The organism is Nocardioides iriomotensis, from assembly GCF_004168035.1.
In the GTDB taxonomy this organism is placed as follows: Bacteria; Actinomycetota; Actinomycetes; order Propionibacteriales; family Nocardioidaceae; genus Nocardioides_B; species Nocardioides_B iriomotensis.
Window position 1 is genome coordinate 110,727 of record NZ_SDPU01000028.1, and the last position, 114,156, is coordinate 224,882.

Here is a 114,156-nt window from a genome sequence, read left to right on the forward strand (position 1 = left end):
CGAGGCGTCGACGACGCGCTCGACGAGGGGTACTCCCCGCCGGAGAGGTGGTCCGCCGGCGAGGGCTACGGCAACACCCCCGCCGAGGAGCGCGAGGGCGAGTCCCTGGAGCAGCGGATCGCGCAGGAGGAGCCCGAGCCGGACCCGTACGAGGCGGCCGCGGCCGAGGACGAGCACGTCGGCGGCGAGGTCGGCACCGAGCGGGCCGGCCGGCTGGTCGCGGAGGACGAGGGTCTCGGCCCCGACGAGGAGAAGGACATGGTCGCCGAGGACATCGGCATCGACGGCGCCGGCGCCTCCGCGGAGGAGGCGGCCGTGCACGTCGTCGACGAGGACCAGCCCTGAGCCTCGCCTGAAACCTTCGGGGCCGGGGTGGCAATGCTCCCGGCCCCGAAGCTCACGCGTCCTGCTTGACGCCCCGCTGGTGCTCGTCGGTGAGCCGGGTCTCCTCGGCCGCCTTGGCCTCGAGGTCGGCCCGGGTGACCTCGATCAGGCTCTGCGCTGCCTCGTAGGCACCGGGCGGCGCGACCAGGTCGCTGGCCCCGCCCTTGAGCCGCTTGAGCGCCGCGCGGGCGAAGATCTGCTGCTCGGTCGACGTACGCTCCGAGCGGCCGCGGCCGATGAAGCTGACGGCCCAGTGCAGCAGCGCGGTGATCTGGTTCTTGAAGCCGGTGATGTAGACGAGGTGCAGGCCCAGCCACATCAGCCAGGCGATGAAGCCGGTGAAGCGCAGCTTGCCGACCATCGCGACCGCGCTGAACCGGGAGATCGTGGCCATCGAGCCCTTGTCCCAGTAGTTGAACGGCCCCTGCGCCGGCTTCCCCTCGATCCGGTTGACGATCTCCTTGGCGGCGTACTTCGACCCCTGGATCGCGACCTGCGCGACGCCCGGGAGGTTGTCGAGGGCGATCATGTCGCCGACCACGAACACCTCGGGGTGGCCCGGCAGGGTGAGGTCGGGGTTCACGCCGATGCGTCCGGCGCGGTCGAGCGTGGCGCCGCTCTGCTCGGCGAGCTGGCGGCCGAGCGGGCTGGCCGCGACGCCGGCGGCCCACACCTTCGTGACCGCCTCGATGCGCTCCCGGGTGCCGTCCTTGAGCTGGAACTCCAGACCACGCTCGTCGACGTCGGTCACCATCGCGCCGAGCATCACCTCGACGCCGAGCTTCTCGAGGTCCTTGGCGGCGCGCGAGCCGAGCTTGGCGCCGAACGGCGGCAGCACCTGCGGCGCCGCGTCGAGCAGGATCACCCGCGCCTCGCGGGTGTTGATGCGGCGGAAGTCGCGCTTGAGGGTGCGGTGCGCGAGCTCGGCGATCTGGCCCGCCATCTCCACGCCGGTCGGGCCGGCGCCGACGACCACGAACGTGAGCAGCCGTTGGATCTCGTCCTCGTCGTCGGAGATCTCGGCGAGCTCGAACGCCCCGAAGATCCGGCCGCGCAGCTCGAGCGCGTCGTCGATGGACTTCATGCCGGGCGCGAACTCGGAGAAGTGGTCGTTGCCGAAGTAGGACTGGCCCGCGCCGGCCGCGACGATCAGCGAGTCGTACGGCGTGACGGTCTCGCGGTGCAGCACGCGAGAGGTGACGGTGCGGGTCTCGAGGTCGATGTCCGTGACCTCCCCGAGGATGACGCGCGCGTTGTCCTGGCCGTTGAGGATCTCGCGCGTCGGCGGCGCGATCTCTCCCTCGGAGAGGATGCCGGTGGCCACCTGGTACAGCAGCGGCTGGAACAGGTGGTGCGTGGTCTTGGCGACCATCGTGACGTCGGCGTCGGCGCGCCTGAGGGCCTTGGTGCCGAACAGCCCCCCGAAGCCGGACCCGATGACGACGACCTGGTGCCGGTCCCTCGTCTGCGTCTGCGGGTTCGTCATGTGTCGCCTCTCCTGTGTCGCCGGGCGGATCCCGGTCCATCTTCGACCCTTCACTCGTACAACGCATCCGGTGTCCATGGCCGTCCCGCTCACGCGGTACCTCGCCGTGGGTTGTCTCACACCCGCCGCGGGCACACTGGACGGCGTGACCCACTACGACCTCGCCGTGATCGGCACCGGCTCGGGGAACACGATCGTGGACGAGTCGTTCGACGGCTGGAAGGTCGCGATCGTGGAGAAGGGCGTCTTCGGCGGCACCTGCCTCAACCGCGGCTGCATCCCGACCAAGATGTTCGTCTACCCCGCCGACCTGGCGTACGACGCCGGGCACTCTGCACCCCTCGGCGTCGACACGTCGTTCGAGGGCGCCCGGTGGCGTGAGATCCGCGACCGGATCTTCGGCCGGATCGACCCGATCTCCGCCTCCGGCCGCGAGTGGCGCGCGACGGGGCTGCCCGACGTGTCGCTGGTCGAGGGCCACGCGCGGTTCATCGACCCGCACACGCTCGACGTCGCGTCCGACACCGGCGTCGAGACGATCACCGCCGAGCAGGTCGTGATCGCCACCGGGTCGCGGCCCACGCTGCCGGACGTGCCCGGCCTCGACGACGTGCCCTTCCACACCAGCGACACGGTCATGCGGATCGACGACGTACCCCCGCGGGTGCTGGTCCTCGGCGGCGGCTTCGTCGCGGCGGAGTTCGCCCACGTGTTCTCGTCCTTCGGGTCGGCCGTGACGATCGTCAACCGCTCCTCACTGATGCTGCGCGCCGAGGACCAGGAGGTGGCCGAGCGGTTCACCGAGATCGCGCGGGCGCGGTGGGACGTGCGGCTCCGCACCACCATCACCAAGGTCGAGCGGCTCGACGGCTCGGAGACCGGCGTGCGCGCCCAGCTCGACGACGGCACGACCGTCGAGGCCGACCTCCTGCTCGTCGCCGCCGGACGCCGTTCCAACTCCGACGACCTCGGGCTGCAGCAGGCCGGCGTCGCGGTGGACGAGACCGGCCTCGTGGTCGTCGACGACCACCAGCGCACCAACGTCAAGGGCATCTGGGCACTCGGCGACGTCTCGAACCGGTTCCAGCTCAAGCACGTCTCCAACAACGAGGCGCGCGTCATCCGGCACAACCTGCTGCACCCGACCGACCTCGCCTCGAGCGACCACGTGCACGTGCCGAGCGCGGTCTTCAGCCACCCCCAGGTCGCGAGCATCGGGCTCACCGAGGAGGACGCCCGCGAACGCGGTGTGGACGTCGTCGTCGGCCGCCGCGACTACTCCGGGACGGCCTACGGCTGGGCGATGGAGGACGAGACGTCGTTCGCGAAGGTGCTCGCGGACCCCCACAGCGGCCTGCTCCTCGGCGCCCACATCATCGGCCCCCAGGCCTCGAACCTCATCCAGCCCCTCGTCATGGCGATGTCCCTCGGCATCCCCGCGCACGAAGTGGCCCGCGGCCAGTACTGGATCCACCCCGCCATGACCGAGGTCGTCGAGAACGCCCTCCTCGCCCTCCCCCTCACCCCCTGACCGCGACCCGGCTCGAACCTCCCGGTCAAAGCCGCCGACCCGGCTCGAACCTCCCGCTCAGACCCGCCGACCCGGCTCGAACCTCCCTGTGGATGACGCCCGACGTTGAAGACGCCGGACGAGCAGGCTGGTCCGGTGCCTCTCGCCCCGCCCTACACCATCGGGCCACTGCTCGGTCCCGACTTCCCCCTGCCCCTGGACCACCCGTTCACGACACTGCAGGCTCGCGGCGAGGGCGTGTCCGAGAAGACTCTCGCCCGGCTGCACCGCGACGGTTACCTGCGACGCATGCTCCGCGGCGTGTACGTCGCTGCGCAGACCGTCGACTCCCTGCCGCTCCGCGCGCAGGCGCTCGCGCTGGTCGTGCCCGAGCACGCCGCAGTCGTCGACTGGACCGCGGTGTGGCTGTACACGGGACTTCTGCCACCGGGCCAGCACCATGACGTGCCTCCGGTCTCCCTGTTCCGCGAGGCAGGCCACCACCGGCTGCGCAACCAGCTGTGCCAGAGCGGCGAGCGGACCCTGCTCCGCGACGACGTGCAACACATCGCCGGCCTGGCCGTCACCACGCCGATCCGCACCGCGTGGGACGTCGGCCGCCTCGTCCATCGCGACAACGCCATCGGCGCGCTCGACGCCCTGCTTCGCACCGGGACGTTCACTCACCCGCAGCTCCTCGACGGGCTCGGGCGCTTCCGCGGGATGCGCGGCGTCGTCCAGCTCCGCTACCTGGCCTCGATCGCCGACCCGCGCGCCGAGTCACCCGGCGAGTCGCTGCTCCGGCTGCGATGGCTCGACCTGCCGGGCATGCCCGAGCCCATTCCCCAGGTGCCTGTCGAGGACGAGGAAGGGCGGGTCGTCTTCCGTCTGGACCTCGGGAGTCCGGACCTGCGCTATGCCGCGGAGTACGACGGGGCGGAGTTCCACAGCCTCGACGCGGACGTCGAGCACGACCTGGAGCGACGCACCTGGATCGAGGTCCGCCGCGGCTGGGTCGTCGACGTGTTCCGCCGCAAGCATCTCGTCGGGCCGCTTCGCGACGTGGAGGACCGGCTCACCATCGGGACCGAACGTGCGCGCCTGAACCTCGCGCGCCCGCTCCCGCCGCCGAGGCGCGGAAGGTTCGAGCCGCCTCGGCGCGTCTGAGCGGGAGGTTCGAGCCGGGTCGGCGTACCAGCGCGGGAGGTTCGAGCCGGGTCGGCGCACCAGCGCGGGAGGTTCGAGCCGGGTCGGCAGATCCGGGGTCAGCGGGGGCGGAGGAGGACCTCGTCGACGGGTTCGAGCCAGGAGTCGTGGGGGTCGTCGCCGACGACGCCCTTCTCCCAGCGCAGCAGCAGCCCGTCGTCGCGGTCCTCGAGCGTGGCGATGGCGTTGTCGAACCACGGGCCGGCCAGCTTCTTCCAGCGCACCGGCGGCGTCGGGACGTGCGCCGACCGGGCGACCAGGCGTCCGAGCGGGCCGGCGACGGCGTAGGCAAGGACGGCCGTCAGGAACCGGAAGAACCGCGGCAGTGGGTTGCGTATCGGCGAGCAGACGGCCTGCACGACCCGGGCGCCGCGGTGGCCGGCCCGGCCACGGCGTCGTACCTCCGAGACGTAGGAGTGGTGCACGTCGCCGGAGAGGAACGTGACGGTGCGGGGGGCGGGGCCGCGGCGGCCGTCGGCGACCTCGAGGGCCATCTCGCAGACCTCGTGGAAGGACGTCTGGAACGCCGCCCAGTGCTCGAGGTCGACGGTCTGGCGGGCCCACTCGCCGAACTTCTGCAGCCGCGCTCCCCAGGCGCCGCCGGCGACGGCCTCGTTCCACGCCTCGAGGTGGTGCAGCCCGGGCGGCAGCAGGAACGGCAACGACGTCCCGACAAGAAGGTGCCGGAAGCCGCCGCGCATCTGCTCGTCGAGCCAGGCCATCTCGGCAGGGTCGAGCATCGCGCGGTGCTCGGGGTCGAGCACCCGAGCCGCGCGCGAGTCGAGCACGACGAGCCGGACGTCCGCGAGGTCGCGCGCGTAGGACCAGCGGTACGCCTCCGGGTCGGCGTCGACCCGCTCCGACAGGTCGTCGACGCGGACCGAGACGTCGAGCTCGTCGTCGCCGTCGTGGTCGACGATCTCCCGCCACAACGCGTCCTCGGCCCGCTCCTCGGGCGCGAGGTTGCCGAGGTGCTGGTAGACCCAGTACGACGACAGCCCCGCGACGATGCGGCCGTGCCACCACTCGGTGGCGTTCATCTCGTCCTTCCACGCCTGGGAGGTGTTCCAGTCGTCGCGCACGTCGTGGTCGTCGAAGATCATCGCGGTCGGCACCGTCGACAGCAGCCACCGGTTGGCCGGGTCGGTCCACGCGAGCTTGTAGAGGTGGGCGTACTCCTCGTAGTCCTTGAGCTCCTTGCCCGGTGGCTCCTTGATGCTGCGCCGGGACTCGATGAAGTCGTGCATCTCCTCGGTGGTCTCGTCGGCGTAGACCTGGTCGCCGAGGAACACGACGAGGTCGGGCCACTCGGCCTCGCCCCCTGCGTTCCCCGCGCGCCCGTCGACGCCGGCCAGCCGCCGCGACAGCGCGCGCAAGGCGTCGACACCGTGCGTGCGGTTGCCCTTCTCATCGTGCTTCACGCTCGTGCGGCACGACCCGTAGACCAGCCGCAGCCGCTTGTCCGGCCGCAGCGTCGGGATCACCGAGGGCGGCAGCTCGGAGTCGGGGTCGGGCCAGACGTGGGTGCCGTCGACGCTCACGTCGTACGGCGTGCGGGTGCCCGGCTCGAGGCCGGTCACCTCCACCAACGCGTAGTGGTGGCCGTGCACGCGGAACGTCCGCGCCGACCAGCTGCCGCCGCCCGCCTCGACCGTCACCGTGCTCGCGTCGGCGGTCTCCACCCAGATCGAGGCGGTCGTCGCGTCGACGTGGCGCAGCAGGGGACCGAGGACCAGAGCCCCACCCAGGGGTTCGTCGCTCATGAAGGATGTTCTACCCAACCCGCGCGGTTATGGAACAGCCCCCGCGGGTACACCACCGCCATGGTGGATGTGCGACAGCGGGTGGGGACCATAGATCATGACGACGCCCTCGACATGGGTGTCCGGGTGGGCTTGGTCAGCTACGGGATCGTGCACCTCCTGATGGCCTGGCTGGCCCTCCAGCTGGCGTTCGGCGACCGCGAGGGCAAGGTGTCGAGCGGCGGGGCGATGCACCAGCTCGCCGGCAACACACTGGGCCAGATCTCCCTGTACGTCGTCGCCGGCGGCCTCGCGGCGCTGTGCATCTGGCAGGGGATCGAGGCGGCCGTCGGGCACCGTGACGAGGACGGCGCCAAGCGCACCTGGAAGCGCGCGATCTCGGCCGGCAAGGTCGTGATCTACGCCACCGTCGGGTTCGGCGCGCTGAAGACGGCGACCGGCGGCGGCGGTGGCGGCAGCAGCACGGACACGTGGACCTCGAAGCTGATGAGCCTCCCCTTCGGCGTGATCCTCGTCGGCCTGGTCGGCCTCGGCATCATCGGGGTCGGCGGTGCCCTGGTGTGGCGCGGCTGGCAGGAGAAGTTCCTCAAGAAGCTCGACACCTCGGGTCGCACGGGCAACGACGGCACCGCCTACCGCTGGTTCGGCAAGGCGGGGTACATCGCCAAGGGCGTCGCGTTCGCGATCGTCGGCGCGTTCTTCGTGTACGCCGCACTCACCCACGACCCGGAGAAGTCCGCGGGTCTCGACCGGGCCCTGCTGAAGGTCCTGGAGCAGCCCTTCGGCCCGTTCCTCCTGGCCGCGATCGCCGCCGGCATCGCCTGCTACGGCCTCTTCTGCTTCGCGTGGGCCAAGCACCTGGACCGGTGACTACGCTGCGCGCGTGACGCTCGAGACCGACCGCACCCGCCTGCGCCTGTGGCGCACCGACGAGGCCGACAGGTTCCTCGACACCTACTCCCGGTGGGAGGTCTCGCGCTGGCTGGGGCGAGCACCCAACCTGCTGCGCAGCCGCGAGGACGCCGTCACGCGCATCGAACGCTGGACCGAGCGAACCACCGCCGACCCGGACCGCGGCCTCTGGGCGATCGAGCGCAAGGACGACCGAACCGTCGCCGGCACCGTCCTGCTGGTGCCGATCCCGGACGCCGCCGACGGCGCGATCGAGGTGGGCTGGCACCTGCACCCCGACGCTTGGGGGCACGGTTTCGCGACCGAGGCCGCCCGCGCCGTCGTGGCGCGGGCGTTCGCGCAGGGGCTGCCGGAGGTGGTCGCCGTCGTCACGCCCGGCAACGATGCGTCCGTCCGGGTCGCGCAGCGCGTGGGGCTGCTCCACGAGGGACTCACCGACCACTACTACGGCACGACCATGGAGCTGTTCCGGCTCGTGTCGCCGCTGCCCGGGGACGCATCGGGCGCCGACTAGGATCCGACCCATGCGTCGTTGGCTCCGGTTCGTGCGCACCACGCCGTGCCTGACGCTCCTGCTCGTCCAGCTCGCGGGCATCCTCATCTACCCGTTCCTCAGCGGGGAGCGCAGCTTCGTCGGCCGCACGGTCTTCTCCGGCCTGGGCATCCTGGTGCTCGTCCTGGTGATGCGCGCGCTGCGCGCGACGCCGTGGTTCAGCTGGTTCAGCGGGCTGGTGTTCGTGCCGGCGGTCCTGCTGCTGCTGGCGTCGATCGTCACCGGCCACGAGTCGCTGGTGGCGATCTCCGCGGTGTTCGAGGCGGTGCTCTACTTCTACGCCGGCATCGCGCTGCTGGCCTACATGCTGAAGGACGAGCAGGTCAGCACCGACGAGCTGTTCGCGATCCCGGTGACGTTCACGTTGTTCGCGTGGGCCTTCGCGTTCGTGTTCGTGTTCCTCCAGTGGGTCGACCCCGGCGCGTTCGGGGCCGGCGACCGCAGCTGGATGGAGCTGCTGTACCTGTCGTTCACCACGCTCTCCAGCACCGGGCTCTCGGACATCGGTCCGTCGACCGGCCACGCGCGGAGCGTCATCATGCTGGAACAGGTGGTGGGCATCTTCTACATCGCCATGGTGGTGACCCGGCTGGTGTCGCTGCGGGCCGAGAGGAGGCGGGTGTGAGGGAGGCGCTCCACCTCGACCCCGACCCGCGATCGGTCAGCCGGGCGCGGGACTGGGTCGTCGGGGAGCTCAGCGACCTCGGCCGGCCGGACCTCGTCGACGCCGCGACGCTGGGCATCTCCGAGCTCGTCACCAACGCGATCCTGCACGCCGAGCCGCCGATCACCGTCGCCGTGCTGGGGTCCCGCGAGCGCCCGCGCGTCGAGGTCCGCGACCGCTCGAAGCGGCCGCCGCGCACCGGCGGCGACATGACCGACGCCGACGCGCTCATGCGCACGGTCGGCCGCGGCATGGCCATCGTCGCGCTCTACTCGCAGGCCTGGGGCGCCGACGTCTCCCCCGACGGCAAGGTGGTCTGGTTCGTGCCCAGCCCCGACCCCGGCGTCGACGTGGCCGAGAGCGGCGACGTCTTCGTCCTCGAGGAGGCCATCGAGGAGCTCGGCGTCGCCGTCGACGAGCGACTGCTCGACGTGCACCTGCTCGGCATGCCCGCCCAGGTCTTCGCGTCCTTCCGCGAGTGGTACGCCGAGATCCGCCGCGAGCTGCGGCTGCTCGCGTTCGCGCACCCCGACCGGTTCCCGGTCGCCACCGAGCTCGTCGAGCTCACGCTGCAGACCGAGACCGAGCGCCGGCACGCCCGCGGCATCGAGCAGCTCGACAACGCCATCCGCTCCGGCGCCGCGACCGTCGACCTTCACTACCGCGTGCCGGCGAGCTCGCCGGCCACGATGGCGCGGATGAACGACCTCCTCGCCCGGGCCGACCGGTTCTGCCGCGACCAGAGCCTGCTCACGATGCCGGCGACGCCGCAGCAGCTGGCGCTGCTGGACTGGTACGCCGGCGAGTTCACGCGCCAGGCCGCCGGCCACGAACCACAGGCGTGGAGCGGCAGCTCCGTGGTCGAGCCGCCCACGACGTGAACGCGCCACGAGTGCTCCCCGCGCTCGGCGTCGTCGCGGCTGGTGGCGCCCTCGGCGCGGTGCTGCGGGCGTCGCTGGGCCTCGCGTTCCCGGACCCGGCCGGCGCCTTCCCCTGGACGACGTTCGTGATCAACGTCTCGGGCAGCCTGCTCCTCGCGCTGCTCGGCGCCGTACCCGCGCTGCGGCGGCACGCGCTGATGCGGCCGTTCCTCGGGGCTGGGCTGCTCGGCGGCTACACCACGCTGTCCGCGACGTCCGAGGAGGCGCGGCTCATGCTCGAGGGCGGCGACCCGACGCTCGCCGCGGTCTACCTGGTCGGCACGCTGGCCGCCTGCGTGGTCGGGGTGCACCTCGCACGCCTGTACGAGCACCGGGAGCGGCGGGAGACGCGATGACCCTCCTGTTCGTCGCGCTCGGCGCCGCGGTCGGCGCGCCGCTGCGGTACGCCCTCGCGCTGCTCTTCGACGGGCTCTGGCCGGGCGGCACGATCGCGGTCAACTGGCTGGGGTCGTTCCTGCTGGGCTGGTTCGTCGGGCTCGGCCTCGACGGCGGCACGCTGGCCCTGCTCGGCACCGGTTTCTGCGGCGGACTGACGACCTACTCCGCGTTCGCCGTGCAGACGCACGAGCGCGGTGTCCGGCTCGGCACCGCCATCGCGGTGCTCACGATCGTGCCGGCGCTGGGCCTGTGCTGGCTGGGGTTCTGGCTGGGTCAGGCGTAGCCGAGGTCGTGCAGGCGGTCGTCGTCGATGCCGAAGTGGTGCGCGATCTCGTGGACGACCGTCACGTGCACCTCGTGGACGACCTCCTCCTCCGAGGCGCACATGTCGAGCGTGGGGTTGCGGAACACCAGGATCCGGTCGGGCAGCACGCCGGCGTACGCCGAGTCGCGCTCGGTCAGCGGCGTGCCGTCGTAGAGCCCGAGCAGGTCGGGGTCGTCCGGCGGCGGCTCGTCCTCGACGAGCACGACCACGTTGCTCATCAGTGCGGCGAGCTCGGGCGGCACGCGGTCGAGGGCGTCGGAGACGAGCTCCTCGAAGCGTGCGCGCGACATCTCGATCACGTCTCCATCCTGCCGGGTCCACCCGATTTGGCCGGTCCCCGAGCGGCCCCTATGCTTGTCCGGTCCCCGACGGCAGTCGTGCCCGACGGCCGCTGGGAGGGCAGCACCTGGCCCCCATCGTCTAGCGGCCTAGGACCCCGCCCTTTCACGGCGGTAGCACGGGTTCGAATCCCGTTGGGGGTGCCCAGATCGAGAGGTTCGACGCTCCCGATTCGGGAGAACGCAGGACGGTGGGTTAGCATTGCGCCCGCCTGATCGACACAGTCGAGAAAGCAAGAAGTGCATCACCAAGCAACACCACAAGGCCCCGTAGCGCAGTTGGTTAGCGCGCCGCCCTGTCACGGCGGAGGCCGCGGGTTCGAGTCCCGTCGGGGTCGCCATGGGCAGGTAGCTCAGTTGGTACGAGCGTCCGCCTGAAAAGTGGAAGGTCGGCGGTTCGACCCCGCCCCTGCCCACCACCGAAACCGCAGGTCAGAGTCTTCTTCTGACCTGCGGTTCTCGTTTCACGCCCACCCGACCGCCCTGCGTGACGGCAACGGCCCGCCCAGCCTCCGGAGGACCGTCCGCTACTCGTCCGGGACGACCTTGCCCTTGGCACGGGCGCCCCTCGATACTGACGTCCAATGCCTGCATTTTCGCCGACAACCTGACGTTCATGACCCGGAAGTTCCCGTCCGAGCGCCTGCCCCCCGATGAGGGTCGCCGGACGAAGCGGGCTGGCCCCGAGATCGCCGTCAGTTGTCACGACAACGGCGACTGGCTGGTCGTCGAGCTTGCCGGCGAGCTCGACATCGCGACCGTTCCGCTCGCGGAGCGGCTCATGAAGCCGAGCGATCTTCTCGCGGTCGACGTCGCGGGCCTGACCTTCATCGACTGCCGCGGCCTCGGCATGTTGACGGCTCGAGCACGAGCGGCTGTGGCGGCGGGCGGGTGCCTACGCCTCGTGGCACCGTCTCGCGCAGTGCGCAAGCTGCTCGACATCGCGGAGCTGCAAGCCGCTCTACCGGTTTTCGACTCGCTGGACGGGGCCCTCTCGGCACCGCTGGCGAACCCGTCCCCCGACGACCACACGGAGGACCGCTAGCTTGCTGCCGAGCTCGCTCCTGGCGAGCGGAAGGCGTCCGTCGACGCTGGGCCTCGCGCCCCCCCGGGGGGCGGCACCGGGCCCCTGCTGCAGGATGTTTCCTCCGACGAGGGAGCGAGATGGCGGGGCGGCGTCCGGCGCGTAGGCTGAGGACTGCCGAGGATCCTGCCGTGGGCCGTCGAAACAGGGCCCGCGCTGCGGATCGAGGCGACGTCGGTACCCGAGCAGGAGCTTGCGATGAACGGCACACCGGTTCCTGTCCTTGATCGCCTGCTGAGTTCGTGCTGCAAGGAGGCCGGACTCGACGGGGCGGGCGTGTCCATCGTGTCCTCGAGCGGGGCCCACGAGCCGCTCTACGGCTCCGACCACGTCGCCGAGGCGATAGAACGTCTCCAGGTCACCCTCGGCGAGGGTCCGTGCATCGATGCTTCGGCGACGGGTACCCCGGTGCTCGTGGCCGATCTCACCGATCCGCGTGATGCCGTCGCCGGCCGTTGGCCGGTCTTCCGGGACGAGGCGACCCTGGCCGGCGCGCGTGCGATCTTCGCCTTCCCCCTCAGGATCGGTGCCATCTCCCTGGGAGCAGTCGACCTCTACCGCCACACGGCCGGCCCACTGAGCCGCAAAGAGTTGGGCAGCGCCTACTCGTCGATGGAGAAGGTCGGCTTGGCCGTGTTGGAGACGCCCGACTACTACGGCGACGTTGATGCTCCCACGACCATCAACATGACCGTTCACCAAGCCGCCGGAATGGTGATGGGTCAACTCGACAGCAGCATCGACGAAGCCATGGTGCGGCTGCGTGCCGCTGCCTTCGCCGAGGGCCTGAGCGTGAACGAGCTTGCGGTCGAGGTGGTCGACGGCCGCCGGCGGTTCCTCAAGGAGACCCGATGAACGACCCTCGATCGGCGCACCGGAACCCTGGGACCGGGCGTGACGCGCTGCTCGCCGAAACCTTCGTGATGCTCGCCGACACACTCGTCACGGACTACGACGTGATCGACGTCCTGGACCGGCTGGTGAACACCTGCCTGGAGCTCCTGGATGTCGCAGAGGCGGGGTTGCTCCTCATCGACCCACGCGGCGTTCTCCAGCTGGTGGCCGCCTCGAGCGGCGCGACGCGCATGCTCGAGCTTCTCCAGCTCCAAGGTCAGGAGGGCGGCCCCTGCGTCGAGGCGGTCCGGACCGGCGAGCCCGTCACGGTGGAGGTCCTCGCCGGCGAGACACGATGGCCTCGCTTCGCGGAGGCGGCGGGCAACGTCGGGTTCACCTCGGTCCATGCGGTGCCCATGCGCTTGCGCACCGAAGCGATCGGCGGACTGAACCTCTTCAGCAAGACCCAGCCCCCGATGGGCGCGGCGGACCAGCGGATCGCCCGCGCGCTCGCAGATGTGGCCACCATCGGGATCCTGCAGCAGCGAAGCGTGCGCCGCAGCTCCCTGCTCGCAGAACAGCTCCAGGGGGCACTGAACAGCAGAATCGTGATCGAGCAGGCCAAGGGGCTTCTCGCCGAGTCGGGCCAAGTCGACATGGACACCGCATTCAACGCGTTGCGCGCCTACGCCCGCACCCGCAACGAGAAGCTCAGCCTGGTCGCGCAGTCCTTGGTCCGCCGAACGCTGCCGACCACCGCGGTCCTCGACGCCGACCAGCACTCTCCGCGTGGGCGGACCTGACCGCAGCCCCGACGGGTGCACAGCGGTCACAGCAGGGGTCGAACGGGTTCAGGTCCATGTCCGGGCGGGGCCAGGGTCGACGTGGGTGGCGAACGACGCCCAGACCGACTTCGAGCCCGAATCGTCGCGGCTCGCGCCCCACTCATGGCTCAGCATCTCGACCAGCACCAGTCCGCGACCACCCACGTCCGTCGCCCGTGGCGACGACCTGACCGGCAGTGAGCCTGAGCCGTCCCGGATGACCAGCAGCACCACCCCGTCCATGCTCGTCAACGTCACCGTGAACGCCGTCTGCGCGTGCACCAAGGCGTTCGTCGCGAGCTCGTTCCCGACCAGCTGTGCGTCCTCCACCAGATGCGCAAGGCCGTGCGCGACGAGATGCTCAGCGACGAAGTCGCGGACCTTCGACGCGCTCTCCGGCTCGGGCGCGAAAACCAGCTCGTGGGACCATCCAGACATCTGACCCCCTCCCCAGGGCTCGACACAGTGATGTCGGGACAGGCAGGGTCTGGACTCATGTCACCGCAACTCGCCGCCAGGTTACCTCTGGCTCGCCCCCCAGGCACCCACGAAATCGCCATCTGACGACGGCAGGCCTTCGTCCCCAAAGCGGTGACCCGACGCGCCGGCCAAGAGCGCCAGTGTCGCGACCGTCGCGGCGACCACCTGCCTGCTCATCACGCGCCCCCTCGCCCGCGGTCCCCGGCACCCCCGCCACGCGAGGACGGCGAGGCGCGCTGCGCGAGCGCGACAACCCGCTCGACGACGGCGTGCGGGTGGTGCAGCAGCTCCAGGTGCCGGCCCGGCAGCACCTCGACCGGCCAACCGGCCGAGCGGGCCAGCGCCACCTCGTCGGCATAGGTGTCGCCGAAGGCCAGGTAGGCGCAGCGCAGGCCGCCCCACCCCGCCGCCGGTACGGCGTCCGTGAAGTACGACAGCGGCAGCCGGCGTTCCTGCGCCTGCACGCGCCGGCGCGTGACGTCGTCGGGGAACAACCCGTCGAGGTCGCCCGCGTCCCACCACTGCGACCACGGCGGGAGCAGCCCGTCGTCGTCGGCGAGTCCGGCCAGGTGCGCGACGAGCGCCTCGGGCGCCGTGGGTGCGGGACCACCGTCGAGCGGCGGCAGGGCGGCGTCGACGAACACGACCGCAGCGACGTCCGCGTCGGGGGCCAGGCCCGGCACGTACAGGCCGGCGTTGCTGTGCGGCACGAGGACGAGCGGGCCGTCGGGCAGCCCGGCCCGGAACCCGGCCAGCACGTCGAGGGGCGTCCGCCCGGACGCGGCGACGACGAGCGCGCCGTGCCCGGCCGCGCGCAGCACGGCGGCGGCCGGCTCCCAGACGGCGGAGCCGAGCAGCGGGCTCGCCAGCAGCGCCACGGTGCTCACGGCCCGACTCTAGGAGCGTGACCCCAGTCGGGCCGCGAGACGCCCCGTCAGCTGATCAGCTCGTCGAGGCGGCCGTAGGCCTCGGCGTTGCCGACGAGCACCTCGCTGGGCCGGCCGTCGATCGACACCGCCACGTCACCGGGCTGCCAGGTCCACCGAAGGGTGTTCCCCAGCTTGGTGATCCGGTCCTGCAGCAGCGTGAACAGCGCGACAGACTCCGAGGAGCTGAACCCGACGAACCCCTTCACGAAGTGACCGAGCACCAGCGAGCGCTCGCCGGTCTCCGGGTGCACGCGCACGACCGGGTGCTTGGTCTCGAAGAGCTGGGAGACGAAGTCGTCGCGCGTGTCGTTGGCGTCGGGCTGCTCGTGCTCCTCGTCGCGCTGGGCGTAGTCGTAGCTGTTGGTGTGCACGGCCCACAGCCCGTCAACGAGCGCCTTGAGCGGCGCCGGCAGCCCGTCGTACGCCGCGACCGTGTTGGCCCACACCGTGTTGCCGCCGTACGGCGGGATGGTGACACCGCGCAGCACGTGGGCGCTGCCCGTGTTGACGGTCGGGTGGGCCGTGGTGAGCGGGCCCGTCCGCTCGGCGAAGGCGCGGTGGGCCTCGTCGTCGAGGTGGCCCTGGCCGCGGAGGAACACGACCTTGTGCCGCAGCAGCGCGGCGCGGATCTCCGCGACGGTCTCCGCGACCCGGTGCGGCAGCCGCAGGCGGCTAGGACCCGGCTCCGGGCCGGTGGTCCACGACGCGCCCCGGCGTCAGCACCTCGTCGGCGACCGGCATCACGTGCGCGACGACCAGCGTGGGTTGGCCCTCGCCCCCGTCGACGGTGGCAGCCCAGACCTCGACCGGTACCGCCCGGCCTTCGCGGTCGACGTACCGCTTGAGCACGCGGTGCGCGCTCTCGCTGCCGGACCGGAGCAGGTCGAGGTTGGCCGCGTCGGCGTGCCGGTCGTCGGGCCAGGTCAGGTCGTCCACGGTCATCCCGACCATCGCCGCCGGGTCGTGGCCGACGAGGTCGGCGAGGGCGTCGTTGACACGGACGATGCGGCCGCCGAGGTCGGACAGGGCCATGCCGATCGGCGCGCCGTCGAAGGCGCCCCGGAAGCGCTGCTCGACGGCGGCGAGCTCCTGCCGGGTCTCCACGAGGTCGCTGACGTCGCGGCTGGTGGAGACGTACTCGCGGATCTCACCCTCGGCGTTGCGCAGGTGCTGGACGGTCGACGCGAGCCAGCGGTACTCCCCCGACGCATGGCGGATCCGGCGGACCACGGTCTCGCCCGGCCCGGCCGTTGGCGCGCCGCCCTCGATGCCGTCGCCGGGGTGGGTGAGGTCGGAGACCAGGGTGCCCACCAGGTCCTCCGGCAGCACGCCGAGCACCCGCGTCGACGAGGCGGACGCGTAGCGGATCCGGCCCTCGGGCGAGAGTGCCATCACCAGGTCGGGCGCGGACATCCAGCTCGGGCCGTCCAGGTCCGGCTCGCGCTCCTCGGGGACCCGGTCGGCGCGCACCAGCAGGTCGGAGGGGTCGGGCACCGCGCGTCCGAAGTACCACCCCTGCGCGGCGTCGCATCCGAGCGAGACGAGCTGGCGGACCTGCTCCGGCGTCTCGACGCCCTCGGCGCAGACGGTGTAGCCGAGCAGGTGCGCGGCGTCGATCGCCAGCCGCACCACCACGGCGTCCTCGGCGCTCTCCTGCAGCCCGGCCACGAACGACCGGTCGATCTTGACCTGGTCGATCGGCAACCCGCGCAGCAGGGTGATCGACGAGAAGCCGGTGCCGAAGTCGTCGAGGGACACCCGGACGCCCAGGTCGCGCAGCCGCGCCAGCCGGGCACTGGTCACCTCGAGGTCCAGGACGGCGGCGGTCTCGGTGATCTCGAGGGTGAGCCGCTCGGGCGCGAGGCGCGAGGCGTCGAGCGCTTCGGCGACGCTGTCGACGACGTCGGGCCGGACCAGCTGCACCGGCGAGACGTTGACCGACACGGACGGTCCGTCGTCGTCGCGGGTCCAGCGGGCTGCCTCGCGGCACGCCTCCCGCAGCACCCACCGGCCGAGGTCGTGGATCAGCCCCGTGCTCTCGGCGACCCCGATGAACCGGTCCGGCGGCACGACCCCCAGCGCCTCGTCGTGCCAGCGGGCGAGGGCCTCAGCGCCGGTCGCCCGGCCGGACGGCAGGGCGACGACCGGCTGGTAGTGGAGAGCCAGGCGCTCGTCGCGGATCGCCCGGGCGAGCCGGGCCTCGAGATCGCCGGCGCTCATGCCGTCCACGGTATTGCTTCCTGCACCGTGGGCGCGGCAGAACCACCCAGATACCGAGACCCTGCCGCGGGCGCGCCCCCGGGGCTCCCGCTTTCATCACTGTGTCAGTAAACTTTGTGCCCTAAGCGACCTCAGGAGTGCTCATGGCGCGACCGGCACGACCCGACTTCCTGATCATCGGGGCCCCCAAGGCGGGCACCACCGCCCTGCACGCCGCGCTGGCGCAGCACCCCGAGGTGTTCACCAGCCGGCCGAAGGAGCCGAAGTACTGGCTCTGCGAGGACGCGCCGCCGCCGGCGTGGTGCGGGCCCGGCGACAAGCACTCGCAGCGGGAGTGGATCTGGCGGCGCGACCGGTACGACGCCCTGTTCGAGCCGGCCCGTGCCGACCAGGTGCGCGGCGAGAGCACGCCGTTCTACCTGTGGAGCCGCGGCGCCCACCGCCGGATCGCCGAGGGGCTGCCCGACGCCCGCGTCATCGCGGTGGTGCGCGACCCGATCGACCGCGCGTACAGCAACTGGATGCACCTGTGGTCCGACGGGCTCGAACCGGTCGGCGACTTCGAGGCCAGCCTGGCCCGCCAGCAGGAGCGGATCGACGCGGGCTGGGCACCGTTCTGGCGCTACCTCGAGCTCGGGCGGTACGGCGAGCAGCTCGCGCACCTGCGGCGGTACGTCGACCCGGAGCGGATCCTCGTGCTGCGATACCGCGACATCGTCGACCACCCGGCCGACGCGGTGGACCGGACGTGCCGGTTCCTCGGGATCGGCACCGGGCGGGTGTCGAGCATCCCGAAGGACAACGCGCGGCCGTTCGTCGAGCCGGGCTGGCGCCCGCGGGTGCTGGGGCCGGCGGTGCGCGCCGGCGCGCGGCTCGGCCAGTTCGCCCCGCCGGAGCTGTGGCGCCGGGCCAGCGAGCCTGTCGTCGCGCGGCTGCAGGGGGCCAGCAACGGCCATCGCCCCCGGCTCGCCGAGGAGGTGCGGGAGCGGCTGGTGCCGCGGTTCGCCGACGACGTGCTGCTGCTGCAGGAGCTGACCGGCGACGACTTCGGCGACTGGCTGGGCACCGAGAGCCGCGGCTCGTTCCAGGAGCGCGCGTCGGAGCGGCTCAGCGAACCAGCGTGACCAGGTCGTGCGCCCCGTCGGGCCGCGCGGCCTCGACGTAGTAGCGCACCCGGCCGTCGGGCAGCTCGACCGCCGTGGCGTAGCGGAACGCGCCGTCGCTGTGCGGGGAGCCGATCGGCCCGACGGCGTCGTCGGGCACCAGCCGGCTGCCGTCCCAGCGCGCGACGCTCGTGGTCTCGTACCAGTTGGACGCCGCGTCGGGACGCCCGTCGTACAGCACCGTGAGGGGCTCGCCCTCACGCGTGGGGAGCACCGTCGTCACGCGCGCGCCGCGCTCGTCCCAGGCGCCGGCCCGCCCGGCGAGCACGACGCCGTGGTCGGTCCAGGTCAGGCCGTCGTCGCTGGTGAGGTGCCGGGTGGTCATCCGGTCCTCGTGGCCCGCCTCGTCGAGCGGGTGGCAGCACAGCCAGCAGTCCCAGCCGTCGGGCCCGCGCGTGATGACCGGGTCCTTGACGCCGGCGTGCTCGTCGCCGGGCAGCACGACCTGCTGGTGGCCGGCGGGCAGGTCCTCGACGGTCGACGCGGTGAGGCTGTCGACCCACCAGTGCTTGGACCCGGGCGTCGCGCAGGACAGGTAGAGCCGCCAGCCGAGGCCGGGCACGGGCACGAGCACCGGCTTCTCGAACGACTCGGCGCCGAAGGCCTCGCGGTCGATCTCGGTGACGGTCTCGAACTGCACGCCGTCGCCGGAGCGGGCGACCACGACGCTGACGCCGCGGCCGTCGGTGAGCGGTCGCCGCACCCGCCAGGTGAGCCAGAACGTGCCGTCGACGAGCACCGCGCTCGCCGCGCCGGACCAGTTGCCGGGACCATCGCCGGGCGCGGGCACGACCACGGTGACGTCGTCGTAGGACGGGAGACGGGTCAGCGAGGTCGTGGTCATGCCCACGATTCTAGTCGAGCGACCCGCTCGACTTTGAAAGCGCCAGGGCCGTCCGCTCGTGGTCCCGCACCGGGCGTGACGCGCCGGTGGCCGGGTCGCGCAGCACGACGACGACGCGGGTGCGCGCCACCTCGCGGCCGTCCCCCGCGATCACGGCCTCGCGCAGGGTGACGCTGGACGTGCCGACGCGCTCCACCTCGAAGGTCGCCCGCACCCGGTCGTCGGCGAGCACGAGCGAGGAGAGGTAGTCGATCTCGACCCGGGCGACGACGTACTGCTCGGGGTCGTCGACGCCCACGGAGGCGAACCAGCGGGCCCGGAGCGTGTCGAGGAAGGTGAGGTACTCAGCGTGGTAGACGTGCCCGAACGCGTCGACGTCGCGGAACCGCAGCTCCAGCCAGGACTCCTCACCCATGGAGCGAGGCTAGCCAGCCAGGACGTCGGCGAGGCGCTGCTCGAGCCGCGCGCGGGCCTGCTCGTCGCTCACGTCGATCCCCTGCTCGCGCCACGGCTGCGCGACCTTGACCGGGTCGGGGAGGTAACCGACGACGTCCATGACGTGCCAGTACCTCCGCGCGTCGCCGAGCGGCCCCGGCAGGCACCGCTCCACGAAGCCGGTCGCGACGTCCGGGCCGTGCAGCATCGCGAGGTAGGTCGCGGCGTGCGCGACGTCGAGCTCGGCCGGACCCCACGACGTCTCGACCCAGTCGACGACACCGGTGACGACGCCGTCCTGCCAGAGCACGTTGCCGAGGTGGAGGTCGCGGTGCAGGAACGTCCCCGAGTACGCCGGGGTCGGCAGCGCGAGCACCTCGAAGGCCGACGCCCACAGCGCCGGCCGGCCGGCCCACCCGGGCAGCTGCCACTTCGCCGGCGGCGCCCAGCTCTGGTACTCCCGCGGCCGCGGGTCGGCGTCGACGGCGTGCACGTCCGCGACCAGCGCCGCGAGCGTGTCGAGCAGGGCGTCGTCGCAGCGGCGCAGCTCGAGAGCCCCGGGCAGGACCGACATCAGGTGGGCCGGGTCGCCGGCCGCGGCACCGTCGGCGTCCAGCGCGAGGCTGGTGGGCGCCGGCACCGCCGTACCCGCGAGGAGGCGCTGCACGTCGCGCTCCCGGGTCAACAGCCCCTCGCCGTGCCGTCGCCACGGGTCGCGGGTCAGCACCCGCAGCACGGCCTCGTCACCGTCGGCGGCGGTGAGCCGAAGCATCGTCGAGGTCCAGCCACCGGTCAGCGGACGAGCCGCGACCACGTCGCGCCCCCACGCCCGGGCCGCCCACGCAACGGACCCCGGAACCGTGGTGGTTCCGGGGTCCGTCATGCGTGCGAGTGTCGCAGGCCCGCAGGTCAGCCGTTGTAGGACGGCTGCGACTGCGGGTTGAAGACGTCCATCGGGTTCTTGGACGCGCGGTTGATGACCCTGTCATCGACCTTGATGACGTCGAAGCCCTTCTGGATGTCGTTGGAGTAGATGTAGCCGTTGTAGTAGTACGCGGACCACGACCCACCGATCTGCCCGGCGGGGAGCGGACCCCGGTCGAACCAGGCGATCTCCTGCGGCTTCGTCGAGTTGGTGAAGTCGAACACCGAGATGCCGCCCTGGTACCAGGCCTGCACCATGATGTCCTTGCCGTTCACCGGGATCAGCGACCCGTTGTGGGCCACGCAGTTCTCGGTGGAGCCCTGGGTCCGCGAGATCTTGTAGTAGCTCTTGAACGCCAGGTTGCCGTCCTCGATGTCGTAGATCCCGTCCGCGCCGCGGTTGGGGCCGACCTCGGGGTTGCACGTCGCGGCACCGCCACCGCCGAGCTCGTCGGTGAACAGCACCTTGGTGCCGTCGTTGTTGAACGTGGCGGAGTGCCAGAAGGCGAAGTTGGTCGTGTCGCGGACCTGCTCGGTCACGACGGGGTTCTCGCGGTCCTTGATGTCGAGCAGGATGCCGTCACCCATGCAGGCGCCCGCGGCGATGTCCTTCGACGGGTACGCCGTGATGTCGTGGCAGCCGCTGGTCGTGCTGGACCCGTTGCCACCCGGGTTGCCGCCCTCCGGGAAGAGCACCGGCTTCGAGACCACCGCAGCGGTCTCCGGCGCGGCCACCGGGATCTTCACGACCGAGATGTAGTCGTGCGGCGGCTGGCAGTCGGGGAACGACGCGTTGGGGCTGTACGACGAGACGTAGGCGTAGAGGTTCGCGCCGTCCTGGCTCGGGGCGAGCGAGTGCGTGTGCGAGCCGCAGTCGGTCTCGACGGCGGCGACGTACCGCGGGTTGGCCGGGTCGCTGATGTCGAAGACCCGGATGCCCTCCCACGACTCCTTGATCGTCGCGGACTGCGCGACGTTGTCGCAGGTGTTGTTGCTGCGGCTGGAGTCGACGCTCAGCACGAGCAGGTTTCCGTAGACCGAGATGTCGTTCTGCGAGCCGGGGCAGACGACCTGGCTGACGACCTTGGGCTCCTCGGGCTTCGAGATGTCGTAGACCATGAAGCCCTCGTAGTTGCCGGCGTAGGCGTAGCTGCCCTGGAACGCCAGGTCGCTGTTGAGTGCGCTGGTCGAGTCGAACCGGCCCTGCTTGGGCAGGTTCGCGACGAGCTTGGTGTTGGGGCTCGAGTCGACCTCGCCCTCGGCGAGGTCGGACTCGAAGCTCTTGGTCTGCGCGAGGTCCTGGCCGGGGAGGCAGGCCTTCGCGAAGTTGTCGCCCGCCGCCTCGAGGCGGTCCTCGCGGGCGTCGGTGCAGAGGTCCTTGGCGCCGGACTGCTCCCGAGCGCCGGTGGCGTTGTCGTGGTTGCCGTGCGCGAGCACCGGACCTGCGGACAGCGTGAGTCCGAGGGCCAGGGCGGCCGCGGCGGCGAGGCGGGCGCGTCCGGGCAGGGACGTGCCTCTCCGAGATGAGTACATGAACCCGAGACCTTTCATGTCGACGATCGCTCCGGGGTTTCCGAAGCGGTCGATACCGTCGTACCGTGCGTCAGATGCGAAAGTAAAGATGTTTTCGCCGTTTTGGACGTGTTCGGCCGGAGGAAGTGCCGGTCGTCACCGATGGAGGAGAACCGTGCTCGGACGACTCTCCCGCCCTCTGGCCGTCACGGCCGCCGGGCTGGCCCTCGCCCTGTCCCTGTCCGCCTGTACGTCGGACGAGGGCGCCGGTCCGGCTGCCGCGGCGAGCGGTGACGGCTCACCCGGCATCCTCCAGCCCGGCGGCCCCGGCGAGGAGAACAGCACGATCGCGCCCGAGGACGCCGAGAAGGCGGTCGAGCCGAAGTTCAACGAGGCCGACGTGGCCTTCATGCAGATGATGGTGCCGCACCACGCGCAGGCCATCGTGATGGCCAGGCTCGCCAGGACGCACGCCGCCAGTGCGCAGGTCCGCGACCTCGCCGCCCGGATCCGCGCCGCCCAGGGGCCCGAGATCCTGATGATGGCCGCCTGGCTGAAGGAACGCGACATGGCCGTCCCCACGGCGGCCGAGGACCCGAGCGAGTGGGACCACAGCCAGCACGGCCACAACGGGATGATGGGCATGCTGACCGAGGCGCAGATGAAGGAGCTCACGAAGGCCCGTGGCACGGCGTTCGACCGGCTCTTCCTCGAGGGCATGATCCAGCACCACCAGGGCGCGATCGACATGGCCGACGACGTCGCCGTCGACGGCATCGACATCATGGTGAGCGAGGTCGCCTCCGACGTCGCGCTCACCCAGACGGCCGAGATCGGCCGGATGCACGAGATGCTCGACCGCGCCTGACCCGGCCGCCGGACCCTGTCGATCGCAGGGCTCAGAGCCAGGTGTGCAGCCGCACCTGCGTGCCGTGCTCGCCCGAGCGCACCTGGACCAGGTCGCAGAGCTGGTTGGCGATCCAGACACCGCGACCGTGCTCCGAGGCGAGCTCGATCGAGCCGCGCCCGACCAGCAGGTCGTCGATGACCCCGGGGTCGCGCACGTCGACGACGAGCGACCCGGCGCCCCGCCAGACGGCCACGGACCCGCTGCCGCCGCCGTGCACCACGCTGTTGGCCGCGACCTCGTGGACCGCGAGCACCAGGTCGTCGGTGGTGTGGGGGTGCAGCCGGACCGCCTCCGCCTCCCGCCGTACGAGGCCCCGCACCAGGCCCAGCGTGGCGCCGTCGAAGGGGATCCCCGCCGTGCCCTCCGGGGCGCCGGGCAGCGGCCGGGTGAACATCAGCCGCGCGTGCTCGATCCCCGTCACCAGGTCGTCGACACCCGTGTGGACGCGGGCCGCCTCCTCGACGACCCCGGCCGGCAGGCCGCGGCGGTCGTAGGGGCAGAGCAGCCGCAGCGGCCGGGTCGGCTCGAACGCGAGGTTGAACAACGCCTCGTTGAGCAGCGTCTCGGAGAGCTCCGCGTCGCTCCGGCCGGGCCAGGCCGGCTCCGCGACCCCGTTGAGCGGAGCGTCCGCGTCGTGCTCCTGGAGCATCGTGCGCCAGGCCGGGATCAGGCAGGCGGGGTTGCGGCCGATGTCGGCCATGTCGATCCACTCGACGGCGCGGGCCCGGTCGCCCATCGCGTCGCGGACGAGCGTCAGCCGCCGCCCCGCGAGCGCGACCAGCGTCGGTTCACCGCGCTCGACGCCGCCTTCGACGAAGGGCAGCACAGCAGGGAGGAGACCCGCTCCTCCGTCGTAGAAGACCACGTCGTGGCGAAACGCTGCCCCAGCCACTCCCACCCCCCGGCGTCAATGACCCGTCCACTCTGCGCGCGGACCGCCGCGAGCGACACCCCCGGTCCGGACCAGTTTCCGCCCGGTCCGCCACCCGAACGCGCGCCACAGCCCCGTCTCACGAACCTCTCAGAGTCGCCGCCTACGTTCGCCCGCATGAGGAACGCCGCCGAAGCTCGCAGCGCCGCCGTCGTCGTCAACACCGGGGCGCGGCGAGGAGCGCGCGCGTACGACGAGGCGATGACGCAGCTCGATGCCGAGGGCGTGCCGGTGCTCTCCGCCCACACGGTCGAGTCCGGCGGTCAGCTCGCCGAGGTCCTCGACCGGGTGGTGGCCGACGGTCCGGACCTGCTCGTGGTCGGCGGCGGGGACGGCACCGTGGCTTGTGCCGCCGCGCGGGTCGCCGGCACCTCGATGACGCTGGGCGTGCTGCCCCTCGGCACCGCCAACGACTTCGCCCGCACCCTCGGCCTGCCGCCGGACGTGGCTTCGGCGTGCTCGACGCTCGCGAGCGGGTCGGTCGTGGACGTCGACCTCGGTCGCCTCGACGGCCGCGCCTACCTCAACGTCGCGTCGGCCGGGCTCTCCGTCGGCGTGACCGAGGCGCTCAGCCCGCGCCTCAAGCGCCGGCTCGGCCCGGTCGCCTACCCGGTCGCCACGCTCCGGGCCTACCGGCGGCACGCCCCGTTCGCCGCCCGGTTGACCTTCCCCGAGGGCGACCACGAGGCGCTCGAGCTCGACGACCTGCTCCAGGTGGCGGTCGGCAACGGGCGCCACTACGGCGGCGGCAACGCGGTCTCACCCACCGCGGGCATCGACGACCACCTGCTCGACGTGTCCGTCATCGTGCGCGGGAGGCTGCGCGAGCACGTCAGCATCGCCCGGCTGCTCAAGGACGGCTCGTTCGTCGATCACGACCGCGTCGTGCACCTCACCACGCGCGCCGTACGCCTGGAGACCGACCGGCCGATGCCGGTGAACCTGGACGGCGAGGTGGCCGGCAGCACCCCGGGCACCTTCACCGTCGACCGCAACGCGCTGCACGTGGTCGTCCCGGCAGGCAGCACGGCCGCCGTGCTGGACGGAACCCGGGCGTCCGTCCTCGAGGATCGCGGAAGCGGGCTGCCCTGATTCCCTTCCCCATCCCGCCGGAAGGACGACAATGGGCGCGTCCGGCGGGACGGACGGGGGAGGGAGGGGTCGCGGTCGTGCAGCGCTACATCGACGAGCTCAGCCTCCTGCACGCCATCCGGCTCTGCGTGGTGGCGACCGACGCCGAGGGTGTGGTCACCTTCGCCAACGAGGCCGGCGCCGAGGCCTTCGCGGCGACCCGGGACGAGCTGGTCGGCCGGCGCCTGACCGAGCTCATCGAGCCCGCGGACGCCGAGGAGCCGATGATGAAGGTGCTGGCCGGCGAGACCTGGCGCGGGGACGCGCACGCCCGGCGGCTCGACGGCGCGACCTGGCTGGCCGGACTGGCCGCAACTCCGGTCCGTGACGAGAACGGCGTGGTCGTCGGCATGGTCGTGGTCGCCGACGACATGACGGCCGCCCGCGAGGACGAGGCGCTCCGCGCGGCCGCCGCCGAGCGGCTCCGCCTCGCGCACCGCGCGGCCCGGCTGGGCGCGTGGCAGTGGCGGATGTCCGACGGGGCGGTGCTCTGGGACCGGCGGCTGGAGGAGATCTTCGGGCTGCCGCCGGGCGGGTACGACGGCACCTTCGAGACCTGGGCGAACATGCTGCACCCGGAGGACTCGCCGGAGATGCTGGCCATCGTCGACGAGGCGCTCTCCACGCTGTCGCCGTACGTCCTGCGCTCGCGGATCGTGCACCCCGACGGCAGCGTGCACGCGATCGAGGCGTTCGGGGAGGTCACCAAGGACGAGCACGGCGACGCCTCCGGCACCATCGGCGTGGTCCGCGACGTCACCCACGAGAAGGAGACCGCGCGCGACCTCGAGCGCGCCTACGCGCAGCAGCGGCTGGCCAGCGCCCGCAGCGAGCTGCTCCGCCAGCTGATGTCGGAGCTGACCCTGGCCGAGACGGCTGCCGAGATCTCCGCTGCCCTGGAGCCGCACCTCGTCGCGATCGAGGCGCTCATGGGTGGCCGGGCCCGGCTCCGGGTGCCCGACGACCTGACCCTGCTCGCCGACGGCGGCACGGCGTTCCTGCGCGGCACGCGCGAGCTGCCGTCCTCGGACCTGATCCTGCTCGACGACCTGGCCGCCCAGGTGTCGCTCGCCGCGGTCCGCGCGCACCACCAGCAGCGCACCACCGAGATCGCCGACCAGCTGCAGAGCAGCCTGGCCGCGAGCCCGCTGCCCGAGGTCCCGGGTGTGCAGATCGCCGCCAGCTACGCCCCCGGCGGTGACGAGCTCGAGCACGTCGGCGGCGACTGGTACGACGTGATCGAGACCGAGAGCGGCGAGATCGCCCTCGTCGTCGGCGACGTGATGGGCCGGGGCGTGCACGCGGCCACCACGATGATCCGGGTGCGCGCCGGCATCCGCGGCCTGGTCACGGTCGACCCGGAGCCGGGCGTGGTGATGACCCGGGCGGACCAGCTGGTCAGCCGCGACGCCGGCGACCAGTTCGTGACAGCGGTGACCCTGCTGCTCGACGCGGCCGGGCACCGGCTGCGGCTCTGCAACGCCGGGCACGTGCCCGCGGTCGTCGCGGACGCCGACGGCTTCGTCCAGGTCGTCGGCGGCGGCACCGGCGTGCCCCTCGGCCTGCTCGACGACGTCGACCGCGAGGTGCTCGACGTCCCCCTCGAGCCCGGCGCCACCGTCGTCCTCGTCACCGACGGCGTCATCGAGGCCCGCGACCACGACGTCGACGTCGGCGTCGCCGCCCTCGTCGCCCAGGTCGGCGCCAGCGTGCGCAAGCCGGTCGACGAGCTCGCGGCGGACGTCGCCGCCCTCGCGGACCGGTCCCTGCTCGACGACGTGACGGTGCTGGTCGCACGCCTCGCCTGACGCTGCCTCTTCCCAGGCGACGCGGGGGTCGCTAGGTTCCTTGCCGTCGACCTGCCGGGGGGACCGTGCAGTCGAAGGAGACATTCTCGTGGCTCTGCTCCACCCCGCCCGGCGTCGACGATCCCGCTTCGCCGTCGGCCTCGCCCTGCTCACCGCCCTGCTGTCCAGCGGGCTCGTCGTGCTCACCGCGCCCGCCGCCTCCGCGGACGGCCCGGGTGTCGGCACGCCCTGGGTCGTCACGCTCGGCGACTCCTACATCTCCGGCGAGGCCGGCCGCTGGGCCGGGTCATCCAACGCGTCCAGCAGCCGGGCCGACGCGCTCGGTCCCACCGCCTACTACGACAACGCCTCCGGCACCGCCGAGCAGATCGACCGGTGCCACCGCAGCAAGGCGTCGGAGGCGTACGTCGGTGGTGGCGTCAACGGCCTCAACCTCGCGTGCAGCGGCGCCCGGACCTCGACGTACACGGACTCCAACGGGCGCTTCAAACCCGGCCTGGACTTCTACAACAGCGGCGGCCAGCAGGGTCAGGCGCTGATGCTGCAGAACTTCGCGGCCTCCCACAACGTGAGGATGGTCGTGGTCTCGATCGGCGGCAACGACTTCAACTTCGCCTCGATCGTCCAGCAGTGCGTGACGGACTTCCTCGCGTCGCCGACGTGGTGGAAGGACTACTGCAAGGACGACAGCTCGGTGACGCAGAACTTCACCGCCGCGAACGTCGCCGCCGTCCGCGCCCGGGTCGCCACGGCGTACGCCAACGTGCGGCAGGCGATGCGCAACGCCGGGTACGCCGACACGCAGTGGACGCTGCTGGTGCAGAACTACCCGTCGCCGATCCCCAACGGCAGCGGCTTCCGCTACTCCGAGAGCGGCTACACCCGGCAGAGCACCGGCGGCTGCGGCTTCTGGAACGCCGACGCCGACTGGGCCAACGGCAGCGCGCTGCCGACGATCAACGCGGCCGTCACCGGTGCCGCAGCCGATGCCGGGATCACCAACCGGAAGACGCTCGACCTCGCGTCGGCGTTCAACGGGCGGCGGCTGTGCGAGAGCACCGTCGGGCTCTACGAGGAGCGCGGTATCGCCGACTGGCGCAGCGCCGGCGCGGTCGACCAGACGGAGTGGGTCAACCAGATCCGCACGGTGTCGACGTGCTGCTCGAACAGCCCGTACTACGTCCAGGAGAGCCTGCACCCCAACTACTGGGCACAGCTCGCGACCCGCTCGTGCGTGCGGCAGGCCTACAACGGCGGCGTGCCACGTGGCGGCGCCTGCCGGATCGCGGGGTCCGGCCTGGTCAACGGCGAGCCACGGATGAGCCTGTCCTGAGCTGAGTACGTCTACTCAGCGGGTTGAGTGCGGGATCGGTGCACGCACCGGTCCCGCACGTGGCCTACTGAGGCCATGCCCTCGCCGACCAGGTACGCCGACCCCGAGCGCTGCCCCGACTGCCGCCGGCCGATCACGCCGCGTTCCGTCCGCTGCGACACCTGCGGACTTCCCCTGCTCGGGCCGGTGGCCGCGCGGCTGTTCCAGACGCTCGCGACCGCCGACGACCTGCTCGTCGAGCTGCGCGCCTCGGCCATGCCGGCTCCGGCCGTGGCGGCGCCCGCCCCCGTTCTCGCGCCCACCACCGCCCGGACGTCCCGGGTCCGGGCGACCTCCGTGCCGCAGGTCCTGCTCGCCCTGGGCGCGCTGTGCGTGCTGGTCGCCGCCGTCGTGTTCCTCGCCGTCGCCTGGTCGGTCATGGGCGTGGGCGGTCGCACCGTCACCCTGCTCGTGCTGACGGCGCTGACCGGTGGGCTCGGCTGGTGGCTCGGCCGGCGCGGGCTGCGCGCGGGCGCGGAGTCGCTGGTCGTCGTCTCGCTCGGCCTGCTCGCGCTCGACGTGTTCGGCGCCGAGAACGCCGGCTGGTTCGGCGATCTCGACGTCGAGGTGTTCCTCGTCGTGCTGGGTGGCGCGCTGGCGCTGGCGGGCACCGCCCTCACTCTCGCCGTACGACGGACGGAGGTGGGCGACCTGGTCGGCGCCCAGGTCGTCACCGGGCTGGGTGTCGCGCTCTCGGCGTTCGGCCTGTCCGACGTCGACCAGGGCGCCAGTGACGCCGACCTGCTGGTCACGGTCGTGCTCGTGCTGCTGGCCGCCGAGGGGCTGCGCCGGCTGCTTCTCCCCGTTGCCGCCGTGGTCTCGTTCGTCGTCGCGGGCCTGTCCTGGCTCGTGCTGCTGGCGGTCGGGACCGCGCGGGTCGTCGAGCACGCGACGTTCCGCGAGCTGTGGCTGGGCCAGCACGTGTGGCCGGCGCTCGCCGCGGCGGCGCTGGCGGTGGGAGTCGCGCTGGTGCGCCGGCTCCCGGAGACGGCGCGGGTGGCCGGCGTCGCCGTCGGCGCAGCGGTCACGGTCGGCGTCGTGGTCGCGCCGGCCGTGCTCGGCGAGGGTCCGACGGTGGCGACGATGACCGCGCTGGCGGTGCTGGTGCCGGCCGGTCTGGTCGCGTGGCTCGTGCCGCGGCCGTGGGGCCTTGCTGCCGTGGTCACGCAGGCGTGCGCCGCGGCCGGCGTCGCGCTGACCGGCGCGTGGCTCGCATCGGAGGGACTGCTCCGGCTCCGCGACGTCGTGGACGGCGTGCCGGTCGCCGCCCTCACCGCGCCCGCACCCGCCGCCTGGCTGCTGCCGTTGTGCGCCGCCGCGCTCGTCGGCACCGTCGCCTCGCTCCACCGGCCGGCGGCCGAGCCGCGGGGCTGCGCCGGCGTGATGGCGGCCGCCGTCGTCCTGACCGCTGCGCTGTACGCCCCGTCTGCCTGGCTGCTGGTCGCGCTCGCCCTGACCGCGGGCCTGGGCTTCCTGGCCTGGTGGTTCCTCGGCCGCTCCCTCGTCGAGCTCGGCCTCGCGGCCGGGTTCCTGCTCGCCGGGCTCGCGCTCGCCGAGCCGTCCGAGGTCACGCTCGTCGTCGCCCTCGCGCTCGTGCTGCTCGCGGCGCTCGCGGTGCACCTCGACGACCGGAGCCTCGTCGGGGACGTCGCGGGCGCGGCCGTCGCCGTCACGCTGGCGGCGCTCACCTTTGCGGTCGGTGCCCTCGCCGACGCTCCGGACACGTGGGTCGCGCTCGTCGCGCTCCTGCTCCTGGCCGCTGTCGGCGCGACCGGACGCCCGGGCCTCGAGGTCGGAGCCGCCGCGGCCGCGGCGCCCGCCGCCTTCGCCGGGCTCGCCGTCGCGAGCTCCGAGCAGCTGTCGACGTGGGCCGCGGTCTACCTGACCGTCGCCGGCGCCGCCGTCACCGCCGTGGCGATCGCCCGACCGTCCCGGCGGCTCGCGGCCTGGCCGGGCGGGCTCCTGCTGGCTGCTGCCACGTGGGTCCGGCTGCTCGACCTCGGAGTGCGGGAACCGGAGGCCTACACGCTGCCGAGCGCCCTCGCCCTCCTGGCCGTCGGCCTGTGGCACCTGCGCCGGCGGTCCGACGCCACGACCGTCGCGATGCTCGGCCCGGGGCTGACGCTGGCCCTGGCGCCGTCGCTGATCTGGTCGCTCGCGGACCCGTCCGGACCGCGGGTGCTGCTGCTCGGCCTGGCCGCCCTGGGACTCGTGCTCGTCGGAGCGCGGCTGCGCTGGACCGCCCCGGTCGTCTGGGGCGCGGTCACGGGCGCGCTGCTGGTCGTCCGGCTCGCCGCGCCGTACATCGGCGACGCGGTGCCCCGCTGGGTGCTCATCGGCGCCGCCGGCGCGCTGCTGATCGCGACCGGCGTGACCTGGGAGCGCCGGCTGCACGAGGCCCGCCAGCTGCGCGCCTACGTGCGCGGGCTGCGGTAGCCCACGGGCCCCTCAAAGACTGATGCCCCAAGCATCCATGCAGATGCTTGGGGCACGGCCTTCCCCGTCCTCACCCTCAGGCGAGGACCTCGTCGTCCCGCCTCAGGCCGAGTCGTCTCCTCGACGCTGCTCGGGAACCATCCCGGTGAGCAGCTCGCGCACTTCCGACTCGCGGTAGCGGCGGTGCCCGCCCAGGGTCCTGATGGAGCTGAGCTTCCCTGCCTTGGCCCAGCGGGTGACCGTCTTCGGGTCGACCCGGAACATGGCTGCCACCTCCGCAGGGGTGAGCAGGGGCTCGGACTCCGGTGGCCGCGTGTCCATGCGGGCCTCCCTCATGTTGACCTTCGACAGCCCCCCACGCACAAACGTACGGCCGCCGTCCCTCCAGTTCAGTGTTGCACTCAGCAGCCTAGATCCGGTGGAAATTTACGACAATGGCCTATTTGAGCCACGTTCTACGTCGATTGCAGGATGACAAACACGCCGTCACCAGGCTCTAGGCTTGTCCCGACGGCCGCACCACCCCCGCGCACCCGTCGCCGCACCTGACCTCCAGCCCGCACCACCCCCGCGGGCCCGAAAACGGAAGGGTCACCACCGTGACCGGGAACCACCCCGCAGCACCCGGGCCGCAGGCAGGCGTCTTCGCCACCGCCGCCGGCCACGAGCAGGTCGTCTTCTGCCACGACGAGCCGACCGGCCTCAGCGCGATCATCGCCATCCACTCCACCGCTCTCGGTCCCGCTCTCGGCGGCACCCGCTTCTACCCGTACGCCGCCGAGGCCGACGCCCTCCAGGACGTCCTGAACCTCTCCCGCGGCATGTCCTACAAGGCGGCCCTCGCCGGGCTCGACCTCGGCGGCGGCAAGGCCGTGATCATCGGCGACCCCAAGACGCTCAAGACCGAGGCCCTGCTGCGCGCCTACGGCCGGTTCGTGCAGTCGCTGGGCGGCCGCTACTACACCGCCTGCGACGTCGGCACGTTCAGCGAGGACATGGACCTCGTGGCCCGCGAGTGCGACTTCGTCACCGGCCGCACCGTCGAGCACGGCGGCGCCGGTGACTCCTCCGTGCTGACGGCGTACGGCGTGTTCCAGGGCATGCGCGCCGCGGCAGAGGTGACCTGGGGCGCGCCGACCCTGCACGGCCGCACCGTCGGCATCGCCGGGGTCGGCAAGGTCGGCCACCACCTCGTGCGGCACCTCGTCGACGACGGCGCCACCGTGGTCGTCACCGACGTCGACGGCGGAGCCCTGGCGCGCGTGCAGAAGGAGCTCCCGGTCGTCCGGATCGTCCCCGACACCGACGCGCTGGTCGCCGACGAGCTCGACGTCTACGCCCCCTGCGCCCTCGGCGGCGCGCTCACCGACGACGTCGTCGACGTGCTGTCGGCGCGGATCGTCTGCGGCGCGGCCAACAACCAGCTCGCGCACGAGGGCGTCGAGAAGCAGCTCCAGGACCGCGGCATCCTCTACGCCCCCGACTACCTGGTGAACTCCGGTGGTCTGATCCAGGTCGCCGACGAGCTGGAGGGCTTCTCGTTCGAGCGGGCCAAGGCTCGGGCGACGAAGATCTTCGACACCGCGCACCAGGTCTTCGCGCTCGCCACCGACGAGGGCGTGCCGCCGGCCGTCGCCGCCGACCGGCTCGCCGAGCGCCGGATGCGCGAGGTCGGCCGGCTCCGCGGCGTCTGGCTCCCCGCCACCCGCTGACGCTCGCAACCGCGAGTCGGCGCAACTTGCCCTCTCGGACCCCTCGAGTCGGCGCGTCTTGCCCCTGTCAAGGGCAGGATGCGCCGACTCGACGCACGTGAGAGGGCAAGACGCGCCGGGTCGCGCTCTCCGGCCCGCGCCGAGCAGGGCGAAGCGTCGCGCGCACCTTGCGGCACACGCGGGCGACGTCAGGACGTCAGGCGGTCAGTCTCGCGAGGGTCGCGAGTCGATGTAGTCCGACCACTCGTCGTGGTCGTCGCGCTCGTCGCTCGCCTGGTCGGACGGATTGTCGTCCTCGCCATGCAGCTCCCGTGCCAACGCGCCGAAGTCCGTCTCGTGAGTGCGGTACTTCAGGTCGCGGGCAACCTTGGTCTGCTTGGCCTTCGCACGGCCGCGCCCCATAGGGTCGACCCCCTCGCACAATTGGCCGGAGTCACGCCCATCCTCACCTTCAGCGGCCGAAGAGGGCCACGAAGGCCAGGAGCGGACGCGCGTCCGGTCTGTCCTGATGGTTTCTCGTGGCCATAACGGTACCCGCCCGGGCAACCTTCCCGCACATCCGGCTCGGGAATCTCGCGTGATTTTCGCCGCCCGCGAACGGTCGACGCGTGACGAGACCCGGGGGGCTCTGCCCCTTACCAGCCCGGGTGCTGCCCGACGAGCGTCACCGACCCGCCGGCGGGGGCGTCCGACGAATCGTCGGCCTCGGCCACCTCGCCGCACACCCAGGCGTCGATCCCGTGGCCGTCGAGCACCGCGACCGCACGGTCGGCGTCGTCGGGCGAGGTGAGCGCGACCATGCCGACGCCGCAGTTGAGCGTCTTCTCCAGGGCGGCCTGCTCGACGGAGCCGACCGTGCGGACCAGGTCGAAGACCGGCGGGGGCGTCCAGGTGGTCCGGTCCAGGATGACGACCTTGTCGTCGGGCAGGACCCGCTCCAGGTTGGCCGCGAGCCCGCCCCCGGTGACGTGCGACATCGCGTGCGTGGCGGTCTGACGGGCGAGGTCGAGGCAGGCCTTGGCGTAGATGCGGGTGGGCTCGAGCAGCTCCTCGCCGAGGGTGCGGCCGAGCTCGTCGACGTGCCGGTCGAGCGACCAGGCCGGGCCGACGTTCCCGGACAGCAGGACGTGCCGCACGAGGGAGTAGCCGTTGGAGTGCAGGCCGCTCGCCGCCATCGCGATGACGACGTCGCCGGCCTCGACCCGGCCGGGGCCGAGCAGGTCCGCGGCCTCGACGACGCCGGTGGTGGAGCCGGCGACGTCGTACTCGTCGGGGCCGAGCAGCCCGGGGTGCTCCGCGGTCTCCCCGCCGATCAGCGCGCAGCCGGCGGCGACGCAGGCCTCGGCGATGCCCTGCACGATGGCGGCGATCCGCTCGGGGACGACCCGGCCGGTGGCGATGTAGTCGGTGAGGAACAGCGGCTCGGCGCCGCACACGACCAGGTCGTCGACGAGCATCCCGACGAGGTCGAAGCCGATCGTGTGGTGCACGTCCATGGCCTGCGCGATCGCGACCTTGGTGCCGACGCCGTCGGCGGACGTGGCGAGGAGCGGGTGGTCGTAGCGCTTCAGCGCGGTGGCGTCGAAGAGCCCGGCGAAGCCGCCGATCCCGCCGACCATCTCGGGCCGCTTGGCCTTGTCGATCCACACCTTCATCAGCTCGACGGCCTTGTCACCGGCGTCGATGTCGACGCCCGCCGCCTCGTAGGTCGCGCCCGTCGGCTGCGCAGGCTGGTCGGTCATCGTCGGTCCTCTCGGGTCGTTCGCGCGGCGGTACGGCGGTCAGGGCCGGTCGAGGGCGTCACCGGCGCCGCCGCCCGGGGTGAGCGACAGGCCGCGGGCGTCGTCCATGCCGTCGAGCGGGAGCACCGGGTCGAGCTCGAGGAGGTGCTTGCCGAGCCGCTCGGGGTCGGGCAGCTCGACGGGGTAGACGCCGTCGAAGCAGGCCCGGCACAGCTGCGGCTGGGGGACGTTGGTCGCCTCGATGAGCTGCTCGAGCGAGATGTACGCGAGGGAGTCGGCGCCGATCGAGCGGCCGATCTCGTCAGAGGACAGGCCGTTGGCGATCAGCTCGGCCCGCGTCGGGAAGTCGATGCCGTAGAAGCACGGCCACTTCACCGGCGGGGAGGAGATCCGCACGTGCACCTCGCGGGCGCCGGCCTCGCGGAGCATCCGGACCAGCGCGCGCTGGGTGTTGCCGCGGACGATCGAGTCGTCGACCACGACGAGCCGCTTGCCCTCGATGACGTCGCGCAGCGGGTTGAGCTTCAGCCGGATGCCGAGCTGGCGGATGGTCTGCGACGGCTGGATGAAGGTGCGGCCGACGTAGGAGTTCTTGACCAGCCCGGTGCCGTAGGGGATGCCGCTCTCCTCGGCGTACCCGATCGCCGCCGGGGTGCCCGACTCCGGCACCGGCATCACCAGGTCGGCGTCGGCGGGGAACTCGCGGGCGAGGCGGCGGCCGATCTCGACGCGCACGGAGTGCATGCGCTGGTTGTTCATCAGCGTGTCGGGGCGGGCGAGGTAGACGAACTCGAACAGGCAGTGCTTCGGCTCGGCCTTCGCGAAGTGCCGGCTCCGCAGGCCGTCCTCGTCGACGGCGACCATCTCGCCGGGCTCGACCTCGCGGATGAAGGACGCGCCGACGATGTCGAGCGCGGCGGTCTCGGAGGCGATCACCCAGCCGCGCTCGAGGCGGCCGAGCACGAGCGGCCGGATGCCCTGCGGGTCGCGGGCGGCGTACAGCGTGTGCTCGTCCATCCAGACGAACGAGAAGGCGCCCTTGATCGTCGGGAGCAGCTCGGCGGCGTTCTCCTCGAGGCTCCTGTCGGGGTGCCAGGCGAGCAGGGCGGTGACCAGGCTGGTGTCGTTGGTGGCGGCCGGGACGCTGCGCGCGGAGAGGTCGAGCCCGCCGTTGGCGCCGAGGTCGGCGACCTTCTCGGCGAGCTCGTGGGTGTTGGTCAGGTTGCCGTTGTGGGCCAGCGCGATCGAGCCGGTCTCGGTCGGGCGGAACGTCGGCTGCGCGTTGTGCCAGGTGCTCGCGCCAGTCGTCGAGTAGCGGCAGTGGCCGACCGCGACGTGCCCCTGCAGCGAGGCGAGCGTGGTCTCGTCGAACACCTGCGAGACCAGGCCCATGTCCTTGTAGACGAGGATCTGCCGGCCGTTGCTGACCGCGATGCCCGCGGACTCCTGGCCGCGGTGCTGGAGGGCGTACAGGCCGTAGTAGCTGAGCTTCGCGACGTCCTCGCCCGGCGCCCACACGCCGAAGACGCCGCAGGCGTCCTGGGGTCCGGTGTCGTGGGGGTCGAGCTCGTGGGTCAGGCGGCCGTCTCCGCGGCGTCCACTAGGCACACGAGTCATGGTAAGGGCCGGGCGGCGTGAGACCGAACCGACGCCCAGCCCGCGGCCCTCTGCTCAGCCCTGCGCGAGGTTGTGCAGGAGCAGCGCCTCGGCGACGCAGACCTTCTCGAACTCCGCGAGGTGCAGGCCCTCGTTGGCGCCGTGCGCGCGGGTGTCCGGATCCTCGACACCGGTCACCAGCACGGACGCCTGCGGGAAGGCCTCGCGGAACGCCGCGATGAACGGGATCGACCCGCCGACCCCCATGTCGATCGGCTCCACGCCGCCCCAGGCGTCCTTGAACGCCGCGCGCGCGGCGTCGTACGCCGGACCGGTGGCGTCGATCTGGGTCGGCTCACCGAGCTCACCGGGCGTGAACGTGAGCTGGGCGCCCCACGGCACGTGCGTGCGCAGGTGGTCCTCGACCGCCCGCATCGCCCGCTTGGAGTCGTCGCCCGGGGCGAGCCGGACGGAGAGCTTGGCCTTCACGGACGGGATCAGGGTGTTGCTGGCGTCGGCGGTGCGGGTCACGTCGAGGCCGATCGTGGCGATGGCCGGCTTGGTCCAGATCCGGTCGACGACCGAGCCGGTGCCGATCAGCTCGAGGCCGTCGACCATGCCGGCCTCGGCGCGGACCCGGTCGAGGGGGTACTCGACGTCCGCCGCCTTGCCGTGGACCAGGCCCTCGACGGCGACGTCGCCGTTGTCGTCGTGCAGGGTCGCGAGCAGCCGGACCATCGCGGTGACCGCGTCGGGCACCGCGCCGCCCCACATGCCGGAGTGCACGCCGTGGGTCAGCGTGCGGACCTCGACGAAGCAGTCGACCAGGCCGCGCAGGCTGGTGGTCAGGGCGGGCTCGCCGATGTCCCAGTTGCCGGAGTCGGCGATGACGATGACGTCGGCGGCGAGCAGGTGCTGGTGCTCGGTGAGGAACGCCTCCAGGGTCGGGGACCCGACCTCCTCCTCGCCCTCGACCAGGACGGTGACCCCCACGGGTAGGTCGTCGCCGAACGTCCGGATCGCCGCGAGGTGGGCCGCGATGCCGGCCTTGTCGTCGGCGGCGCCGCGGCCGTAGAGCCGGTCGCCCCGCTCGGTCGGCTCGAACGGCTCGCTGTCCCAGTCGGCCGGGTCGCCGACGGGCTGCACGTCGTGGTGGGCGTAGAGCAGCACGGTCGGCGCGCCCTCGGGAGCGGGCTTGCGCGCCACGACGGCCGGAGCGCCGCCGGCCGCGGTCAGGATCTGCACGTCGTCGAAGCCCTCACCGCGGAACAGCTCGGCCGTGGCCTCCGCCGACCGCCGTACGTCGTCGGCGCGGGCGGGGTCGGCGCTGACCGACGGGATGCGCACGAGCGCCTCCAGGTCGGCGCGGACGGAGGGCATCACCTCGCGCACGCGGGCGCGGATCTGGTCGGGGGACGACGTCATGCGCGTCACCGTAACCGGTCGACCTCGGTAAAAACGCCGCGGGGAGCACGTGGGCCGACCTACCGTTTTGGGGCTCGACCCGTCGCCCACGAGAAACACCACGCGCCATGCACACCTGGCTCCGCCCGCTCCTGCCTGCACTCGTCCTGCTGCTCGCCGTGACCGCCCTGCCGGCTCAGGCCGTCGAGTGGACCCCACGCAGCGCGCCGACCGCACCCGCCGTGCACGCCGACCGCGCGATCGCGCGGAAGGCGACGGCCTCCCGCGCCCGCGCCCCGAAGCGGCCACAGGCCGCGCAGGGCTGGTCCGGCTACGCCTTCGACGCGTGCCGGGCGCCGTCGTCGCGCCAGATGGACCGCTGGCGGGTGAGCTCGCCGTTCCTCGGCGTCGGCATCTACATCGGCGGCCGGCTCCGGGCCTGCCCGCAGAAGCACCTCACCCGGCACTGGGTCAGCCGGCAGACCCGCCGCGGCTGGCGGATGCTGCCGCTGTGGGTGGGGCCGCAGGCCTCCTGCTCGCGGTACGGCGCGCGCATCTCGACCCGCCCGCGGGCCGCCGAGCACCAGGGCGCCCAAGCCGCGCGCGGGGCCCGGGCCGCGGCCCGCCGGCTCGGCCTCCCGGCCGGCACCGTGCTCTGGTACGACCTCGAGTGGTTCCCCACCCACCGCCGGCACTGCACCCGCACCGCGCTGCGCTTCCTCGCGGCGTGGACCCGCACCCTGCACCGGCACGGGTACCGGTCCGGCGTCTACTCCAGCGTCAGCGCGGGCATCAAGGCGCTCGGCCGGGTGCGCGGCGCGCGGCACTACGCGCACCCCGACGCGGTCTGGTTCGCCTGGGCCAACCGCCGGCGCGACTCCTGGCTCGGCCGCGACTGGGTGCGCGCGCCGCGCTGGAAGACCCACCGGCGCGTGCACCAGTTCTCGCTGAACGACCGGGCGTCGTACGGCGGCGTCCGGATCAGCATCGACCGCAACTACGTCGACCTGGGCTCCTCCCCCGCGCTGCGCCGGCTGCCGGCCGCCTGCGGGCGGGTCGCCGACCGCCGGCACTACCGGGACCTGCGTCGCGGCCACCGGGGCGAGCTCGTGCACGTGGCGCGCTGCCTGCTGCACGTGAAGGGCGCCGGCGCCTACGACCGGCGGATGAAGGCGGCCGTCCGGAAGGTCCAGCGGCACGCCCACCTGCCGCGCACCGGCCGGATCGGCACCCGGACCTGGGTCGCCCTGCTCGCCCGCGGTCCGCGCCCGGTGCTCAAGCGCGGCTCCGAGGGGCCGGCGGTCCGCCGCCTGCAGCGCAGCCTCACCGCGGCGCTGCCCGGGTCGGTCGCGGTGCACGGCCACTTCGGGCCGGCGACGTCGGCGGCCGTGCAGCGCTACCAGCGCCGTACCGGCCTGAACGTCACCGCGGTGGCGGGACCTCGGACGTGGCGGAACCTCTCCCACGGCCGACCGGGACGTAGGCACTGAGGTCGCTGCGCTCGCCGCTCGCGACGATCCGCCCGGCCCCGACCGCGTCCGCCCAGGACAGGTCGCCGAGCGCCAGCCCGATCCAGGTCTCCGCGTCCGTCTCGACCACGGCCGGCGGCGTGCCGCGCGTGTGCCGGGTGCCGGGGATCGCCTGCGCCGCGGCGTACGGCGGCACCCGGATCTCGACCGCGCCGCCGGGCGCCTCGGCGACCAGCAGCGCGAGCGTGTGCTTCGTGAGCAGGCGCAGGTCCGCAGGTTCGCGTCCGCCGGCGCGGAACCGCGCGGTGGCGGCGGCCGCCTCGGCGGGGTCGGCCGGACGGAGACGGACGGGCACGGGTCCAGGCTAGGGTGACGGCTCCACCAGCCCACCAGCACCTCTCGGGGGAGACACCGTGCGCCGACTCACCACCACCCTGACCGCCCTCGCCGTCGCGCTCGCCGGCACCGTCGCCACGGGCTCGCTGCTGCGGCCCGCGGACGCTGCGGCGAAGGCGTCGCCCGACAACTTCGCCGGCTACGCCTTCGACACCTGGACCGCGCCGGCCCAGGCGACGATGGACGCCTGGTGGCTGAGCTCGCCGTACACCGGGGTCGGCATCTACACCTCCGGCGTCAACCGGTTCGACGAGGTGCAGCCCGAGCTCACCCCGACCTGGGTCGCGACGCAGGCGTCGCGCGGCTGGAAGCTGCTGCCGATCCACGTCGGGCTGCAGGCCTCGTGCGGCCACCCCGAGCGCGACTGGCAGCGGATCGACCCCAACCCGGCCGACGGCTACGCCACCGCCCGGGCGCAGGGCGTCGCGGAGGCCGACCAGGCCGTCGCCTCGGCCTCCGGCCTGGGGATCGGCTCGGGCAGCACGCTCTGGTACGACCTCGAGGCGTTCAACACCGACGACGCCGCCTGCCGCGACTCGGCGCTGGCGCTCGTCACCGGCTGGACCGAGCGGCTGCACCAGCTCGGCTACAAGAGCGGCTTCTACTCCAGCGCCGCGTCCGGCATCGCGATGCTCGACAAGGCCCGCGTCGACACCACCGACCCGTGGGTCCTGCCCGACCAGATCTGGATCGCGCACTACGTCAGCCGCACCGACTGCAAGCTGCAGTGGGGCACGACGTCCTCGGAGTACGTCGCCGCCGACGCGTGGCCGGGCAACCGCCTCCGGCAGTTCTGCGGCACCCACACCGAGACGTACGGCGGCGTCCCGGTGAGCATCGACAGCAACTACCTCGACTTCGGCAAGGGCGCGCAGCCGATCGGCAGCGGCCGCAAGTGCGGCACGACGATCGACCTGCGCCGCTACCCGGCGCTGCACCGCGGAGACCGTGGCGAGAAGGTCAAGGCGCTGCAGTGCTTCCTGCGGAAGGCGAACGCCTACCACGGCCGGGTGCACGGGAAGTTCCACCCGGGCACCGTCAAGGCGGTCAAGCGCTTCCAGAAGCGCTCCGACACCCTGGCCGTGAGCGGCAAGGCGACCAAGAAGACCTGGATCGCGCTGCTCGCCAAGGGCTCCGACCCGGTGCTGAAGTACGGCTCGCGCGCCGGCTCGGTCCGCCGCCTCCAGCGTGCGCTGAACGCCGCCGAGGGCTCACGGATCGACGTGACCGGCTACTTCGACCGGACGACCCAGCGCGAGGTGACGTCCTACCAGCGCGGCCGGGGCCTCCCGGGCACCGGCGTGCTCTCCGTCGAGACCTGGGACGCGCTCCAGCGGGGCCGCCGCTGACCGCAAATCCTTGTGAATGACACCGCTGTAATTCACTGATTTGTTGTGGAATCGGCGTAACGGTTGAGGATTTTGTGACTAGAGTGACTCCGCCGCACTCGTAGACCTCCCGGGGAGCCTCCATGGCCAGCCAGCCGACCACGTCGACACGCCTGACCGGAGGGGTCGTGGCCGCCGCCGTCCTGGTGCTCCTCGCCGGCCTGCTCGGGACCGTGCCCGCGACCGCGGCGCCGGGTGCCCCCGCCCCGGCCGGTGCGGCAGTGCAGGCCGCGAAGGCCGCGCGCACCGGCAACCCGGCCACGCCGGGCAGCTTCACCGGCTACGGCTTCGACCAGTGCGTCGCGCCCACCCAGTCCGCGATGAATGCGTGGCTCACCTCGTCGCCGTTCTGGGCCGTCGGCATCTACATCTCCGGCGACTCCCGCGCCTGCCGCGACCAACCCAACCTCACCCCGACCTGGGTCAGCACCCAGCTCGCCAACGGCTGGCGCCTCCTCCCGATCACGCTGGGGCCGCAGGCGTCGTGCACCACGCGCGACCGCTACCAGAAGCAGGTCCGGATCGACCCCAAGCCCGCCGGGGGGTACGCCGCCGCGCTGGCCCAGGGCCGCGCCGAGGCCGACAAGGCCGTCGCCACCGCCACCGCGCTGGGCATCGTGCCCGGCAGCACGCTCTTCTACGACCTCGAGGGCGACTTCTCCGCCAGCAACACCGACTGCCGCGAGTCCGCCCTGACCTTCGTGTCGGGCTGGGTCACGCGGCTGCACGAGCTCGGCTACCTCGCCGGCTACTACTCCAGCGCGGGCACCGGCATCAAGATGCTCGACGACGCCGCGGTGCTCCGCCCCGGCACGTTCGCGATGCCCGACCACCTCTGGGTGGCGCGCTGGAGCGGCACCCCCAACAGGATCAACGAGTCGCGCACGACGTACCTGCGTGACACGAGCTGGTCGAACCACCAGCGCGTCCACCAGTACCGCGGCGGTCACAACGAGACCCACGGCGGCGTCACGATCAACATCGACTCCAACTGGCTCGACCTCGGCACCGGCTCGGTGGCGCGCACCGCCAAGACGTTCTGCGGCGGTGTCCCCGTCGACTACCCCGTCTACTCCGCGCTGCGCGTCGGCGCCACCGGCGACCAGGTCCGCGCCGCGCAGTGCCTGCTGCGGCAGAAGAAGAAGTACGCCGGCGAGATCACCGGCACCTACGACGCCGCCACCGCGGCCGCCACGTCGGCGTACCGCACCAAGATCGGCCTCCCCGCGCGCGGCTCGATGTCGAAGGCGGTGTGGACCTCGATCCTGGCCCGCGGCAACCACCCGCTGATGAAGTACGGCGCCACCGGGCACGCCGTGCGCCGGCTGCAGCGCGCCCTCAACGCCGCCGACCGGGCCGGCCTCGCCGTCAGCGGCGTGTACGAGGCGACCACGACCGCCGCCGTCCGGAGGTACCAGGCCGACAACCGGCTGCCGAGCACCGGCGTCGTCACCGACGCGATGTGGGCCGAGCTGCGCAAGGGCAACCGCTAGCCCGGGCTGATCGCCCGGCGAAAACGGAACGTGCGCGTGCCGTGACCCGGCGGTGGGTGGCTCGTTGGGCCCCTCCGTCAGGTCGCCCGGCCTCCGGGCGGCTCCGTCTCGGAAGCAAGGACGTCCATGCGCAGGAACCTCCTGTTCACAGCAGCAGCAACCTCCACCGCCGTCGTGGGCTCGATCCTCGGATCGGGGCTCGCCGCGGCCGCGCCCGCCGTACCACTCGCCTCGGGCGACACCGCCCCCTACATCGTGGTCCTGGCCGACGGCGCCGACGCGCGCTCGGTCGCGGCCGCGCAGGCGGACCGGCTCGGCCTCGATGTCGGGCACGTGTACACCTCGGCGCTCGAGGGCTACAGCGCCACGATGACGCCGGCCGCGGCCACCGCTCTGCGCGCGCTGCCCACCGTGCAGTCGGTGCAGAAGGACACGAAGGTCAGCGCGACGGCCCAGACGACGCCGACCGGCGTCAACCGCGCCGACGCGGACCTGTCGCCGACCGCCAGGATCAACGGCGTCGACGAGCGCGTGGACGTGGACGTCGCGGTCATCGACACCGGCGCCGACCTCGACCACCCCGACCTGAACATCTACCGCGCCGGCGCGAAGAACTGCTCGACGCTGGCGCTCTCGCCCGAGGACGGCCACGGCCACGGCACCCACGTGTCCGGAACGATCGGCGCGCTGGACAACGGCACCGGCGTCGTCGGCGTCGCGCCGGGTGCGCGGATCTGGCCGGTGAAGGTGCTCTCCGACCTGGGCACCGGCCTCAACTCCGACGTCATCTGCGGCATCGACTACGTCGCCGCCCACGCCAACGAGATCGAGGTCGCCAACATGAGCCTCGGCGGCGCCGGCTCCGACGACGGCAACTGCGGCCGCACGGACGACGACGCCATGCACGAGGCGATCTGCGCCGCGACCGACGCCGGTGTCACGTTCGTCGTCGCCGCGGGCAACGACAGCGCCGACGCGGCCGAGTCCACCCCGGCGGCGTACGACGAGGTCATCACGGTCAGCGCCCTCGCCGACTTCAACGGCCTCCCGGGTGGCGGCGCACCCTCGACGTGCCGCGCGGACGAGGACGACACGTTCGCGTCGTTCTCCAACTACGGCACGGACGTCGACCTCATCGCGCCGGGCGTGTGCATCAACAGCACCTGGCTGAACGGCGGCTACAACACCATCTCCGGGACGTCGATGGCCAGCCCGCACGTGGCCGGCGGCGCCGCGCTCTACGCCGCGACCCACCCGACCGCGACGCCCGACCAGATCAAGGCCGCGCTCCAGGCCGCCGGCACGACCGACTGGTCGAACGCCGACGACCCGGACGGCATCAAGGAGAAGCTGCTGAACGTCAGCACCTTCTGACCCCAACCCCGATTCGTCCGCAACCGCTCCGCGTGAGACGGACGCAGTTTCGCGGACGAATCGGGGTGGTTCAGGTCTCTGCACTGCACAAACACGCACAAAACGATCCGTTGACGGTCATAACGGTCCGGATCTTGCATGAGCCTCTCGGGTCCGCCGCCGGCGGACCGCTCTCTCCAGTGAGGTCCTCCCGCATGCGCAGACTCACCATGACCGCCATCGCGGTCGCTGGCCTGGCGATCGGCTCCACCACGAGCCTGAGCGCCGTCGCGGCACCGCCCACCGGCGGTGTCGACCGGGTGTCGGGCTACATCGTCGTCCTCCGGGACGGCGTCGCCCCTGCTCGCGCCGCCGACGCCCAGGCCGACCGGTACGGCGCCGACGTCACCCACCTCTACCGCAACGCCCTCTCCGGCTACTCGGCCCGGATGACGGCCGGCGCCGCGAAGGACCTGGCCCGGGACGACCGCGTCGCCTACGTCCAGCGCGACGGCGTCGTGCACGCCACCGCGCAGACGCTCCCGACCGGGATCAACCGCGCCGACGCCGAGCTCAGCCCGGCCGCCCGGGTCGACGGGGCCGACGAGCGGGTGGACGTCGACGTCGCCGTCATCGACACCGGCGTCGACCTCGACCACCCGGACCTCAACGTCTACACCGCGGGCGCCAAGAACTGCTCGACCGGCAAGTCCGCCGAGGACGGCAACGGCCACGGCAGCCACGTCGCCGGCACGATCGGCGCGCTGGACGACGCCAACGGCGTGGTCGGCATGGCCCCGGGTGCGCGCATCTGGCCGGTGCGGGTGCTCAACGCCCAGGGCAGCGGGACGTTCTCGGCGATCATCTGCGGCATCGACTACGTCACCGCGCACGCCGACGAGATCGAGATCGCCAACATGAGCCTCGGCGGCGCGGGCAGCGACGACCGCAGCTGCGGCGCCACCAACGGCGACGCCATGCACGCGGCGATCTGCCGCTCCGTCGCGGCGGGCGTCACCTACGTCGTGGCGGCGGGCAACGAGAGCGACGACGCGGCCAACCACGTGCCCGCGGCGTACGACGAGGTCATCACGGTCAGCGCGCTCGCCGACTTCAACGGCACGCCGGGTGGCGGCGCCGCGTCGACCTGCCGCGCGGACCAGGACGACACGTTCGCGGCGTTCTCCAACTACGGCGCCGACGTCGACCTCATCGCCCCCGGCGTCTGCATCCTCTCGACCTGGAAGGGTGCGGCGTACAACACGATCTCCGGTACGTCGATGGCCAGCCCGCACGTGGCCGGCGGTGCCGCGCTCTACGCCGCGACGCACCCGACGGCGTCGCCCGACCAGGTGAAGGCCGCGCTCCAGGCCGCCGGCACCACCGACTGGTCGAACGCCGACGACCCGGACGGCGTCAAGGAGACGCTGCTGAACGTGTCGACGTTCTGATCAGAGTCAGGCGAAGGCCGCGGGGAGTGTGGCGGACCAGGTGGCGCGCAGCTCGCCGAGCGTGACGCTGAACTGGTCCTGGACGTCGAGCACGGCGTCGTCGCCCTCCCCGTCGGTCACGCCGATCCGCGCGTGGGCGAAGCCGCGGGCGGTGCACATGTCGGTGAAGCGCACCTCCTCCGACCGCGGTACGGCGACGATCGCGCGACCGGCCGACTCGCTGAACAGCGCGACGAAGGGCTCGAGGTCGTCGGGCAGCCAGACCCGCGCGCCGATGCCCTGCTTGCGGGCGCCGAGCAGGCACGCCTCGACGAGCGCCTGGGCGAGGCCGCCGTCGGAGACGTCGTGGGCGGCGTCGATCAGCCCGTCGCGCGAGGCGTTGACGAGGATGTCGCCGAGCGCCTTCTCCGCGGCCAGGTCGACCCGCGGCGGGAGTCCGCCGAGGTGGCCGTGCACGACGTGTGCCCACTCCGAGCCGGAGAGCTCCTCGCGGGTCGCGCCGAGCAGGTAGATCTGCTGGCCCGGCGCGACGAAGCCCGCCGGGGTGCGGCGGGTGACGTCGTCGATCACGCCGAGCACCGCGACGACCGGGGTCGGCAGGATCGCGGTCTCGCCGGTCTGGTTGTAGAGGCTGACGTTGCCGCCGGTGACCGGGATGCCGAGCGCCTGGCAGCCGTCGGCGAGCCCGCGGGCGGCCTCGGCGAACTGCCACATCACCGCTGGGTCCTCGGGCGAGCCGAAGTTGAGGCAGTCGCTGACCGCGAGCGGCCGCGCGCCGGTGGTGGCGACGTTGCGGAACGACTCCGCGAGCGCGAGCTGCGCGCCTGTGTAGGGGTCGAGCCGCGCGAACCGGCCGTTGCAGTCGGTCGACACCGCGACGCCGAGGTTGGACGACTCGTCGACGCGCACCATGCCGGAGTCCTCCGGCTGGGCGAGGACGGTGTTGCCCTGGACGTAGCGGTCGTACTGGTCGGTGATCCAGGACTTGTCGCAGAGGTTCGGGCTGCCGACGAGCTGCAGCAGTGTGGCCTTGAGCTCGTCGCCGGTCTTCGGCCGGTCGAGCGTCTCGGCGACGTCGGCCTGGAGGGTGTCCTGCTCGTCGGGGCGGGCGAAGGGACGCTGGTACGTCGGGCCGTCGTGGGCGACCGAGCGGGGCGGCACGTCGACGACGGTCTGGCCGTGCCACTCGATGGTGAGCCGTCCCGAGTCGTTGACCTCGCCGACGACGGTGGCGTCGACGTCCCACTTCTCGCAGATCGCCAGGAACCGCTCGACGTTGGCGGGCTCGACGACCGCCATCATCCGCTCCTGCGACTCGCTCATCAGGATCTCCTCGGGCGCGAGTGAGGAGTCGCGCAGCGGGACCCGGTCGAGCCAGACGTGCATGCCGCCGTCGCCGGCGCTGGCCAGCTCGGACGTCGCGCAGGAGAGCCCGGCGCCGCCGAGGTCCTGGATGCCGACGACGAGGTCCTCGGCGAAGATCTCGAGCGTGCACTCGATCAGGAGCTTCTCCATGAACGGGTCGCCGACCTGGACGCTGGGCCGCTTGGCGGGGCCGGTCTCGTCGAACGTCTCGGAGGCCAGCACCGAGACGCCGCCGATGCCGTCACCGCCGGTGCGGGCGCCGTACAGGATCACCTGGTTGCCGGCACCTGACGCCTTGGCGAGGTGCAGCTGCTCGTGGCGCATCACGCCGACGCAGAGGGCGTTGACCAGCGGGTTGCCGGCGTAGGTCGGGTCGAAGACCGCCTCGCCGCCGATGTTGGGCAGGCCGAGGCAGTTGCCGTAGCCGCCGACGCCGGCGACGATCCCGGGCAGCACCCGGTGGGTGTCGGGGGCGTCGAGCGGGCCGAAGCGCAGCGGGTCCATCACCGCGACCGGGCGGGCGCCCATCGCGAGGATGTCGCGGACGATGCCGCCGACGCCGGTGGCCGCGCCCTGGTAGGGCTCGACGTACGACGGGTGGTTGTGCGACTCGACCTTGAAGGTGACGGCGTACCCGTCGCCGATGTCCACGACGCCGGCGTTCTCGCCGATGCCGACCATCAGGTGGGCGCGCATCTCGTCGGTCATCTTCTCGCCGAACTGGCGGAGGTGGACCTTCGAGGACTTGTAGGAGCAGTGCTCGCTCCACATCACGGAGTACATCGCCAGCTCGGAGCTGGTCGGCCGGCGGCCGAGGATCTCGCGGATCTCGGCGTACTCGTCCGACTTGAGCCCGAGGTCGGCCCAGGGCTGCTCGCGGTCGGGGTTGCTGGTGGCGACATCGACGGTGTCGAGGTGGGACTGCGTGGGCTGGGCGGTGTCGGTCACCGGACTCGTGGCTCCCGTGGAGAAGAGGGCGGGCAGCGGCGCGGCTCAATCTACCGGGTGGGCGAGTCCTTGAACCCCGTCGCCCGGTACGTGAGGCTGTCGCCATGGCGCACCTCGATCGACGCACCCTCCTCAAGGCCGGCGCCGTGGGCGCCGGCGGCCTCGTCGCGGGCCCCCTGCTGCCGGGCACGGCCACGGCGGCCCCCACGGCCCGGGGCGTGGTCGCCTCCGGGCTCAGCATCCCGTGGGGGCTCGCGTTCCTGCCCAACGGCAACGCGGTGCTGGCCGAGCGCGAGGGCACGATCTGGAAGGTCTCGCGCAACGGCGGCAAGAAGGCCGTCGGCGACGTCAAGCGGGTCGTGGCGTCCGGCGAGGGCGGCCTGCTCGGCCTGGAGCTGCACCCGGACTTCGCGAGCAACCGGTGGCTCTACGCCTACATCACCACCGGGTCCGACAACCGCGTCGTGCGGATGCAGTACGCCGGCGGCGCGCTGAGCAACCAGCGCACGATCATCGCCGGGATCCCGAAGGCCTCCAACCACAACGGCGGCCGGCTGCGGTTCGGGCCCGACGGGCTGCTCTACGTCTCGACCGGCGACGCGGGCGACACCAGCAACGCCCAGAGCAAGCGGTCCCTCGGCGGCAAGATCCTGCGGATCACCGACACGGGCGGAACGCCGTCCGGGAACCCGTTCGGCTCGAGCCCGATCTGGACGCTCGGCCACCGCAACGTGCAGGGCCTGTCCTTCGACGCGCGCGGGCGGCTCTTCGCCACCGAGTTCGGCCAGTCCACCCGCGACGAGCTCAACCGGATCGTCCGCGGCGGCAACTACGGCTGGCCCGTCGTCGAGGGCGGCGACGGCAGCGGCAAGTTCCGCGACCCGATCACCACGTGGCAGCCGACCTCGACGTGCTCGCCGTCCGGCCTCGCGGTCGTCGGCAACCACGGCTGGGTCGGCGCGCTCGCCGGGCAGGCGCTCTTCCGGGTCACGCTGACCGGTGCGAACAAGGGCCGGAAGCGGCGCTTCTTCCTCGGCGACTTCGGCCGGATCCGCACCGTCGAGCCGGCGCCGGACGGCTCCCTGTGGATCACCACCTCCAACGGCTCGGGCGACCGGGTCATCCGGGTCAAGCTCGGCTGAGCGGCGCCACCCGGTGCCGCTGATCGCCCCCGGCCGCGTCGTCGGCATCGACGTCGCGCGCTACCTCGCCCTCGTCGGGATGATCGCGACGCACGCGCTCGTCTCCACCACGCCCGACGGCGGCGCCACCCTCGTCCAGCAGATCGCCGGTGGGCGCGCCTCGGCGCTGTTCGCCGTGCTCGCCGGGGTCAGCACCGCGCTGATGTCCGGCGGCCGCACGCCGCTGACCGGCCGGGCGCGCGCCGGCGCGGCGGCGGGGCTCGCCGTCCGGGCCGTGATCGTGTTCGCGATCGGGCTGTTCCTCGGCTCCCTCGACACCACGATCGCGGTGATCCTGAGCTACTACGGCGTGCTGTTCCTGCTCGGCACCCTCTTCCTCGGCCTCCGCGCCCGCGGGCTCGCGCTGCTCGCCCTCGTCTGGGCGGTGGCGGCGCCGCTCGTGTCGCACGCCGTACGCCCGGAGCTGCCGCCGACGACGTACGACTCCCCCGCCCTCGCCGGGCTGATCGACCACCCGGGCGGGCTGCTCGCCGAGCTGGTCCTCACCGGCTACTACCCGGCCTTCACCTGGCTGGCCTACCTGCTCGCCGGCATGGCCGTCGGCCGCACCGACCTCCGCCGCCTCGGTACGGCGACCCGCCTGGTGGCGATCGGCGCAGTCGCCGCGCTGGGGGCGCGGCTGCTCTCGGACTGGCTGGTGGACGACCCGGGCGGGCTGCGCGCGCTGCGCCGGACCCTCGACGAGGTGCCGCACCAGCCCGGCGGGCTGCGCGACAGCCTGGAGCACGGTCTCTACGGCAGCACCCCGACCGGCAACGGGTGGTGGCTGGTGACCAGTGCGCCGCACACGGCCACCCCGTTCGACCTGGTGCACACGGCGGGGTCGGCGCTGGTCGTGATCGGGCTGTGCCTGCTGGTCACCCGGGTCGCGGCGTCGGCGTGGGCCGTGCTGTGCGGTGCGGGCGCGATGACGCTGAGCCTCTACACGTTGCACGTGATCCTGCGGACGCCGACGTTCTGGCCCGACGACGACGTCGAGACGTTCTGGCTGCACGTGGCGGTCGTGACGGTGATCGGCGCCGGCTTCCGGCTCGCGGGCCGGTCGGGGCCGCTGGAGAAGGCGATCGCGGTGGTCGCGGGGCGGGTGCGTCAGTCGGTCGCGGCGTCGAGGTAGGCGCGCGCGACCGACTTCGGCACGCACATCGCCCAGGCCTCGGTGACCAGCTCGGTCATCTCGTCGACGTCGAGCGCGGCGAGCCGCGCGACCATCCACCGGTAGCGCAGGTCGGACGGCCGCGGCAGCAGGAACTTCTCCGGCTCGGCCTCGACCGCGGCCTCGCGCAGCTCGCGCGGGAACGCGAAGCCGATCATCGACTCGTCCATCGCGAACGACAGGAAGACGAGCTGGCCGACCCGGAACTTCTCGCGGTCGCGGACGAAGGCCTGCGTCGCGCGCGGCAGGGACAGAGCCAGGTCGCGGACCTGCTGCGCGTCGACCGGCACGGCGGACCTAGCCCACGAGCGACCGCAGCACTGAGGTGAAGAAGCCGAGCCCGTCGGTGCCGGGGCCGGTGAGGTCCTCGACGGCGTGCTCGGGGTGCGGCATCAGGCCGACGACGTTGCCGCGTTCGTTGGTGATGCCGGCGATGTCGCGGAGCGAGCCGTTGGGGTTGACGTCGAGGTAGCGCGCGACGACCCGGCCCTCGCCCTCGAGCCGGTCGAGGGTGTCCTCGTCGGCGACGTACGACCCCTCGCCGTTCTTGAGCACGACGGTGACCTCGGCGTCCGCGTCGTACGCCGACGTCCAGGCGGTCCGGTTGTTCTCGATGCGCAGGCGCTGGTCGCGACAGACGAACTTCTGGTGGTCGTTGCGGATCAGCGCGCCGGGCAGGAGGTGCGACTCGCAGAGGATCTGGAAACCGTTGCAGATACCGAGCACGGGCAGCCCGGTCCCGGCGGCCGCGACCACCTCGGTCATCACCGGGCTGAACCGGGAGATCGCGCCGCAGCGCAGGTAGTCGCCGTAGGAGAAGCCGCCTGGGAGAACGACCGCGTCCACCCCGCGCAGGTCGTGGTCGCCGTGCCACAGCGGCACGGGCTCACCGCCGGCGACGGTCACGGCCCGGCGGGCGTCGACGTCGTCGAGCGAGCCGGGGAAGGTGACGACGCCGACCTTCACGCGGGGGACCCCTCGTGCTCCTCGACGTGCACGGCGAAGTCCTCGATCACCGGGTTGGAGAGCAGCTTCTCGGCGATGGCGTGCACCTCGGCGAGACGGGCCGAGGTCAGCTCGCCCTCGAGCTCGAGCTCGAACCTCTTGCCCTGGCGGACCCCGCTCACCCCCTCGAAGCCGAGCCGGGGCAGCGCGCCGTGCACGGCCTTGCCCTGGGGGTCGAGGATCTCCGGCTTGAGCATGACGTCGACGACGACACGGGCCACGGGGGCACTCCTGGTTCGGGGGGCGGGATCGACGGAGGTGAGTCTACGGCGGCGGGCGGCCCGCGCCCGCCGGGTGGTCGCGGGTCAGACCAGCTCGCGCTTGAGGATCTTGCCGGTGGCGGTCATCGGCAGCGAGGCGACGATGGCGACCTCGCGGGGGTACTTGTACGCCGCCATCTCCTCCTTGCCCCACGCGACGAGCTCCTCGGCCGTCGTCGTGGCGCCCGGGTTGAGGATCACGAACGCCTTGACCTCCTCGCCGTGCGACTCGTGGGGCACGCCGACCACGGCCGCGAGGGAGACGTCGGGGTGCGTCATCAGCACCTCCTCGACCTCGCGCGGGTACACGTTGTAGCCGCCGCGGATGATCATGTCCTTGGACCGGTCGACGATGTAGTACCAGCCGTCCTCGTCGCGGCGGCCGAGGTCGCCGGAGCGGAACCAGCCGTCCTGGATCGCCTGGTCGGTGGCGTCGGGCCGGCCGTAGTAGCCCTTCATGATGTTGTGGCCCTTGATCGCGATCTCGCCGACCGCGTCGGGCGTCCAGTCGATCTCGTCCCAGCTCTCGGGCCGGATCAGCTTTATCTCGACGCCGGGGATCGGCACGCCGATCGACCCCACCCGGACGGGCTGGCCGTTCGGGGAGAACGACGCGACCGGCGACGTCTCCGACAGGCCGTAGCCCTCGAGGATGGTGACGCCGAACTTCTTCTCGAAGTCCTTGTGCACCTCGACCGGCAGGGCCGAGCCGCCCGCGGCGGCGACGCGCAGGTTGCGGGCGAGCCGGTCGACGTCAACCGACCCCTCGTCGGCCTCGGCGAGCGCGCCGAGCAGTCCCCAGTACATCGTCGGGACGCCCGCGAAGAAGGTGACCTCCTCCTTGCCCATCAGTGCCAGCGCCGGCCCGGCCTCGAACCGCGGCAGCATCACCACGGTGCCGCCGAAGGCGAACGCGCCGTTCTGGATGACGGTCTGGCCGAAGGAGTGGAACAGCGGCAGCACGCAGAGGTAGGTGTCGGGCTTCTCGGCGTCGGCCCCGAAGAGCACGTCTCCCGCGAGCGCGTTGTCGCGCATGTTGCGGTGCCGCAGCTCTGCGCCCTTGGGCTGGCCGGTGGTGCCGGACGTGTAGAGGATGACCGCGGTGTCGTCGTCATCGGTGTCGACGGTGTCGAACGTCGGCGGCTGCTGGGCCATCGCGCGGCCCATCGTCTCGGCGCCCTCGATCGGCGACTCGGCCGCCGGGTCGGCGGTGATCACGAAGAAGTGCTCGCACGTGTCGGTCTGGTCGAAGCCGGCCTTGCCCTCGGCACCGATCGGCAGCTCGGCCGTGCCCTGGAAGCAGAAGTAGGCCTTCGCGTCGGAGTCGGCCAGGTGGTAGGCGACCTCGCGGCCCTTGAGCAGCACGTTGAGCGGCACCACGGTCGCGCCGGCCTTGAGGATGCCGAAGTAGACGATCGTGAAGTACGGCAGGTTGGGGCAGCTCAGCGCGACCTTGTCGCCGGGCTGGATCCCGCGCGAGACCAGGAGGTTGGCGACCTGGTTCGCCGCGCCGTTCACCTGCGCGTAGGTGAGCCGGGTGTCGCCGGCCTGGCCCGGGAACACGATCGCCACCCGGTCGGGGTAGCGGGTGGCGGAGTCTTCGAGGAGCGCGGCGAGGTTCGACATGCGGTCAACCTACTCACCGGCCGTGACGCGCGTCACCCGCTGCCCCGGCTGGGCTCGACCACCCGAACAGGTCAGAACGTCCGGCCGGTGAGCAGCTCGTAGGCCTCGACGTAGCGCGAGCGGGTGCGCTCGACCACCTCGTCCGGCAGCGGCGGCGGCTTCTCGCCCGACGCCTTGTCCCAGCCGCTCGCGTCGGAGAGCAGCCAGTTGCGCACGATCTGCTTGTCGTAAGACGGCTGCTGCCGGCCCGGCTGCCACTCGTCGGCCGGCCAGAACCGCGACGAGTCCGGCGTCAGCACCTCGTCGCCGAGCACCATCGTGCCGTCGTCGCGGGCGCCGAGCTCGAGCTTGGTGTCGGCCAGGATGATGCCGCGCTCGCGGGCGATCGCCTCGGCCCGGCCGTAGACGGCGAGGGTCAGCGCGCGCAGCCGCTCCGCGACCTCGGCACCCACCTCGCCGACCACGGCGTCGTACGACACGTTCTCGTCGTGGTCGCCGAGCGCGGCCTTCGTCGCCGGGGTGAAGATCGGCTCCGGCAGCCGGCTGCCGTCCTCGAGACCGGCCGGCAGCGGGATGCCGCAGACCTCGCCGGTCGCGGCGTAGTCGAGCAGCCCGGACCCGGTGAGGTAGCCGCGGGCCACGCACTCGACCGGGTACATCGCCAACGGCTCGCAGATCACCGCGCGGCCCGCGACGTCGTCGGGGACCTCGGTCGACACGACGTGGTGCGGCACGAGGTCGGCGAGCTGCTCGAACCACCACAGCGACATCTGCGTGAGCACCGCGCCCTTGTCGGGGATCGTGCTCTCCAGCACGAAGTCGAACGCGCTGATCCGGTCGCTCGCGACCATCAGCAGGTTGCCGGCGTACGGCCCCGAGGTGAGCCGGTACAGGTCGCGCACCTTGCCGGAGTGGACGTGCTCGGCGCCGTCTATCGACGGCGCGGGCGGGATGCCGAGATCGAGGTTCGTCACTCCAGTGAGTCTAAGGACCCGGAGCGGAGACGCGAGGGCACCGTGCGAGGGTGGACGCATGCCGCTCTCACCGGAGGAGATCTACGCCAAAGTCGTCGAGCAGGTCGGTCCGGAAGGCCGGCTCCCGATGCCGCCGGTGACGGAGTGGGACATCTTCCCGTGGGAACCCGTGGATGGCACCTGGCTGCCCAAGGTGGTTCGGCCGCCGCTGGAGGCCGAGCCGCCGCGCTGGGGCGAGGGCGACAAGCCGTGCCAGTGCGAGCGGACCGACGAGCCGCCGCACGCGATCTGGCGCAACGACCGATGGGTCGTGACGTCGCGCGACGAGCCGACCGGCATGCCGCTCATCCTGCTCCTGCACTCTCGCGAGCACATGGATCTCGCCGACCTCGACGACGACATGGCCGCGGAGTACGGACGCATCCAGGTCTGGCTGCACCGGATCATGGCCAACCTGCCGCACATCGGCCGCGTCCACGTGAACCGCTGGGGCGACGGCGGCAGCCACCTCCACGTCTGGTTCATCGCCCGCTACGCCCGCTTCCCGCACATCCTCGGTTCGTTCGCGGTCGAGTGGGACGAGATGCTGCCGCCCCCGCCGGGAGATGTCTGGCGCGCCGACCTGAAGTACGTCGCCGACCGGATGGCCAACCACGACGGGGTGAGCCTGATCTGACCGAGCACCCGCCGGCCGAGGCCGAGCAGCCCTACACGCCGGACCCGCGGCGCTGGCGGATCCTCGCCGTCACGCTGGTGATCGGCTTCATGGCGCTGCTCGACGTGACGATCGTGAACGTCGCGCTGCCCTCGATCCGGTCCGGGCTCCAGGCGTCCACGGCCGCGGTGCAGTGGGTCGTCAGCGGCTACGCGCTCGCCTTCGGCCTGACCCTCGTCGCGGGCGGCCGGCTCGGCGACGCGCTCGGTCGGCGCAGGATGATGCTGATCGGGCTGGTCGGCTTCCTCGTCTCCTCGGCCGCGGTGGGGCTGGCGCCCGACGAGACCTGGGTCGTGGTCGCGCGGCTCGCCCAGGGCGCGGCCGCCGGCCTGCTCACCCCGCAGAACTCCGGCCTCATCCAGCAGCTGTTCCGCGGCCCGGAGCGCGGGCGGGCGTTCGGCTTCTTCGGCCTCACCGTCTCGGTGTCCGCCGCCCTCGGGCCGGTGCTCGGCGGCCTGATCATCGCGGCGCTCGGCGAGGAGCACGGGTGGCGCGCGATCTTCCTGGTCAACGTGCCGATCGGGCTGGTGGCGCTGGTCTTCGTCGCCCGGATGGTTCCCGGCCGGGAACCCGCCGTCCCCGGCCAGGCCCGCGACCGCGCGGACATCGACGTCGTGGGCGCCGCGATCCTGGGCGCCGCCGTGCTGGCCGTGCTGTTCCCGCTCGTCGCGGTCATGTCCGACGGGGCGTGGGTGCTGCTCCTGCTGCTTGCCGCGCCGCTGGCGTTCTGGCTGTTCGTCCGCTGGGAGCGGCGGACGGTCGGCCGTGGCCGCGCTCCCCTGCTGGACGTCGGGCTGCTCGCGGTCGCGCCGGGCTACGCCTGGGGGATCCTGCTCGGCACGCTGTACTTCACCGGCTTCACCGGGACGTTCCTCGTGCTGTCGGTGCACCTGCAGGAGTCGCTGGGCCTCTCGCCGCTCGCCGCGGGTCTGATGATCACCCCGTTCGCGGTCGGGTCGGCGATCACCGCGCCCGTCGCCGGCCACTACGTCTCACAGGTCGGCCGGCGGGTGACGGTGACCGCCCTGTGCCTCGTGCTGACCGGCCTGACCGCCGTCACCGTGCTCGTCCCGGGCCACGGCGGCGACGGGCTGTGGCCGCTGCTGGCGCTGCCGCTGCTGCTCGCCGGACTGGGCGGCGGTGGCGTGGTGTCGCCCAACTTCACGCTCACCCTCGGCGACGTGCCGCCGCGGATGGGCGGTGCCGCCGGCGGCGCGCTGCAGACGGGACAGCGGATCGGCTCGGCGCTCGGCACCGCACTCGCGATGTCGGTCTACCAGGTCACCGTCGCGTCGACCGGCTCCGCGGGCACCGGGCTCCGCGTGGCCCTCGGTACGGCGCTGGTGGTCATCGCGCTCGCGCTGGCCGTCGCCGTGCGCGACCTGCGGGCCGCGCGTCAGCGGACGGAGAACGACCGCGCCCCCGACGGCGACGCCGGCTCCACGTCGACCCGGTCCACGCGCGCGTAGCCCGGGCCCTCGCGGCACCACGCGACCAGCGCGTCGACGGCGTCCGCCGTACCTTCGAAGACGCCGGCGACGGTGCCGTCGACCTCGTTGCTCACCCAGCCGGTGACGCCGAGCCGGTGCGCCTCCTGCACGGCGTGGTACCGGTAGCCGACGCCCTGCACCATCCCGTGCACGGTCACCTTCCGAGCCACCACGTCGCCCATGCGGCCCACCCTGCCACCCCCTCGTCGGCCCTCGCCGGCAAGGTCACGGTTCGATGAGAGGTCTGGACGGCATTCCTCCTGGTTTGGTTGGGTCGGGCGCATCTCGGGACGGACGAACCGCGTCCACTCCCACCAGGCTTGAGGAGCCTCTGGGTGAAACTCTCACGCACGCGCGCGGCCACCTTCACCGCCGCGATCACCGCAGTCGCCACCGCCGGCATCACGGTCGGCGCGACCACCGCCAGCGCCGAGCCGATGGACTCGGAGAAGATCCGGCGCGAGGTGTCGCCGACCAAGGTCTTCGACCACCTGCGCGCGTTCCAGCGCATCGCCGACCAGAACGGCGGCACCCGGGCGTCCGGCACGCCGGGCTACGAGGCCAGCGCCCGGTACGTCGAGCGGCAGCTGCGCGACGCCGGCTACACCACCGAGCGGCAGTACTTCCCGTTCACCTACACCGAGATCCTCGGGGAGACGGTGCGCGAGAACTCGCCGACGGCGCGCGACTTCGACAACCACGTCATGACCGCCAGCCCCAGCACCCCGGAGGGTGGCGTCACCGCCGACCTGGTGCGGCCGGCCAACCTCGGCTGCACGGCCGACGACTGGGCGGGGGTCGCCGCCGCCGGGAAGATCGCGATCGTGCAGCGCGGCACCTGCGCGTTCGCGGTGAAGAGCCAGCAGGCCAAGACCGCCGGCGCCGCCGCCGTGATCATCTACAACAACGCCATCGGGGAGCTCAACGGCACGCTCGGCGACAACCCGCAGGGCGTGGCGCCGACCACCGGCATCACCCAGGCCGACGGTCAGGCGCTCGTCGCGGAGATGGCGAACGGACCGGTCAACCTGACCGTGGACCTGCGCACGCTGGTCGAGCAGCGCGAGACGTTCAACGTGATCGCCGAGACCAAGCGCGGCAGCAGCGACGACGTGGTCATGCTCGGCAGCCACCTCGACTCCGTCGTCGGCGGCGCGGGGATCAACGACAACGCCTCGGGCTCGTCGACGATCCTCGCGGTCGCCCAGGCGATCAACAGCCCGAAGTACGCCCTGAAGGGAAAGGTCCGCTTCGCCTGGTGGGGCGCCGAGGAGACCGGCCTGGTCGGCTCGACGCACTACGTCGCCGGGCTCACGCAGGCCCAGAAGGACGCGATCCGCACCTACCTCAACTTCGACATGCTCGGCTCGCCGAACTTCCAGATCGGCGTGTACGACGCCAACAACTCGGGCAAGGCCAACCCGGCCGACGCCAAGATCTCGCCCGGATCGGTCGAGACCGAGAAGTTCTTCACCGACTACTTCGACGGCATCGGCCAGCCCTGGTCGGACGCGGTCGTGAGCGGCCGGTCGGACTACAAGGCGTTCGCCGACAACGGGATCGCGTTCGGCGGCGTGTTCAGCGGTGGTGACGGCATCAAGACCGCCGAGCAGGTCACGAAGTTCGGCGGTACGGCGGGCGTGGCGTACGACCCGAACTACCACACCGAGCGCGACGACATCTCCAACGTCAACCGCACGTCGATCGACATCATGAGCGACGCCGTTGCGCACGCCGCACTGACGCTGGCGCAGGACCCGACGCTCGTTCCCTGATCCGGCTGGGGGAAGCGACAAGGGGAGGGACCCGGGCGGGTCCCTCCCCTTGTCTTCGTGATGACCTACGTCAGCGGACGGTGTGACGCACCGTCTCCGAGACGTACACCCCGTGCGGTGTGCGGACCTTCGCGAAGAGCTTGACCTTCGTGCCCTTCTCGAACTGCTCGTCGAGCACCGTCGAGAGCCGGCCCTTCTTGCTCAGCTCGTCCTTGAGGACGCGCACGTTCTTGCCCTTGACGACGCGGAAGAGCTTCACCGTGGCCTTGGCAACCGGCGCCTTCGTCTTGACGGAGGCCTCGACGCGGTGCTTGGCGGCCTTGCCCAGCTCGAGCGCGACCTTGGTGTCGTCGTTGAGGATCGACCCGGCACCGACGGCCTTGCCCAGCGTGCCGTAGTCGCGCGCGGTCAGCTTCACCGACAGCGCCTCGTGCGGCTCGCGGACCTTGTCCGAGGCGACCTTGACGGTGATGGAACCGCTGTTCGCACCGGCGGGGATCGTGAGGATGCCCGACGCGGCCGTGAAGTCCTGGCCGGCCGTGGCGGTGCCCGCGACGGTCGCGAAGTCGACAGCGACCGCACGCGGCACGGCGCGGCTCAGGGCCACGGGGAAGTTGAGCACGGTGCCGCTGTTGCCCTCGAGCACGCGGGCGTCGCCGACGGAGACGGCCGGGGCGACCGAGTCCAGGTCGAAGCGCTTTGCGGAGCTGGTGCGCCCGGTCGCCGCGTCGACGCTGCCGATGGTGACGTCGTCGAGGAAGTACTCGCCGTTCATCTGGCTCGCGCCGGAGGCGCCCACGAGGAACGCCACGCCGCCGCCGGGACGGTCCTGGTAGGCGTTCTTGACGATCACCGCGTCCGGGTGCGCGACGACGTACTCGGCCAGGGTGACCGAGCCGTTGCCCTGGTCACCGTTGACGCCCCAGACGCCGGAGGCGGCGTCCCAGCTCTGCCAGGTGCTCTGCGCGACGGTGCCGTTGTTGGCCGGGGCGTAGAACAGGGTGTCGTCCATACCGCCGTCACCGTTGGTGTCGACGCTCAGGCGGAGGTACACCGGCTGCTGCGGGGTGGTGTTCGCGCCGGTCGCACGCTGGAAGGTGCTGAACTTGAGCGTGCGCAGGTCGCGGACCAGGGTGCCGTCGAACTGGGTGGTGCGGAAGAGCTCCACGCGGTCCGGGTTGGTCGTCGTGCTCAGCGCAAACCGGAGGGCACCGCCTCCGGCCGGGGTGGCGCCGGGGCCGTCCACGAACGCCTGGTTCGAGTCCAGGTAGTCCACGGCGTCGTAGGCCTCGTGGTACCAGCCCTGCAGGTTGCTCGGGGTCACGGTCGCGCCGCTGGTGGCCACGGTCTGCACGGCGGCAGCGGGGCCGAGGTCGAACAGGGTGTCGACGCCGTCGAGACCGACGACGACGCGGTCGACGAAGTACTCGCCGTTCGCCTGGGAGTCGGTGCCGCCGCCGTTGCCGCCGCCGGTGATCAGCGCGATGGAGCCGCCGTCGGCGGTGGTCGCGGTGCCGTCGGCCGGGTCGTCGTTGTTGATCAGCTCCGCGGCCGGGTTCGCCGTCTTGTATGCCGCGAGGGTGGTGGCTGAGCCGGCGCCCGCGTCACCACCGACGTTGAGCAGCCCGCTGCCGGTCACGACCCAGTGCTGCCAGACGCCGTTGGCGACGGCCTGCTGGTCGGTGTTGTTGGCCGGGAAGAAGAACAGCTGCTCGTCCTGGTCGCCGTCGCCGTCCTTGTCGACATTCAGGCGGAGGAACGTCGGCTGGCGGAGAGCACCCGCGCCGTTGGTGCGGCGCGCGAAGGTGGAGTACTCGAGCCGGGTGATGTCGGCGAGCGGGGTGCCGTCGTACTTCGGCGTGCGGTAGAGCTCGGTCTGGACGGTCGACTCACCGATGACCATCCGGTGGCTGCCCGAGCCGAACGGGGCGCGCGCGGGGCCCTCGACGTCGGACTGCTGCGGGGTCAGGTAGATCCCGGTGGCGGTGTTCTCGTAGGCCTGCGCGACCCAGGCACCGTTGCCCGTGATCTCGGACGTGGTCGCGGGCGCCGCGAAGGCGACCGGTGCGCCGAGGGCGCACACGACGACGGAGCCGGCGGCGAGAGCGCCGACGCGCTGCCTCCTGCGTGACATCATGAAAAGTTGGTTCCTCTGCTCGATGTGTCTGCGTCCTCATCACCAAGGCGCTCGAGGACGCGACGCAGCAGAGACCCCCGATAGCCGACCCGTCGCGGCCTACTGGCCGGGACAAGCTGCGCCAAACTTTTCACCGGACGGGACATGCGCGTGGTCGAATGACCCAAATGTGACTCACGCCTCACAGCGGGGTCACGGCAAGCCTCACCCGGTCAGGTCGCGTACCCCGGCCACGACATGGCCGCGGGCCGGCTTCCACTCCGGGTGCAGCCGGGCCGGGTCGCCGGTGGTCACCACGATCAGGTCGAGATCGGGAAAGGCCGAGACGTGCTGGCCGGCCCAGCCGCCCATGAACCAGCCGTCGCGGGTGACCCAGGTGAGGTACCCGTAGCCACAGCCCTCGGGCGCACCGCCCTTGGTCCACGCGGTCGTCATGTCGGTGACCCAGGTGGGGTCGACGAGCCCGTGCCCGCCCTCGTGCACGAGCCGCCCGAGCCGGGCCAGGTCGGTCGCGGCGATCTCCAGGTGGCCGGTGCCGACGCGGTACCCCTCCGGGTCGCAGCGCCAGCGCACCTCGCCGATCCCGAGCAGGTCGAACAGGTGCCGCCGCGCAACCCTGAGCAGGTCGTCGCCGAAAGCCTCGGTCAGCCGGATCGCGAGCAGGTGGGCGGCGCCGTTGTCGTAGCGGAACCGGGTGCCGGGCGCCCACGTGCGCTTCACGTCGCGCAACGCGTCGCCCCAGCCGTGCAGCATCGACATCACGTCGTCGATGTCCTCCGGCGCAGCGGCCACGCCGCGCGTCATCGTCAGCACGTGCCGCACGGTCGCGGCGTCGGGGCCGTCCCCGTCGACCGGGTCGTCGAGCGTCAGCCGGCCCTCGTCGATCGCGATGCCGGTCAGGACGCCCAGCACCGTCTTGGTGACCGAGAAGCAGTCCCGCAGCTCGCCGGGCAGCAGCCGGGCGTCGTGCACCAGCTGACCCGACTGCACGACGACGAGGTCGGCGGTGTGCGCGGTGCGCGGGTCGGCGGTGATCCGGTCCTGGAGCTCCTGGCTCCACGCCGACCAGTCGACGTTCACGCCTCGAGGACGGCTTTGAGCCGGGCGAGGTCGGCGCCGATGCTGCGGCGCACCTGGGCCGCCATCAGCGGCCGGAAGAGCCCGAAGAACCGCCCCGGGTCACCGGTGGCCCGGATACCGACGTCGGTGGCGGTGCCGCCGTCGGCGGGCGCCAGCTCGTAGCGGACGAGCATCGGGAACGGCTTGTCGACCTTCAGCTCCACGAGCCGGTCCGGCTCGTGCGCGGTGACGACGTAGCCGTAGTCGAACTCCCGGCCGAGGAACCGCGCCGTCCGCACCACGGTGTGCCCCTCGCGCAGCGGCCCCGGCTGGTCCGGCCGGCTGCTGGTGATGCCGCCGGTCCAGGCGAGGTCGTGGGCGGGGTCGAACATGTACGCCGCGACCTCGGCGGGACGGCGGGCGATCCGGACGCTGGGCCGGACGTCGACGAGGCTCATGGTCAGAGGATGGCGCCGGGGGCGTACGCCGCCGCGTCGGGGTGGCGCGCGGCGACCTCCTCGACCCGCCGTACGACGGTGTCGACCTGGGCGACGGCGGCACCGGTGAAGGTGATCGGGTCGGCGACCAGCGACGCGAGCTGCTGCCCGGTGAGCCCGAGCCGCTCGTCGGCGGCGAGCCGCGCGAACACGTCGTTGTCGGCCTGGCCCTGCCGCATCGCCAGCGCGACCCCGACGGCCGCCTCCTTGATCGCCTCGTGGGCGGTCTCGCGGCCGACGCCGTTGCGGACGGCCGCCATCAGCACCTTGGTGGTGGCGAGGAACGGCAGGTAGCGGTCGAGCTCGCGCTGCACGACGGCCGGGAACGCCCCGAACTCGTCGAGCACCGTGAGGAAGGTCTGGAACAGCCCGTCGGCGGCGAAGAACGCGTCGGGCAGCGCCACCCGTCGTACGACGGAGCAGGAGACGTCGCCTTCGTTCCACTGGTCGCCGGCGAGCTCGCCGACCATCGACAGGTAGCCGCGGAGCACGACGGCCAGGCCGTTGACGCGCTCGCAGGAACGGGTGTTCATCTTGTGCGGCATCGCCGAGGAGCCGACCTGGCCCTCCTTGAAGCCCTCGGTGACCAGCTCGATGCCGGCCATCAGCCGGATCGTGGTGGCCAGGTTGGACGGGCCGGCGACGACCTGGACCAGCGCGGAGAGCACGTCGAAGTCGAGGCTCCGCGGGTAGACCTGGCCGACGCTGGTCAGCACGTGGTCGAAGCCGAGGTGGGCGGCGACGCGCTGCTCGAGGTCCTCGAGCTTGGCGGCGTCGCCGTCGAGCAGGTCGAGCATGTCCTGCGCGGTGCCGACGGGGCCCTTGATGCCGCGCAGCGGGTAGCGCGCGAGCAGGTCCTCGAGCCGGTCGAGGGCGACGAGCATCTCGTCGGCGATCGTGGCGAACCGCTTGCCGAGCGTGGTCGCCTGGGCGGCGACGTTGTGGGAGCGGCCGGCCATGACCAGCGTCTGGTGCTCCGCGGCGAGCCGGGCCAGCCGGGCCAGCGTGGCGACGACCCGGTCGCGCACGAGCAGCAGGGAGGAGCGGACCTGCAGCTGCTCGACGTTCTCGGTGAGGTCGCGGGAGGTCATCCCCTTGTGGATGTGCTCGTGCCCGGCGAGCGCGCAGAACTCCTCGATGCGCGCCTTCACGTCGTGGCGGGTCACCCGCTCGCGCGCGGCGATCGAGTCGAGGTCGACCTTGTCGACGACGGCCTCGTAGGCCTCGACGACGCCGTCGGGCACGGCGATGCCGAGGTCGCGCTGGGCCTTCAGCACCGCGATCCAGAGCTGCCGCTCGAGCACGATCTTGTGCTCGGGCGACCAGATCGCGGCCAGGTCGGCGCCGGCGTAACGGGTGGCGAGGACGTTCGGGACGGTCATGTGTCGGCTCAGATTCCTGCGGCGATGTCGGAGCGGTGGTGGGCGCCGTCGATGCGGACCAGCTCGACGCCGGCGTAGGCCTTGGCCCGGGCGTCGGCGACGTCGCGGCCGACGGAGGTGACGGCGAGGACCCGGCCGCCGGCAGTGACGAGGGTGCCGTCGCGCTCGGCGGTGCCGGCGTGGATGACGTGGACGTCGTCGAGGGCGTCGACCTCGTCGAGGCCGTCGATCGGGTCGCCGGTGCGCGGGGACGCCGGGTAGTCCTTGCTGGCCACGACGACAGCGACGGCGGCCCCGTCGCGCCACTTCAGCGGGCCGACCTCGTCGAGGCGCCCGTCGGCGGCGGCCTTGAGCACGACCCCGAGCGGCGACTCGAGCAGCGCGAGCAGCGGCTGGGTCTCGGGGTCGCCGAAGCGGGCGTTGAACTCCACCACCCGGACGCCGCGCTTGGTCAGCGCGAGGCCGGCGTAGAGCAGCCCGCTGAACGGCACGCCGCGGCGGCTCATCTCCTCGACGGTGGGCCGGAGCACCCGCTCGGTGACCTCCTCGACGAGACCCTCGGGGGCCCACGGCAGCGGCGTGTAGGCGCCCATGCCGCCGGTGTTGGGGCCGGCGCCGCCGTCGCCGACCCGCTTGAAGTCCTGGGCCGGCTGCATCGGCAGCACCGTGGTGCCGTCGGTGATCGCGAACAGCGACACCTCGGGCCCGTCGAGGTACTCCTCGACCACGACCCGCTCGCAGCCGGCGGCGTGGGCCAGCGCCTCGTCGCGGTCGTCGGTCACGACGACGCCCTTGCCCGCCGCGAGGCCGTCGTCCTTCACGACGTACGGCGCGCCGAACGCGTCGAGCGCCGCGGCCACCTCGTCGGGGGTGGTGCACACGTGCGCCAGCGCGGTGGGCACCTCGGCCGCCGCCATCACGTCCTTGGCGAAGGCCTTGGAGCCCTCCAGCACCGCCGCTGCGCCGGACGGGCCGAACACCGAGATCCCGGCGTCGCGCACGGCGTCGGCGACGCCGGCGACCAGAGGGGCCTCGGGGCCGACGACGACGAGGTCGACGGCCAGCTCGGTGGCCAGCTTCGCGACCGCGGTGCCGTCGAGGGCGTCGACGGGGTGCAGGGCGGCGACGGCGGCCATGCCGGGGTTGCCGGGCGCGGCGTGCACCTCGGTGACCTCGGGGTCGCGCGCGAGCGCCAGCGCGAGGGCGTGCTCGCGGCCGCCGGTGCCGATGACGAGGACCTTCATGCTCACCTCAGGACGACGGTCTGCTCGCGGGAGGGGCCGACGCCGACCGCCCAGAACGGCGCACCGGAGAGCTCCTCGAGGGCACGGACGTAGATCTGGGCGTTCTTCGGCAGGTCCTCGAACGACCGGGCGCCGGAGATGTCGGACTTCCAGCCGTCGAAGAACTCGTAGACGGGCGTGGCGTGGTGGAACTCCGACTGGGTCATCGGCATCTCGTCGTGGACGGTGCCGTCGACCTCGTAGCCGACGCAGACCGGGATCCGCTCCCAGTCGCCGAGCACGTCGAGCTTGGTGAGGCAGAACTCGGTGAGGCCGTTGACCCGGGCCGCGTAGCGCGCGATGACGGCGTCGTACCAGCCGCAGCGGCGCGGCCGGCCGGTCGTGACGCCGAACTCGCCGCCGATCGTGCGCAGCCGCTCGCCGTCGTCGTCGTGCAGCTCGGTCGGGAACGGGCCGGACCCGACGCGGGTGGTGTAGGCCTTGATGACCCCGATGACCCGGTTGATCCGGGTGGGGCCGACGCCGGCGCCGGTGCAGACCCCGCCGCTGACCGGGCTGGACGAGGTCACGAACGGGTAGGTGCCGTGGTCGACGTCGAGCATCGTCGCCTGGGCGCCCTCGAACAGCACGGTCTTGTCGTCGTCGAGCACGCGGTTGAGCAGCAGGCTGGTGTCGGCGACGAGCGGGCGCAGCCGGTCGACGAACGACAGCAGCTCCTCGACGACCTCGTCGACGTTGATCGCCCGGCGGTTGTAGACCTTCGCGAGGACCTGGTTCTTCAGGTCGAGCGCGCCCTCGACCTTCTGCCGCAGGATGCTCTCGTCGAACAGGTCGGCGACCCGGATGCCGGTGCGGCTGATCTTGTCGGCGTACGTCGGGCCGATGCCGCGCCCGGTGGTGCCGATGAGGTTCTTGCCCAGAAAGCGCTCGGTGACCTTGTCGAGCGTCGTGTGGTAGCTCGTGATCACGTGCGCGTTGGCCGAGACGACCAGGTTGTCGACCGCGACGCCGCGGGCGCGGAAGCCGTCGATCTCGCCGAACAGGGCGCCCAGGTCGACCACCACGCCGTTGGCGATCACCGGCACCACGTCGGGGCTCAGGATCGTCGACGGGAGCAGGTGGGTGTCGAACTTCTCGCCGTCGACGACGATGGTGTGTCCGGCGTTGTTTCCCCCGGAGGTCCTGACGCAATAATCGATGGACGAGCCGAGCTGGTCCGTCGCCTTGCCCTTGCCTTCGTCGCCCCACTGGGCGCCGAGCACCACGATCGCGGGCATCGGTGGCACCTCTCTCACCGCTGAAAAGAAAGCGCCCCGCGTGCAACCAGCACCGGGGCTCTTGCGACGCGACTCTAGCAGCCGCACGGACCGCGACCGGGCGGCCGATCTCGCCGTCTGGTCGGTGCACCTGCGGGGTACTGTCCACCTTCGTGGAGCCAGTGCTGCTGATCGCCAACGCCGACGCGGGGAGCACCGACGCCGAGCGTCTCGAGGAGGCCCTCGAGGTGCTGCGCCGGAGCACCGACGTCGAGGTGGCCAAGACCTCGGGGCCGGGCGAGCTCGACGGCGTCCTGCACCGACGGGGCGGCCGGACCGTCGTGGTGGCCGGCGGCGACGGCAGCCTCCACGCGGTGATCGCGGCGCTGCACCGGCGGCACGAGCTCGCCGACACGGTCGTGGGCCTGCTGCCGCTGGGCACGGGCAACGACTTCGCCCGCGGCAACGACATCCCCCTCGAGCCCGGCGAGGCCGCCGAGCTCATCGTGAAGGGCGAGGTACGCCCGGTGGACCTGATCGTCGACTGCGTCGGCGAGGTGGTGGTCAACAACGTGCACGTCGGCGTCGGCGCCGAGGCGTCCCGCAAGGCCGAGAAGTGGAAGAAGCGGCTGGGCCGCGCCGGCTACTGGATGGGCGCGGCCAAGGCCGCGTTCAACCCGCCGTTCTACCGGTTCCGTGTCGAGGTGGACGGCGAGGTCGTCGCGGACTTCGACCGGCACGTCGCCCAGGTGGCGATCGGCAACGGCAGCACCGTGGGCGGCGGCACCGACCTCACCCCGCACGCCGACACCGGCGACGGCAAGCTCGACGTGATGGTGTCGTTCGCGGTCGGTCCGGTGTCGCGGTTCGGCTACGCGTTCCAGCTGCGTGTCGGCCGCCACCCCGAGCGGCAGGACGTGCTCTACGTGCGCGGCTCGCGCGTCACCGTCTCCGGCCAGTCCTTCTGGTGCAGCGCCGACGGGGAGATCTCCGGCCCCGAGCGCAACCGGACCTGGCGCATCGAGCCGGCGGCGTTCCGGATGCCGCTGCCGCCGACCGACCGGTCCGGCTAGATCCAGCCGCGGCGGACCGCCTCGACGCCCGCCTCGAACCGCGACGACGCGTCGAGCTCGTCCATCAGGTCCGCCACGCGCCGGCGCACCGTGCGCAGGCTGAGCCCGAGTGTGCGGGCGATCTGCTCGTCCTTGGCGCCGCGGGCCAGCTGGTCGAGCAGCAGCCGGCGGGCGCTCTCGGCGGGCCCGACCAGGTCGTCGGTGAGGCCGGGCACCACCAGGGCCCGCTCCCAGAGCGACTCGAACAGCAGGGTCAACGACTGCACCAGGGCGCTCTGCCGCACGACCAGCACCCGGTCGTCGGCCAGGTCGAAGCGGGTGGGGACCAGCGCCGCGACGTCCCCGACGATCGCCAGCCGTCCGGGCACGGTGCCCAGCACACGGACGTGCTCGCCCATGTCCGCCCGGCGGCGCAGCACCTCGGGCGCGTCCTCGAGCACGCGCGCGGGGTACACGGCCCGGGACCTGCGTCCCTCCCGGAGGAGCTCGGCCACCCAGCGGTCGGCGAGCCGGCCCTCCGCGATCCTCCACTGGTCGGGCCGGAACCAGCGCAGCTCACCTGCGGTCTCCAGGGACAGGGCCTCCAGGGTCGGCACGACCTCGTGGCTGCGGATGGCCTGGAGCTGGACGTTCTCACCGCGGGCGTGCCGGGTGAGCCGGTGCTCGGCCTCGAGCGCGGGCAGCAGGCCCCGGACCGCGGCGAGCTGCTCGCGCTGGGCCTGGAGGCGGTGGTGCTCGTCGCTGACGAGCCGGGCGAGCGCCCGCTCGGGCGGGGCCGCGACGAGGTCGTCGACCGCGCGCAGCACCAGGCCGCGGGTCATCAGGTCGTCGACGGCGTCGGCGAACGCCGAGCTGCCGACGGAAGTGCCGAGGAGCTCGGCGGCGGTGGCGGGCGTCATCGCCGGGACGCGGAGGAGCGCCCGGTAGAGCCGCTCCTGCCGGTCGGTGAGCCCGAGCACCGCGAGCGGTGAGGGGAGGTCACGTCCGGGCACGGTGGCATGTTAGTGCCACTGGCACGGAAAGGACATCTTCCTGTGTGCAAATCCTGGCAACCTACTCGCTGAGGCCGACCGGGAACTTCCGCAATCGGGGGATTCTGGGAAACCCGGGTCGGCCCCACCACGTCGAAGCGCCGGAATCGCAGCAGGGGACGATTCCGGCGCTTCGCCTTTCTCCGATGTCTCCGGTGGGTCGGGTCCGGCTCAGCCGAGCAGCTCGTCCGCGGCGGTCGGGCTCGAGTCCCGCAGGAACGTCGCGCAGCGCTCCGCCTCCGACGTCTCTCCGATCCGGCCGGCCGAGGTCGCCAGCGCCGCCAGCGCGCGCAGGAAGCCGCGGTTCGGCTCGTGCTCCCACGGCACCGGGCCGTGCCCCTTCCAGCCGTTGCGGCGCAGCAGGTCGAGGCTGCGGTGGTAGCCGACCCGCGCGTAGGCGTAGGCGGTCACGTCGTCGCGGACCGAGCCCGAGGACGAGGCGAGCGCCGCCTCGGCCAGCGTGGCCCAGGCCAGCGGGGACTCGGGGTGGGTGCGGACGACGGCCGCGAGGTCGACCTGCTCGGCGGTCGCGGCGGCGAGCATGGCGGCGGCCGGGTCCTCCGGCAGGTGGGTCGGCGGCGGGCCGGCCATCAGGTCCTGGAACGTCATGAGCCCCATCATGCCGCCGCTACCGACATCGGTAGAGGTGCGCCCCGGGGCCGGCCGGCAGCCGCACCCTGTCACGGGACACGTCGGCCGCGGCACCGGCGAGCAGGTCCAGTCCGCCGACGTGCGCGAGCGGCAGCTCGACGCTCGGGTGGTCGGCGCGGGCGACGTGCACGAGCAGGGTCTCGTCGTCGTGCTCGCGCAGGAAGGTGAGCGAGTCGTCCTGCACGTGCACCCAGCGCAGGCCGCCGCGGCGCAGCGCGAGGTGGGCGCGCCGCAGCGCGGTCCAGGCGAGGTACCCGTCGTACGTCGGGTGGTCCCACTCGTCGCGCCGGTCCCACGGCATCGGGGTCCGGGAGTGCTCACCGTCGAGCCCGGTGAGTCCCAGCTCGTCCCCCATGAACACGACCGGAATGCCGGGCAGGGTCATCTGCAGTGCCAGGCCGAGCAGGTGCTTCTCCCGGCCGAGGCCGTCGGCGTCGACCCAGCCCGACGTGCCGCCGCCGGCGACGGTGCGGAACCGGGGAGTGTCGTGGGAGTCGAGGTGGGAGGTGGAGGCGACCCGCGACTGCCAGGGCATAGCGGCGTGCGCGTCGCGGAGCGAGGCGACCACGGCGCCGCCCGGTCGGACCGGGATCGGCGCGGGCAGGCCGAGGAACTGCAGACCGTGGGGCACTGCGGAGCCGGGGGCGCCGCCGTTGAGCCACGACCAGACCGGCCGGGTAAAGCCGGCGTAGTCCATCGTCCCGTGCCAGCCGGCGCCGGCGAGGTCGAGCGACGCGTCGTGGCCGTGCTCGGCGAGCAGCCAGGCGTCGGGCCGCTCGGCGGCCATCGTGCGGCGGATGACCTGAGCGACGTCGTGGGCGTGGTCGTCGGCGCCGAGCCGACCGGTCATGTTGGCGACGTCGATGCGCCAGCCGTCGAGCCCGTGCCGCAGCCACTGCGCCACCACCGAGTCGGGGCCGTCGTAGAGCCGGCGGCGCATCTCCGCCGAGCCGTGGTCGAGCTTGGGCAGCGACGGGACGCCGAGCCAGGACTCGTAGCTGCCGTCGTCGTGGATCCGGTAGAAGCCGCGCTCGGCCGAGGTCGGGTCGGCCTGCGCGGCGAGGAACCACGGGTGCGTCTCGCCGGTGTGGTTGGTGGTCAGGTCGCCGACGACCCGCAGCCCCACCTCGTGCGCGGCGTCGATCAGCCGGCGCAGCGCCTCGTCGCCACCGAGCACCGGGTCGACCTCGTCGAACGACGCGGCGTCGTAGCGGTGGTTGGAGCGGGCGGCGAAGAACGGCGTCAGGTAGAGCAGCGTCGCGCCGAGGTCGCGGAGGTGCCCCAGCCGCTCCCGCACCCCGTCGAGCGTGCCGCCGAACCACTGGAACGGCACGTCGGGGCCGCGGTGCACGACCGGGTCGTCCCAGTCGGCCGGGTTCGCCCACGCGGGCCGTTCCACCGGCTCGCCGCCGTGGGCGTAGCGGTCGGGGAAGACCTGGTAGCCGACCTGGTCCGGGACCCAGTCGGGCAGCTGGTGCTCGGTCGAGACCCGGAAGTCGCCGGCGTCGGTCACGTCGCGGTCGTGCACGCCGGCGCCGTTGAGCCAGCGGTACGTGTCGTCGTACCGCAGCAGGAAGCGGTACGACGTCACCGGGTTGCTGACCAGCAGGCCGGCCTCCCACCAGGTGCCCAGCCCCACAGCGCCGGCAGCCGGGGTGGGGGTGGCCGCGACGATGAACGGCTCACCGTCACGCACCGAGCGCACCCAGACCCCGTCGGGAGGAGTCGCGCCGGGGCGCGGGTCGTCGGGGACCCACACGCGCACGGTGACCGTGCTGCCGAGCTTCGGAGCCTGGTCGAGGACGTAGCGCGGCGACCCGTCGTGGTGCGGGTCGAAGAGGTGGGACGGGCTCACCCCTTGACGCCTCCCGCGGTGATGCCGCCGACGATGTAGCGCTGCAGGAACATGAACAGCACCACGACCGGCACCGCCGTCAGCAGCGCCCCGGCGGCGAACACCCCGAGGTTGTTGGAGCGGTCGGCGTCGATGAGGCCGTAGAGCCCGACCGCCAGCGTCTTCTTCGACCCAGCCGTGAGGAAGATGCTGGCGAGCAGGAACTCCGCGATCGTCGCGACGAACACCAGCAGGCCGCTCACCGCGAGGATCGGCCGCACCAGCGGGAGGATGATCCGGAAGTAGGTCTGCACGTGGCTCGCGCCGTCGATCTTGGCCGCCTCGTCCAGCGAGCTCGGCACCGAGTCGAAGAAGCCCTTGATCAGCCAGACCTGGCCGAGCGAGCCGCCGAGGAGCACGAGGATGTAGCCGGCCAGCGTGTTGAGCCCGAACGCCGGCACCGCCTCGCCGATCTCGGTGAACAGGAAGTACAGGGCGACCGCCGCGAGGATCTGCGGGAACATCTGGATCAGCAGCAGGCTGAGCAGGCCCATCCGGCGACCGGTGAACCGGAACCGCGAGAAGGCGTACGCCGCCAGGGCGCTGCAGAAGATCTGCACGAACGTCACGACCGTGCAGACGACGAGGGTGTTGAGCGCCCACCGCGGGAACTGGATCGACGGCGTCGTGAAGAGCTCCGTGAAGTTCTGGAGGGAGAACTCCCGCGGGATGACCGTCGTCGAGACGACGGTGCCGAGCGGGTTCAGCGCGGCGGAGATGATGTAGAGGATCGGGAAGATCGCCCACAGGACGGCGACGATGCCGACGACGTGACGCCAGCCGATCTCCTGGAACCACCGCATGCCGGTGAGCTTGTGCTCGCGCGGCGGCTTCGCCCCGGGCGGGGTGACGGTGGCGCGCTTCTCCTCGTGGGGCTCGTCGAGCGCCTGCAAGGTCGAGGTGGCGGGGGTGCCGCCGGACACGGGCTGCGACATGTCAGTTCACATCCTCGAGGGCACGGGTGGCGCGGAACTGGATGGCGGCGATGACGCCGGTCAGGATGAACAGGACCACCGACACCGCGGACGCGAAGCCGATCTGGGCACCACCGGCGCCGAACGCGAGCCGGAGGATGTAGCTGATCAGGATGTCGGTGCCGCCGGCGGTGGGGTTCTCGGGCGTGAACGGCCCACCCTCGGTCAGCAGGTAGATCGCGTTGAAGTTGTTGAAGTTGAAGGCGAACGACGACACCAGCAGCGGCGCGACCGCGACGAGCAGGAGCGGGAACGTCACCCTGCGGAAGCCCGCGAAGCCGCTCGCCCCGTCGATCGCCGCGGCCTCCTTGAGGTCCTCCGGGATCGACGTCAGCGCTCCCGTGCACACCAGGAACATGTAGGGGAAGCCCATCCAGAGGTTGGTGAGCAGCACCGCGATCTTGGCCATCGTCGGGTCGCCGAACCACTGGATGTCGAGACCCAGCGTGGTGTTGATCAGGCCGAAGTCCCGGTTGAAGAAGCTCGACCACAGCAGCAGCGAGATGAAGCCGGGGATGGCGTACGGGAGGACGAGGACCGCTCGGTAGTACTTCTGGCCGCGCAGCCGCGGGTCGCTCAGCGTCGCGGCGAGCCCGAGGCCGAGCAGGAACGTCGTGGCCACGGACAGGAACGCGAACGTCAGTGTCCAGGCGAAGATCCTCAGGAAGTCGCTGCTGATCCGAGGATCGGTGAAGATCCGCTTGTAGTTGTCGAGGCCGACGTTGGCCTGCCAGGACTGGTCGGCGACCCGCTCGCCCTGGGCGTCGACGAAGTACTCGCGGTCGCCCTTGAGCTTCGGGGTGTACTCCGTGCCGGTCTCGGTGTCGGTGATGGTGTCGGTGGCCTCGTCGTACTGCAGCGTCGTGACGCCCTCGAAGGCCTCGCGGATGCCGAGCTGGCGGATCGCGCCGCCGTCGGTCGGGACGACGAAGTCGGCCAGCGCCTGCTGGGCGTCGTTGACCTGGACCGGGGTGAGCAGCGTGTAGCCGGGGGCCTCGGTGACGAAGCCGTCGGTGACCGTGGCCTCGGGGAACGGCTCGAGGCCCTCGGCGTCACCGACGTACGCCTCCTCGCTCTCCTGGTCGACGAGCAGGAAGACGAAGGGTCCGTCGGTGACCGACCCGGTGGTCGCCACCGAGAGGTTGTAGCGCGGCGCGTCGGCCGTCTGCTTCACCGACGACCCGATGATCTGCGCGATCGCCTCGTCCTTGGTGCCGCGCGTGCCGTCGCCGTAGTTGGTGAGCGACAGCTGCGCGGTGAGGATGATCGGGTAGACGACGAAGCAGACCAGCAGCAGGACGCCGGGGACGAGGTACTTCGCCGGGAGGGCGCGCTGGGTGGCGTACGTCGCGACGAGCACGCCCGTGATCACCCAGATCGCGACGAGCATCGTCCACTTCTCGAGGCCGATCAAGGTCGGCGTGAGGGCGGCGGCGATGCCGACCGCGAGGCCGAGCAACACCACCTTCACGAGGATCGGCAGGACGTGCCGCTCCTGCTTCTGGTGCACGGTGCGCCGTCGCCGCGTCGGCGTCGGCTCCTCGGTCAGCGTGTCGGTCGTGGGCTCGGACAACGCAGTGCTCCTGCCGCGAGAGGTGGAACGAGGAGAGGATCAGACGAGCAGGCGGGGGGCAGGCCCCGGCCGGACGTGGCTCCGACCGGGACCTCCCCCGTCATCAGGAGGCGTTGATGGCTTCCTGGATGGTCTTGCCGGTGTCCTTCATCGTCTTCGCCGGGTCGGCGCCACCGACGATGGCGGAGTAGGCCTTGCCGAGCGGCTCCCAGACCGCTGCCATCGCGGGGATGGCCGGCATCGGGGCGGCCTTGTTGGCGGCCTCCGCGAACAGCGCGGTGTCGGGGTCGTCGGCCGCGATGCTGTCCTGCAGCGAGAGCAGGGCCGGCGGGAGGCTGGCCTTCTCGTACATCGTCGTCATGGCCTCCTCGTTGTTCACGCCGGAGTTGACGAACTCCTGCGCGAAGGCGGCGTTCTTCGCGTTGGACGCGACCATGAACGCCTGCGCGCCCATGAACGGCTCGGCCGGGCCCATGCCCTTGAAGCCCGGGACGGGCTGGATGGCGTACTTGATGCCGGAGTCGCGCACGTCGCCGAGCGCCCACGGACCGGAGACCAGGAAGGCCGCCTTGCCCTCGGTGAACAGGGCGATCGAGTTGTCACCGCTGATCGAGCGGCGCAGGACCTTCTGGCCCTTCTCGCCGAGCTGGCCGATCTTCTGCGCGGCCTTGACCGAGCCGGGCTTGCCCACGCCGAGGTCGTCGGCGTTGTACTCGCCGTCACCACTGGTGCCGAACAGGTAGCCGCCCATGGAGGTGTACAGCGGCTCCATGTGGTACGCGTCGCCGAGCTCGCCGACCGGGAGGTTCAGGGCCGACTCGACGTCGCCCTTCTTCACCGCGGCCTCGCCCGCCTTGATCGCGTCGTCCATCGTCTTCGGCTCGTTCGGCGCGACCTCGGTGTTGCGGTAGAGGGCGAGCGACTCGATGCCGTAGGGGACGCCGTACAGCTGGCCGTCGTAGGTCGTCGCCTGGACGGCCTTGGGCGAGTAGCCGGACAGGTCGTCGGCGCTGAGCTGCAGCGGCTCGATGGAGCCGTTCTGCACCAGGTTGCCGATCCAGTCGTGCGCACCGACGACCACGTCGGGGCCGTTGCTGGCCTCGTTGGCGGTGACGAAGTTGGTCTGCAGGTCCGAGGAGACGGCCTGGACCTCGACCGTGATGCCGTTGGCCTCGCCGAACGGCTCCGCGATCGCCTTGACCGCGTCGATCTTCAGAGCGTCGGTCCAGATCACGAGGTCGGCATCGGCACGAGCCGGGGCCCCGGTCTCCTCCGCCGTCGCCGTCTCGGAGGGGGTCTCCTCCGGGGTGGTGTTGGTGGCCTCGTTGCCGCCACCCCCGCCGCCACACCCCGCGAGGAGGAAGGTGGCGGCGATGGCCGGCGCCAGGGCCCGTGCGAACTTGCGCATGTGGATCCTTGGGGTCGAGGGGGCCTGAAGGTCTGGAACGCCCCGATGTGATCGGCGACACTAACAGCGTTTTCATCTGTTGCAAAGAGTTGCAGTCGAGTGCAGCAAAACGTTGTCATGTCGTTGCAGGAACCGCGTAAGTTGTCGCCATGACCGTCCGCCTCTCGCACATCGCTGAGCGCGCCGGCGTGAGCGTGGCCTCGGTCTCCCGGGTGCTCAACGACAAGCCGGGCGTCGCCGAGTCGACCCGCCGTGCGGTGCTCACCGCGATCGACGTGCTCGGGTACGAACGCCCGACTCGCCTCCGGTCGCGCGAGGCCGGCCTGATCGGCCTGATCGTGCCGGAGCTCGAGAACCCGATCTTCCCGCGCATGGCGCAGGCGGTGGAGGTCGCGCTCGTCCGGCACGGCTACACCCCCGTCCTGTGCACGCAGAGCCTCGGAGGGGTGCACGAGGACGACTACGTCACGACGCTGATGGACCGCGGCGTCTCCGGGATCATCTTCGTCTCCGGCATCCACGCCATCGCCGACACCGACCCCGACCGCTACCAGGCGTACGTCGACGGCGGCCTGCCCATCGTGCTGGTCAACGGCTGCATCCCCGTGATCGGCGCCACCTGCATCTCCGCGGACGACATCGAGTCCGCCGAGCTGGCCGTCAGCCACCTTGCCCAGCTGGGACATCGGCGCATCGGCCTCGCCACCGGACAGTCCCGCTACCAGCCGGTCGTGCGCCGCACCGAGGGCTTCAAAGCCGCCATGCGCCGGCACGTCGACGCCGACCTCACCGACGCCGACCTCGACGAGCTGGTCGAGCGCACGGTGTTCACGATGGAGGGCGGCGCGACGGCGGCGCACACGCTGCTCGACCGTGGCGTCACCGCCATCGTCTGCGGCTCCGACGTGATGGCGATCGGCGCGATCACCACGGCCCGCCGCCGCGGCCTGTCCGTGCCGCGCGACGTCTCGATCGTCGGCAGCGACGACAGCACGCTGATCCAGTACACGGACCCCCCGCTCACGACCGTCCGGCAGCCCGCGGGCGCGATCGGCCGGGCGGCCGCGGCGGCGCTGGTCGACCAGATCAGCGGCGTCCCGGCGATCACCTCGGAGATGCTGTTCCGGCCCGAGCTCGTCGTGCGCGGCACGACGGCCGGGCTGCCGCTCTGACCCGCACCGGACCGGCTGCGGCGACCCCGCGCGGCCGTACCGCAACTCTTTGCGCTTGCAGCAACGGTCGGGCATGCCTCAGCATGGAGTGGTGACTTCTTCCGCCACGCTCCCGACGACTCCGCTCACCCGCTCCGCTGCCGACGAGCGGGACGAGGCCGATGCCCTCTGGTGGCACGACGCGGTCGTGTACCAGGTGTACCCCCGATCGTTCGCCGACGGCAATGGTGACGGTATGGGCGATCTGCCCGGTGTCACCGCCAAGCTGCCGTACCTGCGCGACCTCGGCGTGGACGCCCTGTGGCTGTCGCCGTACTACGTCTCCCCCATGGCCGATGCCGGCTACGACGTGGCCGACTACCGCGACATCGACCCGCTGTTCGGCTCACTGGCGGACGCCGAGGCGATGATCGCCGAGGCGCACCGCCTCGGCCTGAAGGTCATCGCCGACCTGGTGCCCAACCACACCTCCGACGAGCACGCCTGGTTCCAGGCCGCCCTGGCCGCAGGCCCGGGCTCCCCCGAGCGCGACCGCTTCCTGTTCCGCGACGGGCGCGGGGCCGACGGCGAGCTCCCGCCCAACGACTGGCGCAGCGTCTTCGGTGGGCAGGCGTGGAGCCGCGTCACCGAGGCCGACGGCTCGCCCGGCCAGTGGTACCTGCACATCTTCGACGTGAAGCAGGCGGACCTGAACTGGCACAACGCCGAGGTCCGCGCGGAGTTCGAGGAGATCCTGCGGTTCTGGCTCGACCGGGGCATCGACGGCTTCCGCGTCGACGTCGCCCACGGCATGGTCAAGGCCGAGGGCCTGCCCGACTGGGACCACGAGCAGGAGATGCTCGACGGCGCCAACGAGGACGGCGACCGCCCGCCGATGTGGGACCAGGACGGCGTGCACGAGATCTACCGGGCCTGGCGGCAGGTGCTGGACTCCTACGAGCCCCACGGCAGCCGGATGATGGTCGCCGAGGCCTGGGTCGAGCCCGCGTCGCGGCTGGCGCGCTACCTGCGTCCCGACGAGATGCACCAGGCGTTCAACTTCCACTACCTCGGCTCGCGGTGGGCGGCCACCGACGTGCGCGAGGCGATCGAGACCTCCCTCGAGGCCAACGAGATGGTCGGCGCCCCGACCACGTGGGTGCTCAGCAACCACGACGTGGTGCGGCACGCCAGCCGGCTCGGCGCGGCCGAGGAGCCGGGCAGGCACAACCACAAGGGCCTCGGCCCGCGCGACGAGCAGCCCGACGAGGAGCTCGGTCTGCACCGTGCCCGCGCGGCGTCCGCGCTGATGCTCGCGCTGCCCGGTTCGGCGTACCTCTACCAGGGCGAGGAGCTCGGCCTGCCCGAGCACGGCACGCTCGACGACTCCTACCGTCAGGACCCGTCGTGGTTCCGCCACGGCGGCGAGGTCGTGGGCCGGGACGGTTGCCGGGTGCCGCTGCCGTGGAAGGCCGACGCCCCGGCGTACGGCTTCAACGACACCGGTGAGAGCTGGCTGCCGCAGCCGGCGTCGTTCGCCCGGTACGCCGCCGACGTGCAGGAGGGCGTCGACGGCTCGACGCTCGAGCTGTACCGCACGCTGCTGCGGCTGCGGAAGGAGCTGCTCCTCGGCCGCGGCGACGTCGCCGTCGTGGAGGGGTTCGGCGACGACGTCCTCGCGCTGCAGCGCACCACGCCGGACGACGGCAGGGTGCTCGTGGTCACCAACTTCGGTGACGAGCCGGTCGCGCTGCCCGAGGGCGCGGTGGCGCTCGTCGCGTCGGCCGACCTGGTGGACAACAAGGTCCCGACCGACGTGACGGTGTGGGCCTCGCTGCCGGGCTGAGTCCTTCGACTGGGCCTCAAGCACCCCATGGCTGACACTGTGCCCCGTGCCTCCACGGCACGGGGCAAAGTCGCCGAGAGGTCAGTTCGCGATTCCCCCGCTGCGCTCCTCCTCGCGAACGGACCTCTCGGCTAGCGGGGTGTCGCGCGTTCCTCCCGGAATGCGTGGGTCAGCCGAGGCTTGTGCCGGTGCTGCGGAGGTTCTCGCACGCCTCCACCACGCGCGCGGCCATGCCGGCCTCGGCGGCCTTGCCCCACGCGCGCGGGTCGTAGGTCTTCTTGTTGCCGACCTCGCCGTCGACCTTCAGGACGCCGTCGTAGTTGCTGAACATGTGCCCGGCGACCGGGCGGGTGAAGGCGTACTGGGTGTCGGTGTCGACGTTCATCTTCACCACGCCGTAGTCGACGGCCGCGCCGATCTCCTCGGCGGTCGAGCCCGAGCCGCCGTGGAAGACCAGGTGGAACGGCTTGCTGCCGTCCTCGAGGCCGAACTCCTTGACCACGGCAGCCTGTGCGTCGCGCAGCACGTCGGGGCGGAGCTTGACGTTGCCGGGCTTGTAGACGCCGTGCACGTTGCCGAAGGTGAGCGCGGTCATGTAGTAGCCGCGGTCGCCGTAGCCGAGCGCCTTGGCGGTGGCGATGGCGTCCTCGGGCGTGGAGTAGAGCTTCTCGTTGATGGCGTTCTCGACGCCGTCCTCCTCGCCGCCGACGACGCCGACCTCGATCTCGAGGATGATCTTGGCGGCGATGCACTTCTCGAGCAGCTCGCCGGCGATGGAGAGGTTCTCGTCGAGGGGTACGGCGGAGCCGTCCCACATGTGCGACTGGAACAGCGGCGCCTCGCCCCGCTGCACGCGCTCGGCCGAGATGTCGATCAGCGGCCGGACGAACCCGTCGAGCTTGTCCTGGGGGCAGTGGTCGGTGTGCAGCGCGATGTTCACCGGGTAGTTCTTGGCGACCTCGGCGGCGTACGCGGCGAAGGCGACCGAGCCGCTGACCATGTTCTTCACCGACGGGCCGGAAAGGTAGTCCGCACCGCCGGTGGACACCTGGATGATGCCGTCGCTGCCGGCGTCGGCGAAGCCCTTGAGCGCGGCGTTGAGCGTCTGGGAGGAGCTGACGTTGATGGCCGGGTAGGCGAAGGCGTCGCGCTTCGCCTTGTCGAGCATCTCCGCGTACTTCTCGGGAGTGGCGATGGGCATGTTCGTCTCCTCGGTCGTCCTGGCCTGGCCCTACCGAGCCTAGTACCTCGCCCGCCGGCGCCCGCCCGCTCCGCGGCCCCTGGACGGGCGCCCAGCGGCGTTGTCGAGGACTCGACGATGCTTCGCATCGCCTTCGCCTCTCCGCCTTGCTGGGCATCCCGCCAGTCGCCGCTCGCTCGCGCGCTCGCCGGCGGGCGCGGCACTAGTCTTCACGCTCCCGTCCGGGAGTGGCCAGGTCGAAGCGCCGAATGACGAGACGGAACACCACGTAGTAGATCGCGGCGTAGACCAGCCCGACCGGGATGATCCAGAGCGGGTGGGTGGCGATCGTGAAGTTCAGGGCGTAGTCGATCGCGCCGGCCGAGAAGGCGAAACCGTCGTGGATGCCGAGCGCGTTGGTGACCGCGAGCGCCGTACCGGTGAGGAAGGCGTGGATCACGTAGAGCGGCCAGGCCACGAACATGAAGGCGAACTCCAGCGGCTCGGTCACGCCGGTCACGAAGGACGTCAGCGCGCCGGAGAGCATCACGCCGCCGACGACCTTCCGCCGGCCCGGCTGGGCCTCCTGGTAGATCGCCAGCGCCGCCGCCGGGAGCGCGAACATCATGATCGGGAAGAAGCCGGTCATGAAGGCCCCGGCAGTCGGGTCGCCGTTCAGGAACCGCGCCACGTCGCCGCGCACGATCTCGCCGGACGCGGTCTCGTAGGACCCGACCGCGAACCACGGCACGCTGTTGACGATGTGGTGCAGGCCGAACGGGACGGTCAGGCGGTTGACCGTGCCGTAGATCGCGGCGCCGAGGATGTGGTTGCCGACGAGCCACTCCCCGAGGTGGGTGAGCCCGGCGTCGAACCACGGGTAGGCGAACGAGAGCAGCACGCCGGCGATGAGCGCGGCCATCGCGGAGACGATCGGGACGAACCGGCGCCCACCGAAGAAGGCGAGGAACGTCGGCAGCTTGATCCGGTGGTATTTCTGCCAGAGCAGCGCGGTGGCCAGGCCGACCACGATGCCGCCGAACACGCCGTAGTCGATCGCCCGCGACGAGCCGCCGTTCGCCGGTTCGAGGACGTACGGCGTCATCGCCGTCGTGACCTCCTCGAACACGAGGTAGCCGACGACGGCGGCCACTGCCGTCGACCCGTCGGACTTGCGCGCGAACCCGACCGCGACACCGACGGCGAACAGCAGCCCGAGGTGGCTGAACAGCGTCCCGCCGGCGGCCGCGAGGACGTCGGCGACGGGCTCGAGCCACGGCCACCGCGACGCGAGCGCGAGCCCGCTGTCGCCGTCGCCGAGCATGTCGGGCTGGCCGAGCCGCAGGAGCAGCGCGGCCACCGGCAGCACGGCGATCGGGAGCATCAGGCTGCGGCCCAGGCGCTGCAAGACCCCCAGAGCGGGACGGGCGGGCTGCCTGGGGGCGTCGACGGGCGACGGAGTCGGTGTGGACTCCCCCGTCGCTCCCATCTGTGTCTCCCGCCCGTGGTTGGATCGGGGCCATGCCTTCCGACATGAGCCAAGCCGAGTTGATCGTTGCCGGTCTGGGTGGCAGTGCAAACATCGTAGAGATCGAGGCCTGCATCACCCGACTCCGCACCGCCCTCACCGATCCCGCTTTGGTCGACGAGGGTGCGCTCAAGGACGCGGGCGCCCACGGCATCATGCGCGCCGGCACCGTCGTCCAGGTGGTCGTCGGGCCGGACGCGGACACCATCGCGAGCGCGATCGAGGACCTGCTCGAGTGACCCGGGTGCTCTCGCCCGTGGCCGGCGTCCGGCAGGACGTCAGCACCACCCCCGACCCGGTGTTCGCCACCGGGCTGGTCGGCCCCGGCGCGGCGATCCTGCCCGCGCCGGGAACCCAGGAGGCGCGTTCCCCGGTCGACGGCGTGCTCGCGAAGCTCTACCCGCACGCCTTCGTCGTGGTCACCGACAGCGGCCCCGGCGTGCTGGTGCACCTCGGCATGGACACCGTCCGGCTCAACGGCGACGGCTTCGAGGTGCTGGCCGCGGAGGGCGACCGGATCAGCGCCGGCGACCCGGTCGTCCGCTGGGACCCGTCGTACGTCGAGCGAGCAGGCCACTCCGCGGTCTGCGCGGTCGTCGTGCTCGACTGCCCGTTCCCCGCGCGCTCCCTCGGCGAGCCCGGGTCGACCGTGGCTACGGGGTCACTACTGTTCGAGGTCGACTGCTGACCACGCGCCACCCGGGGGACCCATGGACGACCAGAGCACGCTCGACCGCTACCTCACGCCGCAGGTGTCGGCGGTCGTCGCCTTCGTGGTCGCCCTGCTGGCGCTGATGGGGCAGAACGCCCTGACGATCGCGATCGGGGCGTTCGCCGAGCCGGCCACCGCCGGCACGCTGTCCGGCTTCTACCTCGGCTTCGGGCTGGGCGTGCTGCTCCAGGTCGTGCTGGCGGTGCTGCTCGCCCGGCGGGCGCTGGCCACCGTCTCGGCCGGCTGGGAGTCGACGGCCGCCAAGGCCGCGGTGGTCATGTCCGGGCTGGCCGGGATCGCCGGCGTGGTCACGCTGCTCGGCACCGCGGTGGCCAACGGCTGAGGTCTAGCCCAGCCAGGAGTGCTCGCCGTCGAGATCGGCGTGCTGGCGGACCCAGGTGTGCATCGCGATGGCCGCGGCGGCCGAGGCGTTGATCGAGCGGGTCGACCCGAACTGCGTGATCGAGAACGTCCCGTCGCACGCCTCGCGAGCCGCGTCCGACAGCCCCGGCCCCTCCTGGCCGAACAGCAGGCAGACGTCGCGCGGTAGCTTCAGCGTCTCGATCGGCCGCGAGCCCGGCAGGTTGTCGATGCCCAGCAGCGTCACGCCGCGGGCGTGCAGGTCGTCGGCGAGCTCGGCGACGCTCGGGTGGTGCCGGACGTGCTGGTAGCGGTCGGTCACCATCGCGCCGCGGCGGTTCCAGCGCCGGTTGCCGACGATGTGCACCTCGGCGGCGAGGAACGCGTTGGCCGTGCGCACGATGGTCCCGATGTTGAAGTCGTGCTGCCAGTTCTCGATCGCGACGTGGAAGCCGTGCCGCCGCCGGTCGAGGTCGGCGACGATGGCCTCCATCGTCCAATAGCGGTAGCGGTCCACGACGTTGCGGCGGTCACCCTCGGCGAGCAGGCGGGCGTCGTACCGCTCACCCTCGGGCCACGGACCCTCCCACGGCCCCACCCCGACCTCCGGCTGACCGTGCGGCATCGGGTCGTACGGCGCACGCTGCTCGTCGCTCGGCTCCTGCACGGGCCGATCGTAGGTCGCCCGGTTAGGGTCGTCGCGTGACGGACCTGCTGACCCCGCTGCTCGCCCCCCTGCTGCTGGGCCTGGACTGGATGGACCCCGAGTGGCTCCTGGAGCGGTTCGGCGACCAGATGTTCTGGGTCAGCGTCGTCATCGTCTTCATCGAGTGCGGACTGCTGTTCCCGATCCTTCCGGGTGACTCGCTGCTGTTCAGCGTGGGTCTCTTCATCCACCGCGCGGAGGCCGGTGAGGCCGGGATCGACGTCCCGATCGTCACGGCGTGCGTGATCCTCAGCCTGGCGGCGTTCCTCGGGAACGTCGTGGGCTACGAGATCGGGCGCGCCATCGGGGAGCCGCTCGCGCAGCACGAGGGCCGGTTCATCAAGAAGAAGTACTTCGACCAGACCCACGCCTTCTTCGAGCGGTACGGCGCCCGGGCGCTGGTGCTGGGCCGCTTCGTGCCGATCGTGCGCACGTTCGTCACTGTCGTGGCGGGCATGGGCAAGATGGACCGCCGGCACTTCTTCACCTGGTCGTTCGTGGGCGCCGTCCTCTGGGCGACCGGGCTGACCCTGCTCGGCTACTTCCTCGGCGGCATCGAGTTCCTGCAGCACAACATCGAGGCGGCCGTGCTGGTGATCGTGTTCGTCTCCGTGCTGCCGATGGTGTTCGAGTACTGGCGCCACCGCGGCAGCGCCAAGGACCGCGACCGCGTCTAGGCGCCGGGTGGACGCGCAGCAGAGTCTCGACCGGGCGCTCCAGCGCGGGCGAACCTCGGTCCGCGCGCGGCTCGCGCGTCTCAGGACCAACGGTTGGCACATCGCGCAGTGCTCGGCCGCGGCCGGCGTCGCCTGGTTCCTCGCCGCGGACGTGCTCGGCCACCCGATGCCCTTCTTCGCGCCGGTCGCCGCCGTGCTCTGCCTGGGCACGTCGTACGGCCAGCGGCTGCGCCGCGTCGTCGAGGTCACCGTCGGTGTCGCTGTCGGTGTGTTCATCGCCGACCTGTTCGTGCTGCTGTTCGGGTCGGGGGCGTGGCAGCTGGCCTTCGTGGTCGCCGCCTCGATGTCGGTGGCGTTCCTGCTCGACGCCGGCCGGCTGTTCGTGACGCAGGCCGCCGTGCAGTCGATCGTCGTCACCGCCCTGGTCGCGGAGCCCGGGGCGGCCTTCATCCGGTGGACCGACGCGCTGGTCGGCGGCGCCGTCGCGATCGTCGCGGCCACCGTCGTGCCTCGGGCGCCGCTGCGGCGACCCCGCGAACAGGCCGCGGTGGTGGTCCGCAAGATCGCGGCGCTGCTCCGCGGCGCGTCCGAGGTGATGGTCGACGGCGACGTCGACCGCGCCCTCTCCCTTCTCGCCGACGCCCGCACCACCGACGTGCTGATCCGCGAGCTGCAGGACGCCTCCGACGAGGGCCTGTCGGTGGTCGCGTCGTCGCCGTTCCGGCTGCGGCACCGAGGCGGGATACGGCGGATGGCGGAGATCGTCGAACCGCTCGACCTCGCGCTGCGCAACACCCGGGTCCTGGTACGGCGGGCCGCGGTGGCCGCGCACCGGCGGGAGCCGGTGCCCCGGGGGTACTCCATCCTGTGCGCGGACCTGGCCGACGCCGCCGACCTGGTCGCGAAGGAGCTCTCGTCGAACCGGATGGCCGTCCACGCGCAGCCGGCCCTGCTGGAGGTCGCCCGCGGCTCGAGCCAGGTCGAGCGCGGCACCGACCTCTCCGGCGAGGTGATCCTGGCCCAGGTCCGCTCGATCGTGGCCGACCTGCTGCGGATCACCGGCATGGGGGTGATCGAGTCGTCCGACGCGATCCCGCCCGCGCCGCGCTGAGCGCCCGGCGGAGCGTCAGAACACGACGATCGAGCCGGCCCGCTCCGCCCGGGTCAGGGCACGCGTGACCGCGGCCTGGCCGTGCCGGTCCTCGGCGACGCCGACGAGGAGGGCGTAGACCGGGCCGGTCACCGACGGCGGGAAGTCCGGGGTCGGCACGTCGAGCCCGGCGCAGAGGTCGTCGGCGTGGACGACCATCTCCATCATCCGGGTGGTCAGGAAGTCGTCGAGGGTCATCGACCACTGCCAGTGCGGCATCGACGTCGTGGCCGGCGCGTCGACGGGCCACGGAGTGACGGTGGCGAGCGCGTCCTGCACGCGAGCGACGACGGCGTCGGGACCGGCGGCGGCGCCCGTCGCTGCGCTCTCGCGGATGCCGACGTTGGCCTCGGAGTCGAGGTCGGCGCCGACCCAGACCGAGCGGCGGTAGTGCTCGACCAGCGAGACCTGCTCGCCGCGGCCGGCCCAGGCGGCGTCGGTCACGCCGCGGGCGCCGGAGACCACCTGGCCGCCGAGGTGGTCGGCCAGGGCCCCCACCGACATCTCGGCCAGCGCGCTCGGTTCGTCCCAGCGGGTCGCGACCTCGGGCTCGCGCAGCAGCGCGAGTGTGACGGCCGCGGCGTCGAGGAAGCCCTGGCTCACGCGCCGGTCACCGCGTCGAGCTGGGCCTTGGTGAGCACCGGACGGACCTCCAGCTCGACGTCGGCGAGCGGGTTGGTGCCCTCGGGGCTGCGGTCGATCGCGCAGACCACGACCTCGACGGTCGCGCCGAGGTCGCGCAGCGCGCGCGTGGCGTCGCGGACCGCGCCGCCGGTGGTGATGACGTCCTCGACCAGGGTGACGCGCCGGCCCGCGACGTCCGGTCCCTCGGCGAGCTTGCAGGTGCCGTACTCCTTGGCCTTCTTGCGCACGAACAGCGCGGGCAGCCGCGTCCGGGCGCTCAGCGCCGTGACGATCGGGATGCCGCCGAGCTCCAGCCCGCCGAGCAGCTCGGTGCCCTCGGGGACCAGCCCGACCATCTCGTCGGCGACCCGGGCCAGCAGGGCGGGGTCGGACTCGAAGAGGTACTTGTCGAAGTACTCGTGGGACACCTGGCCCGACCGCAGCGTGAACTCCCCGTGCAGGCGGCAGCAGGTGTCGATGTCCCGCGCGAGGGCGGAGAGGTCGCTCATGGCGACCAGCCTAGGAGGCGGCGCCGGTCTTCTCCTCCGCGGACACCAGGTGGCCGAACGCGATCATCCGGTTGTCGGTGTGGAACAGCTCCGCGCAGGTCGTGAGGGTGATCAGCCGCGGCTCGTCGGCCGGCTCCACACCGCCGGCGGGGTTGACCGGCGCGGGGTCGACCACCCAGACGTCGCGGAAGGTGACGACCAGGTCGTTGGGGTCGGTGTCGAGGACGTAGGTGTAGCGCATGTCGCGGGTCTCCACGAGCACCTCGTCGCCAGGTCGCAGCGACGGCATGTCGCGCAGCGGCTCGCCGTGGGTGACCCGGTGCGCGGCGAGCGCGTAGTTGCCCTTCTCGCCCGGACCGGCGGAGGTGTCGAAGTGGCCGAAGCCCTGGGCCAGCACGTCGTCGGCGACGCCCTCGAACACCGGCATGACGTAGTCGTCGCCGAAGCGGGGGATCCGGATCAGCGCGGAGGCGTCGCCGAGCGGCACCGACGCCGGCTCCGCGGCTCCGCGGCCGTCCTGACTCCCGCTCGCGTCGTCGGGCGCCGGCGCCTCGCGCCACGTCCGCTCCAGCGTCTCGACGGCGTCGCGCTGCTTGCGCTCGGAGACGTAGTTGGTGCCCCACATCTGCCAGCCGACGTAGCCCAGCATCAGCACGCCCGCGAGGACCATGGCCGTGCCGAGCCAGAACGTCGGCCCCCGCCGCGACGTCCGCCTGTGCTCGTCGGTCTCGACGGCCTCCCCGCTCATGGCGTCGATCATCCCAAACGGCCGGTTGGCCGGGGTCCGAAGCGGGCAATCCGCCCGCACTACAGTCGAGGCCATGGTCGACCCCAGTCCCCGCACCGCCGCTCGGCTCCACGGCATCGAGCCGACCATCTTCGCCGAGATGTCCGCGCTGGCGCTCCGCACCGGTGCGCTCAACCTCGGTCAGGGCTTCCCCGACGTCGACGGCCCGGCCACCGTGGTCGACGCGGCGGTCGAGGCGATGCGGACCGGCCGCAACCAGTACGCCCCCGGTCCCGGGTTCCCCGAGCTCCGCGAGGCGGTCGTCGCCCACCAGCAGCGCCACTACGGGCTCGACGTCGACCCCGCGACCCAGGTGGTCGTCACGGCCGGTGCCACCGAGGCGATCGCGGCGGCGCTGCTCGCCCTGGTCGACCCGGGCGACGAGGTGGTCGTGCTCGAGCCGTTCTACGACTCCTACGTCGCGTGCATCGCGATGGCGGGCGGCGTACGACGTGGGGTCACGCTGCGCGCACCGGACTTCCGGCTCGACGCCGACGCGCTGCGCGCGGCGGTCACCGACCGCACCAAGCTGGTCCTGCTGAACACCCCGCACAACCCGACCGGCGCGGTGCTCACCCGTGAGGAGCTGCAGGTCGTCGCCGACGTGGCCGTGGAGCACGACCTGCTGGTGGTGACCGACGAGGTCTACGAGCACCTGCTCTTCGACCGGCGCGAGCACGTGCCGATCTGCACGTTGCCGGGGATGTGGGACCGCACGCTGACGATCTCGAGCGCCGGCAAGACGTTCTCGTTCACCGGGTGGAAGGTCGGCTGGGTCACCGGTCCGGCCGACCTGGTCGCCAGCGTGTACGCCGCCAAGCAATGGCTGACGTTCAGCAACGCCGCGCCGATGCAGCCCGCGGTGGCCGAGGCGCTGGACAAGGAGACGAGCTTCTACGAGGAGCTGGCCCGCGAGCTCGAGGCCAAGCGCGACCTGCTGTGCGAGGGGCTCGCCGGGCTCGACGTCGACGTGTACGTCCCGGAGGCGACGTACTTCGTCACGACGGACGTGCGCCGCTACGGGTACGACGACTCGCTGGCGTTCTGCCTGGCCCTGCCCGAGCGGGCCGGCGTGGTCGCCATCCCGTCCCAGGTGTTCTACGACGACCGGGAGGAGGGCCGGCACAAGGTGCGCTGGGCCTTCTGCAAGGAGCGCGCGGTGATCGAGAAGGGCGTGCGCCGGCTGGCGGCCGCCGACCTCTACCAGACCGGCGGCTGACTCCGCGGCGGCTCGGGCTGCTGGGGCTGGCCCGGCCGGCCCGGCTGGCCCGGGGGAAGCTGGTCGCGCTGCAGGTACCACCGGCGCGCCGGACCGCTCACCAGCAGGCCGGCGGTGAGGGCCGCCGGGATCCCGACCAGCAGGCCGAACGGGAACGTCACGAACCCGACGAGCGCGCTCATCGCCGCCGAGACGACCAGCAGCACCCAGCCGTAGGTCACCCGGCGCCACGCCAGCACCGCCAGCACGATCCCGGCGAGCGACCAGAACAGGAAGATGGCGACCGTCACCCAGAACGCCGAGAGCAGGTCGGCCGTCGTGAGTCCGTAGTCCTGGATGGCGGGGTTCTGCCGGGCCGCGCTGATCAGCGTGTCCTGCGAGAGCAGCAGCATCAGCAGCACGATGCCGAACGCGAACAGCACGGCGCCCGAGCACAGCCAGGTCATCAGCAGCGCCGCGACCACGGCGCCCGGCCGGCGTGCGCCGGCGCGTGCACCGGGGGCCGCACCCGCCGCGGAGGGTTCCGGGTAGGGCAGCGTGCCGGTCGTCGGGCGCTGCTCACCGAAGGGGTACGACGCGGGCGCCGGCTGCGACGACGGCGCGGGGGCGTCGTCCCGGTGGGGTACGGCCGGCGGGGCCCACGAGGGGGACGGCGGAGTCCGTTGCTGCACGGGCTGTGCCGGCTGCCCACGCGGCGTCGGGCTCTCGACCGGGCGCGGGGCCCGGCCGGCGAACCAGTCGCGCGCGGGCGGGCTCCACATCAGCGCCGCCGCGAAGGCGACCACGATCGTGACCCCGACGAGCACGCTCGGCAGGAACCCGGCGACGATCCACATGCCGACCACGAGGAGCCCGGCGGCGATGGTGAAGCCGAGCCGGGCGCCCTGGTGGCGCTGGAAGACGTAGACGCCGAGCACCGCGGCGGCGGCCGCGAACGCCCCGTTGGCGAGCACCATCACGTGGAGCACGTCGAGGAAACCGCCGGTGCTCACGCCGAGGTCCTGCCCCTGCGGCGAGGCGAGGTAGCGCTCGACCTGCTCGCGCACCTCGACGGTGCGCAGGCTGGCGAGGGTGTCGAAGAGCGACAGGATCACCAGGACGCTGCCGGCCACGCCCATCACGCCCGCCGTCGTCACCTGGCGGGGGCGGGGATGGACGGTGTCGCTCATGAGCGCAATTCCATCATGCGAGCCCAACCACTCACTTGGTGGTCAGCAGCAGCCCGTCACCCTCGTCACCATCCTGACCCGCCGTGTCGACGAGCACCGTCTCGCCGTCGGTCACCTCGCCGCTGAGCAGCATCCGCGCCAGTGGGTCGCCGATCGCGGTCTGGACGAGGCGGCGCAGCGGGCGGGCGCCGTACGCCGGGTCGTAGCCGGTGTGCGACAGCCACTGGTGCGCGGCCTCGGTGACCTCGACGGTGATCCGGCGGACGGCCAGCCGGCGGCCCAGGTCGGCGACCTGGAGGTCGACGATGTGGGAGAGCTCGTCGGGGCTGAGCGCGTCGAACAGCACGACCTCGTCGAGCCGGTTGAGGAACTCCGGCTTGAACGCCTGCCGGACGATGCCCATCACCGACTCGCGCTTCTGGTCGTCGTCGAGGGTCGGGTCGACGAGGTAGTGCGAGCCCAGGTTGGAGGTCAGGATCAGCACGACGTTGCGGAAGTCGACGGTGCGGCCCTGGCCGTCGGTCAGCCGTCCGTCGTCGAGCACCTGCAGCAGGATGTCGAAGACCTCGGGGTGCGCCTTCTCGACCTCGTCGAGCAGCACCACGCTGTAGGGCCGGCGGCGCACCATCTCGGTGAGCTGGCCGCCCTCCTCGTAGCCGACGTAGCCGGGCGGCGCGCCGACGAGGCGGGCGACGCTGTGCTTCTCGGAGTACTCACTCATGTCGATGCGGACGATCGCCCGCTCGTCGTCGAAGAGGAAGTCGGCCAGCGACTTCGCGAGCTCGGTCTTGCCGACGCCGGTCGGGCCGAGGAAGAGGAACGAGCCCGTCGGGCGGTCGGGGTCGGCGATGCCCGCCCGCGAGCGGCGTACGGCGTCGGAGACCGCGCGCACGGCGGTCTTCTGGCCGATCAGCCGCTCGCCGATGACCTCCTCCATGCGCAGCAGCTTGGCGGTCTCGCCCTCGAGCAGCCGGCCGGTCGGGATGCCGGTCCACGCCTCGACCACGTCGGCGATCTCGCCGGGGCCGACCTCCTCGCGGACCATGGGCTCCTCGCCCCCGGAGTTGCGGCCGGCGGCCTCGGCGGCCTCGGCCTCCTCGATCTGCTTCTCGACCGCGGGGATCTGGCCGTAGAGGATCTCGCTGGCCTTGGCCAGGTCGCCCTCGCGCTGGTAACGGTCGGCCTCCATGCGGAGCTGGTCGATCTGCTTGCGCAGCGCGCCGGAGCCCTCGAGCGCGGTCTTCTCGCGCTCCCAGCGGGCCTCGAGGCCGCGCAGCTCCTCCTCGCGGTCGGCGAGGTCGGCGCGCAGCTTCTGCAGCCGGTCGCGGGAGGCCTCGTCGGTCTCGCGGTCGAGGGCGAGCTCCTCCATGCGCATCCGGTCGACGGCGCGGCGGAGCTGGTCGATCTCCTCGGGCGAGGACTCGATCTCCATGCGCAGCCGCGACGCCGCCTCGTCGACGAGGTCGATCGCCTTGTCGGGGAGCTGACGGCCGGTGATGTAGCGGTCGGACAGCATCGCCGCGGCGACGAGCGCCTGGTCGGTGATCTTCACACCGTGGTGGGCTTCGTACTTCTCCTGCAGGCCGCGCAGGATCGCGACGGTGTCCTCGACGGACGGCTCGCCCACGAACACCTGCTGGAAGCGGCGCTCCAGCGCCGGGTCCTTCTCGATCCGCTCGCGGAACTCGTCGAGCGTGGTCGCGCCGATCATCCGCAGCTCGCCACGGGCCAGCATCGGCTTGAGCATGTTGCCGGCGTCCATCGCGGAGTCGCCGCCGGCGCCCGCGCCGACGACCGTGTGCAGCTCGTCGATGAACGTGATGACCTGGCCCTCGGCGGCCTTGATTTCCTCGAGCACGGCCTTGAGCCGCTCCTCGAACTCGCCGCGGTACTTCGCGCCGGCCACCATCGCGGCCAGGTCGAGCGAGAGCACCCTGCGGCCCTTGAGGGAGTCGGGGACGTCGCCGTCGACGACGCGCTGGGCGAGGCCCTCGACGACGGCGGTCTTGCCGACGCCGGGCTCGCCGATGAGGACCGGGTTGTTCTTGGTGCGCCGCGACAGCACCTGGATGACGCGGCGGATCTCGCTGTCGCGGCCGATGACCGGGTCGAGCTTGCCGTCCCGCGCCTCGGCGGTGAGGTCGACGGCGTACTTCTCCAGGGCCTGGTACGTCGACTCGGGGTCCTGGCTGGTGACCCGCTGCGACCCGCGCACGGAGGTGAGGGCACCGCGGAGCGCCTCGGGGCTCGCGCCGGCCCCGTCCAGCACCTTCTTGACCGGGCTGTCGACGGTCGCCGCCGCGATCAGGAGGTGCTCGGTGGAGGTGTAGTCGTCCTTGAGCTCGGCCGCGACGTCCTGGGCAGTGGTGAGGATCTGCAGCGCGCCGCGGGAGTACGACGGCGCGCCGACCGTCGAGCCGGCGACCTTGGGCAGCCGCTCGAGCTCGGCCTGGACCCCGGCGACGACGTCGACGGGCTGCACGCCGGCGGCCTCGAACAGCGGGCGGGCGATCCCGTCCGGCTGGGCGAGCAGCGCGGCCAGGAGGTGCACGGCCTCGACCTGCGGGTGGCCGCCGGCGTTGGCGGTCTCGATCGCGGTGTTGATGGCCTGCTGGCTGCGGGTGGTGAACTTCGACGCGTCCATGGGCTACTTCCTTCGTCGAACCCGATTCGTCCGCGATCTTGCGTCCGTCTCACGCGGGGCGGCCGCGGACGAATCGGGGTTGTCAGCGGGGGGTACGGCGCCAGACCGTGACGGACTGGCCGGGGGACGGCCGCACCGCGGGGAGGTTGCGGCCGGCGCGTTCGTCGAGAGTGGCGCGGAGTGCCTGGTGGGCGGCGAGGAGCTCGGACTCGAGCTCGGCGACGCGGTGCCGGAGCGCGTCGGTCTGGTGCTCGAGCTGCAGGATCCGGCGGACGCCCTCGAGGCCGATGCCGGCCGCGGTCAGCCGGGTGACCTCGCGGAGCAGCTCGATGTCGCGCCAGGAGTAGCGACGGCCGCCGCCCCCAGTGCGGCCCGGGCTGACCAGCCCGAGCCGGTCGTAGCTGCGCAGGGTCTGCGGGTGCAGGCCGGTGAGCTCGGCGGCGACGCTGATGACGTAGACGGCGGCCTCGGGAGCCGGCTGTCCGGGGTCGAACGGCGCGCCGGCCATCACGAACCGCCCTGGAAGAGCTTGCTCCGCAGGTCGGCACCGGAAGAGGCGTCCCGGTAGGCCTGGACGGCGGCCCGCTGGGTCTCGTCGAGCGCGGCGGGCACCTGCACCTCGACCGTGACGAGCAGGTCACCGCGGTGACCGCCCTTGCCCGGGGCGCCCTTGCCGCGCACCCGGAAGGTGCGGCCGTTGGGGGTGCCCGGGGGGACCTTGACGGTGACCGCGGGACCGCCGAGCGTCGGAACCTTGATGTCGGCGCCGAGCGCGGCCTCGTCGAAGGACACCGGGACGGTCAGCGTGAGGCTGTCGCCGCGGCGGCCGAACAGGGGGTGCGCCGCGACCTTGACCGTGACGTACAGGTCGCCGGCCGGGCCGCCGCGCTCGCCGCTGGCGCCCTTGCCGCGCAGCCGGATCCGCTGGCCGTCCTTGACTCCGGCCGGGATCCGCGCGGAGATCGTGCGGTTGCTCATGCCGCGGCCGGAGCCGTGGCAGGTCGGGCACGGGTCGTCGACGACGAGACCGCGGCCGCCGCAGGACGGGCAGGTCTCGTTCATCGTGAAGGCGCCGCCGACCGAGGCCGCGCGCATGCCGACGCCGTCGCAGTCGGGGCAGACGCGCGGGACCGTGCCGGAGCGGGCGCCGGTGCCCGAGCAGTCGGGGCAGGGCGCGTCGGACGTGAGCCGGAGCGAGACGGTGACACCGTCGACCGACTCGGCGAAGCCGATCGTGGCCTCGGTCTCGATGTCGGCGCCGCGGCGCGCCTGCTGGGTGCGGGTGCCGCCACCCCGGCCGCCGCCGAACATGGTGCCGAAGATGTCGCCGAAGCCGCCGCCACCACCGCCACCACCGGTGCGGGCACCGAACAGGTCGTTGATGTCGAAGCCGCCCTGGCCGCCGCCGGGGGCGCCGGTCGTCGTGAACGGGCCGAACCCGCCGGAGAACGCCGAGCGCATCTCGTCGTACTTCTTGCGCTTCTCGGTGTCGCCGACGACGTCGTAGGCCTCGGCGATCTGCTTGAACCGGTCCTCGGCGGCCCGGTCACCCGGGTGGGAGTCGGGGTGGTTGTCGCGCGCGAGCTTGCGGTAGGCCTTCTTGATCTCGTCGGCCGGAGCATCCTTGGCGACACCCAGGACCTTGTAGAAGTCCTTGTTCGCCCAGTCCGCGCTCGTCATGTCCCCTCCTCCCCTCCCGGGTGCTGTGCCTGTCCTGCTCTGCGGTGATTCTCGACCGTGCGGGCGGTCAGGCCTCGGTCGGCGCGCCGCCCGGCTCGCCCGCGGGCTCCGGGTCGACGACCGTGACCTTGGCGGGGCGTACGACGCGCTCGCCGATCTTGTAGCCGGCGTTGACGATGTGCTGGCACGTCGTCGTGGTGACGTCGGGCGAGTGCGCGTGCATCAGCGCCTCGTGCAGCCGCGGGTCGAACTCGTCGCCCGGGGCGCCGAACTTCACCAGGCCCTGACCGGCGACGATCCGCTCCAGCGAGTCGGCGACGGCCTTGAAGCCGCCCTCCAGCTCGCCGTGCTCCCGGGCCCGGTCGAGGTCGTCGAGGACCGGGAGCAGCGAGGAGAGGATGGAGTACCGGGCGTTCTCGAGCACCAGCTCGCGGTCGCGGTCGACCCGGCGCTTGTAGTTGACGTACTCGGCCTGGAGCCGCTGCAGGTCCGCGGTGAGCCCCAGGACGTCGGCCTGGGCCGCCGCGAGCGGGTCATCGAGCGGGAACTCCTGCTGCGGCTCCTCGGCGGCCGGGGCCCCGGACGCCTGGACGTCCGGGGACCCCGTCTCGCCGCCGCGGGCATCACCCTCCGTGTCGAACGAGGTCATGCCCTCGTCGGGAAAGTGCTGCTCCGTCACTTGCTGTCACCGTCCGTGCTGTCGTTGTCGTCCTCGACGATCTCGGCGTCGACCACGTCCTCGTCCGCGTCACCCGTGCCGGTGGTGCCACCGGCGGCGGCCGCGTCGGCCTGGCCGGCGGCGTACATCGCGGCGCCCATCTTCTGGCTGGACTCGTTGAGCTTGGTGAGCGCGGCCTGGATGGCGGAGGTGGCGTCGTCGTCCTCGCCGGACTTCTCGAGGGCCGCCTTCAGCGCGTCGACGTCGGCGCGGACCTCGGTCTTGACGTCCTCGGGCACCTTGTCGCCGTTCTCCTCGAGGAACTTCTCGGTGGAGTAGACGACGCCCTCGGCCTGGTTGCGGGTCTCGACGGCCTCCTTGCGGCGGCGGTCCTCCTCGGCGTACTGCTCGGCGTCCTTGATCATCTTGTCGATCTCGTCCTTGGAGAGGGCCGAGCCGCCGGTGATGGTCATGGACTGCTCGCGGCCGGTGCCGCGGTCCTTGGCGGAGACGCTGACGATGCCGTTGGCGTCGATGTCGAAGGACACCTCGATCTGCGGGACGCCGCGCGGGGCCGGGGGCAGGCCGGTCAGCTCGAAGTTGCCGAGCGGCTGGTTCTGCGCGGCCATCTGGCGCTCGCCCTGGTAGACCTGGATCATCACCGACGGCTGGTTGTCGTCGGCCGTGGTGAAGACCTCGGACCGCTTGGTCGGGATCGTGGTGTTGCGCTCGATGAGGCGCGTCATCACGCCGCCCTTGGTCTCGATGCCGAGGCTCAGGGGGGTGACGTCGAGGAGCAGGACGTCCTTGACCTCGCCCTTGAGCACGCCGGCCTGGAGCGCGGCGCCGACCGCGACGACCTCGTCGGGGTTCACGCCCTTGTTGGGCTCCTTGCCGCCGGTCAGCTCCTTGACGACCTCGGCCACCGCGGGCATGCGGGTCGAGCCGCCGACCAGGATGACGTGGTCGATCTTGGCGACGTCGATGCCGGCGTCCTTGATGACCTGGCGGAACGGCTCCTTGGTCCGGTCGAGCAGGTCCTGCGTCATCCGCTGGAACTCGCCGCGGCTGATCTTCTCCTCGAAGTGCAGCGGGCCGGACTCGGAGTGCGTGATGTAGGGCAGGTGGATCGTGGTCTCACTCGACGAGGAGAGCTCGATCTTCGCCTTCTCGGCGGCCTCCTGGAGGCGCTGCTTGGCGATCTTGTCGCTGCCGAGGTCGACGCCGTTGTTGTCCTTGAACTTCTTGACCATCCACTCGACGAGGCGGGTGTCCCAGTCGTCACCACCGAGGTGGTTGTCGCCGGAGGTCGCCTTGACCTCGACGACGCCCTCGCCGATCTCGAGCAGGGACACGTCGAACGTGCCGCCGCCGAGGTCGAAGACGAGGATGGTCTGGTCGCTCTCCTTGTCGAGGCCGTAGGCCAGCGCCGCCGCGGTCGGCTCGTTGACGATGCGGCTGACGGTGAGGCCCGCGATCTCGCCGGCCTCCTTGGTGGCCTGGCGCTGCGCGTCGGAGAAGTACGCCGGGACGGTGATGACCGCGTCGGTCACGGTCTCGCCGAGGTACGCCTCGGCATCGCGCTTGAGCTTCTGCAGCACGAACGCGGAGATCTGCTGGGGGGTGAACGTCTTGTCGTCGACCTTCTGCTTCCAGTCGGTGCCCATGTGGCGCTTGACCGACCGGATGGTGCGGTCGACGTTGGTGACGGCCTGCCGCTTGGCGACCTCACCGACGAGGACCTCGCCGTTCTTGGCGAACGCGACCACCGACGGGGTGGTGCGCGCGCCCTCGGCGTTGGCGATCACCGTGGGCTCACCGCCCTCGAGGACGGCGACGACGGAGTTGGTGGTACCGAGATCGATGCCGACCGCGCGAGCCATGGACTACCTCCTGTTGACGTGCAAGTTCTGGTTCGACGCCGACTCTGCGGCGTCTGCGTCGAGTCTGTCAAACAAGTTGAGTCGCTTCAACTCAACTTCTTGTAGCGTCGCTCACGCAGCACAACGAGCCGGTGGTGCCGCAGGATTCCCGGACCCGTGTGTACGACGGGGCGCTGCCCGGGCCGCTCCCCTGCAGAAACTGGCGCGGCCGGTGCGAAGTTTCGGCCTAGATGCGTCGGTTTCCCAGCAGATGGTGGGAAACCGACGCCTCCCCGCGGGCGCTCAGCCGATGGTGACGCGGACGGCGTTCGAGGCCTGCCCGGTGGCCATGTCGACGACCCGGAAGCGCTGCTGGCCGGTGCGGCTGGTCAGCACGTAGGTCTCGAAGGTGCCGCCGCGGACCGTGGCGGTCACCGGGAAGTTGGTCCAGCCGCCCTCGAAGCGCTGGACCTGCAGGCGGGCGCCCTCGCCGGCGCGGAAGACGCCGGTGAGGTTGATCCGCTCCCCCGGCGCCACCGTGGTCGGGTAGCCCTGGAGCGTGATCGGACGGGCCGGCTTCGACGGACTCGGCTCCTCGGTGGGGCTCGGCTCCTCGGTCGGGGAGTCGGACACCTCCGGCGGGTCGGGGTACGCCTCGGGGCTGGTGCTCGGCTTGCCGGACGGGATGTAGAGGCTCGGCTCCTGCGTCGGACCGTCGGCCGCCTCGCCGATGCCGGACATCTTCGCGGCGCCGAAGGCGATCGCGCCGACGATCAGGCCGACGAGCAGCGACACCGCCACGAGGGCACCGAGGCCCATCAGCAGCGTGCGGCTCCAGGAAGCCTCGTCGTCCAGCCGTGCCATGCCCCGATCATCCCCGACGCGACAAGGTGCCGCGTCAGCGACTCCCCGGGTCCGCCGGGGGAACGTCGCCCGACGGGGTGTCCGACGTACCGGCCGGCGCGTTCTCCGGGAAGTGGCAGGCGACCTGGTGCCGCGGCGCCAGCTCGACCAGCGGGGGCTCCTGCGTCTTGCAGATGTCCTGCGCCTTCCAGCACCGGGTGTGGAAGCGGCAGGCGGGCGGCGGGTTGATCGGCGAGGGCACGTCGCCCTGCAGCCGGATCCGCTCGCGCTCGTGCCGACGCTTCGTGTCCGGGATCGGTACGGCGGACATCAGCGCGACCGTGTACGGGTGCATCGGCCTCTCGTAGAGCGGGTCGCGGTCGGCGATCTCGACGATCTTGCCGAGGTACATGACGGCCACCCGGTCCGACACGTGCCGGACCACCGACAGGTCGTGGGCGATCATCACGTAGGTCAGGTTGAGCTCGTCCTGCAGGTCCTCGAGCAGGTTCACCACCTGCGCCTGGATGGACACGTCGAGCGCCGAGACCGGCTCGTCGGCCACGATCAGCCGCGGCTTGAGCGCGAGCGTGCGGGCGATGCCGATGCGCTGCCGCTGGCCTCCGGAGAACTCGTGCGGGTAACGGTTGTAGTGCTCGGGGTTGAGCCCGACCAGCTCCAGCAGGTCCTGGACCGCCTTCTTCACGCCACCCTCGGGCTTGACGTCCTGCAGGTGGAACGGGGCGCTGACGATCTTGCCGACCGTGTGCCGCGGGTTCAGCGAGGAGTACGGGTCCTGGAAGATCATCTGGATGTCGCGCCGCAGCGGGCGCATCGGCCCGTCCTTGAGGTGCGTGATGTCGCGGTCCTCGAACTCGATCTTCCCGGCCGTGGGCTCCTCGAGCCGGGTGATCAGCCGGCCGGTGGTGCTCTTGCCGCAGCCGGACTCACCGACCAGCGACAGGGTCTCGCCCTCACGGACGGTGAAGTCGAGGCCGTCGACGGCCTGCACCGCCGCGACCTGCTTCTGGAGCAGGCCCTTGCGGATCGGGAAGTGCTTGACCAGCCCGGTGACCTTCAGCAGCTCCCGCCGCTCGGCGGTGCCGGCCCCCTCGGCGCGTGCGGCGCCGCTCGGGTCGGTGACAGTCATCTCTCTCCTCGACTCAGAGCTTCGGCTGGATCTCGTCGCGCCACAGCTCGCGACGCTTCGCGGGCGGCAGGTGGCAGGCCACGAGGTGGTTGTGCCCGGCGTCCACCAGCTCGGGCCGCTCGGTCGTGCTCAGGTCGCCGTTGAGATCGGCGAACCGGCAGCGCGGGTTGAACGCGCAGCCCTTGGGCACGTTGATCAGGCTGGGCGGCGAGCCGGGGATCGGCAGCAGCCGCTCCGAGCGCACCCGGTCGAAGCGCGGCATCGACCCGAGCAGGCCCCACGTGTAGGGGTGCTCCGGCTCGTTGAAGATCTGGTCCGCGGTGCCGTACTCCACCGACCGTCCGGCGTACATCACGAGGATGTCGTCGGCCAGCTCGGCGACCACGCCGAGGTCGTGGGTGATGATGATGACCGCGGAGTGGAACTCCTTCTGCAGGTCGCGGATCAGGTCGAGGATCTGCGCCTGCACGGTCACGTCGAGCGCGGTGGTGGGCTCGTCCGCGATGAGCAGCTCGGGGTCGCACGAGAGCGCCATCGCGATCATGGCGCGCTGCCGCCTGCCGCCGGAGTACTGGTGGGGATAGGAGTCGACGCGCTGGTGCGGCTCGGGGATGCCGACCCGGTCGAGCATCTCGATGGCGTGCTGGCGGGCCCTGTCCTTCGAGACGTCGTTGTGGATCCGGTACGCCTCGATGATCTGGTTGCCCACCGTGTAGTACGGGTGCATCGCCGACAGCGGGTCCTGGAAGATCATCGCCATCCGCTTGCCGCGCATCTTGCGCACGATCTCCGGCGACGACCCGACGACGTCCGTGCCGTCGACGAGGATCTGGCCGGAGATGTTCGCGGTGCCCTGCTTGTGCAGGCCCATCACGGACATGCTCGTCACGCTCTTGCCGGACCCCGACTCGCCCACGATGCCGAGCGTCTTGCCCCGGTGCACGTGGAAGGACAGGCCGTCCACGGACTTCACCAGGCCGTCGTCGGTCGGGAAGTGCACACGCAGGTCGCGTACGTCGAGGAACGGCTCGCCGTCCCCGGTCGGGCCGGGTGCCGGCTCGCGCAGCGTGGAGGTGCTCTCGCTCATCGGGTCCTCACCCTCGGGTCGACGACGGCGTACAGGATGTCGACGATCAGGTTGGCCATCACGACGAAGACCGCCGCCAGCAGGGTCACGCCGAGGATCTTGGGCAGGTCGTTGGCGAAGATGCCCTGGACGGCGTAGTTCCCCAGGCCGTTCAGGGAGAACACCCGCTCGGTGAGCACCGCACCACCGATCAGCAGGCCGAAGTCGAGACCGAAGATGGTGACGATCGGGGTCAGCGCGCCGCGCAGCCCGTGCTTGACCACCACGCGCTTCTCGACCAGGCCCTTGGCCCGCGCGGTGCGGACGTAGTCCTCGTTCATCGTCTCGAGCATGCCCGCCCGGGTCAGCCGGGCGTACTGGGCGCTGAACAGCAGCGACAGGGTGATCCACGGCAGCAGCAGGTCGTACGCCCACGCGGCCGGGTTCTGCGTGAAGGGTGTGTAGGAGCCGCCAGGCGCGGTGATGTTGAACTTGTAGCTGAAGAAGGCCAACGCCATGAGGCCGGTCCAGAAGATCGGCATCGACACTCCCGCCAACGCGAAGATCATCGCGAAGCGGTCGAAGAAGCTTCCGCGTTTGAGCGCGGAGAGCACGCCGATCGACACCCCGGTGATCAGCCACAGGATCGAGGCGCCGATGGCCAGCGCGAAGGTGACGGGGGCACGGTCCATCAGCTCCGGGAACACCGCCTGGCGGGTGATGAACGAGTAGCCGAGGCACGGGGCGGGGCACTCGACGTCCTGGGCGCCCATGTCGTACGTCGTGCCGACCACGACGCCCTTCGCCCAGTTGCCGTACTGCACCCAGATCGGGTCGTAGAACCCGAGCCGTTCAGCGGTGAGCTCGACCGTCTCCACGTCGGCGGCGCGGCCGACGTAGCGGGTCGCAAGCGACTCCGGCGTCGCACCGGCGAGCCGGGGCACCAGGTAGAAGATCGAGAAGGTGATGGCGCTGACGACGAACAGCAGCACGATCGCTGCGACGAGTCGCCGGATGATGTAGGTGATCACGCATTTCTCCGGCCGAGGTGCCCGGCCGGGGAGGGTCTCCCCGGCCGGGCACCGCGTGCCTCACTCGTGGTGGCTACTGACGAGGGGTGGCAGGTGACCCGAGGGTCACTGGACACCCATCGACATGTAGTCGTACATGCCGAACGAGTCGTTGACGAACACGTTGGTCAGGTCCTGACCGCGGACGAGGACGCTCTTGGCGTAGACACCCGGGTAGACCACGGCCTCCTCCATGACGCGCTTGTCGATCTCGGCCCAGTCGGCCTCGCGCTTGGCGTCGTCGAGCTCGAGGACCGCCGCGTCGAGCATCTTGTCGACCTCGGGGATCCGGACGCTCGTGTTCGACGAACCACCGGTCTCACGGATGACCCGGCTGTCCACGATCTGCGACAGGAAGCCGAAGCCGTCGTTCCAGTCGGCGCCCCAGCCGTTGGTGCACAGACCGAGGTTGTTCTTCACCACGAACGGCGGGAGGCCGCAGTTCTCGGAGAAGTACGTTGCCGCCGGGTAGCCCTTGAGCTCGACCTTGATGCCCACGCGGTCCAGCGCCTGCTGGAACGCCTCGGCGGTGGCCTCCTCCTTCGGGCGGTCCGAGCGGAACGCCATGGCGGTCTCGAAGCCGTCCGGCTGACCGCAGTCCGCCAGCGCCTGCTTGGCCTTGTCCAGGTCACCGGTCTCGCCGGCCTGGAAGAGGTCGAACTTCTCGTAGCCCGGGATCTGCGGGGGCAGGATCGTCGTGGCCAGGTCGCCGCCGGCGAACTCGCCGCCGTAGGCCGTCTGGTACGACTTGTGGTCCATCGCGTACATGACGGCCTTGCGGCAGTCGATGTTGTCGAACGGCTTCACGGTCGGGTTGATCGAGGTGTACCAGAGCCGCGCGATGGTCGGGTTGTCGACGTTGGCCTTCTTGGCCGGGTCGGAGAGCACCTGGCTCATCGCGGCCGGCTGGACGCCGGTGCCGGCCAGGTCGACCTGGAGGTCACCGGTCTGCAGCCGCTGGTCGATGTCGTCGGCGTTGACGTTGAGCTGCACGTCCCAGCCGTCCGGCAGGGCCTTGCGGTTCGGGTCGGTCGACTGGTCCCACTGGTCGTTGCGGACCAGCTTGAAGCCCTTGCCGGGCTGGAGGTCCTGGAACTTGTACGGGCCCGTGGAGACGATCTCGTTGCGGTACTCCGCACCGCTGTCCTTGTCCTGCGGGATCGGCATCGTCTGGGTCAGCTGGGCCAGGTAGTCGAACCCGGCGAACGGCTGCTTGAGGTGGAAGACGATGGTGTAGTCGTCCGGGGTCTCGATCGCCTGGTCGGTGTCCAGGTCCGGCGTCTTGTAGACGCTCTCCCAGCCCTTGGGCAGGTCGAGGAACTGCTCGAAGTAGGCCGGGCCGTTCGGGAACGTCTTCTTGTCGGTCGACCGGAGCACGGCGTACTTGACGTCCGCGGCGGTGACCTCGGTGCCGTCCTCGTACTTCACGCCCTCACGGATCTTGTAGGTCCAGGTCTTGCCGCCGTCGCTCGGCTCGCCGAGGTCCTCGGCCAGGTCGGGCACGAGCTCGTTGCTCGCGTCGCCCGGGGCGGCCTTGAACATCAGCAGCGAACGGCCGTACAAGCGGGCGAAGTTCCACGAGAAGCCGTAGTACGTCTCACCCGGGTCGAGCGTGTCCCAGTCGCTCGAGTGGGCTGCCTTGATGATGCCGCCCTTCTTGTCGGACGGGTTGTAGACCTCGCTCAGCGCGGCGTTGAACTCGGGGGTCGCGGACGAGCCGCTGTCCCCTCCGTCGCCGTCACCGGAATCGCCGCCGCCGCACGCACTCAGCGTGAGTGCGGCGACCGCAGCGAGAGCACCGAGTGCCCTCCACCGGGTGTTCCTCATCAGTGTTGACCCCTTCTTTGAGGTGTGGTGTTTCCCTTAGCGGGTTCGAGGATCGAGCGCGTCGCGCAGCCCGTCGCCGAACAGGTTGAAGGCCAGGACGGTGGCGAAGATCGCCAGGCCGGGCCAGAGCATGAAGTGCGGGCTCGTGTAGAAGGTCACGGCGTCCGAGAGCATGCCGCCCCAGGTCGGGGTCGGCGGTCGCACGCCGACGCCGAGGAACGAGAGCGCCGCCTCGAACAGGATGTTGGTCGGGATCAGCAGCGTCGCGTAGACGAGGATCGGCGCGACCAGGTTCGGCAGCAGCTCGGTGAACAGGATGTACGGCCGCCGTGCGCCGAGGCTGCGCGAGGCGTCGACGAACTCGCGCTGACGCAGCGACAGCGTCTGGCCGCGGATGATGCGGCCGATGTAGGGCCAGTTGAAGAAGCCGATGATGAAGACCAGCAGCACGATGCGCAGCGTGTTGCCCTGGATGCCGAAGGCCCGGTCGGGGAAGACACCGGCGAGCGCGATCGCGAAGACCAGCAGGGGGAACGCCAGGAACATGTCCATGAGCCGGCTGATGACCGAGTCGACCCAGCCGCCGAAGAAGCCGGCGACGACGCCCATGGTCGTGCCGATCACCACGGAGACCAGCGTCGCGAAGAACGCGATCAGCAGCGAGATGCGCGCGCCGTAGACGACCCGGCTGAAGATGTCGCGGCCGTTGACCGGCTCCACGCCCATCAGGTGGTCCCAGCTCATGCCGCCGAAGTTCCCGGTCGGCAGCAGGGTGCCCCCGGCCGTGTCGATGAGGTCCTGGTGGAACTGAGTGGGCGGGTCGCCGAGGAGCTTCACGATCAGCGGCGCGAAGACCGCGACGAGGATCAGGAAGACCAGGAACACGAAGCCGGCGATCGCGACCTTGTCGCGCTTGAGCCGCCGCCACGCGATCTGCCCGAGCGAGCGACCTTCGATCTTGTCACCGCCGGCGAGCGCTGCCTCGTCGGCCGCGACACTGCCGGACGGCCCGAGCTCCAGGGGCGTGCTCACGCGTGCTCTTCCTCCACAGGCCGGCCTCGACGCACCGGGACGGGTACGCCGACAGCCAAACGTCGTCCCTGGGGCACCCGGAGTCAAGGATCGACAGGACCGTGTTGCCCAATCGTGACTCGCAAGTCGCGAGAGCGTCACCACCACCCCGGTGGCCCGGGGCCGACGTCAGGCGCGTCCGGGCCGGGGCGTGACCGTCACCCGCGCGCCGTGGCGCGGGACGCTGGTGATGTTGCGGACGCGGGGGTAGTCGGCCGGGCCGTCGGGCAGCGCGACGTCGTACGCCGCCAGCACCTCGCGCAGCACCGCGACGCCCTCCATGAGGGAGAAGCCGGCCCCGATGCAGCGCCGGACGCCGCCGCCGAACGGGATCCAGGTGTTGGGCGCCACGTGGCCCTCGGAGAACCTTGCGGGTCGGAAGACCTCCGGGTCCGCGAAGTTGTCCTCGCGGGCGTGGCTGATGATGATCGACGGCCCGACGTTGGCGCCGCGCGGCAGCTCGCGACCTCCGATGGTCGCCGGCTGCATGAGGTGCCGCACCACCATCGGGATCACCGGGTGCAGCCTCATGGACTCCTTCAGCACCGCCTCGAGGTGGTCGTCGTCGCCGCTGACGGCGGCATCGCGGGCGCGGGCGAGGTGACCCGGGTCCTTGCCGAGCTCGTAGAGCGCCCAGGACAGCGCGGTCGCCGTGGTCTCGTGGCCGGCGAGCAGCAGGGTGACGAGCTGGTCGCGGAGCTCGGCGTCGGAGAGCGGCTCCTCTCCGGCGCCGTCGGTGCCGACCTGGAGCAGCCGGGACAGCACGTCGGTGCGCTCGGCGAGATCGGCCGCGGCGCGGCGTTCGGCGATCTCGGCGTACATCACCCGGTCGAGCTCGCGCTGGTTGTCGACGGTGCGCTTCCACGGTCCGAACCGCTGCAGCCAGGGGTAGCCCCAGCCGAGCAGGACCGCGGGATTGATGTCGACGGTGCGGTTGACGAGCGGGCGCAGCTCGGCGAGCCGGGCCTCGTCGGTCACGCCGAAGACCACGCGGAGGATCACCTCGAGCGTCAGCCGGTTCATCCGATCGAGCGAGCGGAAGGTCTCGCCGGGGCGCCAGGTTGCGACCTCCGCCCGCGCGATGTCGGTGACGAGGTCCTGGTAGCCGCGCAGCGCCGCGCCGTTGAACGCCGGCATCAGCAGCCGTCGGGCGCGCTTGTGCTCGGTGGAGTCCTGGAGCAGCAGGGAGTGCTCGCCCATGATCGGGCCGAGGATCGCGTTGCCCTTGCCGGCGTGGAAGACCTCCGGGTCGCCGGCGAAGATCTCCTTGGCGTGCTCGGGCCGGGTGAACAGCACCAGCGCGGAGCCCTCGGGCATGAGCCGCACCGTGAACACGTCGCCGTAGCGCCGGTGCATCCGCGGGACGAACCAGTGCCGGAAGCGCACCAGCGCGATGCTCTGCACGAGCGCGGGCCAGCGCGGACCGGGCGGCAGGGCGCGGCGGTCGAGCCGCGGCGCGGCGTCGCCGGTGAACGGGCGCATCCGTTCGAGTCGCTCGTCGGTCACGGTCATGGCGGGGCTCCCGTCGCTGGAACGTGTTCCTGATTTCGCATACTACGGGTATGTCGCCGCGCTGGACAGGGGCCGGCTCAGGAGACCTCGGGCTGCTCGCCGGAGCCGGCGGCCGCGCGGGCCCGGGCCTCGCGCTCCGCGATCGCGTGCTCGTCGGTGCGGGCGTCGTACGACCAGAAGTCGCGCAGCCACAGAGCTGTCGCGGTGACGCCGACGACGCAGGCGATGCCTCCGCTGGTGATCGACGCGCGCACCGACCAGGCGTCGGCGACGAGCCCGGCGCGGACCTGGCCGCCGAGGGGGCCGAGGGAGTACGACAGCATCTCGATGCCGGCGAGGCGGCCGCGCATGTGGTCGGGGATGGTCTGGTTCCAGACGGTCGAGCGGAAGATGCCGCTGATCATGTCGGCGGCGCCGGCGATCGCGAGGAACAGCGCGGCGGTGACCAGGCTGGGCGCGAGTCCCATCAGCGCGATCGCGATGCCGTAGCACGTCGCGGCGATGACGATCGCGCGGCCGTGGTGGTGCACCCGGGCGACCCAGCCCGACGTGGCGGTGGCGACCATGGCGCCGACGGTCTCCGCCGAGTAGAGCAGCCCGAGCAGCTGGGGCTGCTCGAAGATGTCCTGGACGAGGGCGGGGAACAGCACGACCGGCATCGCGAGCAGCATTGCAGCGATGTCGACGAGGTAGGTGCCGAGCAGGTCGCGGCGCCGGGCGGCGTAGACCACGCCCTCCTTGATCGCGCGCAGGCTGGGCGGGGTGGTCTCGCCGGTGTGGGGGTAGGGGCGCATCAGGAGGAAGAGGAGCGTCGCGGCAACCAGGCCGGCGACGTCGACGACGAAGCACCAGCCGATGCCGACGGTCGCGAGCAGGACGCCGCCGATGGCGGGACCGGTCAGGAGCCCGATCTGCATGCCGAACGACGACAGCGCGCTCGCCGCGGCGATCTGGTCGTGCGGGACGGTGCGCGGCTCGAGGGCGTCCTTCGACGGGCGCTGCAGGGCGCCGGCGGTCGCGAGGAGCGCCCCGACGACGTAGATGAGCCAGACGTGCGGGTCGTCGAGGAAGGCGTTCCAGGCGAGGACGCCGGTGAGCGCGACCTGCGCGAGCGCCGTGCCGATCAGCAGCCTGCGCCGGTCCACGTGGTCGGCCAGCGCTCCGCCGTACAGGCCGAAGACGAGCAGCGGGACGAGCTCGGCGATGCCCAGCGCGCCGACGGCGAAGTTGGAGCCGGTCAGGTCGTAGAGCTGGTAGGGGACGGCGACGTACGACACCATCCCGCCGAGGTAGAAGACCGTCCCGGCGACGAAGAGGAGACGGAAGTCGCGGTGCTGCCGCAACGGCGTGGTGTCGAGGCGCATCGCCTTGAGCCGGTCCCGCAGTGTCACGAGCGGGAAGTCTCGCAGGCGGATGTCGGTGGTGCAGCCGGTTTTCAGACGACGCTGAGCAGGAAGGCGGAGACGAAGCCGAGCACCGTCACGAGGCCGACGAGCCGGCCGGCGTGCTCGACCGCCTCGGGCAGCATCGTGTCGGCGAGCATGGTGAGGATCGCGCCGGCGGCGAACGCCTGGGTGGCGGCGACCCACCGCGGGTCGGCGTCGCCGAGCAGGCCGTAGCCGAGGGCGGCCGCGACCGTGCCGGCGAGGGTGACCAGCGCCCATACGCCGAAGATGTGCCGACTGCTCTGCCCCGCCTTGCGCATGCCGGCGGAGGACGCCAACGCCTCGGGGACGTTGGAGAGGAAGACCGCGGTGACGACGGCGACGCCGACCCCGCCGCCGTCGACGAGGCTCAGGCCGATCGCCGCGGACTCCGGGATGCCGTCGAGGAGGGCACCGAGGACGAGCGCGGAGGCGGCCGCGTCGGGCTGGGCGCCGGCCGGGTTCTTGCGGCGGTGCGCGCCTCGCCGGTCGAGCCACTCGTCGCCGGCGAAGTAGACGAGCGCGCCCGTGAGCAGGCCGAGCGCCACGGGAGGCGCGCCGGCGGACAGGTAGGCCTCGGCTGTCAGCTCGAACGCGAGCGCGCTGAAGAGCACGCCGGCGCCGAAGCCCATGACCAGGCCGACGATCCGGTGCGGCACGTCCCAGAGCACGCCGATCGCCGCGCCGAGGAGCAGTGCGGCTCCCCCGACGAACCCCCACCAGGCGGCTTCGAGCACACGGTCAGGCTAGGCGGCCCACGCGGTCAGGGCAGCAACCCGTCGCGGCGGGCGATGGCGGCCGCCTCGGTGCGCCCGGCGGCACCGAGCTTGGCGAGAATGTTGCTGACGTGCACGCTGACGGTCTTGGCGCTGATGAACAGCTGCCGCCCGATCTCGCCGTTGCTGCGGCCCTCGGCGACGAGAGACAGGATCTCGGCCTCCCGGGCGGTCAGCTCGCTGGGCGACTCGGCGCGCGCTCGAGGGCCGCCGGCGCCGCGCAGCTCGGTGAGCAGCGGCTCGGCGTCGAGCCGCTCCGCGGTCGCGCGGGCGGCGTCGACCAGCGGCCGCGCCTCGTCGGAGCGGCCCGCGGCGCGCAGGACGGCGGCCAGGCGGGCCTGGGAGCGGGCCGTCTCGAACGCGTTGCCCATCAGGTCGAACGCGTCGACGGCTGCCTGCCAGGCCGCGACCAGGTCGTCCTCGGCGGGCGGTTCGACATCGGCGAGCCAGCGCAGCCGGAGGTGCTCGGCATGGGCCCGGGCGAGCCAGGCGTTGCCCTCGGGACCGAATGGACGCTTGCGCTTCTTGACCCGCTGTCGGGCCCCCTCGACCGCGCCGAGGAGCGGCGGCAGCCGGTCGACCAGAGCGGCGCGTTCGGCGGCGGACAGGCGTGGCGCCGCGGACGCGAGCTGGCCGAGCAGGACGGCGACGAAGCGGATGCGGGCCTGGAAGTGCTCGCTCCACATCGCCGAGAGCGCTGCGACGCCTTCGTCGTGGACGGCGATCGCTGCGTCGAGGTCACCCGCGTCGCCGTGCGCGTCGATGGCGGCCGGGACGGTCAGGACGGGGATCATGCCGTCCTTCTCCCAGTGCGGTCGGAGCCGGTCGTGCATGAGCCGGCCGTCGGGCTCGCCGCGGCCGGCGGCCACCGTCATGCGGACCGCGTCGAGCAGCGCCTCGGCGACCGGCGGGCCCGGGGTGCTGACCCGGTCGGCCGCGGCGAGCGCGTCGTCCCACGCGCCGCGCTGGTAGTGGGTGAGCGCCTCGAACAGCCGCGAGTCGAAGCCGTACGGCGCCCACGGCCGGCCGGCGGTGCGGGCCACCTGGTCGCCCGCGCGGAAGGACTCGGCCGCCGCCGGAAGGTCGGCGCGTTCGTGGTGGAGGTGGCCGATCAGGAACTGGCTGCGCATCTCGGTGGCGGTGTCGCGGGTCGCGCGAGCCCGGCTGACGATGCCCTCGAGGGCCCGGAGCGCGGCGTCCGGGTCGCCGACGCGCTGGTCGACACCCGCGAGGGTCGTGGTCGCGTCGGCGACGACCATGGCCAGGTCGAGCTTCTGGGCCAGGCCCAGGGCCTCGGTCGCGAACTGGGCGGCGTCCTCGTCGCGGCCGTGGGCGAGCTGGGCCCGGGCGTGGACGGCCAGCAGCTTGCCGCGCAGCGGGCTGGGCTCGTCGTCGACGAGCGCCATCGCCTCGGTGGTCGCGTCGAGCGCCTGCTCGTCGTCCTCCGTGAGCAGGGTGGCGCCGGCCCACGCCATCAGGAGACGCGCCCGGTGGTGGGCGGGCGCGTCTCCCGGGAGACGAGACAGCTGGTCGCGCACGAGCTTCTGGGCGCGTTGCGGGTGGCCGGACGCGATCACCGCGTCGCTGGTGCGCATGACCAGCGAGATCGTGTCGACGTCCTCGGGCAGCGCGCGGCGCGGGTCCGACAGCAGCTCGAGCGCGGCCTCGTAGTGCTGGGCGGCCTCGTCGGGACCACCGACCGACATCGCGTCGTCGCCGGCCTCGATGCTGGCCCGCAGCGCGGTGTCGAGGTCGTGGGCGGCGCGGGCGTGGCGGGCGAGCTCGGCGGCGGTGCCGTCGACGGCCTGGCTGCCGATGGCCTCGGCGTACGCCGCGTGCAGCCGGACGCGTTCGCCCGGGAGCAGGTCGTCGTAGACCGCCTCGGCGAGCAGCGCGTGCCGGAAGGCGTAGCCGTCGGCGCCCACCCGGACCAGCACGTGCGACTCGACGGCGGCGCGGACGGCGCGCTCGAAGGTGTCGGGGTCGAGGTCGAGGACCACGCTGAGCATCGCGTGCGGGACCCGGCGGCCGGCGACCGAGGCGGCGCGGACCACCCGCCTGCCGTCGTCGTCGAGCCGGTCGAGCCGGACCAGCAGGAGGTCGGCGAGGTCGTCCGGCAGTCCGTGCGCGCCGAGCTCGGCGGCGACGAGCTCCTCGGCGAAGAACGCGTTGCCCTCGGCGCGCGTGACGATCGTCAGCAGGTCGGCCTGGGACAGCTCGCCGCCGTGGAGCGTGCGGACGAGTCGCCGTACGTCGGCGTCGGCGAGGGGCGGCAGCGCCACCCGCACCACGCCCGGGACGCGCACCCACTCGGCCACCGTCGTACGCAGCGGGTGGCGGCGGTGGAGGTCGTCGGAGCGGTAGGAGACGACGACGGCGACGGGGTTGCGGAACGGGCGGGAGAAGAGGAAGGAGAGGAGGTCGCGGGTCGAGCGGTCGGCCCAGTGGGCGTCCTCGACCACGACGAGGAGGGGCGTGTCGGCGGCGAGCTCGTCGAGCGCGCCGTGGACGGACTCGAACAGGTCGCCGCGGTCGAGGCCCTCGCCGGGACTCGCGGCGGCGCCGGACAGCATGCGGCGGCCGGGCTGGAGGTGGAGCAGTGCGGGGTGCTGCTCGGTGAGGTGGCGGGTGGCCTCGGCGTCGGAGCGCTCGAGGCGGCCGAACAGCTCGCTGAACGGGAGGTAGGGCAGGGCGCTGTCGCCGAAGTCGAGGCAGTGGCCGACCGCCGTACGCCAGCCGGCGCTCTCCGCCCGCGCGATCAGCTCGCCGAGGACGCGGGTCTTGCCGACCCCGGCGTCGCCGGCGAGGAGGACAGCACGCGACCGCGGCTCGTCGTCCAGGCCGATCTGCTCGGCGAGGTGGGCGAGCTCGCGGTCGCGTCCCAGGATCGGTGCGGCGGCGTCGGTGTCAGGGGCCACGAGCCCCATCATCTCGCCGACGACCGACAGGTGGCGCGCGGTTTTCGCGTCGTCACCCGGGGCGTCCTGCTCGGTGTCGCTGGATTCGGTGGTGCCGGTGGTGCCGGTGGTGCCGGCCGGCGCCGCCGCGACCTGCGGGATGCTCATCCCCGCGGGTCAGGCGACGGCGACGGGACGACGGCTCGGCTGGGGCAGCTTCAGCGTCCGCCGGCGGCGGATCCGCAGCCGGCGACGTCCGCCGGAACCCCACTCGCGGGCGGCCCGCTCGCGCCGGTAGTCGAGCTCGGCGGACCAGAACGGCTCCATCGCAGCGCTGGCGATCTCACTCATCATCATGACCTCTCCTCGGTTCTCTGATGACGTCAAAGATGCGCCTCTGAGGTAGCCCCGGACATCGGAAGGAATCCCTATCTCTCGCCGCCTCGGGACCGGGGTGCCTTAGGTCTACCGAGGGGGTGCCTTAGGGGCCGGGACCCGGCTGTAACGCGGGGTTATTGACGCTTCACAAGGCGCATTTCGCTGGGGAAGCGTCCACATGCCTGGGGAAGTGCCCCCTGTACGGCGGTCGGCGCGGCCGGGCGACGAGGGGCAAGATGCGCCGACTCGGCGGCGCCAGGAGGGCAAGATGCGCCGACTCGGCACGTCTGAGGGGGCAGGACACGCCGACTCGAGCTCTCCCGGCGGGAGGTCCGAGCCGGGTCGGCGCCTCACCGCGGGAGGTCCGAGCCGGGTCGGCGCCTCACCGCGGGAGGTTCGAGCCGGGTCGGCGCCCCACGGCGGGAGGTCCGAGCCGGGTCGGCGCCCCACGGCGGGAGGTTCGAGCCGGGTCGCGGGGTCAGTGGTCGGGCAGGTCGCGGAGGTGGCGGACCGGGCTGGCCAGCAGGATCAGCGGCGACAGCACGGTGAGCGCGGCGAGCACGAGCAGCGCGTCCCGGGCACCCAGCCAGGTCGCGAGGGCGCCCGCGGCGAGGCCGCCGAGCGGGATGGCGCCCCACGAGACGAACCGCACCGTGGCCATCACCCGCGAGAGCATCTCGGGCGGGCTGGCGATCTGGCGGTACGTGCGGGTGCAGGTCGAGAGCACGACCACGCCGCCGGCGAAGACGACGTTGCCGAGGGCGAACATGAAGTACCCGACGACCCCGCTCCCGACCGGGATCAGGAACGCCCCGCCGACGGACACGAAGCCCGCGACGACACAGGCCCGGGCGGACCCCACCGCACGGACGACCGAGGGCACGAGGGCGGCGCCGACGAGCGAGCCGATTCCCTCGGCGGCGAGCAGGAAGCCGACCAGGGCGGCGGGGGCGTCGAGGTCGCGCACGAGGTACAGCGCGAACAGCGCCATCTGGCCGCCGCACACGAAGTTCGTCGCGGTCGCGTCCCACATGCAGGGCCCCATGATCGGGTGCCGCGTCACGTACTCCCAGCCCTCGCGGATCATCGCGCGCATCGGCGGCCGGTCCGGCGACGGCACGTGCCGCTCGGGCAGGCGCCGCAGCAGGACGGCCGAGACGACGTACGACGCGGAGTTCACCAGCAGGGTCGGCACGGCGCCGAGCAGCGAGACGCACACGCCGCCGAGCGACGGGCCGCCGAGCTGGCTCGCGGCGTGCGTGCCGCTCATCAGCGAGTTGCGGGCCTGCAGCTGCTCCTTGGGTACGACGGAGGGCAGGAAGGTCGAGTTGGCCACGTCGAACAGCACGTTGGCGAAGCTGGTGACGAGAGCGACCACGACGAGCTGCGCGACCGACAGCACCCCCAGCCACCAGGCGACCGGGATCGACGCGACGGCAAGAGCCCGCGCGACGTCCATCCCGACCTGGAGCCTCCGCAGCGGCAACCGCTGGGTGATCACGCCGGCCGGCAGGCCGATGACGAGCCAGGCGACGTAGGCCGCCGCCGCGATCACGCCCATCTCGAACGCGGTCGCGTCGAGCGCGAGCAGCGCCGTCAGCGGCAGCGCGACCGCACCGACCGCCGACCCGACCGCGCTGGTCGCGCCGGCCGACCAGTAGGTCCAGAACGCCCGTGTCCCCGACGACTCGCGCTGCTCGCGTGTAAGTTCCATAATGGAACTGACCATAGAGGCTGCCCCGCACCACCCGCAACCGGGAGGATCGACCTCGTGAGGAGGAACCCGTGAGGCGCGACGACCTGACCGACGCGACCTGTGGCATCGCCCAGGCGCTGGGCGTCGTCGGCGACTGGTGGACGTTCCTCGTCGTGCGCGAGGTGGCCGGCGGCACGACCCGCTTCGACGGCATCCAGGCCGCGCTCGGCATCAGCCGCAGGGCTCTCACCGAGCGGTTGACCCACCTCGTCGAGCACGGCGTCCTCGTGCGCACGCCGTACAGCGAGCGGCCGCCGCGCCACGACTACCTCCTCACCGCCAAGGGCGAGGGCCTGCTGCCGGTGCTGCTCGCGCTGCAGGAGTTCGGCGACCGGCACGTGCTCGGCGACGGCGCCGTGACCGCGACGGCCGCGGCCTCCTCGGCCGAGGCGCAGCGCGTGCACGACCTCGTCGGCCACCGGGTCGCCGACGTCGGCCTGCCCGCGCACACGGGAGACGAGGTGCGGCTCCGGCCGGCCGAAGGGTGGCGCGTCGTCTACTTCTTCCCCGGTGCGTTCGCCCCGGGCGCGCAGGCCTACCCCGCCGGCTGGGGCGACATCCCCGGCGCGGCCGGCTGCACGCTCGAGTCGACGACGTACGCCACGCACCACGACGAGTTCGTCGCCGCAGGCGCCGAGGTCGTCGGGGTCAGCTCGCAGCGCACCGACCAGCAGGCGGCGTTCGCCGAGCACGCCGGGCTGCCGTTCCGGCTGCTGTCCGACGTCGACCTCCGGGTGGGTACGGCGATGCGGCTGCCGGCGTTCCGGGTGGCCGGCACCGACCGCTACAAGCGCCAGACGCTGCTGCTCGATCCCACCGGCACGGTCCGGCACGCGCAGATGCCGATCACCGACCCGGCCGGGTCCGTCACCGAGATGTTGAGCGCGGTCCGCGAGCTCGCCGGCTAGACCCGCCGGCCGCCGACGTACACCTCCCGCACCAGCGGCACCCCCGGCCGGTAGGCGAGGTGGATCGCCGACGGCGCCTCCAGCACGACCAGGTCGGCACGGGCCCCGACGCGCAGGTGGCCGACGTCGTCCCGGTCGAGCGCCTCGGCGCCGCCGAGGGTCGCGGCCCGCACGGCCTCGACCGGCGACATCCCCATCTCCCGCACGGCGAGCGCCACGCACAGCGGCATCGAGGACGTGTAGCAGGACCCCGGGTTGCAGTCGCTCGCGAGCGCGACGCGGACGCCGGCGTCAAGGAGCCGCCGGGCGTCGGGGTACGGCGAGCGGGTGGAGAATTCCACACCCGGCAGCAGCGTCGCGACCGTGCCGGTGTCGGCGAGGGCGGCGACGTCGGAGTCGTCGAGGTACGTGCAGTGGTCGACCGCGACCAGGCCGAGCTCGCAGGCGAGCTGCACGCCGGGACCGGGGCCGAGCTGGTTGGCGTGCAGCCGGCCGCGCAGCCCGGCGACCGCCCCGGCGGCGAGCACGGCCCGCGTCTGGTCGACGTCGAAGGCGCCGCGCTCGCAGAACACGTCCACCCACCGCGCGTGCGGCGCGCAGGCCTCGAGCATCGGACCGGTGACGAGGTCGACGTACTCCTCCGGCGTCGTCCCCTCCGGCACCACGTGCGCGCCGAGGAACGTCGTCTCCTCGGTGAACTGCCGCGCGACCGCGAGGCTGCGCGCCTCGTCGCGCACGCTCAGGCCGTAACCGCTCTTCACCTCGACCGTCGTCGTCCCCTGCCGCCGCATCTCGTCCACCAGCCGCGCGACGTTGGCGGTCAGCTGCTCGTCGGTCGCGGCACGCGTGGCGGCGACGGTGGTGCGGATCCCGCCGGCGGAGTACGGCGTCCCGGTCATCCGGGCCGCGAACTCCTGCGCCCGGTCGCCGGCGAACACCAGGTGCGAGTGCGAGTCGACGAAGCCCGGGACGACCGCCCGACCACCCACGTCGTACGACGCATCGGCCGCGGGCGCGCTGCGGGCGGAACCGGTCCAGGCGACGCGGCCGGACTCGACGACGACCGCGGCGTCGGGCAGCGGGGCGTGCCCGTGCTCCGGGTCGTGCGAGGTCAGCTCGGCGACACCGGTCAGCAGCAGCGAGGTCATGCGTCCCATACCTTCCGGATGACGGCGTCCAGCTCGGCGCCCACGTCGCGCCGGTCGTCGGCCGTGGCGACCACGACGCCGTCGGCGACGACGTGGACGACGTCGGCGGCGGTCGCGGCGAACACGGCCGTGGCCTCCCCTGCGCCGGTCCCCGCCGTGCGCGGGCTCGTGGTGTCGAGCGTGACCAGGTCGGCCCGCGCCCCCACCTCGATCCGGCCGGCGTCGGCGAGGCCGAGCGAGCGGTGGCCGACGGACGTGGCGGCCGCGAGCAGCTCGCCGGACGCCCAGTGCCCGCGCTGCTCGCTGGCGAGCCGCTCGTCGAGCTCGACCGCGCGCATCTCCTCGAACAGGTCGACCACCGCGTGGCTGTCGGAGCCGAGGGTGAGCGGCGCCCCGGCCTCGTGCAGCTGCCGCGACGGGCCGATCCCGTCGCCGAGGTCCCGCTCGGTGGTCGGGCAGAAGCAGGCGTACGTCCGCGACTCCCCCAGCACCGCGACGTCGCCGGCGGTCAGGTGGGTGGCGTGCACGGCCGACGTCCGGTCGCCCAGCGCGCCCGCCTCGCCGAGCAGCGCGGTGGGCGTGATGCCGTAGGCGTCGAGGCACTGGTCGTTCTCGGCGACCTGCTCCGACAGGTGCACGTGCAGCGGCGCCTCGTGCCGAGACGCCCAGGCCGCGACGAGCGGCACCTGCTCGCGCGGGACCGCGCGGACGGAGTGGACCGCCGCGCCCCGGTGCGGCACGTCGAGCGCCTCGACCCGTTCCGCCCACGCCTCGGCCGTCCCGTCGCTGAACCGGCGCTGCACGCCCTCGGGCTCCCGACCGATGCCGGCCGCGAGGTAGCAGGTGTCGAGCAGCACGACCCGCACCCCGGCCTGCCGGCCGGCCTCGACGAGCGCGTGGCCCATCGCGTTCGGGTCGTCGTACGGCGTGCCGTCGGGGCCGTGGTGGAGGTAGTGGAACTCGCCCACGGAGGTGATGCCCGCCAGCGCCATCTCGCGGTACGTCGCGCGGGCCAGGGCGAGGTAGCCGTCGGGGTCGAGCCGCGCGGCGACGGCGTACATCTGCTCGCGCCAGGTCCAGAACGTGCCGCGGTCCTCCTGCGTCCGGCCGCGCAGCGCGCGATGGAACGCGTGGCTGTGGCAGTTGGCGAGACCAGGAATCGTCAAGCCGGCAAGGCGTTCCGCGCCGTCGGCACCGCCGTGGTTCACCGCGGCGAACCGGCCGTCCTCGACCTCGACCCGCACCCCCTCGACGACCCCGTCGGGCAGCAGCGCACGCTCCAACCACCACCCGCTCATGCGGCCATCCTCCCGTCGGGTGCGCCAGACAGGGGTGGACGGCGCGCCGCGGCAGGGGCACCGTGGGCACCATGACGACCATGAGCCTCCCCCTCGTCAGCACCTGCAGCGTCGACGGCTGCTCGTACAACCACGACCACGACTGCCACGCCGGAGCGATCACGGTGACCGGCTCGTCGTCGGCGTGCGGGACGTACGTCCACACCGATGCCAAGGGCGGCGCGGACAGCACCGCGACGGTGGGGGCGTGCCACCGGACCGACTGCGTGCACAACTCCGCCCTGGAGTGCACCGCCCACGACGTCGAGGTGGGTCCGGGGGCGGACGTCGCCGACTGCCTGACCTTCAGCGCGCGCTGAAGCGCGCGCTGACCCGGTCACTGCTCACCGCCTGACAGCAGCGCCAGCGTGTCCGCGAGCGCGGTCACGCCGGCCAGGCAGTCCGCGGTCTCGGCGTGCTCGTCGGGGCTGTGCGAGACGCCGGTCGGGTTGCGGACGAACAGCATCGCGGTCGGGACGCCCGCCGCGGACAGCACGCCTGCGTCGTGGCCGGCCATGGTCGGGATGACCGGCCAGCGGTGCGGCTCCGCGATCCGCGCGGCGAGGGCGGGGTCGAACGCCACCTCGGGTGACACCGACTCGGCGGTCACCGTGAGCGACGTGCCGTCCCGGCCGGCGCGTTCTTGCGCCTGCCGCTCGACGTCGGCGAGCAGCTGCTCCAGCGCGGTCGACGACTCGGCGCGCGCGTCGAGCCACGCGGTCACGTGGGAGGGGACGGCGTTGGTGCCGTTGGGGCGTACGTCGACCCGTCCGAACGTCGCGCGCTGCCCGGAGACCCGGGCCTGCTTGTTGGCGGCCAGCGCGGTCATCGCATAGCTGAGCATCGGGTCGCGCCGGTCCTCCATCCGGGTGGTGCCGGCGTGGTTGGCCTCGCCCGCGAAGTCGAACCGGTAGCGCCCGTGCGGCCAGATCGCGCTGGCCACGCCCACCGCCTCGTCGCGGTCGACAAGGTCGCGGCCCTGCTCGACGTGCAGCTCGACGAACGTCGCGACCCCGTCGAGCCAGGTGCCGCGCGAGCCGTCGAGCCCCTCGTCGGCCAGCGCGTCCTCGAGCGCGAGACCCTCACGGTCGCGCAGCACCCGGGCCGTCTCCCACGACGTCGCGCCGGTGAGCAGCCGGGAGCCGAGGCAGGCCAGGCCGAAGCGCGAGCCCTCCTCCTCGACGAACGCGCCGACCGCGACCGGCCGGCGCGGCTCGAACCCGCGACCGCGCAGCACGTCGACGGCGGCCAGCGCCGACACGACGCCCAGCGGTCCGTCGTACGCACCGCCGTCGAGCACGGAGTCGAGGTGCGACCCGGTGAGCACGGCGTCGGTGCGGCCGGTCCCCCACCAGGCGACGAGGTTGCCAAGCCCGTCGCGCTCGACGGCGAGCCCGCGCGCCTCGGCCTGCTCGACGAACCACGCCCGCGCCTCCCGTTCCGGGGCCGTCCACGGCTGCCGGAAGTACCCGCCGCTGCTCGCCGACCGGCCCAGCGGGAGCAGGTCGCGCCACATCTGCTCGAAGTCGTCAGTCACG

103 protein-coding genes, 3 tRNA genes and 1 pseudogene (1 of these 107 cut by a window edge) are annotated in these 114,156 nt (G+C 72.3%); 43 read left to right on the forward strand and 64 right to left on the reverse strand.

Annotated elements, in window-relative coordinates; translation table 11 throughout:
* A protein-coding gene (locus tag ETU37_RS15685; RefSeq protein ID WP_240755764.1) for a DUF5709 domain-containing protein crosses the window boundary here: on the forward strand, positions 1-345 show its 3' portion. 108 nt of this gene lie to the left of the window's left edge; only the last 345 of its 453 coding nucleotides appear in the window; its start codon lies beyond the left edge, outside the window; the stop codon is at positions 343-345.
* A 52-nt stretch (positions 346-397) separates the two neighbouring features.
* On the opposite strand, the gene ETU37_RS15690 is transcribed toward ETU37_RS15685, so the two are convergent.
* A complete protein-coding gene (locus ETU37_RS15690; RefSeq protein ID WP_129988291.1) occupies positions 398-1,870 on the reverse strand; it encodes an NAD(P)/FAD-dependent oxidoreductase in 1,473 nt (490 codons plus the stop codon).
* A gap of 145 nt (positions 1,871-2,015) precedes the next feature.
* Between ETU37_RS15690 and ETU37_RS15695 the strand changes: the two genes are divergently transcribed.
* Both ETU37_RS15695 and ETU37_RS15700 read left to right on the forward strand, forming a co-directional pair.
* Complete coding sequence (locus ETU37_RS15695; protein ID WP_129988292.1) at positions 2,016-3,401, forward strand: mycothione reductase; 1,386 nt, start codon at positions 2,016-2,018, stop codon at positions 3,399-3,401.
* 135 nt (positions 3,402-3,536) lie between these two features.
* Positions 3,537-4,547 carry a type IV toxin-antitoxin system AbiEi family antitoxin domain-containing protein gene (locus ETU37_RS15700; RefSeq protein ID WP_129988293.1) on the forward strand — a complete coding sequence of 337 codons (1,011 nt, stop codon included), beginning with the start codon at positions 3,537-3,539 and terminating at the stop codon, positions 4,545-4,547.
* Positions 4,548-4,645: 98 nt separating this feature from the next.
* Here ETU37_RS15700 and ETU37_RS15705 read toward each other — a convergent pair whose 3' ends face one another.
* Positions 4,646-6,349: an alkaline phosphatase D family protein gene (locus ETU37_RS15705; protein WP_129988294.1), complete on the reverse strand. Its 1,704-nt coding sequence runs from the start codon at positions 6,347-6,349 to the stop codon at positions 4,646-4,648.
* A gap of 60 nt (positions 6,350-6,409) precedes the next feature.
* On the opposite strand from ETU37_RS15705, the gene ETU37_RS15710 reads away from it, so the two are divergent.
* The 6 genes from ETU37_RS15710 to ETU37_RS15735 are packed head-to-tail and all read left to right on the forward strand — an operon-like array spanning position 6,410 to position 10,080.
* On the forward strand, positions 6,410-7,219 hold the full coding sequence (locus ETU37_RS15710; RefSeq protein ID WP_129988295.1) for a DUF1206 domain-containing protein: 810 nt from the start codon (positions 6,410-6,412) through the stop codon (positions 7,217-7,219).
* A gap of 13 nt (positions 7,220-7,232) precedes the next feature.
* Positions 7,233-7,775: a GNAT family N-acetyltransferase gene (locus ETU37_RS15715; protein WP_129988296.1), complete on the forward strand. Its 543-nt coding sequence runs from the start codon at positions 7,233-7,235 to the stop codon at positions 7,773-7,775.
* A 10-nt stretch (positions 7,776-7,785) separates the two neighbouring features.
* On the forward strand, positions 7,786-8,439 hold the full coding sequence (locus tag ETU37_RS15720; RefSeq protein ID WP_129988297.1) for an ion channel: 654 nt from the start codon (positions 7,786-7,788) through the stop codon (positions 8,437-8,439).
* A complete protein-coding gene (locus ETU37_RS15725; RefSeq protein WP_129988298.1) occupies positions 8,436-9,359 on the forward strand; it encodes an ATP-binding protein in 924 nt (307 codons plus the stop codon). The genes ETU37_RS15720 and ETU37_RS15725 overlap by 4 nt, the downstream gene beginning before the upstream one ends.
* A complete protein-coding gene (locus ETU37_RS15730) occupies positions 9,356-9,754 on the forward strand; it encodes a FluC/FEX family fluoride channel (protein WP_206053970.1) in 399 nt (132 codons plus the stop codon). The genes ETU37_RS15725 and ETU37_RS15730 overlap by 4 nt, the downstream gene beginning before the upstream one ends.
* Complete coding sequence (locus tag ETU37_RS15735; RefSeq protein WP_129988300.1) at positions 9,751-10,080, forward strand: fluoride efflux transporter FluC; 330 nt, start codon at positions 9,751-9,753, stop codon at positions 10,078-10,080. The genes ETU37_RS15730 and ETU37_RS15735 overlap by 4 nt, the downstream gene beginning before the upstream one ends.
* Here the strand turns inward: ETU37_RS15735 and ETU37_RS15740 are convergent.
* On the reverse strand, positions 10,071-10,412 hold the full coding sequence (locus tag ETU37_RS15740) for a metallopeptidase family protein (protein ID WP_129988445.1): 342 nt from the start codon (positions 10,410-10,412) through the stop codon (positions 10,071-10,073). The two genes, ETU37_RS15735 and ETU37_RS15740, sit on opposite strands and share 10 nt — an antisense overlap.
* A gap of 119 nt (positions 10,413-10,531) precedes the next feature.
* Here ETU37_RS15740 and ETU37_RS15745 point away from each other — a divergent pair.
* The 6 genes from ETU37_RS15745 to ETU37_RS15770 all read left to right on the forward strand — a co-directional run bounded on the left by ETU37_RS15745 (position 10,532) and on the right by ETU37_RS15770 (position 13,181).
* Positions 10,532-10,604, forward strand: a tRNA-Glu gene (locus ETU37_RS15745).
* A 120-nt stretch (positions 10,605-10,724) separates the two neighbouring features.
* Positions 10,725-10,801: transfer RNA gene (locus ETU37_RS15750), tRNA-Asp, on the forward strand.
* Position 10,802: 1 nt separating this feature from the next.
* Positions 10,803-10,879: transfer RNA gene (locus tag ETU37_RS15755), tRNA-Phe, on the forward strand.
* 197 nt (positions 10,880-11,076) lie between these two features.
* On the forward strand, positions 11,077-11,505 hold the full coding sequence (locus tag ETU37_RS15760) for an STAS domain-containing protein (protein WP_129988301.1): 429 nt from the start codon (positions 11,077-11,079) through the stop codon (positions 11,503-11,505).
* Positions 11,506-11,742: 237 nt separating this feature from the next.
* Complete coding sequence (locus ETU37_RS15765; RefSeq protein ID WP_129988302.1) at positions 11,743-12,399, forward strand: GAF and ANTAR domain-containing protein; 657 nt, start codon at positions 11,743-11,745, stop codon at positions 12,397-12,399.
* The gene (locus ETU37_RS15770) at positions 12,396-13,181 is read left to right on the forward strand and encodes a GAF and ANTAR domain-containing protein (protein ID WP_129988303.1); all 786 of its coding nucleotides are present in this window, start codon (positions 12,396-12,398) and stop codon (positions 13,179-13,181) included. The genes ETU37_RS15765 and ETU37_RS15770 overlap by 4 nt, the downstream gene beginning before the upstream one ends.
* Before the next feature lie 48 nt (positions 13,182-13,229).
* Here the strand turns inward: ETU37_RS15770 and ETU37_RS15775 are convergent, their stop codons facing one another.
* The 4 genes from ETU37_RS15775 to ETU37_RS15790 all read right to left on the reverse strand — a co-directional run bounded on the left by ETU37_RS15775 (position 13,230) and on the right by ETU37_RS15790 (position 16,831).
* Complete coding sequence (locus ETU37_RS15775) at positions 13,230-13,640, reverse strand: ATP-binding protein (RefSeq protein ID WP_129988304.1); 411 nt, start codon at positions 13,638-13,640, stop codon at positions 13,230-13,232.
* Positions 13,641-13,858: 218 nt separating this feature from the next.
* Positions 13,859-14,569: a hypothetical protein gene (locus ETU37_RS15780; RefSeq protein WP_129988305.1), complete on the reverse strand. Its 711-nt coding sequence runs from the start codon at positions 14,567-14,569 to the stop codon at positions 13,859-13,861.
* Positions 14,570-14,616: 47 nt separating this feature from the next.
* Complete coding sequence (locus ETU37_RS15785) at positions 14,617-15,279, reverse strand: TauD/TfdA dioxygenase family protein (RefSeq protein ID WP_129988306.1); 663 nt, start codon at positions 15,277-15,279, stop codon at positions 14,617-14,619.
* A gap of 4 nt (positions 15,280-15,283) precedes the next feature.
* Positions 15,284-16,831 carry a sensor domain-containing phosphodiesterase gene (locus ETU37_RS15790; RefSeq protein WP_129988307.1) on the reverse strand — a complete coding sequence of 516 codons (1,548 nt, stop codon included), beginning with the start codon at positions 16,829-16,831 and terminating at the stop codon, positions 15,284-15,286.
* Positions 16,832-16,974: 143 nt separating this feature from the next.
* Here ETU37_RS15790 and ETU37_RS15795 point away from each other — a divergent pair, with 143 nt between their 5' ends.
* The gene (locus ETU37_RS15795; protein ID WP_129988308.1) at positions 16,975-17,955 is read left to right on the forward strand and encodes a sulfotransferase family protein; all 981 of its coding nucleotides are present in this window, start codon (positions 16,975-16,977) and stop codon (positions 17,953-17,955) included.
* Here the strand turns inward: ETU37_RS15795 and ETU37_RS15800 are convergent.
* Genes ETU37_RS15800 through ETU37_RS15815 form a run of 4 tightly spaced genes read right to left on the reverse strand, consistent with a single transcriptional unit; the run spans position 17,939 to position 21,748 of the window.
* The gene (locus ETU37_RS15800; RefSeq protein WP_129988309.1) at positions 17,939-18,838 is read right to left on the reverse strand and encodes a glycoside hydrolase family protein; all 900 of its coding nucleotides are present in this window, start codon (positions 18,836-18,838) and stop codon (positions 17,939-17,941) included. The two genes, ETU37_RS15795 and ETU37_RS15800, sit on opposite strands and share 17 nt — an antisense overlap.
* Positions 18,839-18,848: 10 nt before the next feature.
* Positions 18,849-19,253 (reverse strand): acyl-CoA thioesterase, encoded by a 405-nt coding sequence (locus ETU37_RS15805; protein WP_129988310.1) that lies wholly within the window; start codon positions 19,251-19,253, stop codon positions 18,849-18,851.
* 9 nt (positions 19,254-19,262) lie between these two features.
* Entirely contained in the window at positions 19,263-20,156 is an 894-nt protein-coding gene (locus tag ETU37_RS15810) for a phosphotransferase family protein (protein ID WP_129988311.1), read from the reverse strand.
* Positions 20,157-20,182: 26 nt separating this feature from the next.
* On the reverse strand, positions 20,183-21,748 hold the full coding sequence (locus tag ETU37_RS15815) for an LVIVD repeat-containing protein (protein WP_165372553.1): 1,566 nt from the start codon (positions 21,746-21,748) through the stop codon (positions 20,183-20,185).
* Positions 21,749-21,884: 136 nt separating this feature from the next.
* Here ETU37_RS15815 and ETU37_RS15820 point away from each other — a divergent pair, with 136 nt between their 5' ends.
* Positions 21,885-22,577 carry a DUF305 domain-containing protein gene (locus ETU37_RS15820; RefSeq protein ID WP_206053973.1) on the forward strand — a complete coding sequence of 231 codons (693 nt, stop codon included), beginning with the start codon at positions 21,885-21,887 and terminating at the stop codon, positions 22,575-22,577.
* A 31-nt stretch (positions 22,578-22,608) separates the two neighbouring features.
* Here the strand turns inward: ETU37_RS15820 and ETU37_RS15825 are convergent, their stop codons facing one another.
* The gene (locus tag ETU37_RS15825) at positions 22,609-23,517 is read right to left on the reverse strand and encodes a sensor histidine kinase (RefSeq protein ID WP_129988313.1); all 909 of its coding nucleotides are present in this window, start codon (positions 23,515-23,517) and stop codon (positions 22,609-22,611) included.
* Between the two features lie 150 nt (positions 23,518-23,667).
* Between ETU37_RS15825 and ETU37_RS15830 the strand changes: the two genes are divergently transcribed.
* The 4 genes from ETU37_RS15830 (at position 23,668) to ETU37_RS23290 (ending at position 30,297) form a co-directional block, all read left to right on the forward strand.
* Positions 23,668-24,642 carry a lipid kinase gene (locus tag ETU37_RS15830; protein WP_129988314.1) on the forward strand — a complete coding sequence of 325 codons (975 nt, stop codon included), beginning with the start codon at positions 23,668-23,670 and terminating at the stop codon, positions 24,640-24,642.
* Positions 24,643-24,719: 77 nt separating this feature from the next.
* Positions 24,720-26,489, forward strand: a complete 1,770-nt coding sequence (locus ETU37_RS15835; RefSeq protein WP_165372555.1) for a SpoIIE family protein phosphatase — start codon at positions 24,720-24,722, stop codon at positions 26,487-26,489.
* Positions 26,490-26,577: 88 nt separating this feature from the next.
* Positions 26,578-27,822 (forward strand): SGNH/GDSL hydrolase family protein, encoded by a 1,245-nt coding sequence (locus tag ETU37_RS15840; RefSeq protein ID WP_240755767.1) that lies wholly within the window; start codon positions 26,578-26,580, stop codon positions 27,820-27,822.
* A 75-nt stretch (positions 27,823-27,897) separates the two neighbouring features.
* A complete protein-coding gene (locus ETU37_RS23290; RefSeq protein WP_165372556.1) occupies positions 27,898-30,297 on the forward strand; it encodes an SCO7613 C-terminal domain-containing membrane protein in 2,400 nt (799 codons plus the stop codon).
* 102 nt (positions 30,298-30,399) lie between these two features.
* Here ETU37_RS23290 and ETU37_RS15850 read toward each other — a convergent pair whose 3' ends face one another.
* Complete coding sequence (locus tag ETU37_RS15850) at positions 30,400-30,618, reverse strand: BldC family transcriptional regulator (protein WP_129988316.1); 219 nt, start codon at positions 30,616-30,618, stop codon at positions 30,400-30,402.
* A 278-nt stretch (positions 30,619-30,896) separates the two neighbouring features.
* Between ETU37_RS15850 and ETU37_RS15855 the strand changes: the two genes are divergently transcribed.
* Positions 30,897-32,009, forward strand: a complete 1,113-nt coding sequence (locus tag ETU37_RS15855) for a Glu/Leu/Phe/Val dehydrogenase dimerization domain-containing protein (protein ID WP_129988317.1) — start codon at positions 30,897-30,899, stop codon at positions 32,007-32,009.
* Positions 32,010-32,213: 204 nt separating this feature from the next.
* On the opposite strand, the gene ETU37_RS15860 is transcribed toward ETU37_RS15855, so the two are convergent.
* The 4 genes from ETU37_RS15860 to ETU37_RS15875 form a co-directional block, all read right to left on the reverse strand.
* The gene (locus ETU37_RS15860; RefSeq protein WP_129988318.1) at positions 32,214-32,411 is read right to left on the reverse strand and encodes a DUF3073 domain-containing protein; all 198 of its coding nucleotides are present in this window, start codon (positions 32,409-32,411) and stop codon (positions 32,214-32,216) included.
* Between the two features lie 233 nt (positions 32,412-32,644).
* Positions 32,645-33,751: a phosphoribosylformylglycinamidine cyclo-ligase gene (gene purM, locus ETU37_RS15865; protein WP_129988319.1), complete on the reverse strand. Its 1,107-nt coding sequence runs from the start codon at positions 33,749-33,751 to the stop codon at positions 32,645-32,647.
* 39 nt (positions 33,752-33,790) lie between these two features.
* Entirely contained in the window at positions 33,791-35,368 is a 1,578-nt protein-coding gene (gene purF / locus ETU37_RS15870; RefSeq protein WP_129988320.1) for an amidophosphoribosyltransferase, read from the reverse strand.
* A 54-nt stretch (positions 35,369-35,422) separates the two neighbouring features.
* A complete protein-coding gene (locus ETU37_RS15875; protein WP_129988321.1) occupies positions 35,423-36,772 on the reverse strand; it encodes a dipeptidase in 1,350 nt (449 codons plus the stop codon).
* A gap of 107 nt (positions 36,773-36,879) precedes the next feature.
* On the opposite strand from ETU37_RS15875, the gene ETU37_RS15880 reads away from it, so the two are divergent.
* Positions 36,880-38,241, forward strand: a complete 1,362-nt coding sequence (locus tag ETU37_RS15880; protein ID WP_129988322.1) for a glycoside hydrolase domain-containing protein — start codon at positions 36,880-36,882, stop codon at positions 38,239-38,241.
* Here ETU37_RS15880 and ETU37_RS15885 read toward each other — a convergent pair.
* Positions 38,174-38,575: a sterol carrier family protein gene (locus ETU37_RS15885; RefSeq protein ID WP_129988323.1), complete on the reverse strand. Its 402-nt coding sequence runs from the start codon at positions 38,573-38,575 to the stop codon at positions 38,174-38,176. The two genes, ETU37_RS15880 and ETU37_RS15885, sit on opposite strands and share 68 nt — an antisense overlap.
* A gap of 58 nt (positions 38,576-38,633) precedes the next feature.
* On the opposite strand from ETU37_RS15885, the gene ETU37_RS15890 reads away from it, so the two are divergent.
* The 4 genes from ETU37_RS15890 to ETU37_RS15905 all read left to right on the forward strand — a co-directional run bounded on the left by ETU37_RS15890 (position 38,634) and on the right by ETU37_RS15905 (position 44,301).
* Positions 38,634-39,965 (forward strand): glycoside hydrolase domain-containing protein, encoded by a 1,332-nt coding sequence (locus ETU37_RS15890; protein ID WP_129988324.1) that lies wholly within the window; start codon positions 38,634-38,636, stop codon positions 39,963-39,965.
* A 122-nt stretch (positions 39,966-40,087) separates the two neighbouring features.
* On the forward strand, positions 40,088-41,497 hold the full coding sequence (locus ETU37_RS15895; RefSeq protein WP_129988325.1) for a glycoside hydrolase domain-containing protein: 1,410 nt from the start codon (positions 40,088-40,090) through the stop codon (positions 41,495-41,497).
* Positions 41,498-41,623: 126 nt separating this feature from the next.
* Positions 41,624-42,871 carry a S8 family peptidase gene (locus ETU37_RS15900; protein ID WP_129988326.1) on the forward strand — a complete coding sequence of 416 codons (1,248 nt, stop codon included), beginning with the start codon at positions 41,624-41,626 and terminating at the stop codon, positions 42,869-42,871.
* Between the two features lie 194 nt (positions 42,872-43,065).
* Positions 43,066-44,301, forward strand: a complete 1,236-nt coding sequence (locus tag ETU37_RS15905; protein ID WP_129988327.1) for a S8 family serine peptidase — start codon at positions 43,066-43,068, stop codon at positions 44,299-44,301.
* 6 nt (positions 44,302-44,307) lie between these two features.
* On the opposite strand, the gene purL is transcribed toward ETU37_RS15905, so the two are convergent.
* Positions 44,308-46,614, reverse strand: coding sequence for a phosphoribosylformylglycinamidine synthase subunit PurL (gene purL / locus ETU37_RS15910; protein WP_129988328.1), 2,307 nt, complete (start codon positions 46,612-46,614; stop codon positions 44,308-44,310).
* Positions 46,615-46,718: 104 nt separating this feature from the next.
* Here purL and ETU37_RS15915 point away from each other — a divergent pair, with 104 nt between their 5' ends.
* Entirely contained in the window at positions 46,719-47,756 is a 1,038-nt protein-coding gene (locus tag ETU37_RS15915; RefSeq protein WP_129988329.1) for a PQQ-dependent sugar dehydrogenase, read from the forward strand.
* A 13-nt stretch (positions 47,757-47,769) separates the two neighbouring features.
* The gene (locus ETU37_RS15920; RefSeq protein WP_129988330.1) at positions 47,770-48,930 is read left to right on the forward strand and encodes a heparan-alpha-glucosaminide N-acetyltransferase domain-containing protein; all 1,161 of its coding nucleotides are present in this window, start codon (positions 47,770-47,772) and stop codon (positions 48,928-48,930) included.
* On the opposite strand, the gene ETU37_RS15925 is transcribed toward ETU37_RS15920, so the two are convergent.
* From ETU37_RS15925 to ETU37_RS15945, 5 genes are all read right to left on the reverse strand, one after another.
* Positions 48,906-49,259: an MmcQ/YjbR family DNA-binding protein gene (locus tag ETU37_RS15925; protein ID WP_129988331.1), complete on the reverse strand. Its 354-nt coding sequence runs from the start codon at positions 49,257-49,259 to the stop codon at positions 48,906-48,908. The two genes, ETU37_RS15920 and ETU37_RS15925, sit on opposite strands and share 25 nt — an antisense overlap.
* A 7-nt stretch (positions 49,260-49,266) precedes the next feature.
* Entirely contained in the window at positions 49,267-49,935 is a 669-nt protein-coding gene (gene purQ, locus ETU37_RS15930) for a phosphoribosylformylglycinamidine synthase subunit PurQ (protein WP_129988332.1), read from the reverse strand.
* Entirely contained in the window at positions 49,932-50,195 is a 264-nt protein-coding gene (gene purS / locus ETU37_RS15935) for a phosphoribosylformylglycinamidine synthase subunit PurS (RefSeq protein ID WP_129988333.1), read from the reverse strand. The genes purQ and purS overlap by 4 nt, the downstream gene beginning before the upstream one ends.
* A gap of 84 nt (positions 50,196-50,279) precedes the next feature.
* Positions 50,280-51,860, reverse strand: coding sequence for a long-chain-fatty-acid--CoA ligase (locus tag ETU37_RS15940; RefSeq protein WP_129988334.1), 1,581 nt, complete (start codon positions 51,858-51,860; stop codon positions 50,280-50,282).
* A gap of 71 nt (positions 51,861-51,931) precedes the next feature.
* Entirely contained in the window at positions 51,932-52,834 is a 903-nt protein-coding gene (locus ETU37_RS15945; RefSeq protein WP_240755769.1) for a phosphoribosylaminoimidazolesuccinocarboxamide synthase, read from the reverse strand.
* Positions 52,835-52,892: 58 nt separating this feature from the next.
* Here ETU37_RS15945 and ETU37_RS23680 point away from each other — a divergent pair, with 58 nt between their 5' ends.
* Positions 52,893-53,510, forward strand: coding sequence for a hypothetical protein (locus ETU37_RS23680; protein ID WP_240755770.1), 618 nt, complete (start codon positions 52,893-52,895; stop codon positions 53,508-53,510).
* A gap of 77 nt (positions 53,511-53,587) precedes the next feature.
* Positions 53,588-55,018, forward strand: coding sequence for an MFS transporter (locus ETU37_RS15950; protein ID WP_240755771.1), 1,431 nt, complete (start codon positions 53,588-53,590; stop codon positions 55,016-55,018).
* Here ETU37_RS15950 and ETU37_RS15955 read toward each other — a convergent pair.
* Positions 54,946-55,221, reverse strand: coding sequence for an acylphosphatase (locus ETU37_RS15955; protein ID WP_129988337.1), 276 nt, complete (start codon positions 55,219-55,221; stop codon positions 54,946-54,948). The two genes, ETU37_RS15950 and ETU37_RS15955, sit on opposite strands and share 73 nt — an antisense overlap.
* 153 nt (positions 55,222-55,374) lie before the next feature.
* On the opposite strand from ETU37_RS15955, the gene ETU37_RS15960 reads away from it, so the two are divergent.
* Positions 55,375-56,814 (forward strand): M20/M25/M40 family metallo-hydrolase, encoded by a 1,440-nt coding sequence (locus ETU37_RS15960; RefSeq protein ID WP_129988338.1) that lies wholly within the window; start codon positions 55,375-55,377, stop codon positions 56,812-56,814.
* 70 nt (positions 56,815-56,884) lie between these two features.
* Here ETU37_RS15960 and ETU37_RS15965 read toward each other — a convergent pair whose 3' ends face one another.
* The 6 genes from ETU37_RS15965 to ETU37_RS15990 form a co-directional block, all read right to left on the reverse strand.
* Positions 56,885-58,948: a Calx-beta domain-containing protein gene (locus ETU37_RS15965; RefSeq protein WP_129988339.1), complete on the reverse strand. Its 2,064-nt coding sequence runs from the start codon at positions 58,946-58,948 to the stop codon at positions 56,885-56,887.
* Between the two features lie 207 nt (positions 58,949-59,155).
* The gene (locus tag ETU37_RS15970; RefSeq protein ID WP_129988340.1) at positions 59,156-60,031 is read right to left on the reverse strand and encodes a serine hydrolase domain-containing protein; all 876 of its coding nucleotides are present in this window, start codon (positions 60,029-60,031) and stop codon (positions 59,156-59,158) included.
* Complete coding sequence (locus ETU37_RS15975; protein WP_129988341.1) at positions 60,028-60,468, reverse strand: SRPBCC family protein; 441 nt, start codon at positions 60,466-60,468, stop codon at positions 60,028-60,030. Before ETU37_RS15975 ends, ETU37_RS15970 begins: the two co-directional genes overlap by 4 nt.
* 2 nt (positions 60,469-60,470) lie before the next feature.
* Complete coding sequence (gene purB / locus ETU37_RS15980; protein ID WP_129988342.1) at positions 60,471-61,889, reverse strand: adenylosuccinate lyase; 1,419 nt, start codon at positions 61,887-61,889, stop codon at positions 60,471-60,473.
* A gap of 8 nt (positions 61,890-61,897) precedes the next feature.
* Positions 61,898-63,133 (reverse strand): phosphoribosylamine--glycine ligase, encoded by a 1,236-nt coding sequence (purD, locus tag ETU37_RS15985; protein ID WP_129988448.1) that lies wholly within the window; start codon positions 63,131-63,133, stop codon positions 61,898-61,900.
* A 2-nt stretch (positions 63,134-63,135) separates the two neighbouring features.
* A complete protein-coding gene (locus ETU37_RS15990; protein ID WP_129988343.1) occupies positions 63,136-64,410 on the reverse strand; it encodes an adenylosuccinate synthase in 1,275 nt (424 codons plus the stop codon).
* A 152-nt stretch (positions 64,411-64,562) separates the two neighbouring features.
* Here ETU37_RS15990 and ETU37_RS15995 point away from each other — a divergent pair, with 152 nt between their 5' ends.
* Entirely contained in the window at positions 64,563-65,462 is a 900-nt protein-coding gene (locus tag ETU37_RS15995; protein ID WP_240755772.1) for a diacylglycerol/lipid kinase family protein, read from the forward strand.
* Here the strand turns inward: ETU37_RS15995 and ETU37_RS16000 are convergent.
* From ETU37_RS16000 to ETU37_RS16025, 6 genes are all read right to left on the reverse strand, one after another.
* Positions 65,459-66,454 carry a LuxR C-terminal-related transcriptional regulator gene (locus tag ETU37_RS16000; protein ID WP_129988344.1) on the reverse strand — a complete coding sequence of 332 codons (996 nt, stop codon included), beginning with the start codon at positions 66,452-66,454 and terminating at the stop codon, positions 65,459-65,461. The genes ETU37_RS15995 and ETU37_RS16000 overlap by 4 nt on opposite strands.
* Before the next feature lie 210 nt (positions 66,455-66,664).
* Entirely contained in the window at positions 66,665-67,102 is a 438-nt protein-coding gene (locus ETU37_RS16005; RefSeq protein WP_129988345.1) for a DUF3151 domain-containing protein, read from the reverse strand.
* Between the two features lie 19 nt (positions 67,103-67,121).
* Positions 67,122-68,999 carry a glycoside hydrolase family 13 protein gene (locus tag ETU37_RS16010; RefSeq protein ID WP_129988346.1) on the reverse strand — a complete coding sequence of 626 codons (1,878 nt, stop codon included), beginning with the start codon at positions 68,997-68,999 and terminating at the stop codon, positions 67,122-67,124.
* Positions 68,996-69,973, reverse strand: coding sequence for a sugar ABC transporter permease (locus ETU37_RS16015; RefSeq protein WP_206053974.1), 978 nt, complete (start codon positions 69,971-69,973; stop codon positions 68,996-68,998). The genes ETU37_RS16010 and ETU37_RS16015 overlap by 4 nt, the downstream gene beginning before the upstream one ends.
* 1 nt (position 69,974) lies before the next feature.
* Complete coding sequence (locus ETU37_RS16020; protein ID WP_206053975.1) at positions 69,975-71,585, reverse strand: ABC transporter permease subunit; 1,611 nt, start codon at positions 71,583-71,585, stop codon at positions 69,975-69,977.
* Between the two features lie 103 nt (positions 71,586-71,688).
* Positions 71,689-72,993 carry a sugar ABC transporter substrate-binding protein gene (locus tag ETU37_RS16025; RefSeq protein WP_129988347.1) on the reverse strand — a complete coding sequence of 435 codons (1,305 nt, stop codon included), beginning with the start codon at positions 72,991-72,993 and terminating at the stop codon, positions 71,689-71,691.
* Positions 72,994-73,142: 149 nt separating this feature from the next.
* Between ETU37_RS16025 and ETU37_RS16030 the strand changes: the two genes are divergently transcribed.
* Both ETU37_RS16030 and ETU37_RS16035 read left to right on the forward strand, forming a co-directional pair.
* On the forward strand, positions 73,143-74,165 hold the full coding sequence (locus tag ETU37_RS16030) for a LacI family DNA-binding transcriptional regulator (protein ID WP_129988348.1): 1,023 nt from the start codon (positions 73,143-73,145) through the stop codon (positions 74,163-74,165).
* A gap of 187 nt (positions 74,166-74,352) precedes the next feature.
* On the forward strand, positions 74,353-75,990 hold the full coding sequence (locus ETU37_RS16035) for a glycoside hydrolase family 13 protein (protein WP_240755785.1): 1,638 nt from the start codon (positions 74,353-74,355) through the stop codon (positions 75,988-75,990).
* A 169-nt stretch (positions 75,991-76,159) separates the two neighbouring features.
* On the opposite strand, the pseudogene fbaA reads toward ETU37_RS16035, so the two are convergent.
* Together fbaA and ETU37_RS16045 are read right to left on the reverse strand one after the other, a co-directional pair.
* Positions 76,160-77,194: pseudogene (fbaA, locus tag ETU37_RS16040) on the reverse strand (class II fructose-bisphosphate aldolase); the annotation flags it as partial.
* Between the two features lie 199 nt (positions 77,195-77,393).
* On the reverse strand, positions 77,394-78,578 hold the full coding sequence (locus tag ETU37_RS16045; protein WP_240755773.1) for a PTS transporter subunit EIIC: 1,185 nt from the start codon (positions 78,576-78,578) through the stop codon (positions 77,394-77,396).
* Positions 78,579-78,703: 125 nt separating this feature from the next.
* Between ETU37_RS16045 and ETU37_RS16050 the strand changes: the two genes are divergently transcribed.
* Genes ETU37_RS16050 through ETU37_RS16060 form a run of 3 tightly spaced genes read left to right on the forward strand, consistent with a single transcriptional unit; the run spans position 78,704 to position 79,753 of the window.
* Positions 78,704-78,937, forward strand: coding sequence for a PTS sugar transporter subunit IIB (locus ETU37_RS16050; protein WP_129988452.1), 234 nt, complete (start codon positions 78,704-78,706; stop codon positions 78,935-78,937).
* A complete protein-coding gene (locus ETU37_RS16055) occupies positions 78,934-79,386 on the forward strand; it encodes a PTS sugar transporter subunit IIA (RefSeq protein ID WP_129988352.1) in 453 nt (150 codons plus the stop codon). The genes ETU37_RS16050 and ETU37_RS16055 overlap by 4 nt, the downstream gene beginning before the upstream one ends.
* A 22-nt stretch (positions 79,387-79,408) precedes the next feature.
* Positions 79,409-79,753, forward strand: a complete 345-nt coding sequence (locus tag ETU37_RS16060; protein WP_129988353.1) for a hypothetical protein — start codon at positions 79,409-79,411, stop codon at positions 79,751-79,753.
* A gap of 3 nt (positions 79,754-79,756) precedes the next feature.
* Here the strand turns inward: ETU37_RS16060 and ETU37_RS16065 are convergent, their stop codons facing one another.
* Entirely contained in the window at positions 79,757-80,395 is a 639-nt protein-coding gene (locus ETU37_RS16065) for a TrmH family RNA methyltransferase (RefSeq protein WP_129988453.1), read from the reverse strand.
* A gap of 77 nt (positions 80,396-80,472) precedes the next feature.
* On the opposite strand from ETU37_RS16065, the gene ETU37_RS16070 reads away from it, so the two are divergent.
* The gene (locus tag ETU37_RS16070; RefSeq protein WP_240755774.1) at positions 80,473-81,153 is read left to right on the forward strand and encodes a VTT domain-containing protein; all 681 of its coding nucleotides are present in this window, start codon (positions 80,473-80,475) and stop codon (positions 81,151-81,153) included.
* A 7-nt stretch (positions 81,154-81,160) separates the two neighbouring features.
* Complete coding sequence (locus tag ETU37_RS16075) at positions 81,161-82,264, forward strand: FUSC family protein (protein ID WP_129988354.1); 1,104 nt, start codon at positions 81,161-81,163, stop codon at positions 82,262-82,264.
* Between the two features lie 15 nt (positions 82,265-82,279).
* On the opposite strand, the gene ETU37_RS16080 is transcribed toward ETU37_RS16075, so the two are convergent.
* The 3 genes from ETU37_RS16080 to ETU37_RS16090 are packed head-to-tail and all read right to left on the reverse strand — an operon-like array spanning position 82,280 to position 84,184.
* Positions 82,280-82,906 (reverse strand): maleylpyruvate isomerase N-terminal domain-containing protein, encoded by a 627-nt coding sequence (locus ETU37_RS16080; protein ID WP_129988355.1) that lies wholly within the window; start codon positions 82,904-82,906, stop codon positions 82,280-82,282.
* Complete coding sequence (gene pyrE, locus ETU37_RS16085; RefSeq protein ID WP_129988356.1) at positions 82,903-83,436, reverse strand: orotate phosphoribosyltransferase; 534 nt, start codon at positions 83,434-83,436, stop codon at positions 82,903-82,905. The genes ETU37_RS16080 and pyrE overlap by 4 nt, the downstream gene beginning before the upstream one ends.
* A gap of 10 nt (positions 83,437-83,446) precedes the next feature.
* Positions 83,447-84,184 (reverse strand): class E sortase, encoded by a 738-nt coding sequence (locus ETU37_RS16090; RefSeq protein WP_240755775.1) that lies wholly within the window; start codon positions 84,182-84,184, stop codon positions 83,447-83,449.
* 73 nt (positions 84,185-84,257) lie between these two features.
* Here ETU37_RS16090 and ETU37_RS16095 point away from each other — a divergent pair, with 73 nt between their 5' ends.
* Positions 84,258-85,442, forward strand: coding sequence for a pyridoxal phosphate-dependent aminotransferase (locus ETU37_RS16095; RefSeq protein ID WP_129988357.1), 1,185 nt, complete (start codon positions 84,258-84,260; stop codon positions 85,440-85,442).
* Here ETU37_RS16095 and ETU37_RS16100 read toward each other — a convergent pair.
* The 18 genes from ETU37_RS16100 to ETU37_RS16185 all read right to left on the reverse strand — a co-directional run bounded on the left by ETU37_RS16100 (position 85,424) and on the right by ETU37_RS16185 (position 109,183).
* Positions 85,424-86,611 carry a hypothetical protein gene (locus tag ETU37_RS16100; RefSeq protein WP_129988358.1) on the reverse strand — a complete coding sequence of 396 codons (1,188 nt, stop codon included), beginning with the start codon at positions 86,609-86,611 and terminating at the stop codon, positions 85,424-85,426. The two genes, ETU37_RS16095 and ETU37_RS16100, sit on opposite strands and share 19 nt — an antisense overlap.
* A gap of 31 nt (positions 86,612-86,642) precedes the next feature.
* Positions 86,643-89,255, reverse strand: coding sequence for an ATP-dependent chaperone ClpB (gene clpB, locus ETU37_RS16105; protein WP_129988359.1), 2,613 nt, complete (start codon positions 89,253-89,255; stop codon positions 86,643-86,645).
* A gap of 82 nt (positions 89,256-89,337) precedes the next feature.
* Positions 89,338-89,763: a heat shock protein transcriptional repressor HspR gene (locus ETU37_RS16110; RefSeq protein WP_129988360.1), complete on the reverse strand. Its 426-nt coding sequence runs from the start codon at positions 89,761-89,763 to the stop codon at positions 89,338-89,340.
* Positions 89,763-90,935: a molecular chaperone DnaJ gene (dnaJ, locus tag ETU37_RS16115; protein ID WP_129988361.1), complete on the reverse strand. Its 1,173-nt coding sequence runs from the start codon at positions 90,933-90,935 to the stop codon at positions 89,763-89,765. Before dnaJ ends, ETU37_RS16110 begins: the two co-directional genes overlap by 1 nt.
* A gap of 67 nt (positions 90,936-91,002) precedes the next feature.
* Positions 91,003-91,614 (reverse strand): nucleotide exchange factor GrpE, encoded by a 612-nt coding sequence (gene grpE / locus ETU37_RS16120; RefSeq protein ID WP_240755776.1) that lies wholly within the window; start codon positions 91,612-91,614, stop codon positions 91,003-91,005.
* Positions 91,611-93,476: a molecular chaperone DnaK gene (gene dnaK / locus ETU37_RS16125; RefSeq protein ID WP_129988362.1), complete on the reverse strand. Its 1,866-nt coding sequence runs from the start codon at positions 93,474-93,476 to the stop codon at positions 91,611-91,613. The genes grpE and dnaK overlap by 4 nt, the downstream gene beginning before the upstream one ends.
* A 282-nt stretch (positions 93,477-93,758) precedes the next feature.
* Positions 93,759-94,319 carry a hypothetical protein gene (locus ETU37_RS16130; protein WP_129988363.1) on the reverse strand — a complete coding sequence of 187 codons (561 nt, stop codon included), beginning with the start codon at positions 94,317-94,319 and terminating at the stop codon, positions 93,759-93,761.
* A 34-nt stretch (positions 94,320-94,353) separates the two neighbouring features.
* Positions 94,354-95,448, reverse strand: coding sequence for an ABC transporter ATP-binding protein (locus ETU37_RS16135; protein WP_129988364.1), 1,095 nt, complete (start codon positions 95,446-95,448; stop codon positions 94,354-94,356).
* A 13-nt stretch (positions 95,449-95,461) separates the two neighbouring features.
* Positions 95,462-96,535, reverse strand: a complete 1,074-nt coding sequence (locus tag ETU37_RS16140; RefSeq protein WP_129988365.1) for an ABC transporter ATP-binding protein — start codon at positions 96,533-96,535, stop codon at positions 95,462-95,464.
* Positions 96,532-97,545: an ABC transporter permease gene (locus ETU37_RS16145; RefSeq protein ID WP_129988366.1), complete on the reverse strand. Its 1,014-nt coding sequence runs from the start codon at positions 97,543-97,545 to the stop codon at positions 96,532-96,534. Before ETU37_RS16145 ends, ETU37_RS16140 begins: the two co-directional genes overlap by 4 nt.
* A 105-nt stretch (positions 97,546-97,650) precedes the next feature.
* Positions 97,651-99,411, reverse strand: coding sequence for an ABC transporter substrate-binding protein (locus ETU37_RS16150; protein ID WP_129988367.1), 1,761 nt, complete (start codon positions 99,409-99,411; stop codon positions 97,651-97,653).
* 36 nt (positions 99,412-99,447) lie between these two features.
* Positions 99,448-100,443 carry an ABC transporter permease gene (locus ETU37_RS16155; protein WP_129988368.1) on the reverse strand — a complete coding sequence of 332 codons (996 nt, stop codon included), beginning with the start codon at positions 100,441-100,443 and terminating at the stop codon, positions 99,448-99,450.
* 168 nt (positions 100,444-100,611) lie between these two features.
* Positions 100,612-101,994 (reverse strand): cytochrome P450, encoded by a 1,383-nt coding sequence (locus tag ETU37_RS16160; RefSeq protein WP_129988369.1) that lies wholly within the window; start codon positions 101,992-101,994, stop codon positions 100,612-100,614.
* 77 nt (positions 101,995-102,071) lie between these two features.
* Complete coding sequence (locus tag ETU37_RS16165; RefSeq protein WP_240755777.1) at positions 102,072-103,385, reverse strand: MFS transporter; 1,314 nt, start codon at positions 103,383-103,385, stop codon at positions 102,072-102,074.
* A gap of 44 nt (positions 103,386-103,429) precedes the next feature.
* Positions 103,430-104,155 carry a ZIP family metal transporter gene (locus ETU37_RS16170; protein ID WP_129988370.1) on the reverse strand — a complete coding sequence of 242 codons (726 nt, stop codon included), beginning with the start codon at positions 104,153-104,155 and terminating at the stop codon, positions 103,430-103,432.
* 26 nt (positions 104,156-104,181) lie between these two features.
* Positions 104,182-107,259 carry an ATP-binding protein gene (locus ETU37_RS16175; protein WP_129988371.1) on the reverse strand — a complete coding sequence of 1,026 codons (3,078 nt, stop codon included), beginning with the start codon at positions 107,257-107,259 and terminating at the stop codon, positions 104,182-104,184.
* 9 nt (positions 107,260-107,268) lie between these two features.
* Positions 107,269-107,448, reverse strand: a complete 180-nt coding sequence (locus ETU37_RS16180; protein WP_129988372.1) for a hypothetical protein — start codon at positions 107,446-107,448, stop codon at positions 107,269-107,271.
* A gap of 499 nt (positions 107,449-107,947) precedes the next feature.
* On the reverse strand, positions 107,948-109,183 hold the full coding sequence (locus ETU37_RS16185; RefSeq protein WP_206053976.1) for an MFS transporter: 1,236 nt from the start codon (positions 109,181-109,183) through the stop codon (positions 107,948-107,950).
* Between the two features lie 71 nt (positions 109,184-109,254).
* Between ETU37_RS16185 and ETU37_RS16190 the strand changes: the two genes are divergently transcribed.
* Entirely contained in the window at positions 109,255-110,133 is an 879-nt protein-coding gene (locus ETU37_RS16190) for a winged helix-turn-helix transcriptional regulator (RefSeq protein WP_129988374.1), read from the forward strand.
* Here ETU37_RS16190 and hutI read toward each other — a convergent pair.
* Positions 110,130-111,281, reverse strand: coding sequence for an imidazolonepropionase (hutI, locus tag ETU37_RS16195; RefSeq protein WP_129988375.1), 1,152 nt, complete (start codon positions 111,279-111,281; stop codon positions 110,130-110,132). The genes ETU37_RS16190 and hutI overlap by 4 nt on opposite strands.
* A complete protein-coding gene (locus ETU37_RS16200) occupies positions 111,278-112,579 on the reverse strand; it encodes a formimidoylglutamate deiminase (RefSeq protein WP_129988376.1) in 1,302 nt (433 codons plus the stop codon). The genes hutI and ETU37_RS16200 overlap by 4 nt, the downstream gene beginning before the upstream one ends.
* An 80-nt stretch (positions 112,580-112,659) precedes the next feature.
* Here ETU37_RS16200 and ETU37_RS16205 point away from each other — a divergent pair, with 80 nt between their 5' ends.
* Entirely contained in the window at positions 112,660-112,938 is a 279-nt protein-coding gene (locus ETU37_RS16205) for a DUF1540 domain-containing protein (protein ID WP_240755778.1), read from the forward strand.
* Between the two features lie 17 nt (positions 112,939-112,955).
* On the opposite strand, the gene ETU37_RS16210 is transcribed toward ETU37_RS16205, so the two are convergent.
* On the reverse strand, positions 112,956-114,155 hold the full coding sequence (locus ETU37_RS16210; protein ID WP_240755779.1) for an allantoate amidohydrolase: 1,200 nt from the start codon (positions 114,153-114,155) through the stop codon (positions 112,956-112,958).
* Position 114,156: the final 1 nt, after the last annotated feature.

Bases quoted from the DNA above. Each gene is read 5' to 3' on its own strand.
- ETU37_RS15690 (WP_129988291.1), bottom strand. From the start codon at position 1,870: ATGACGAACCCGCAGACGCAGACGAGGGACCGGCACCAGGTCGTCGTC.
- ETU37_RS15705 (WP_129988294.1), bottom strand. From the start codon at position 6,349: ATGAGCGACGAACCCCTGGGTGGGGCTCTGGTCCTCGGTCCCCTGCTG.
- ETU37_RS15710 (WP_129988295.1), top strand. From the start codon at position 6,410: ATGGTGGATGTGCGACAGCGGGTGGGGACCATAGATCATGACGACGCC.
- ETU37_RS15720 (WP_129988297.1), top strand. From the start codon at position 7,786: ATGCGTCGTTGGCTCCGGTTCGTGCGCACCACGCCGTGCCTGACGCTC.
- ETU37_RS15735 (WP_129988300.1), top strand. From the start codon at position 9,751: ATGACCCTCCTGTTCGTCGCGCTCGGCGCCGCGGTCGGCGCGCCGCTG.
- ETU37_RS15740 (WP_129988445.1), bottom strand. From the start codon at position 10,412: ATGTCGCGCGCACGCTTCGAGGAGCTCGTCTCCGACGCCCTCGACCGC.
- ETU37_RS15760 (WP_129988301.1), top strand. From the start codon at position 11,077: ATGACCCGGAAGTTCCCGTCCGAGCGCCTGCCCCCCGATGAGGGTCGC.
- ETU37_RS15765 (WP_129988302.1), top strand. From the start codon at position 11,743: ATGAACGGCACACCGGTTCCTGTCCTTGATCGCCTGCTGAGTTCGTGC.
- ETU37_RS15770 (WP_129988303.1), top strand. From the start codon at position 12,396: ATGAACGACCCTCGATCGGCGCACCGGAACCCTGGGACCGGGCGTGAC.
- ETU37_RS15775 (WP_129988304.1), bottom strand. From the start codon at position 13,640: ATGTCTGGATGGTCCCACGAGCTGGTTTTCGCGCCCGAGCCGGAGAGC.
- ETU37_RS15790 (WP_129988307.1), bottom strand. From the start codon at position 16,831: ATGAGCGCCGGCGATCTCGAGGCCCGGCTCGCCCGGGCGATCCGCGAC.
- ETU37_RS15795 (WP_129988308.1), top strand. From the start codon at position 16,975: ATGGCGCGACCGGCACGACCCGACTTCCTGATCATCGGGGCCCCCAAG.
- ETU37_RS15800 (WP_129988309.1), bottom strand. From the start codon at position 18,838: ATGACCACGACCTCGCTGACCCGTCTCCCGTCCTACGACGACGTCACC.
- ETU37_RS15805 (WP_129988310.1), bottom strand. From the start codon at position 19,253: ATGGGTGAGGAGTCCTGGCTGGAGCTGCGGTTCCGCGACGTCGACGCG.
- ETU37_RS15810 (WP_129988311.1), bottom strand. From the start codon at position 20,156: ATGACGGACCCCGGAACCACCACGGTTCCGGGGTCCGTTGCGTGGGCG.
- ETU37_RS15815 (WP_165372553.1), bottom strand. From the start codon at position 21,748: ATGAAAGGTCTCGGGTTCATGTACTCATCTCGGAGAGGCACGTCCCTG.
- ETU37_RS15830 (WP_129988314.1), top strand. From the start codon at position 23,668: ATGAGGAACGCCGCCGAAGCTCGCAGCGCCGCCGTCGTCGTCAACACC.
- ETU37_RS23290 (WP_165372556.1), top strand. From the start codon at position 27,898: ATGCCCTCGCCGACCAGGTACGCCGACCCCGAGCGCTGCCCCGACTGC.
- ETU37_RS15850 (WP_129988316.1), bottom strand. From the start codon at position 30,618: ATGGACACGCGGCCACCGGAGTCCGAGCCCCTGCTCACCCCTGCGGAG.
- ETU37_RS15860 (WP_129988318.1), bottom strand. From the start codon at position 32,411: ATGGGGCGCGGCCGTGCGAAGGCCAAGCAGACCAAGGTTGCCCGCGAC.
- purM (WP_129988319.1), bottom strand. From the start codon at position 33,751: ATGACCGACCAGCCTGCGCAGCCGACGGGCGCGACCTACGAGGCGGCG.
- purF (WP_129988320.1), bottom strand. From the start codon at position 35,368: ATGACTCGTGTGCCTAGTGGACGCCGCGGAGACGGCCGCCTGACCCAC.
- ETU37_RS15875 (WP_129988321.1), bottom strand. From the start codon at position 36,772: ATGACGTCGTCCCCCGACCAGATCCGCGCCCGCGTGCGCGAGGTGATG.
- ETU37_RS15880 (WP_129988322.1), top strand. From the start codon at position 36,880: ATGCACACCTGGCTCCGCCCGCTCCTGCCTGCACTCGTCCTGCTGCTC.
- ETU37_RS15895 (WP_129988325.1), top strand. From the start codon at position 40,088: ATGGCCAGCCAGCCGACCACGTCGACACGCCTGACCGGAGGGGTCGTG.
- ETU37_RS15900 (WP_129988326.1), top strand. From the start codon at position 41,624: ATGCGCAGGAACCTCCTGTTCACAGCAGCAGCAACCTCCACCGCCGTC.
- ETU37_RS15905 (WP_129988327.1), top strand. From the start codon at position 43,066: ATGCGCAGACTCACCATGACCGCCATCGCGGTCGCTGGCCTGGCGATC.
- ETU37_RS15915 (WP_129988329.1), top strand. From the start codon at position 46,719: ATGGCGCACCTCGATCGACGCACCCTCCTCAAGGCCGGCGCCGTGGGC.
- ETU37_RS15940 (WP_129988334.1), bottom strand. From the start codon at position 51,860: ATGTCGAACCTCGCCGCGCTCCTCGAAGACTCCGCCACCCGCTACCCC.
- ETU37_RS23680 (WP_240755770.1), top strand. From the start codon at position 52,893: ATGCCGCTCTCACCGGAGGAGATCTACGCCAAAGTCGTCGAGCAGGTC.
- ETU37_RS15955 (WP_129988337.1), bottom strand. From the start codon at position 55,221: ATGGGCGACGTGGTGGCTCGGAAGGTGACCGTGCACGGGATGGTGCAG.
- ETU37_RS15965 (WP_129988339.1), bottom strand. From the start codon at position 58,948: ATGTCACGCAGGAGGCAGCGCGTCGGCGCTCTCGCCGCCGGCTCCGTC.
- ETU37_RS15975 (WP_129988341.1), bottom strand. From the start codon at position 60,468: ATGAGCCTCGTCGACGTCCGGCCCAGCGTCCGGATCGCCCGCCGTCCC.
- purB (WP_129988342.1), bottom strand. From the start codon at position 61,889: ATGACCGTCCCGAACGTCCTCGCCACCCGTTACGCCGGCGCCGACCTG.
- purD (WP_129988448.1), bottom strand. From the start codon at position 63,133: ATGAAGGTCCTCGTCATCGGCACCGGCGGCCGCGAGCACGCCCTCGCG.
- ETU37_RS15990 (WP_129988343.1), bottom strand. From the start codon at position 64,410: ATGCCCGCGATCGTGGTGCTCGGCGCCCAGTGGGGCGACGAAGGCAAG.
- ETU37_RS16005 (WP_129988345.1), bottom strand. From the start codon at position 67,102: ATGACGTTCCAGGACCTGATGGCCGGCCCGCCGCCGACCCACCTGCCG.
- ETU37_RS16015 (WP_206053974.1), bottom strand. From the start codon at position 69,973: ATGTCGCAGCCCGTGTCCGGCGGCACCCCCGCCACCTCGACCTTGCAG.
- ETU37_RS16025 (WP_129988347.1), bottom strand. From the start codon at position 72,993: ATGCGCAAGTTCGCACGGGCCCTGGCGCCGGCCATCGCCGCCACCTTC.
- ETU37_RS16030 (WP_129988348.1), top strand. From the start codon at position 73,143: ATGACCGTCCGCCTCTCGCACATCGCTGAGCGCGCCGGCGTGAGCGTG.
- ETU37_RS16050 (WP_129988452.1), top strand. From the start codon at position 78,704: ATGAGCCAAGCCGAGTTGATCGTTGCCGGTCTGGGTGGCAGTGCAAAC.
- ETU37_RS16060 (WP_129988353.1), top strand. From the start codon at position 79,409: ATGGACGACCAGAGCACGCTCGACCGCTACCTCACGCCGCAGGTGTCG.
- ETU37_RS16065 (WP_129988453.1), bottom strand. From the start codon at position 80,395: ATGCCGCACGGTCAGCCGGAGGTCGGGGTGGGGCCGTGGGAGGGTCCG.
- pyrE (WP_129988356.1), bottom strand. From the start codon at position 83,436: ATGAGCGACCTCTCCGCCCTCGCGCGGGACATCGACACCTGCTGCCGC.
- ETU37_RS16090 (WP_240755775.1), bottom strand. From the start codon at position 84,184: ATGAGCGGGGAGGCCGTCGAGACCGACGAGCACAGGCGGACGTCGCGG.
- ETU37_RS16095 (WP_129988357.1), top strand. From the start codon at position 84,258: ATGGTCGACCCCAGTCCCCGCACCGCCGCTCGGCTCCACGGCATCGAG.
- ETU37_RS16100 (WP_129988358.1), bottom strand. From the start codon at position 86,611: ATGAGCGACACCGTCCATCCCCGCCCCCGCCAGGTGACGACGGCGGGC.
- clpB (WP_129988359.1), bottom strand. From the start codon at position 89,255: ATGGACGCGTCGAAGTTCACCACCCGCAGCCAGCAGGCCATCAACACC.
- ETU37_RS16110 (WP_129988360.1), bottom strand. From the start codon at position 89,763: ATGGCCGGCGCGCCGTTCGACCCCGGACAGCCGGCTCCCGAGGCCGCC.
- dnaJ (WP_129988361.1), bottom strand. From the start codon at position 90,935: ATGACGAGCGCGGACTGGGCGAACAAGGACTTCTACAAGGTCCTGGGT.
- dnaK (WP_129988362.1), bottom strand. From the start codon at position 93,476: ATGGCTCGCGCGGTCGGCATCGATCTCGGTACCACCAACTCCGTCGTC.
- ETU37_RS16130 (WP_129988363.1), bottom strand. From the start codon at position 94,319: ATGGCACGGCTGGACGACGAGGCTTCCTGGAGCCGCACGCTGCTGATG.
- ETU37_RS16135 (WP_129988364.1), bottom strand. From the start codon at position 95,448: ATGACTGTCACCGACCCGAGCGGCGCCGCACGCGCCGAGGGGGCCGGC.
- ETU37_RS16140 (WP_129988365.1), bottom strand. From the start codon at position 96,535: ATGAGCGAGAGCACCTCCACGCTGCGCGAGCCGGCACCCGGCCCGACC.
- ETU37_RS16150 (WP_129988367.1), bottom strand. From the start codon at position 99,411: ATGAGGAACACCCGGTGGAGGGCACTCGGTGCTCTCGCTGCGGTCGCC.
- ETU37_RS16160 (WP_129988369.1), bottom strand. From the start codon at position 101,994: ATGACCGTGACCGACGAGCGACTCGAACGGATGCGCCCGTTCACCGGC.
- ETU37_RS16175 (WP_129988371.1), bottom strand. From the start codon at position 107,259: ATGAGCATCCCGCAGGTCGCGGCGGCGCCGGCCGGCACCACCGGCACC.
- ETU37_RS16180 (WP_129988372.1), bottom strand. From the start codon at position 107,448: ATGATGATGAGTGAGATCGCCAGCGCTGCGATGGAGCCGTTCTGGTCC.
- ETU37_RS16185 (WP_206053976.1), bottom strand. From the start codon at position 109,183: ATGGAACTTACACGCGAGCAGCGCGAGTCGTCGGGGACACGGGCGTTC.
- hutI (WP_129988375.1), bottom strand. From the start codon at position 111,281: ATGACCTCGCTGCTGCTGACCGGTGTCGCCGAGCTGACCTCGCACGAC.
- ETU37_RS16200 (WP_129988376.1), bottom strand. From the start codon at position 112,579: ATGAGCGGGTGGTGGTTGGAGCGTGCGCTGCTGCCCGACGGGGTCGTC.
- ETU37_RS16205 (WP_240755778.1), top strand. From the start codon at position 112,660: ATGAGCCTCCCCCTCGTCAGCACCTGCAGCGTCGACGGCTGCTCGTAC.